Origin of the sequence: Micromonospora endolithica (genome assembly GCF_003626595.1) — a bacterium.
Lineage (GTDB): Bacteria > Actinomycetota > Actinomycetes > Mycobacteriales > Micromonosporaceae > Micromonospora > Micromonospora endolithica.
In genome coordinates this window covers 403,701-516,681 of record NZ_RBAK01000004.1, presented here as the reverse complement: position 1 = coordinate 516,681, position 112,981 = coordinate 403,701, and the positions used below count along the sequence as shown (strand labels likewise).

112 protein-coding genes and 1 pseudogene (2 of these 113 only partly in view) are annotated in these 112,981 nt (G+C 73.8%); 42 read left to right on the top strand and 71 right to left on the bottom strand.

Annotated elements, in window-relative coordinates; translation table 11 throughout:
• Together D7223_RS14195 and D7223_RS14190 are read left to right on the top strand one after the other, a co-directional pair.
• Nucleotides 1-583, top strand: the 3' end of a protein-coding gene (locus D7223_RS14195; protein ID WP_120728837.1) for an HNH endonuclease signature motif containing protein. The gene continues 668 nt to the left of window position 1, outside the view; only the last 583 of its 1,251 coding nucleotides appear in the window; its start codon lies off the left edge, out of view; it ends in the stop codon at nt 581-583.
• A 251-nt stretch (nt 584-834) separates the two neighbouring features.
• Nucleotides 835-1,494: a Type 1 glutamine amidotransferase-like domain-containing protein gene (locus D7223_RS14190; RefSeq protein ID WP_120728836.1), complete on the top strand. Its 660-nt coding sequence runs from the start codon at nt 835-837 to the stop codon at nt 1,492-1,494.
• An 89-nt stretch (nt 1,495-1,583) separates the two neighbouring features.
• On the opposite strand, the gene D7223_RS14185 is transcribed toward D7223_RS14190, so the two are convergent.
• From D7223_RS14185 to D7223_RS14155, 7 genes are all read right to left on the bottom strand, one after another.
• Nucleotides 1,584-2,507, bottom strand: coding sequence for an AEC family transporter (locus tag D7223_RS14185; RefSeq protein WP_120728835.1), 924 nt, complete (start codon nt 2,505-2,507; stop codon nt 1,584-1,586).
• Nucleotides 2,508-2,625: 118 nt separating this feature from the next.
• Nucleotides 2,626-3,276, bottom strand: a complete 651-nt coding sequence (locus D7223_RS14180) for an HAD family hydrolase (protein ID WP_120728834.1) — start codon at nt 3,274-3,276, stop codon at nt 2,626-2,628.
• A 124-nt stretch (nt 3,277-3,400) separates the two neighbouring features.
• Complete coding sequence (locus tag D7223_RS14175) at nt 3,401-3,847, bottom strand: nuclear transport factor 2 family protein (protein ID WP_158610890.1); 447 nt, start codon at nt 3,845-3,847, stop codon at nt 3,401-3,403.
• Between the two features lie 483 nt (nt 3,848-4,330).
• Nucleotides 4,331-4,717 (bottom strand): DUF6578 domain-containing protein, encoded by a 387-nt coding sequence (locus D7223_RS14170; RefSeq protein WP_158610889.1) that lies wholly within the window; start codon nt 4,715-4,717, stop codon nt 4,331-4,333.
• A gap of 207 nt (nt 4,718-4,924) precedes the next feature.
• Complete coding sequence (locus D7223_RS14165; protein WP_147252507.1) at nt 4,925-5,122, bottom strand: hypothetical protein; 198 nt, start codon at nt 5,120-5,122, stop codon at nt 4,925-4,927.
• Nucleotides 5,123-5,200: 78 nt separating this feature from the next.
• Nucleotides 5,201-5,860: a fasciclin domain-containing protein gene (locus D7223_RS14160; RefSeq protein ID WP_120728830.1), complete on the bottom strand. Its 660-nt coding sequence runs from the start codon at nt 5,858-5,860 to the stop codon at nt 5,201-5,203.
• A gap of 153 nt (nt 5,861-6,013) precedes the next feature.
• Nucleotides 6,014-7,012, bottom strand: a complete 999-nt coding sequence (locus D7223_RS14155) for an ArsR family transcriptional regulator (protein ID WP_120728829.1) — start codon at nt 7,010-7,012, stop codon at nt 6,014-6,016.
• Between the two features lie 71 nt (nt 7,013-7,083).
• Here D7223_RS14155 and D7223_RS14150 point away from each other — a divergent pair, with 71 nt between their 5' ends.
• Nucleotides 7,084-7,938: an inositol monophosphatase family protein gene (locus D7223_RS14150; RefSeq protein WP_120728828.1), complete on the top strand. Its 855-nt coding sequence runs from the start codon at nt 7,084-7,086 to the stop codon at nt 7,936-7,938.
• Nucleotides 7,939-8,031: 93 nt separating this feature from the next.
• Here the strand turns inward: D7223_RS14150 and D7223_RS14145 are convergent, their stop codons facing one another.
• Together D7223_RS14145 and D7223_RS14140 are read right to left on the bottom strand one after the other, a co-directional pair.
• Nucleotides 8,032-8,892, bottom strand: coding sequence for a siderophore-interacting protein (locus tag D7223_RS14145; RefSeq protein WP_120728827.1), 861 nt, complete (start codon nt 8,890-8,892; stop codon nt 8,032-8,034).
• Entirely contained in the window at nt 8,892-9,926 is a 1,035-nt protein-coding gene (locus D7223_RS14140; protein WP_120728826.1) for an ABC transporter substrate-binding protein, read from the bottom strand. Before D7223_RS14140 ends, D7223_RS14145 begins: the two co-directional genes overlap by 1 nt.
• 210 nt (nt 9,927-10,136) lie before the next feature.
• Here D7223_RS14140 and D7223_RS14135 point away from each other — a divergent pair, with 210 nt between their 5' ends.
• From D7223_RS14135 to D7223_RS14105, 8 genes are all read left to right on the top strand, one after another.
• Nucleotides 10,137-11,087 (top strand): iron chelate uptake ABC transporter family permease subunit, encoded by a 951-nt coding sequence (locus D7223_RS14135; protein WP_147252701.1) that lies wholly within the window; start codon nt 10,137-10,139, stop codon nt 11,085-11,087.
• On the top strand, nt 11,084-12,112 hold the full coding sequence (locus D7223_RS14130; RefSeq protein WP_120728824.1) for a FecCD family ABC transporter permease: 1,029 nt from the start codon (nt 11,084-11,086) through the stop codon (nt 12,110-12,112). Before D7223_RS14135 ends, D7223_RS14130 begins: the two co-directional genes overlap by 4 nt.
• Nucleotides 12,113-12,213: 101 nt before the next feature.
• Nucleotides 12,214-13,044, top strand: coding sequence for an ABC transporter ATP-binding protein (locus D7223_RS14125; protein WP_120728913.1), 831 nt, complete (start codon nt 12,214-12,216; stop codon nt 13,042-13,044).
• A 118-nt stretch (nt 13,045-13,162) separates the two neighbouring features.
• Nucleotides 13,163-13,402, top strand: a complete 240-nt coding sequence (locus tag D7223_RS32785) for a hypothetical protein (RefSeq protein ID WP_158610888.1) — start codon at nt 13,163-13,165, stop codon at nt 13,400-13,402.
• Nucleotides 13,399-14,943, top strand: coding sequence for a multicopper oxidase family protein (locus D7223_RS14120; RefSeq protein ID WP_158610887.1), 1,545 nt, complete (start codon nt 13,399-13,401; stop codon nt 14,941-14,943). The genes D7223_RS32785 and D7223_RS14120 overlap by 4 nt, the downstream gene beginning before the upstream one ends.
• A gap of 25 nt (nt 14,944-14,968) precedes the next feature.
• The gene (locus D7223_RS14115) at nt 14,969-16,171 is read left to right on the top strand and encodes a sensor histidine kinase (RefSeq protein ID WP_120728822.1); all 1,203 of its coding nucleotides are present in this window, start codon (nt 14,969-14,971) and stop codon (nt 16,169-16,171) included.
• A 19-nt stretch (nt 16,172-16,190) separates the two neighbouring features.
• On the top strand, nt 16,191-16,883 hold the full coding sequence (locus D7223_RS14110; protein ID WP_120728821.1) for a response regulator transcription factor: 693 nt from the start codon (nt 16,191-16,193) through the stop codon (nt 16,881-16,883).
• 193 nt (nt 16,884-17,076) lie between these two features.
• Complete coding sequence (locus D7223_RS14105; protein WP_120728820.1) at nt 17,077-18,180, top strand: FUSC family protein; 1,104 nt, start codon at nt 17,077-17,079, stop codon at nt 18,178-18,180.
• Between the two features lie 43 nt (nt 18,181-18,223).
• Here the strand turns inward: D7223_RS14105 and D7223_RS14100 are convergent, their stop codons facing one another.
• From D7223_RS14100 to D7223_RS14070, 7 genes are all read right to left on the bottom strand, one after another.
• Entirely contained in the window at nt 18,224-18,913 is a 690-nt protein-coding gene (locus D7223_RS14100; protein WP_120728819.1) for a RibD family protein, read from the bottom strand.
• Nucleotides 18,910-19,554: a GTP cyclohydrolase II gene (locus D7223_RS14095; protein ID WP_120728818.1), complete on the bottom strand. Its 645-nt coding sequence runs from the start codon at nt 19,552-19,554 to the stop codon at nt 18,910-18,912. The genes D7223_RS14100 and D7223_RS14095 overlap by 4 nt, the downstream gene beginning before the upstream one ends.
• Nucleotides 19,555-19,565: 11 nt before the next feature.
• On the bottom strand, nt 19,566-20,516 hold the full coding sequence (locus D7223_RS14090) for a lysylphosphatidylglycerol synthase transmembrane domain-containing protein (RefSeq protein WP_120728817.1): 951 nt from the start codon (nt 20,514-20,516) through the stop codon (nt 19,566-19,568).
• 62 nt (nt 20,517-20,578) lie between these two features.
• The gene (locus tag D7223_RS14085) at nt 20,579-21,391 is read right to left on the bottom strand and encodes a methyltransferase domain-containing protein (protein WP_120728816.1); all 813 of its coding nucleotides are present in this window, start codon (nt 21,389-21,391) and stop codon (nt 20,579-20,581) included.
• A complete protein-coding gene (locus D7223_RS14080) occupies nt 21,388-22,443 on the bottom strand; it encodes a glycosyltransferase family 4 protein (RefSeq protein WP_238161922.1) in 1,056 nt (351 codons plus the stop codon). Before D7223_RS14080 ends, D7223_RS14085 begins: the two co-directional genes overlap by 4 nt.
• The gene (locus tag D7223_RS14075) at nt 22,440-22,838 is read right to left on the bottom strand and encodes a 6-pyruvoyl trahydropterin synthase family protein (protein WP_120728815.1); all 399 of its coding nucleotides are present in this window, start codon (nt 22,836-22,838) and stop codon (nt 22,440-22,442) included. Before D7223_RS14075 ends, D7223_RS14080 begins: the two co-directional genes overlap by 4 nt.
• Before the next feature lie 3 nt (nt 22,839-22,841).
• Complete coding sequence (locus D7223_RS14070; RefSeq protein ID WP_120728814.1) at nt 22,842-23,822, bottom strand: zinc-dependent alcohol dehydrogenase; 981 nt, start codon at nt 23,820-23,822, stop codon at nt 22,842-22,844.
• 168 nt (nt 23,823-23,990) lie between these two features.
• On the opposite strand from D7223_RS14070, the gene D7223_RS14065 reads away from it, so the two are divergent.
• From D7223_RS14065 to D7223_RS14055, 3 genes are all read left to right on the top strand, one after another.
• A complete protein-coding gene (locus tag D7223_RS14065; protein WP_120728813.1) occupies nt 23,991-24,749 on the top strand; it encodes a hypothetical protein in 759 nt (252 codons plus the stop codon).
• A 65-nt stretch (nt 24,750-24,814) separates the two neighbouring features.
• Entirely contained in the window at nt 24,815-25,381 is a 567-nt protein-coding gene (locus D7223_RS14060) for a DUF6529 family protein (RefSeq protein ID WP_120728911.1), read from the top strand.
• Between the two features lie 22 nt (nt 25,382-25,403).
• Nucleotides 25,404-25,880: a Rieske (2Fe-2S) protein gene (locus D7223_RS14055; RefSeq protein ID WP_120728812.1), complete on the top strand. Its 477-nt coding sequence runs from the start codon at nt 25,404-25,406 to the stop codon at nt 25,878-25,880.
• Between the two features lie 63 nt (nt 25,881-25,943).
• On the opposite strand, the gene D7223_RS34260 is transcribed toward D7223_RS14055, so the two are convergent.
• On the bottom strand, nt 25,944-30,779 hold the full coding sequence (locus tag D7223_RS34260; RefSeq protein WP_120728811.1) for a choice-of-anchor A family protein: 4,836 nt from the start codon (nt 30,777-30,779) through the stop codon (nt 25,944-25,946).
• A 235-nt stretch (nt 30,780-31,014) separates the two neighbouring features.
• Here D7223_RS34260 and D7223_RS14045 point away from each other — a divergent pair, with 235 nt between their 5' ends.
• Both D7223_RS14045 and D7223_RS14040 read left to right on the top strand, forming a co-directional pair.
• Nucleotides 31,015-32,496: a DivIVA domain-containing protein gene (locus tag D7223_RS14045; RefSeq protein ID WP_202864644.1), complete on the top strand. Its 1,482-nt coding sequence runs from the start codon at nt 31,015-31,017 to the stop codon at nt 32,494-32,496.
• A 49-nt stretch (nt 32,497-32,545) separates the two neighbouring features.
• Nucleotides 32,546-32,938: a VOC family protein gene (locus tag D7223_RS14040; RefSeq protein WP_120728810.1), complete on the top strand. Its 393-nt coding sequence runs from the start codon at nt 32,546-32,548 to the stop codon at nt 32,936-32,938.
• On the opposite strand, the pseudogene D7223_RS14035 reads toward D7223_RS14040, so the two are convergent.
• Nucleotides 32,863-33,857: pseudogene (locus D7223_RS14035) on the bottom strand (AraC family transcriptional regulator). The gene D7223_RS14040 and the pseudogene D7223_RS14035 overlap by 76 nt on opposite strands.
• 220 nt (nt 33,858-34,077) lie before the next feature.
• Between D7223_RS14035 and D7223_RS14030 the strand changes: the two are divergent.
• Nucleotides 34,078-34,536 (top strand): anthrone oxygenase family protein, encoded by a 459-nt coding sequence (locus D7223_RS14030; RefSeq protein ID WP_120728809.1) that lies wholly within the window; start codon nt 34,078-34,080, stop codon nt 34,534-34,536.
• Nucleotides 34,537-34,608: 72 nt separating this feature from the next.
• Here D7223_RS14030 and D7223_RS14025 read toward each other — a convergent pair whose 3' ends face one another.
• The 4 genes from D7223_RS14025 to D7223_RS14010 form a co-directional block, all read right to left on the bottom strand.
• Entirely contained in the window at nt 34,609-35,433 is an 825-nt protein-coding gene (locus D7223_RS14025; protein ID WP_120728808.1) for an SDR family oxidoreductase, read from the bottom strand.
• A gap of 83 nt (nt 35,434-35,516) precedes the next feature.
• Entirely contained in the window at nt 35,517-36,347 is an 831-nt protein-coding gene (locus D7223_RS14020; RefSeq protein WP_120728807.1) for an SAM-dependent methyltransferase, read from the bottom strand.
• 36 nt (nt 36,348-36,383) lie between these two features.
• Entirely contained in the window at nt 36,384-36,749 is a 366-nt protein-coding gene (locus tag D7223_RS14015; RefSeq protein WP_120728806.1) for an STAS domain-containing protein, read from the bottom strand.
• Between the two features lie 163 nt (nt 36,750-36,912).
• Complete coding sequence (locus D7223_RS14010; protein WP_120728805.1) at nt 36,913-37,182, bottom strand: GlsB/YeaQ/YmgE family stress response membrane protein; 270 nt, start codon at nt 37,180-37,182, stop codon at nt 36,913-36,915.
• Nucleotides 37,183-37,431: 249 nt separating this feature from the next.
• On the opposite strand from D7223_RS14010, the gene D7223_RS14005 reads away from it, so the two are divergent.
• Nucleotides 37,432-37,791, top strand: coding sequence for a YciI family protein (locus tag D7223_RS14005; protein ID WP_120728804.1), 360 nt, complete (start codon nt 37,432-37,434; stop codon nt 37,789-37,791).
• Between the two features lie 21 nt (nt 37,792-37,812).
• Here D7223_RS14005 and D7223_RS14000 read toward each other — a convergent pair whose 3' ends face one another.
• The 4 genes from D7223_RS14000 to D7223_RS13985 form a co-directional block, all read right to left on the bottom strand.
• On the bottom strand, nt 37,813-39,018 hold the full coding sequence (locus D7223_RS14000; RefSeq protein ID WP_120728910.1) for an RNA polymerase sigma factor: 1,206 nt from the start codon (nt 39,016-39,018) through the stop codon (nt 37,813-37,815).
• Nucleotides 39,019-39,089: 71 nt separating this feature from the next.
• Entirely contained in the window at nt 39,090-39,659 is a 570-nt protein-coding gene (locus D7223_RS13995) for a GerMN domain-containing protein (RefSeq protein ID WP_120728803.1), read from the bottom strand.
• On the bottom strand, nt 39,656-41,008 hold the full coding sequence (locus D7223_RS13990; RefSeq protein ID WP_120728802.1) for a sensor histidine kinase: 1,353 nt from the start codon (nt 41,006-41,008) through the stop codon (nt 39,656-39,658). The genes D7223_RS13995 and D7223_RS13990 overlap by 4 nt, the downstream gene beginning before the upstream one ends.
• Nucleotides 41,005-41,673, bottom strand: a complete 669-nt coding sequence (locus tag D7223_RS13985; protein ID WP_120728801.1) for a response regulator transcription factor — start codon at nt 41,671-41,673, stop codon at nt 41,005-41,007. The genes D7223_RS13990 and D7223_RS13985 overlap by 4 nt, the downstream gene beginning before the upstream one ends.
• Before the next feature lie 152 nt (nt 41,674-41,825).
• On the opposite strand from D7223_RS13985, the gene D7223_RS13980 reads away from it, so the two are divergent.
• The 6 genes from D7223_RS13980 (at nt 41,826) to D7223_RS33045 (ending at nt 44,683) form a co-directional block, all read left to right on the top strand.
• Nucleotides 41,826-42,263, top strand: a complete 438-nt coding sequence (locus D7223_RS13980) for an STAS domain-containing protein (RefSeq protein ID WP_120728800.1) — start codon at nt 41,826-41,828, stop codon at nt 42,261-42,263.
• Complete coding sequence (locus D7223_RS13975) at nt 42,260-42,619, top strand: hypothetical protein (RefSeq protein WP_238161920.1); 360 nt, start codon at nt 42,260-42,262, stop codon at nt 42,617-42,619. The genes D7223_RS13980 and D7223_RS13975 overlap by 4 nt, the downstream gene beginning before the upstream one ends.
• Nucleotides 42,619-43,161: an STAS domain-containing protein gene (locus D7223_RS13970; RefSeq protein ID WP_120728799.1), complete on the top strand. Its 543-nt coding sequence runs from the start codon at nt 42,619-42,621 to the stop codon at nt 43,159-43,161. The genes D7223_RS13975 and D7223_RS13970 overlap by 1 nt, the downstream gene beginning before the upstream one ends.
• Before the next feature lie 55 nt (nt 43,162-43,216).
• On the top strand, nt 43,217-43,510 hold the full coding sequence (locus tag D7223_RS13965) for a BON domain-containing protein (protein WP_120728798.1): 294 nt from the start codon (nt 43,217-43,219) through the stop codon (nt 43,508-43,510).
• 42 nt (nt 43,511-43,552) lie between these two features.
• Nucleotides 43,553-44,131, top strand: coding sequence for a putative glycolipid-binding domain-containing protein (locus D7223_RS13960; RefSeq protein ID WP_120728909.1), 579 nt, complete (start codon nt 43,553-43,555; stop codon nt 44,129-44,131).
• A gap of 147 nt (nt 44,132-44,278) precedes the next feature.
• On the top strand, nt 44,279-44,683 hold the full coding sequence (locus D7223_RS33045; RefSeq protein ID WP_186832213.1) for a hypothetical protein: 405 nt from the start codon (nt 44,279-44,281) through the stop codon (nt 44,681-44,683).
• Between the two features lie 81 nt (nt 44,684-44,764).
• On the opposite strand, the gene D7223_RS34115 is transcribed toward D7223_RS33045, so the two are convergent.
• The 12 genes from D7223_RS34115 to D7223_RS13895 form a co-directional block, all read right to left on the bottom strand.
• Entirely contained in the window at nt 44,765-45,823 is a 1,059-nt protein-coding gene (locus D7223_RS34115) for a DM13 domain-containing protein (RefSeq protein ID WP_337589448.1), read from the bottom strand.
• The gene (locus D7223_RS13945; protein WP_120728797.1) at nt 45,820-46,230 is read right to left on the bottom strand and encodes a thioesterase family protein; all 411 of its coding nucleotides are present in this window, start codon (nt 46,228-46,230) and stop codon (nt 45,820-45,822) included. The genes D7223_RS34115 and D7223_RS13945 overlap by 4 nt, the downstream gene beginning before the upstream one ends.
• Nucleotides 46,230-47,573 carry an aminotransferase family protein gene (locus D7223_RS13940; RefSeq protein WP_120728796.1) on the bottom strand — a complete coding sequence of 448 codons (1,344 nt, stop codon included), beginning with the start codon at nt 47,571-47,573 and terminating at the stop codon, nt 46,230-46,232. Before D7223_RS13940 ends, D7223_RS13945 begins: the two co-directional genes overlap by 1 nt.
• A complete protein-coding gene (locus tag D7223_RS13935) occupies nt 47,570-49,081 on the bottom strand; it encodes a pyridoxal phosphate-dependent decarboxylase family protein (protein ID WP_202864643.1) in 1,512 nt (503 codons plus the stop codon). The genes D7223_RS13940 and D7223_RS13935 overlap by 4 nt, the downstream gene beginning before the upstream one ends.
• A 9-nt stretch (nt 49,082-49,090) precedes the next feature.
• Nucleotides 49,091-50,344, bottom strand: a complete 1,254-nt coding sequence (locus D7223_RS13930) for an MFS transporter (RefSeq protein ID WP_120728795.1) — start codon at nt 50,342-50,344, stop codon at nt 49,091-49,093.
• A 16-nt stretch (nt 50,345-50,360) separates the two neighbouring features.
• A complete protein-coding gene (locus tag D7223_RS13925) occupies nt 50,361-51,623 on the bottom strand; it encodes a diaminobutyrate--2-oxoglutarate transaminase (RefSeq protein ID WP_120728794.1) in 1,263 nt (420 codons plus the stop codon).
• An 89-nt stretch (nt 51,624-51,712) separates the two neighbouring features.
• Entirely contained in the window at nt 51,713-53,050 is a 1,338-nt protein-coding gene (locus D7223_RS13920) for a preATP grasp domain-containing protein (RefSeq protein ID WP_120728793.1), read from the bottom strand.
• A gap of 58 nt (nt 53,051-53,108) precedes the next feature.
• The gene (locus D7223_RS13915) at nt 53,109-54,299 is read right to left on the bottom strand and encodes an acyl-CoA dehydrogenase family protein (RefSeq protein WP_120728792.1); all 1,191 of its coding nucleotides are present in this window, start codon (nt 54,297-54,299) and stop codon (nt 53,109-53,111) included.
• Entirely contained in the window at nt 54,299-55,627 is a 1,329-nt protein-coding gene (locus D7223_RS13910; RefSeq protein WP_120728791.1) for an aminotransferase family protein, read from the bottom strand. Before D7223_RS13910 ends, D7223_RS13915 begins: the two co-directional genes overlap by 1 nt.
• Nucleotides 55,620-56,639: a 3-oxoacyl-ACP synthase III family protein gene (locus D7223_RS13905; RefSeq protein WP_120728906.1), complete on the bottom strand. Its 1,020-nt coding sequence runs from the start codon at nt 56,637-56,639 to the stop codon at nt 55,620-55,622. The genes D7223_RS13910 and D7223_RS13905 overlap by 8 nt, the downstream gene beginning before the upstream one ends.
• A gap of 128 nt (nt 56,640-56,767) precedes the next feature.
• Entirely contained in the window at nt 56,768-57,301 is a 534-nt protein-coding gene (locus D7223_RS13900) for a winged helix-turn-helix domain-containing protein (protein ID WP_120728790.1), read from the bottom strand.
• Between the two features lie 26 nt (nt 57,302-57,327).
• Complete coding sequence (locus D7223_RS13895) at nt 57,328-57,522, bottom strand: hypothetical protein (protein WP_120728789.1); 195 nt, start codon at nt 57,520-57,522, stop codon at nt 57,328-57,330.
• Nucleotides 57,523-57,852: 330 nt separating this feature from the next.
• On the opposite strand from D7223_RS13895, the gene D7223_RS13890 reads away from it, so the two are divergent.
• Nucleotides 57,853-58,812: a LuxR C-terminal-related transcriptional regulator gene (locus tag D7223_RS13890; protein WP_120728788.1), complete on the top strand. Its 960-nt coding sequence runs from the start codon at nt 57,853-57,855 to the stop codon at nt 58,810-58,812.
• On the opposite strand, the gene D7223_RS13885 is transcribed toward D7223_RS13890, so the two are convergent.
• The 5 genes from D7223_RS13885 to D7223_RS13865 form a co-directional block, all read right to left on the bottom strand.
• Nucleotides 58,739-60,076: a cation:proton antiporter gene (locus D7223_RS13885; protein ID WP_120728787.1), complete on the bottom strand. Its 1,338-nt coding sequence runs from the start codon at nt 60,074-60,076 to the stop codon at nt 58,739-58,741. The two genes, D7223_RS13890 and D7223_RS13885, sit on opposite strands and share 74 nt — an antisense overlap.
• 29 nt (nt 60,077-60,105) lie before the next feature.
• The gene (locus D7223_RS13880) at nt 60,106-61,485 is read right to left on the bottom strand and encodes an FHA domain-containing protein (protein WP_120728786.1); all 1,380 of its coding nucleotides are present in this window, start codon (nt 61,483-61,485) and stop codon (nt 60,106-60,108) included.
• Nucleotides 61,482-61,916, bottom strand: coding sequence for a hypothetical protein (locus tag D7223_RS13875; protein ID WP_120728785.1), 435 nt, complete (start codon nt 61,914-61,916; stop codon nt 61,482-61,484). The genes D7223_RS13880 and D7223_RS13875 overlap by 4 nt, the downstream gene beginning before the upstream one ends.
• A 50-nt stretch (nt 61,917-61,966) precedes the next feature.
• Nucleotides 61,967-63,538 (bottom strand): FAD/NAD(P)-binding protein, encoded by a 1,572-nt coding sequence (locus tag D7223_RS13870; protein ID WP_238161918.1) that lies wholly within the window; start codon nt 63,536-63,538, stop codon nt 61,967-61,969.
• A 75-nt stretch (nt 63,539-63,613) separates the two neighbouring features.
• Nucleotides 63,614-64,435 (bottom strand): hypothetical protein, encoded by an 822-nt coding sequence (locus D7223_RS13865; protein WP_120728784.1) that lies wholly within the window; start codon nt 64,433-64,435, stop codon nt 63,614-63,616.
• A gap of 531 nt (nt 64,436-64,966) precedes the next feature.
• On the opposite strand from D7223_RS13865, the gene D7223_RS13860 reads away from it, so the two are divergent.
• The 13 genes from D7223_RS13860 to D7223_RS13800 all read left to right on the top strand — a co-directional run bounded on the left by D7223_RS13860 (nt 64,967) and on the right by D7223_RS13800 (nt 79,861).
• On the top strand, nt 64,967-65,779 hold the full coding sequence (locus D7223_RS13860; protein WP_158610886.1) for an AfsR/SARP family transcriptional regulator: 813 nt from the start codon (nt 64,967-64,969) through the stop codon (nt 65,777-65,779).
• A 127-nt stretch (nt 65,780-65,906) separates the two neighbouring features.
• Complete coding sequence (locus D7223_RS13855; protein ID WP_120728782.1) at nt 65,907-67,385, top strand: lactonase family protein; 1,479 nt, start codon at nt 65,907-65,909, stop codon at nt 67,383-67,385.
• A gap of 160 nt (nt 67,386-67,545) precedes the next feature.
• On the top strand, nt 67,546-67,797 hold the full coding sequence (locus D7223_RS13850; protein WP_120728781.1) for an anti-sigma factor family protein: 252 nt from the start codon (nt 67,546-67,548) through the stop codon (nt 67,795-67,797).
• Complete coding sequence (locus tag D7223_RS13845) at nt 67,770-68,417, top strand: RNA polymerase sigma factor (protein ID WP_202864642.1); 648 nt, start codon at nt 67,770-67,772, stop codon at nt 68,415-68,417. The genes D7223_RS13850 and D7223_RS13845 overlap by 28 nt, the downstream gene beginning before the upstream one ends.
• Nucleotides 68,418-68,550: 133 nt before the next feature.
• Nucleotides 68,551-69,798, top strand: a complete 1,248-nt coding sequence (locus D7223_RS13840) for an MFS transporter (RefSeq protein WP_120728780.1) — start codon at nt 68,551-68,553, stop codon at nt 69,796-69,798.
• Between the two features lie 208 nt (nt 69,799-70,006).
• Nucleotides 70,007-72,004 carry a putative bifunctional diguanylate cyclase/phosphodiesterase gene (locus D7223_RS13835; RefSeq protein ID WP_158610885.1) on the top strand — a complete coding sequence of 666 codons (1,998 nt, stop codon included), beginning with the start codon at nt 70,007-70,009 and terminating at the stop codon, nt 72,002-72,004.
• Between the two features lie 24 nt (nt 72,005-72,028).
• Nucleotides 72,029-72,733 (top strand): VOC family protein, encoded by a 705-nt coding sequence (locus D7223_RS13830; RefSeq protein ID WP_120728778.1) that lies wholly within the window; start codon nt 72,029-72,031, stop codon nt 72,731-72,733.
• 207 nt (nt 72,734-72,940) lie between these two features.
• A complete protein-coding gene (locus D7223_RS13825) occupies nt 72,941-73,291 on the top strand; it encodes a Nif11-like leader peptide family natural product precursor (RefSeq protein ID WP_120728777.1) in 351 nt (116 codons plus the stop codon).
• Entirely contained in the window at nt 73,288-74,682 is a 1,395-nt protein-coding gene (locus D7223_RS13820; protein ID WP_120728776.1) for a SagB family peptide dehydrogenase, read from the top strand. Before D7223_RS13825 ends, D7223_RS13820 begins: the two co-directional genes overlap by 4 nt.
• Before the next feature lie 7 nt (nt 74,683-74,689).
• Nucleotides 74,690-76,891, top strand: a complete 2,202-nt coding sequence (locus tag D7223_RS13815; RefSeq protein WP_120728775.1) for a TOMM precursor leader peptide-binding protein — start codon at nt 74,690-74,692, stop codon at nt 76,889-76,891.
• Nucleotides 76,892-76,901: 10 nt separating this feature from the next.
• Nucleotides 76,902-77,507, top strand: coding sequence for a sulfotransferase family protein (locus tag D7223_RS13810; RefSeq protein WP_120728774.1), 606 nt, complete (start codon nt 76,902-76,904; stop codon nt 77,505-77,507).
• A gap of 137 nt (nt 77,508-77,644) precedes the next feature.
• Complete coding sequence (locus D7223_RS13805; protein WP_074311439.1) at nt 77,645-77,767, top strand: ribosomal protein bL36; 123 nt, start codon at nt 77,645-77,647, stop codon at nt 77,765-77,767.
• Nucleotides 77,768-77,965: 198 nt separating this feature from the next.
• Nucleotides 77,966-79,861, top strand: coding sequence for an adenylyl cyclase (locus D7223_RS13800; protein ID WP_120728773.1), 1,896 nt, complete (start codon nt 77,966-77,968; stop codon nt 79,859-79,861).
• 47 nt (nt 79,862-79,908) lie between these two features.
• Here D7223_RS13800 and D7223_RS13795 read toward each other — a convergent pair whose 3' ends face one another.
• The 13 genes from D7223_RS13795 to D7223_RS13735 form a co-directional block, all read right to left on the bottom strand.
• A complete protein-coding gene (locus tag D7223_RS13795) occupies nt 79,909-81,114 on the bottom strand; it encodes a sensor histidine kinase (protein WP_120728772.1) in 1,206 nt (401 codons plus the stop codon).
• Complete coding sequence (locus D7223_RS13790; protein ID WP_120728771.1) at nt 81,111-81,803, bottom strand: response regulator transcription factor; 693 nt, start codon at nt 81,801-81,803, stop codon at nt 81,111-81,113. Before D7223_RS13790 ends, D7223_RS13795 begins: the two co-directional genes overlap by 4 nt.
• Nucleotides 81,804-81,811: 8 nt before the next feature.
• Nucleotides 81,812-82,699: a S1C family serine protease gene (locus D7223_RS13785; RefSeq protein ID WP_120728770.1), complete on the bottom strand. Its 888-nt coding sequence runs from the start codon at nt 82,697-82,699 to the stop codon at nt 81,812-81,814.
• Between the two features lie 32 nt (nt 82,700-82,731).
• A complete protein-coding gene (locus D7223_RS13780) occupies nt 82,732-83,691 on the bottom strand; it encodes a VWA domain-containing protein (RefSeq protein WP_120728769.1) in 960 nt (319 codons plus the stop codon).
• Entirely contained in the window at nt 83,688-84,665 is a 978-nt protein-coding gene (locus D7223_RS13775) for a DUF58 domain-containing protein (protein ID WP_120728768.1), read from the bottom strand. The genes D7223_RS13780 and D7223_RS13775 overlap by 4 nt, the downstream gene beginning before the upstream one ends.
• Nucleotides 84,662-85,720, bottom strand: coding sequence for an AAA family ATPase (locus D7223_RS13770; protein ID WP_120728767.1), 1,059 nt, complete (start codon nt 85,718-85,720; stop codon nt 84,662-84,664). The genes D7223_RS13775 and D7223_RS13770 overlap by 4 nt, the downstream gene beginning before the upstream one ends.
• Nucleotides 85,717-85,899 (bottom strand): hypothetical protein, encoded by a 183-nt coding sequence (locus D7223_RS13765; RefSeq protein ID WP_120728766.1) that lies wholly within the window; start codon nt 85,897-85,899, stop codon nt 85,717-85,719. The genes D7223_RS13770 and D7223_RS13765 overlap by 4 nt, the downstream gene beginning before the upstream one ends.
• Nucleotides 85,900-87,147: 1,248 nt before the next feature.
• Nucleotides 87,148-87,645, bottom strand: a complete 498-nt coding sequence (locus tag D7223_RS13760; RefSeq protein ID WP_120728765.1) for an SRPBCC family protein — start codon at nt 87,643-87,645, stop codon at nt 87,148-87,150.
• Complete coding sequence (locus D7223_RS13755) at nt 87,642-88,022, bottom strand: ArsR/SmtB family transcription factor (protein WP_186832212.1); 381 nt, start codon at nt 88,020-88,022, stop codon at nt 87,642-87,644. The genes D7223_RS13760 and D7223_RS13755 overlap by 4 nt, the downstream gene beginning before the upstream one ends.
• A gap of 101 nt (nt 88,023-88,123) precedes the next feature.
• Nucleotides 88,124-88,933 carry a peptidylprolyl isomerase gene (locus tag D7223_RS13750; protein WP_420330310.1) on the bottom strand — a complete coding sequence of 270 codons (810 nt, stop codon included), beginning with the start codon at nt 88,931-88,933 and terminating at the stop codon, nt 88,124-88,126.
• A gap of 90 nt (nt 88,934-89,023) precedes the next feature.
• On the bottom strand, nt 89,024-89,428 hold the full coding sequence (locus tag D7223_RS13745) for a cold-shock protein (RefSeq protein WP_120728762.1): 405 nt from the start codon (nt 89,426-89,428) through the stop codon (nt 89,024-89,026).
• A gap of 101 nt (nt 89,429-89,529) precedes the next feature.
• Nucleotides 89,530-90,180: a response regulator gene (locus D7223_RS13740; RefSeq protein WP_120728761.1), complete on the bottom strand. Its 651-nt coding sequence runs from the start codon at nt 90,178-90,180 to the stop codon at nt 89,530-89,532.
• 3 nt (nt 90,181-90,183) lie between these two features.
• Nucleotides 90,184-91,380, bottom strand: a complete 1,197-nt coding sequence (locus D7223_RS13735; RefSeq protein WP_120728760.1) for a sensor histidine kinase — start codon at nt 91,378-91,380, stop codon at nt 90,184-90,186.
• 168 nt (nt 91,381-91,548) lie between these two features.
• Here D7223_RS13735 and D7223_RS13730 point away from each other — a divergent pair, with 168 nt between their 5' ends.
• On the top strand, nt 91,549-92,067 hold the full coding sequence (locus tag D7223_RS13730; protein WP_120728759.1) for a YceI family protein: 519 nt from the start codon (nt 91,549-91,551) through the stop codon (nt 92,065-92,067).
• A 14-nt stretch (nt 92,068-92,081) separates the two neighbouring features.
• Here the strand turns inward: D7223_RS13730 and D7223_RS13725 are convergent, their stop codons facing one another.
• Complete coding sequence (locus D7223_RS13725; RefSeq protein WP_120728758.1) at nt 92,082-93,266, bottom strand: alpha/beta hydrolase; 1,185 nt, start codon at nt 93,264-93,266, stop codon at nt 92,082-92,084.
• A gap of 68 nt (nt 93,267-93,334) precedes the next feature.
• Here D7223_RS13725 and D7223_RS13720 point away from each other — a divergent pair, with 68 nt between their 5' ends.
• Nucleotides 93,335-93,814: a hypothetical protein gene (locus tag D7223_RS13720; RefSeq protein WP_120728757.1), complete on the top strand. Its 480-nt coding sequence runs from the start codon at nt 93,335-93,337 to the stop codon at nt 93,812-93,814.
• A gap of 85 nt (nt 93,815-93,899) precedes the next feature.
• A complete protein-coding gene (gene kynU / locus D7223_RS13715) occupies nt 93,900-95,162 on the top strand; it encodes a kynureninase (RefSeq protein WP_120728756.1) in 1,263 nt (420 codons plus the stop codon).
• 10 nt (nt 95,163-95,172) lie between these two features.
• Here the strand turns inward: kynU and D7223_RS13710 are convergent, their stop codons facing one another.
• The 3 genes from D7223_RS13710 to D7223_RS32780 all read right to left on the bottom strand — a co-directional run bounded on the left by D7223_RS13710 (nt 95,173) and on the right by D7223_RS32780 (nt 97,053).
• The gene (locus tag D7223_RS13710) at nt 95,173-96,435 is read right to left on the bottom strand and encodes a glycoside hydrolase family 16 protein (RefSeq protein WP_120728755.1); all 1,263 of its coding nucleotides are present in this window, start codon (nt 96,433-96,435) and stop codon (nt 95,173-95,175) included.
• Nucleotides 96,436-96,601: 166 nt separating this feature from the next.
• A complete protein-coding gene (locus D7223_RS13705; protein WP_238161911.1) occupies nt 96,602-96,793 on the bottom strand; it encodes a hypothetical protein in 192 nt (63 codons plus the stop codon).
• Nucleotides 96,790-97,053, bottom strand: a complete 264-nt coding sequence (locus D7223_RS32780; protein ID WP_158610884.1) for a hypothetical protein — start codon at nt 97,051-97,053, stop codon at nt 96,790-96,792. The genes D7223_RS13705 and D7223_RS32780 overlap by 4 nt, the downstream gene beginning before the upstream one ends.
• Nucleotides 97,054-97,262: 209 nt before the next feature.
• Between D7223_RS32780 and D7223_RS13695 the strand changes: the two genes are divergently transcribed.
• Nucleotides 97,263-98,639 carry a glycosyl hydrolase family 18 protein gene (locus D7223_RS13695; protein WP_120728754.1) on the top strand — a complete coding sequence of 459 codons (1,377 nt, stop codon included), beginning with the start codon at nt 97,263-97,265 and terminating at the stop codon, nt 98,637-98,639.
• Nucleotides 98,640-98,722: 83 nt separating this feature from the next.
• Here D7223_RS13695 and D7223_RS13690 read toward each other — a convergent pair whose 3' ends face one another.
• The 11 genes from D7223_RS13690 to D7223_RS13640 all read right to left on the bottom strand — a co-directional run.
• Nucleotides 98,723-99,721: an ABC transporter ATP-binding protein gene (locus tag D7223_RS13690; protein WP_120728753.1), complete on the bottom strand. Its 999-nt coding sequence runs from the start codon at nt 99,719-99,721 to the stop codon at nt 98,723-98,725.
• A complete protein-coding gene (locus tag D7223_RS13685) occupies nt 99,718-100,701 on the bottom strand; it encodes an ABC transporter ATP-binding protein (protein WP_120728752.1) in 984 nt (327 codons plus the stop codon). Before D7223_RS13685 ends, D7223_RS13690 begins: the two co-directional genes overlap by 4 nt.
• Nucleotides 100,698-101,579 (bottom strand): ABC transporter permease, encoded by an 882-nt coding sequence (locus tag D7223_RS13680; protein WP_120728751.1) that lies wholly within the window; start codon nt 101,577-101,579, stop codon nt 100,698-100,700. Before D7223_RS13680 ends, D7223_RS13685 begins: the two co-directional genes overlap by 4 nt.
• Nucleotides 101,576-102,520: an ABC transporter permease gene (locus D7223_RS13675; protein WP_120728750.1), complete on the bottom strand. Its 945-nt coding sequence runs from the start codon at nt 102,518-102,520 to the stop codon at nt 101,576-101,578. The genes D7223_RS13680 and D7223_RS13675 overlap by 4 nt, the downstream gene beginning before the upstream one ends.
• An 18-nt stretch (nt 102,521-102,538) precedes the next feature.
• Nucleotides 102,539-104,077, bottom strand: coding sequence for an ABC transporter substrate-binding protein (locus D7223_RS13670; RefSeq protein ID WP_120728749.1), 1,539 nt, complete (start codon nt 104,075-104,077; stop codon nt 102,539-102,541).
• Between the two features lie 171 nt (nt 104,078-104,248).
• Nucleotides 104,249-105,496 (bottom strand): multiple monosaccharide ABC transporter permease, encoded by a 1,248-nt coding sequence (mmsB, locus tag D7223_RS13665; protein WP_120728748.1) that lies wholly within the window; start codon nt 105,494-105,496, stop codon nt 104,249-104,251.
• A complete protein-coding gene (mmsA, locus tag D7223_RS13660; RefSeq protein ID WP_120728747.1) occupies nt 105,493-107,028 on the bottom strand; it encodes a multiple monosaccharide ABC transporter ATP-binding protein in 1,536 nt (511 codons plus the stop codon). The genes mmsB and mmsA overlap by 4 nt, the downstream gene beginning before the upstream one ends.
• Before the next feature lie 80 nt (nt 107,029-107,108).
• A complete protein-coding gene (gene chvE, locus D7223_RS13655) occupies nt 107,109-108,251 on the bottom strand; it encodes a multiple monosaccharide ABC transporter substrate-binding protein (protein WP_120728746.1) in 1,143 nt (380 codons plus the stop codon).
• 181 nt (nt 108,252-108,432) lie between these two features.
• Nucleotides 108,433-109,947 (bottom strand): glycoside hydrolase family 27 protein, encoded by a 1,515-nt coding sequence (locus tag D7223_RS13650; RefSeq protein ID WP_120728903.1) that lies wholly within the window; start codon nt 109,945-109,947, stop codon nt 108,433-108,435.
• A gap of 374 nt (nt 109,948-110,321) precedes the next feature.
• On the bottom strand, nt 110,322-111,308 hold the full coding sequence (locus D7223_RS13645; protein WP_202864641.1) for a LacI family DNA-binding transcriptional regulator: 987 nt from the start codon (nt 111,306-111,308) through the stop codon (nt 110,322-110,324).
• A 374-nt stretch (nt 111,309-111,682) separates the two neighbouring features.
• Nucleotides 111,683-112,981 carry the 3' portion of a family 43 glycosylhydrolase gene (locus tag D7223_RS13640; RefSeq protein WP_120728745.1) on the bottom strand. Its footprint extends 810 nt past the window's final position, so the window shows 1,299 of its 2,109 coding nt (coding positions 811-2,109); its start codon lies off the right edge, out of view; its stop codon occupies nt 111,683-111,685.

The following is a 112,981-nucleotide window of genomic DNA, read 5'->3' as shown; positions in this document are numbered from 1 at the left end:
GGGCACCGGCGACGACCGCGGCCCGGGCCAGCGGCGGCACGACGCCCTCGCGGAGGTCTGCCGCCTGGCCCTGCGCACCGGCGACCTGCCCGAGCACGGCGGCGACCGACCGCAGTTGGTCGTTTCGGTGGCGCTGGACCCGCTGGTCAACCGACTCGGTGCCGGGACCCTCGACACCGGCCTGCGGCTCAGCCCGGCCGCTGTCCGGCGGATCGCCTGCGACGCCGCCGTCCTCCCGGCCGTCCTCGGCGGCGACGGCCAGGTCCTCGACGTCGGCCGGCAGCGGCGACTGGTCACCGGCCCGCTGCGTCGCGCCCTCGTGCTGCGGGACGGCGGGTGCGCGTTCCCGGGCTGCGACCGTCCGCCCCGCTGGTGCGACGGCCACCACATCCGACACTGGTCCGACGGCGGGGCGACCCGCCTGGACAACGCGGTCCTGCTCTGTGGCCACCACCACCGCGTCGTCCACCAGGGCGACTGGACGGTGCGGCTGGGGCCCGACGGGCGTCCCGAGTTCCGGCCACCGGCCTGGCTCGACCCGCACCGCTCCCCACGGCGCAACCTCTACCACCGGCGCTGCTGAATCCCAGTCGATCTCGACCTACGCACGGCGACTGGACCTCGTCGTGGCGGCGATCCACGTCGGTGACGTTGTGTGACGGGCGTCGTGGAGCCAGCCGTCTCGCGACGTGCGGACCGGCCGATGTGCGTGCGGAGGGCGTGAGGGGTCGCGACGGCGATGAGTTTCGTCGGGGTGTCCAGTCTGTACTCCCATGCACCCGATCTCTCCACTCGCGGGGAGACCGTCATGACCGCTACGTACCGGAGGCAACCGTGAAGCTTCTTCTCACGTCCGCGGGCGTCAACAACACGAGCATCCGCGATGCGCTGGTCGACCTGCTGGGCAAGCCGATCGCCGACTCCAGCGCCCTCTGCATCCCTACGGCGGCCTACCCCATGGGCGGGCCGGCTTCGGCGTGGCGCTTCATCACCGGGCAGACGCCGCTACCCATGTGCGATCTGGGTTGGAAGTCGCTGGGCGTCCTCGAGCTGACAGCGCTGCCCAGCATCGGCGACCGGCGGTGGGTTTCCTGGGTCCGGGAGGCCGACGTCCTGCTCGTGGCCGGCGGCGATGCGACGTACCTGTGCCACTGGATGCGGCAGTCCGGGCTGGCGGATCTCCTGCCGTCGCTGCGGGACACCGTCTGGGTGGGGTTGAGTGCGGGGAGCATGGTGCTGACCCCCCGGATCGGTGCGGACTTCGTCGAGTGGCGGTCCGCGCCCGACGACCGCACCCTGGGGGTCGTCGACTTCTCGATCTTCCCGCACCTGGGTCTCGAGCCGGACAACACCATGGCTGGTGCCGAGAGATGGGCGGCCGAGATCGCCGGCCCGGCGTACGCCATCGACGACCAGACGGCCATCACGGTGACCGACGGCACCGTCGAGGTCGTTTCCGAGGGGCACTGGAGGCTGTTCCCGCCCGCCGCATGATCAGGCGATGATCGTGGGTGCAGACCTGGCCGCCAGCGCCATGGTCGGCGTGACCCACCATGATTGCGGGGACGAGTCAGCCGACGGACCTACCCGAGCAGCGCCGCCGCCGCGGCCAGAGTGGCCAGCGACAGTGTCGTGGTCACCACCACCGCCCGGTTGGCCATGGCCTCGCCGACGCCGTACTCCTGGCCGAAGATGAACGTGTTCTGCGCCGTCGGCAGGCCCGCGCAGACCACCACGGCCAGCAACTGCGGCGCGGACAGGTGCAAGGCCAGCCCGGCCGCGTACGCGATGACCGGCTGCGCGACGAGCTTCAGCGCGGTGATCACGGCCAGCTCGGCCGGCTCGACCGGCAGGTCCCGCGACGGGGCCGTGCGGTGCAGCGACGCGCCGAGCGCGACCAGGGCGGCCGGAACCGCGGCGCCCGACAGCAGGGTGAGCGACGCGCCGGCCGCCGACGGCAGATGCAGGCCGGCAGCCGAGCACGCGACACCGAGCAGCGACGCCAGGATCACCGGGTTGCGTACCGGCAGGGAGGCGATACGGCGGACCCGTACCCGCCCGGCCGGGTCACTGTGCCGGTCCAGGGCGACCAGGATCACGGGCGTCACCACCAGCACCTGCAGCAGCACCACCTCGGCCAGGAACGACACGTCGCCGAGAAGCTGCGTGGCGATCGGGATGCCGAGATTCGCCGAGTTGACGTACCCGGCGGCCATGCCCCAGATCGGCCGTTCTTCGGCCGTACGACCGAACAGCCGGCTCGCGCCCACCCACCCGAACCCGACGACCGCGGCGGTGCTCACCCCGAAGGCGAGCAGCGGGCGGCCGGCGAACCCGGAGAGCGGCATGCGGGACAGGGCCAGGAACAGGGCGGACGGCATCGCGAGATGAAACACGAACCGGCCGAGCACCGACGCCACCGCCTCGCCCAGCAGGCCCCCACGACAGGCCGCGTAGCCGACCGCGGTAAGGATCCAGATCGGCGCGAACGCCGACACCATGCTCATCCGGGCTGCACCGGCGGGCGGGCGTCGCACCGGCTCACGAACCGGTGGGCGTCCGGGGCGGACGAGTCCACGAACCCGTCCCGTCTGGACCGGGCAACCATCCGGCTCATCCGCGGCTTCAGGCCGTGTTCAGCAGGGTCGGGAGTTTGCGCATGTCGTCGAAGACCACCGTGTTCGGGCCCTCCAGCCGGTGCGCGGGGGTCAACCCGCCCGCATAGCCGAAGCAGCGCATCCCGGCGGCGCGGGCTGCCTGGACCCCGTACTGGCTGTCCTCGACCACGACGCATGCCGCGGGCGGGACACCCATCGTCGCCGCCGCGTGCAGGAACAGGTCGGGGGCGGGCTTGCCGTGGGCGACCTCGGTCGCGCTGAAGATGCGGCCGTCGAAGCGGGGATACAGGCCGGTGCGGCCCAGGGTGTGGCGCATCTTCTCGTGCGTACCGCTGGAGGCCACGCACGTCGGCTGGGTGATCTCATCGAGTGCGTCGCTGATTCCGTGCACCGGGGTCAGGCCCGCGTCCACCGCCTGGCGGTGCGCCAGATCGAACCGGTCCGCCCAGGTGGCAGCGACGCCCTGTCCCAGACGAGCCGCGATCTGCTCAGTGATGGACCTGCTGGACCGGCCGATGAAGCGCTCGATGACCTCCGCCTCGGTCAGCGGCCAGCCCAGATCCGCGCCCAGCGCGACGTTGACACGGACCGCGATGTGCTCGCTGTCGACCAGCACGCCGTCACAGTCGAAGATGACTAGCCCGACCGGATTGATCATCCGGTCAGGCTAGTCGAGGTGGGGCGAACCCGGGGCACGCACGCCTCCGGCAGGCGCCGGCCCCGTACGGCCGAGGCGGTGGACGCCGAGGAGAGTGCACGGGCGAGCAGGTTGCCGGCCCCGCTCAGCCCTCGCCACCCTGCTCGGACGGGCTGCGGCGCTCGGGGAGCGGGGACCGCAGGTGCCGCCCGGCTCGCCCGGTCGGCCTGGGAAGCCTGATTGATCGGCTCACCGGGCGAAGACACCGATGTTTCCCTCGATCCAGCTGGCTCGGGCTACCAGCCAGCACGTTCGCGGTTGCCGTGGCGGTGTCACCCGTCACGTCGGCGATCACCCCGGTGACCACGTGCTGCGTGCCGTCCAACACACCAAGCTCCCGCCGCCACCGGTCCACCTGCTCGGGGCCGGAGAGAGTCTCCGCCTCGCCGCCGCTCATCGCGGTGTAGTCGACGACCACGGTGTCGGCGAACGTCGCCACCAGAGCGTCCCAGTCCCGGCGGTCCACGAACCAGGCGTACTCGGTGATCACCCGCTGGATGGCGAACTGGTCGACGAGATCCTCGTGGTACATGGCATGGCTCCTCTTCGTGGCGACGGGACGCGGCGACTCGGGGCGCCCCATCACCGATCGGTCAGGTGGCGTCGAAGGCCGGATACAAGCTGGTGCCGCTCGCCACATCGAAGGCTTCGGCTCCGACCGGCGGGTTCCAGACGTCACCGTAGCGGCTGCGACTGAAGGTCTACTGGTCGGTTTCGCGGACACTCATGGTATTTGTCCTCTTCTTCGGTGCGTCGGAGGGGACAGTGCAGGTCGACCAGTCCCGTCCCCGGCGGACGCAGCGGCGAGAATCCACCCACCCTCCAACAGGTCGTCGACGTCGTCGTGGCACCGCTGTACGCAGCCCTTCTGTTCGGCACCACACCGACCGACCCGGCCACCCTCGTCGACCGCTGCTGAGGCCGCATCCCGACCGTTGACCGGCCGGCAGGGTCACCGCGGCGTTCGACCTCGACCGGGCCGCCCGGATCGCCGTGACAGCGATCAGGTCCACGTCTATTCGCCGACGAGTCGCACCACGTACCCGGCGAACGTGAGGTCGCCCCGGTCGGGAGTCCATCCGTCCGCGGACCGGACCGAGGTCATGGCGCCGGATCCGGGCACGGGGTGACGGTGAGTGGGGCGTTCGTCAGACAGCGGGGCATAGCGACAGTGGACGGCATGAATCGAGGCGACGATCCCGGTGACCGGACTGAGATCCTCGCTGACGCGTCCATGGTGCTCCTCGGCCTGGTCGACACCAGCGGTCAGGTCGCTGCCCAGCACGAGCCCGGGCCACTCGGGGTCCAGGTCTCGTAGCCTCCAGGAGACCCGGTCGCCGACCGCGAACGGCTCGCCGCAGCACTGCATCTGCCAGTCGTCCACCCACACCCTGATCTCCACAGTGCCATTCTCGTACCCGACACCGGTGGTGACCCACGGCGGCAACCGATCACCCGCCTGTTCGGCTTCCGGTGTCCGACCTCTGGGGTCCCGGGTCCGGCGCGCGGGTCGTCCGGCGCCGGCACGCCGGTCGGGACGGGGACCCGCTGGCGGCGGCGTGGGTGGATGTCGAGCGGTACGCGCGGAGGCGCGGGCCGAGGGCACCGGTCATGCCCGCCGCCACGGCATGTCAACCACGGCGAGCCGGTCCACCAGCAGTTCCACCCTCGGCCCGGTCTCCTCCGGTGGCAGCCTTCCCGCTCGGGTCAGGGTCGCCACCGCGTGCAGGGCCGCCCAGAACACCTCGGCGAACAGTGCCCGGGGGGCGCCCGGGCCGACACCGCACTCCCGGGACCGCCGCGTCACGACGGCGGGTGGCCGGGCGGCGGCCAAGACGGCGGGTGGCGCCGACGGCTTCCCGTCGGCGCCACCGGCTGGCGTACGTCAGGGGAGGTCGATCGGACGCAGCACCCGGTCGACGGCGTGCGCGATCTGCTTGTTGCCCTTGTTGACGTCGAAGCGGACCACCCTCGGGTCGCGGTCGTCGGTGTCGGCGTCGATCAGCCGGACCTGCTTGAAGTAGTGCCAGTAGGTGCGGACGTCGACCTCGACGGTGGCGCCGAGGGCGGTGGTCAGCTCGGCGCCGTCGGCCCGGACGGCGGCCTTGCGGTCGATCGTGGCGCCGGGTACCACGTGGTAGAGCAGCACGGTCTCCACGGTGTCGATGCCGAGGCCGGCCACGGCGGTGAACGCGGCGCTCTCGCTGGGCAGCCGGCGGGCGTCGGTGATCTCCCGGACCAGTTGCTGGAACGCGGCGTCGTTCGGGATGAACGCGGTCAGCGCGACGGTGCCGTCGGTGAGCACCTTGACCGGCGAGTCCGGCTTGGCCTCCAGGACGGCCAGCACGGCCTTGGTCAGCACGTCGAAGTCACGTGGGTTGTGGTCGAAGCCGGACTTGTCGGCGAGCAGCACCTGGGCCAGGGACTTGGTGCCGACCGGCTTCTTGGTGCCGGCCTGGGCGGCCGGTACCGCGACGGCGGTGGTGGCCAGGGCGGTGGCGACGGCGCCCACCGCCACCCGGGCGGCGAGACGAGCGATCTTCATGAGCGGGCCCTTCGTCGAGGCGACTCCATGCGTGACTGTCGTCACGACCCATGCTTCGTCCGGCCGCCGCCGCCCGGATGCGCCCGGACCGGAAAATCCACCGAGAGATCGCACCGGCCGCGGCGAGCGACCAACGCCGGGCGGAGTCAGGCCTCAGGTCACGTCGGCCGACTCGCCGCCGGCGGTCAGCAGGCTCCGGCCGGCGGGGCTGCTGACGTAGAGCACACCGCGCCCGTGCCGGACGCGGGTGACCAGGCCGGCCGCGTGCAGCGCCGTCAGGTGCTGGGAGACCGCGGCCGGGGTGAGCGCGACCCGCCGGGCCAGTTCGGTCGTCGTCGCCGGGCTGGTCAGCAGGGTGAGCAGCCGGGCCCGGGTGGTCCCCAGCACGCCGGCCAGTGCTCCGTTGTGGATCGCGCCGCCCTCCCACAGGGTCGCCACGGCCCGGACCGGGTAGACCGCCAGCGGCACCGAGTCGGGCCGGACACTCCACAGCACCCGCCGGTCGACGAAGACGCTGGGCATCAGCGGCAGACCGCGTCCGCGCAGGTGGTGGTCGATGTGCCAGGGATCGTCGGCGACGATGTGGTCACCCGCCCAGCGCAGCGAGGGGTGCAGTCCGCCGACGAGTCGCCGGACGCCACCCTCGGCCAGGTGCCGGCAGCGGTGCGCGATGTCCGCCTCGAGCAGGGCCCGCATCCGGGGCCAGTACGGCGCCACCGCGACCCGATGCCAGATCCGGACGGCCTTCACCAGGTCGGCCACCAGCAGGTCGGGCGCCGTCAGGCCGGCCCCCACCGGCGGCGGCAGCGGTGACCGGGCGGCGACCGCGCGCAGGTCGGCCACCACCACCTCCGGCGGCGTGGCCGCGACCGCGGCCAGCTCCTCCTCGATGTCACCGGGCATCCGCGCCGGCGGCGGGGTGAGGAAGTCCGGCAGCCAGGCTCCGGGCCGGGCGATCGCGTCCAGCACCCGCAGCGACCCGACCAGCGCCGGGTCGGTGGCCGGTGTCCGGACCCGGCGGATCCACGGCAGGTGTACGACGTACCGGCCCGGATCGGCCAACGCGTAGCGGCTCCGGACGGTCTCCCAGAGCGGTGAGACGCGGAACCGGACGTCGGCGGCGTCGCGCACCTCGAAACGGATCGTGCTCACGGCCCCGCCCCCATCGTGAAGCCTGAGCTTAATGCCTGGGCGGGCGCCGGCCGCGCCGGTTGACTGCCGGAATGGACGAGCACAGTGCCGCACCGACCGTCGTGGGCGGTCCGGTGGTGGACGAGGAACTGGTCGAGTTCGCGGTCGCGGTGGCCCGGGACGCCGGGCGTACCGCCAGCGCGGCGTTCTTCGGCACGACCCCGGGCCGCCGGCGCAAGGCCGACGGCACCGAACTGACCGACGTGGACCTCGCCGTGGAGGAACAGGTCCGGGCCGCGATCGGCCGCTTCGCCCCGGACGACGCGGTGCTCGGCGAGGAGGCGGGCGAGTCCGGCGGCGGGTCCGGCCGCCGGTGGGTGGTGGACCCGATCTCCGGCACCGGGTACCTCACCCGCCGGATGCCGCTGTTCGCGAACCTCCTGGCGTACGAGGACGAGCACGGCCCGGCGATCGGCGTGATCCACATGCCGGTGCAGCGGGAGACGGTCTTCGCGGCGCGCGGACGCGGATGCCGGCTGCTGACCGGACTCGACCAGCCGGTTGCCGCCGCCCGGCGGACCCGGGTGGGTGACCGGAGCCAGCTGGACGGAGCGCTCGTGCTCGGCGCCAACCAGCACGCGTGGTCCGAGGATCTGCTGACCGCGCTGCACCGGCGGGTGAACCTGGTGGGTGGCATCCACCACGCGGTGGTGCACGTCGTCACCGGGCGGGTGGACGCGGCCGTGCTGGTCGGTCAGGGCTACGACGACCTCGCGCCGCTGCCGGTGATCCTCGCCGAGGCCGGTGGACGGGTGTCCGATCTCGACGGCGCCCCGGTGCTCGGCGGCAACGGCACGGTGGTCGCCGCCAACCCGCGCCTGCACGGGCAGCTCCGCGCCCTGGCGGACCGTCGGCCCGCCACCCGCGGCGGAAAGGCACTGCGCTGACCGCCACCCCGACGTCCGGGCCGGCCCACCGACCGGGGTCGGGCCCGCGCCGGCAGGGCCCGGCCCATCCGTCCGGACCCGGGCACGGTCGCGTCAGGCGACGGCCGCCGCCAGCGCCTCGTTGCGGATGTCCTCCTCGGACAGGCCGCGCCGCCAGTAGCCGGCGAAGGTGACCCGTCGGCGGTCCAGGCCGCGGTCGGTGACCAGGTGGCGCCGGACCGCGCGGACCATGGACGACTCACCGGCGATCCAGGCGTACGGGGCGTCGCCGGGCAACCGGGCGGCACGGACGGCGTCGGCCAGCAGGCTGCTACCGGCCGGGGTGGCCCCCCGGACGATCCAGCGGACCTCGGCGACCGCGTCGGTGGGGAGGTCCTGGATGTCGCCCGGATCCGGCACCTCCACGAAGGCCCGCACCCGGGTCCCGGCGGGCAGCCAGGCGAGGATGCCGCCGACCGCCGGGAGGGCGGTCTCGTCGGCGACCAGCAGCACGTGGTCGGTGTCGTCCGGAGGCCGGAAGCAGACGCTGCGGTTGTCGTGCACGGCCGGGCCGAGCAGCACGATCCGGTCACCGGGCCGGGCACGCCCGGCCCACCGGGTCGCCGGGCCGGTGTCGCCGTGCCGGACGACGTCGATGTCCACCTCGGCGGCCTCCGGACGCTGCTGCCGGATCGTGTAGGAGCGCATCACCGCCCGCACCTCCGGGTCCATCGCCCGGTACGCGCCGAACCAGTCCTCCCCCGCGTCGACCGGCAGCACCGGCTCGTCCTGGCCGGGGTGCGGCAGGAACAGCGACACGCTCTGGTCCCGGCCACCGCCGGCGAAGTGGGCCAGCTCGGGCCCGCCGAGGGTGACCCGGATCAGGGAGGCGCCGACGGTACGGGTGGCGACCACCCGCGCGGCGAAGAAGCGGTACTGCACGGCGACCGGCGCGGCGGTGACGGTGGCCGTCATCAGCTGACCTTCTTCGCGCCCTGGATCGCCTTGGCCAGGTTCTCCAGCAGCGGGGCGGCGCCGGCGTACGAGAAGCGGGGCACCGCGTCCCACGGGGTCACCTGGTTGGCCCGCACCGCGGGCAGTTGCGTCCAGGTGGGCCGGGCGGCGAGGTCCTTGGGCTGCAGGGCGGTGGAGCGGTTGTCCAGCAGGATCAGGTCGGCCGCGAACCTGCCGGCGTTCTCCCAGCTCAACGCCTCGAAGTAGTCGCCGGCCTCCAGCTTGGTGGGTACCACGATGTCCACGCCCAGCTCGGCGAAGTACATCAGGTCGGTGCTGACCTTCGGGTTGGAGACGTAGAACAGGTCGGGGCTGCCCGAGCAGGCCATCACCTTGATGCCAGGATTGGCCCTCACCGCCTGGCGGACCGACTCGGCGGCGGCCTCGAAGCGCGCCCGCGCGTCGGTGACCTTCTTCGCCGACAGGTCCGCGCCGAGGGACTCGGCGAGCTGCGCGTACCGCTCGATCGGCTTGGTCATCGGCACCCGGGCGGTGGTGACGGCGACGCTCGGCGCGAGCGGGAGGATCTTGTCCTTGCTCTCGTCCGGCACGTACCAGAGGGCGCCCGGGTCGTACATGTGGGTGACCAGCAGGTCGGGGCGCAGGCCCGCGTACTTCTCCAGGTTGAACTCGCCCCACACGTTGCCGAGGATCTCCACGCTCTCCACGTCCAGGTCGCCGGCCTGCGGATCCGTGGTGCCGTCGGTCCGCTTGGTCTCGCCGAAGACACCGACGATCTGCTTGTCGAGTCCGAAGTCGACCAGGGCGGCGGCGACCCCGGTGAAGGCCACCACCCGGGTCGGGCGGGCCGGCGAGTCGACCTTCGTGCCACGGTCGTCGGTGAACGACCACGGACCGGCCGAGCTGCCGGCCGCCGGGGTCGATGAGGTGTCGTCGCGCCCACAGGCGCCGAGCAGGGTGGCCAGGGTGGCGGCTCCGCCGGCGGCGAGCAGACCGCGGCGGGAGAGTCGGCGGGCGGGCGCGGGATGCGGCATGGTGTCGTCTTTCGATCAGGGTCGGATGACCATGGACAGCGCGGTTAGGTTAACCTAACCTAAGTCCCTGTCAAGACCCGCCCCCGTACCGCCCGCAGCAACCCGGAGCCCACCCTGTCCGTGATCGCCCCACCACCCACGACCGTCGCCGCCCCCGCGCCGCCCCGGCCCCGCCGCGTCGCCCCCCGGGCCGCCGGCCTGGCCGTGTCCGTGCTGCTGCTCGCCGCGGTGGCGCTGCTCAGCATCACCGTCGGCGCCAAGCAGCTCCCGCTCGCCGACGTGTGGCAGGGCCTGCTGCACCGCGACGCGGCCGAGTACGCCGTCGTGCACCGGATGCGACTGCCGCGTACGCTGCTCGGCCTGCTCGCCGGGGCCGCCCTCGGCGTGGCCGGCGCGGTGATGCAGGCGCTCACCCGCAACCCGCTCGCGGACCCCGGGCTGCTCGGCATCAACGCCGGTGCCGCCGCGGCGGTCGCCACCGCGGCGGCTCTGGTCGGCGTCGGCACGGTCGGCGGGCAGGTCTGGTTCGCGATGCTCGGCGCGGCCGTCGTCACCGCCGCCGTCTACCTCGTCGGCGGCGGACGCGGGGCGACACCGGCCCGGCTGGCGCTGGCCGGCGCGGCGCTGAACGCCACCCTCTACTCCTACGTCAGCGCGGTGATGCTGCTCGACGCCGCGTCGTTGGAGCGGCTGCGGTTCTGGACCGTCGGCTCGCTGGCCAGCGCGGACATCGACACCGTGGGGACGGTGGCGCCCTTCCTGGCGGCCGGGCTGCTGGTGGCGCTGGCCGCCGCGCGCCCGCTCAACGCCCTCGCGCTCGGCGACGACGCCGCCCGCGCCCTGGGCGCCCGACCGGCCCTGGTCCGCGGCATGGTGATCGTGGCGGTCACCCTGCTCTGCGGCGCCGCCACCGCGGCCTGCGGGCCGATCGTCTTCGTCGGCCTGCTGGTGCCGCACCTGGTACGCGCGCTCACCGGGCCCGACCTGCGCTGGCTGCTGCCGTACTGCGCGGTTCTGGCACCGGTGCTGCTGCTCGGCGCGGACGTGCTCGGCCGGGTGCTCAGTCGGCCCGGCGAGCTCCAGGTGGGCATGGTGACCGCCGTGCTCGGCGGCCCGCTCTTCCTCTGGCTGGTGCTGCGTCGACCGGTGGCCCGGCCGTGATCGTCCTGCGTACTCCCGGCGGGTTGTCCCTGCGGCTGCGGCCCCGCGCCGTCGGTGTCGGCGCGACCTGCGCGTTGCTGACCATGGTGCTCGGCGTGGTCGCGATCGGCCACGGAGACTACCCGATGAGCGCGGCCGACGTGCTGCGCACCCTGACCGGCGGCGGCACCCCGGCCGAGGACTTCATCGTCACCGAGCTGCGGCTGCCCCGGCTGGTCACCGCGATGGCCGTGGGTGCCGCGCTGGCGCTGGCCGGTGCGGTCTTCCAGTCCCTGGTTCGCAACCCGCTGGGCAGCCCCGACATGCTCGGTTTCACCCAGGGCGCGGCGACCGGCGCGCTGGTCGTGGTGGTGCTCGGCGGGAGCAGCACGATGCTGGCCGGCGCCGCGTTGGCCGGCGGCCTGGCCACCGGGGTGCTGGTGTACGCGCTGACCTGGCGGCGCGGCGTGCACGGCTACCGGCTGATCCTGGTCGGCATCGGGCTGGCCGCGATCCTCACCGGCGTCAACGGGTGGCTGCTCACCCGCGCGCCGCTGATGGACGCGGCCCGGGCGGTGCTCTGGCTGACCGGCAGCCTGGACGGGCGCGGCTGGTCCCAGGCGCTGCCGCTGCTGGTCGCGTTGACCGTGCTGGTGCCACTGGTGCTGCTGGCCAACGGTCCCGCGCTGCGGCTGGCCGAGATGGGCGACGACACCGCGAGCGCGCTCGGCGTACGCGTGCCACGGCTGCGCCTGCTCGTGCTCGGCGCGGCGGTCCTGCTGGTCTCCCTCGCGGCGGCCGCCACCGGTCCGGTGTCGTTCCTGGCGCTGACCGCGCCGCACCTGGCCCGGCGGCTGACCCGCGCGCCGGGGCCGAACCTGCTGCCGTCGGCGGCGCTGGGCGCGCTGCTGCTGGTCGCCGCCGACCTGATCGCCCAGCGCGCGGTGCCCGGCCACCAGTTGCCGGTGGGCGTGGTGACCGGCGTGCTGGGCGGCGGTTACCTGGTCTGGCTGCTGGCCACCGAGCGCCGGGCCGGGCGGCTGTGACCGCCGGTGCGCCGGGCCGGTCGACCGTGCCCGACCCGGCCGGCGGCGACGACCACCACGACGAGAACGGAGTTCGCATGTCCCGGTTGAGCGGTACCGCGATGACCCTCGCCTACGAGCGGCGGACCATCGCGCGGGACCTGACCGTCGCCGTGCCCGACCGCTCCTTCACGGTGGTGATCGGCCCGAACGCGTGCGGCAAGTCGACGCTGCTGCGGGCGCTGTCCCGGTTGCTGCGGCCGGCCGCCGGGTCGGTGCTGCTCGACGGCGAGGACATCCACCGCCGGCCGGCCCGCGCGGTCGCCCGGACGCTGGGGCTGCTGCCGCAGTCGTCGGTCGCGCCGGAGGGCATCGGGGTGGCCGAGCTGGTGGCCCGCGGCCGGTACCCGCACCAGGGGCTGCTGCGGCAGTGGTCCCGCGAGGACGAACGGGTGGTCGCCGAGTCGATGGCCGCCACCGGCGTGGCCGACCTCGCCGACCGCCCGGTCGACGAGCTGTCCGGCGGGCAGCGGCAGCGGGTGTGGCTGGCGATGGCCCTGGCCCAGCAGACGCCGCTGCTGCTGCTGGACGAGCCGACCACGTACCTGGACATCGCCCACCAGATCGAGATCCTGGACCTGTGCGCCCGGCTGCACGAGGAGCAGGGGCGGACGCTGGTGGCGGTGCTGCACGACCTCAACCACGCGGCGCGGTACGCCACCCACCTGATCGCGATGCGCGACGGTCGGGTGGTCGCCGCCGGCCCGCCCGGCGAGGTGGTCACCGCCGCGCGGGTGGAGGAGGTGTTCGGGTTGCCCTGCCGGGTGATCGAGGATCCGGAGACCGGCACCCCGCTGGTGGTGCCCGCCCGGCGGCGCGTCCCGACGGCCCGGCCCGGTCCCGGAGCCGAGGGGGCCGCCCCGGACCGGGGGGCGACCCCGGCCGGGCCCTGAGCCGGAACAGGGTCGGCGTACACCGCCGGGAGTAGGAAAGTCTCTCCCGCCGGCGGACGTCACGTCGCTCGTCGCGCCGTAGCTTTCGGGGCGTACCGACGAGCGACGGGAGTGACCCATGAACGACGGTCCCACGGGGGGACGACGACCGCGGCTGCGCCGGCCACTGCTCTGGGCCGGCCTGGCGCTGGTCGTCCTCGGTGTCGTCTTCAACCTCGGTCTCTTCTTCGTACCGCCGCAGGTGTGGCTGGAGGATCCGGGGCTCGTGCCGATGCCCGAGGTCCTCCTCGGGTGGTGGGCCGTGGCGGCGGGCGTGCTGGCGATGGCCTGGAGCCAGCGGGGTGGAGCCCGCCGGTGAACGGCCCGCGTCCCCGCCGCCGCGCGGTACTCAAGGGGCTCGCCGCCGCCGGCATCGTGGTGGTGGCGCCCGCCGTCGGCTTCGCCGGCTGGGTCTGGGTGGACTCCGGCCGGAGCAATACCGGCACCCTGGCCTTCCGCAACCGGCTGCGGATCCCACCGCTGCTCGACGCCACCACCGACGCCGACGGTCGCCGCCGGTTCCGGCTGGAACTGCGCACCGGGTCCACCGAGTTCCTGCCCGGCACCCGCACCGCCACCTGGGGCGCCAACGGCAGCTACCTCGGGCCCACCCTGCGGGCCCGGCGCGGCGACCGGGTCGCGGTCGACGTCACCAACCGGCTGCCCGAGACGACCTCGATCCACTGGCACGGCATGCACCTGCCGGCCCGGATGGACGGCGGGCCGCACCAGCCGATCGCGCGCGACGCCACCTGGCAGCCGTACTGGACGGTCGACCAGCCGGCCGCCACCCTCTGGTACCACCCGCACCTGCACCAGGTCACGGCACCGCACGTCTACCGGGGCGTGGCCGGGATGTTCCTGGTGGACGACCCGGCCACCGACGACCTGCCGCTGCCGAAGCGGTACGGCGTGGACGACGTGCCGCTGATCGTGCAGGACAAGAAGATCGCCGACGACGGCACCCTGGACGAGTCGAAGATGACCTTCGGTGGGCTCACCGTCACCGGCCTGCTCGGCGACAAGATCCTGGTCAACGGCACCTACGACCCCCGGTTCGAGGTGACCACCGAGCTGGTACGGCTGCGGCTGCTCAACGCCTCCAACGCCCGGATCTACCACGTCGGGTTCGCCGACGACCGGGAGTTCGCGCTGATCGCGATGGACGCCGGCCTGCTCGGCGCGCCGGAGCGGGTCGGCCGGCTGCCGCTCTCCCCCGGCGAACGCGCGGAGATCGTCGTCCGCTTCGCCCCCGGCGACGACGTGGTCCTGAAGAGCTTCCCGCCGCCGCTGCGGGCCAACGTCGCGTACGAACGGCTGGCCGGCGGCGACGACGAGCACGACCTGGTCAAGTTCGTCGCCGTCGACCCGCTGCGCCCCTCCCCCGCGCTGCCCGCGGTGCTGACGTCGACGCCCGCACCGCCGCCGACGACGGGAGAGGAGTTCCGGTTGACCATGGGTGACTTCACCTTCAACGGCCGGACCATGGAGATGGACCGGCTGGACCGGGTCGTCGGGGCCGGAACGGTCGAGCGGTGGGACGTGGTCAACGGGCAGTCGATCCCGCACAACTTCCACGTGCACGGGGCGTCGTTCCACGTCCTCGACGTCGACGGCGGTGCGCCGCCGGCGCACCTGCGCGGCGTCAAGGACACCGTCTACGTGGCCCCGGGCAGCACGGTCGGCCTGGCCGTGTCGTTCCTGCCACACTCCGACCCCCGGTCCCCGTACATGTTCCACTGCCACCTGCTGGCGCACGAGGACTCCGGCATGATGGGGCAGTTCGTGACCGTCTCCGACGCCGACCGTCCCCTGGTCCGGGGCGACCGGCTGCCGCTGACCCACGCGCACGGGAACTGACCCGCAGGGGAGGTACGCACCAGCGATGACGGCCCACCCGAGCGCCGACGAGCGGCAGTCCATCCGGTCCGGATGGCTGGTCGACCTGCTCGTCGCCGGAGCCGGCGGTGCCGCCATCACCGTGCACACGTCGGTGGCCACCGAACCGACCAGCCACTCGTCCAGCCTCGCCGCGTACGCCTTCGGGGTGGTCCTCGGCGGACTGCTGCTGGTGCGGCGGCGGTGGCCGACCGGCGTGCTGGTCGGGTCCCTGCTGGCGGTCGTCGTCTACAACCTGACCGACCTGCCGAGCGTCTCGCCGACCTGGCCGCTGCTGGTCCCGCTGTACACCGTCGCCCGGACCGGCCGGATGCTCCTCGCCGGACTGGTCGGCGGCTCCATGCTGGCCGTCTCGGTCGGCTGGATCGCGTGGACGGAGCGACGGCCGCTGGAGGCGCTCGACGGCGCGCTGCGCGAGGCGGTGCTGCTGGCGTTGGTGCTCGCGCTGGCGACCGCCACCCGCAACCGGGAGCGGTGGGCCCGGGAGCTGCGCGCCCGGCTGCGGGTCGAGCAGGAACAACGGGACCGGGAACTCGACCGTCGGCTGATCTCCGAACGCCTGGACATCGCCCGTGAACTGCACGACGTCACCGCCCACGCGCTCGCCGTGGTCGGCATCCAGGCCGGTCTGGCCCGGGAGCTGATGCACGACGACCCGGAGGCGGCGCAGGAGGCGCTGGACACCGCCCGCCGGGTCAACGTCGAGGCGATCGGCGAGTTGCAGGCCGCGGTCCGCGTGCTCCGCACCGGCGACGAGTCGACCGGGCCGAGCCTGGCGCCGACCCCCGGCGTGGCGCAACTGCCCGCGCTGGTCGACCGCGCCGTCTCCAGCGGCTTGCACGTCGAGCTGGTGCAGACCGGCGCCCACCGCACCGTCGCCCCGGCCGTCGGCCTGACCCTCTACCGCATCGTGCAGGAGTCGCTGACCAACGTGCTCCGGCACGCCGCCGCCACCCGCGCCACCGTCGAGCTGGAGCACACCGGCGGGAACGTCCGGCTCCGGGTCACCGACGATGGTCGGGGCCCGACGGCGACGTACGGCGAGGGGCACGGGCTGGCCGGGATGCGCGAGCGGGCCACCAGCGTCGGCGGCACGTTCGCCGCCGGACCGGGTGAGCGCGGCGGGTTCGTGGTCGACGCGTGGCTGCCCGGGGCGTACCCGCCCCCGTCACCGGCGGCGAGCAGCTGAACCGGCGAAGGAGGCCGAGATGACGATCCGGGTGCTGGTGGCCGACGACCAGCAGTTGGTGCGGACCGGTCTGCGCGGACTGCTGGAACGGGACCCGGAGATCCGGGTGGTGGCCGAGGCCGGCGACGGCCGGGAGGCGCTGCGGCTGGCCGCCGAGCTGCGGCCGGACGTGGCGCTGGTGGACATCCGGATGCCCGAACTGGACGGTCTCACGCTGACCCGACTGATCACCGGCGACCCCGACCTCGCCGGGGTACGGGTGGTGGTGCTGACCACGTTCGAGACCGACCAGTACATCTTCGAGGCCCTGGAGTCCGGCGCGAAGGGCTTCCTCACCAAGACGGTCGGCCGCGAGGAGCTGTGCCGCGCGGTGCGGGTGGTCGCGGCCGGCGAGGCGCTGCTGAGCCCCAGCGTGACCGACCGGGTCATCGCCGAGCTGTCCCGCCGGCCGGAGCCCGCCCGGTCGGCGCCGGAACGACTGTCCGCGCTGACCGCCCGCGAGCGCGAGGTGCTGGCGATGATCGCGGCCGGCCGGAGCAACACCGAGATCGGCGAGGCGCTGCGGATGAGCCCGTTGACCGCCAAGACGCACGTCAGCCGGATCATCACCAAGCTGCGGGTACGCGACCGCGCCCAACTGGTCACGCTGGCGTACGAGACCGGGCTGGTCCGGCCCGGGGGCACACCGCCCGACGGCACGCCCGACCGGTGAGCCGACCCCGGTCGCCGGCACCGCCGGCGTCGGGTCGGGGTCCGCGCCGGGAACCGGGGCCGTGCCCGGCCGCCGCGGCGCGGTGCCGCCCGTCACCGGAACGGTTGGCCAGGTGACGACCGGGGTAGTGGCGGTTCTCGCAGAAGATCATCGGCGGCCGGTTCCGGTCGACCCGGCGAGGGAGGTACGACCGGTGCGCAGCTGGTGGCGGGACTCCGTGGGGCGGTTGCGGGGCGACGGGATCGCGGTCGTCGAACTGACCGCCGCCGCCGTGGTCGCCTGGATCCTGGCGGCGGTGGTGATCGGCCACCCGGACCCGTTCTTCGCCCCGACCGCCGCGCTGGTCGTGCTCGGCGAGTCACGCGGGCGGCGGCTGCGGCAGACCGTCGAGATCCTGCTCGCCGTCGCCGCCGCCGTGCTGGTCGCGGAGCTGCTGGTGTACGCCCTGGGCCCGGGCACCGGCACCGTCCTGCTGGTGCTGCTGCTGACCACCACGACGCTGGTGGTCATCGGGGCCCGGCGCGCCCTGGTCGTGCAGGCCACCGTCTCGGCCATGTACCTGGTCGTCGTCGCCGCGCCGAGCGGGACGCTGATGCCGTTCCGGTTCGTCGACGCGCTGATCGGCGGGGCGGTGGCGCTGGCCGCCAGTCAACTGATGGCGGCCCGCGACCCGCTGGCGCCGCTGGTGGCGCAGGCGCGTCTCAGCTACACCGATCTCGCCGACCTGCTCGACGAGGTGAACGCGGCGCTGCGCGGGTGCGACGAGTCGGCCGCCCGGACGGCGCTGGACCGGGCCCGGGAGGTGGACGACTGCGTGGCCCGGTTGCAGGCCGCCGTGCTGGCCACCGGTGAGACGCTGCGACTGGGGCTCCGGCGCCGGCACCTGGGCAAGCTCGCCGAGGTGGAGGCGACCCTGCGGCAGCTCGACTACGCCGCGCGCAACATCCGGGTGCTGGCCCGGGCCGGGTCCACCCTGACCCGCCGGCACACCGCCACGCCACCGGAGCTGGCCGCCGCGCTCGGCGCGCTCGTCGTCGCCGTACGGTCGGCGGGCGAGGCCCTGGCCACCGACCTCAGCGGCGCCGACGCCGACCGGCACGCGTCTCGGGCCGACGCGGCGGCCCTGGAGGCGGTCCGGATCGCCGCCGGCCTGCTGCGGACCGACCCGCCGCTGCCGGTGACGATGATCGTCGGGCAGATCCGGGCGACCGCGATCGACCTGCTGCGCGGGGTCGGCCACGACGACGTGACGGTGCTGGACCGGGTGGACGAGGCGCTCGGCCTGACCCGGGCGTGAACCGTCCGGCCAGCCGGGGGCAGCGGCCAGCCGGGGGCAGCGGTCAGCCGGGGCAGCGGTCGGACAGCGCGTACCGCAGCAGCACCACGTCGCCGATCTGGCGCACCTCCGCCAGCCGGGCCCGCCGCCCCGAGTGCCACGGGAAGCGGCCCTCCCCGGCGAACCGGGGCGCCCGGCCGTCACCGACGAAGAACGGGGCGACCACCAGGTGCAACTCGTCCACCAGTCCGGCGGTGAGGAACTGGGCGTGCACGGTCGCCCCGCCCTCCACCATCAACCGGCGTACGCCCCGGGCGGCCAGGTCGTCCAGCGCCCGGACCGGGTCGACCGGCTCGCCCGCGTCGACGACGGTGGCGAGACCGGCCAGCCGGTCCCGGGCCTTCTCCGCCGCCGAGGAGGAGCAGTAGACGATCCGCTCGGTGTCGCCGACGGTGAAGAACCGGGCCGACGGGTCCAGGTCGCCGCAGCCGGTCAGGGTGACCCGGGTCGGCGAGGCCGGCCGGCCGTCGGCCAGCCGCTGGGCGCGGCGCCGGGCCGAGCGCACCAGCAGCCGGGGATCGTCGCGGCGGACGGTGGTCGCGCCGACCAGGATCGCGTCGCAGCTCGCCCGTACCTCGTCGACCCGGTCCAGGTCGTCGTCGTTGGACAGCAGCAGCCGCTGGTCGGTCGCGTCGTCCAGGTAGCCGTCGATCGACGTGGCGCAGCTGACCAGCACGTACGGGCGGGTGGTCACGGGACGAACGGCAGGTCGAGGGCGTGCTCGCCGTGCCGGGCCTTGGCCGCCAGGTAGTCGGCGTTGGCCGGGGACAGGAACAGGCCGGTGGCCACCCGCTCGGCGACCCGGACACCCAGCCGGTCGAGCTGGGCGGCCTTGTCCGGGTTGTTGCTCAGCAGCGTGACCTCGTCCACGCCCAACGCGGCGAGCATCTGCGCGGCCACCGTGTAGTCCCGCTCGTCGGCCCGGTGACCGAGGGCCACGTTGGCCTGGTAGGTGTCCAACCCGGAATCCTGCAACGCGTACGCGTCGAGCTTGGCGTACAGGCCGATGCCCCGGCCCTCCTGACGCAGGTAGAGCAGGTAGCCACCGGCGCCGGCGATGCGTTCCACCGCCTCGCGCAGCTGCGGGCCGCAGTCGCAGCGCTGGCTGCCGAACACGTCGCCGGTCAGGCACTCGCTGTGCGGGCGGACCAGCGGCAGCCCGCGCGACGGCGGGTCCGCCGCGGCGCGGTCGCCGAGCCCGAGGGCGAGGTGTTCCCGCCCGTCGACCAGGCCGGTGAAGGTGTACACCCGGGCGGTGGTGGTGTAACCGTCGGGGAAGCGCAGCGGGACCGTGACCTGGTTGCGGACCGTGGCGGCGGGACGGACTTCGGACATCGGACTCCTCGTCAGACGGTGCCGGCGGGCACGGGGACACGGCGAACCAGCAGGACGGCGGCGCCGGGGAGGCTCGCTACCAGCACCAGGGCCCCGTACACCATCGCGGTGGTGACGCCCTCGGCGGCGGTGAGGCCGGCGGCGGCGAACGCCCAGGCGGCCACCCCCTCACGGGGTCCGAAGCCAGCGACGTTCGCCGGCACCCCCATCGCCAGCAGCGCCAGCAGCGTCAGCGGGACCAGCAGGGACAGCGGCGCGTCGGAACCGGCGGTGCGGGCGGCCACCACGAACGTCGCCAGGTGCCCGGCCACCGCCACGGTGGACGCCAGCAGCACCCCGCACCAGGCGCGGCGGGCCAGCAGGCCGGCGCGGACGTCCGCGGTCGCGGCGCGCAACGCCCGGCCGAGGCGGGACGCGGCCCGCACCGGCGTCAGCCGGGCCAGCAGGACCGCGCCGACGCCGACGGCCACCAGCAGCGCGGCCGCCGCCGGCAGGAACGGCCGGACCGGTGAGGGGAACGCGGCCAGCACGACCAGCGCGACCACGATCAAGACCACCTGACCGACCGTACGCTCCCAGACCACCGCCCGCACACCACGACCGAGGTCGCCTGAGTCACGCCCGTGCCGGACCGCCCGGTGCACGTCGCCGAGGACACCACCGGGCAGGGTGGCGTTGAGGAACACCGCCCGGTAGCAGTGCGCCACGGCGGTGCCCAGCGGTAGCCGGACCCCGAGCCCGGAGGCGACCAGGCTCCACCGCCAGGCACAGCAGACGGTGGTCAGCACGCCGATGCCGAGCGCGGCGGCCAGCGCCGGGGCGTCGATCAGCCGCAACCCGGCCAGGACCGGGCCGTGGCCGACCGTGGCGACCAGGGCGGCGAGCAGGCCCAACCCGACAAGTGTCCGGGCCAGCGGGCCGAACCGCCGTCGCGCGGGCGTGCCGGTGGTCTCCGCGTCCATGCGTACCCTCCCTCGACGATCTTCCCGTCCGAAGGCACGTACGCCGGCCGCCGTCGGTTCACTCACCCGCCGGCCAACAGGTCGCGATGGTCGACCAGGACGCGCAGCTCACCGGCGGCCAGCTCGGCGCGACGGCGGTCGGCGTACGCCCGGGTCGCCTCGGCGAGATCGGGCCGCTGCTCGCGGGCGGCGGCCAGCCAGCCGGTGAACCACGCGGTGGCCAGCGCCGCCTGCTCCGGGCCGAGCCGCCACGGCGACGGCCGGGTGAGCACGTCCACGCCGTGCCGGGCGAAGGCCGCGGCGGCGGCGTCGGCGGCGTCCGGACCGAGCAGCGTCCGGCCGCCGACCCGGCGGCGCTGGTGCGCGTTGAACGCGGCGGCGACCTCGGCGTCCAGCGGGTCGGCGGGGGTCAGCGCGACCCGGCCGGTGACCGACAGCGCGAACAGGGTGCGGCGGCCGGCGCAGGCGGCGACGAGCCGGTCGACCTCCTCGGCGGTGAGCATGTCCAGCAGCGCCGACGCGGTGACCAGGTCGGCGTCGGCCAGGTCGGCCGCGGTGAGCCGGGTCAGGTCGCCCCGGCGGGTGGTCACCGTCACCGGAGCGCCGTCGGCGGCGGCTCCGGGCACCGCGGCGGCGGCCCGGGCCAGCAGGTCGGCGTCCTGGTCGTGCAGGATCCAGTGCTGCGGGCCGGGCAGCAGCGGGGCCAGCCAGCGGGCCATCGACCCGGTGCCGCTGCCCAGGTCGTGCACGGTCAGCGGGCCGCCGGTGACCCGGTGGCGCACCGCGTCGGCGAGGTCCGCGGCGCGGGCCGCCGCGTCGGCGGGCTCCCGCAGGGCCAGCCAGTCGGCGAAGTCCGCCGGCAGGTCAACGGTCATGTCGTGCTCGCCCCTTCCAGCACCCGCGCCACGGTGGCGGTGGTGCCTGTCCAGTCTTCGAGCGCGGTGCGCCGATCGGATGCGGCACGGCGCAACCGATCGCGCAACGCGGCGTCGTCCAGCCAACGGCGCAGCGCGCCGGCCAGGGCGTCCGGGTCGCCCGGCGGGACCAGCAGGCCGGGCCGGGTCCCGTCGGGCGCGCGGCCCAGGGTCTCCGGCAGTCCACCGGCGGTCGTGGTCAACACCGGCGTGGCGCGCGCCAGCGCCTCGGTGACGACCATGCCGTACGTCTCGCCGCGCGAGGCCAGCACCAGCAGGTCGGCTTCGGCGTACGCGGTGTCCAGGGCGGCCCCGGTGCGCGGTCCGGCCAGCCGCACCCGGTCGGTCAGCCCGTGCCGGGCCACCCGGTGACGCACCCGGTCGGCGAATTCCGGGTCCCGGTCCAGCGGGCCCACGCAGACGCACCGCCAGGGCCGGTCGGCGACCGCCGCCAGGGCGTCCACCAGCACGTCGTGACCCTTGCCGGGGGTGACGGCGGCGACACAGAGCAGGTTGCCGCCGGTCGGCGTGACCGCCGCCACCGGCGCCGGTCCGACACCCGGCGCGGCGACGTGCAGCCGGTCCGCCGGCAGCGCGTACACCTCGCGCAGCCGTTGCCGGGTCCACCCGCTGGTGCCGACCACGGCCGTCGCCGCGGCGAGCGCGGCGCGTTCGGCGTCGGTCTCCAGCGGCAGGTGTACCAGCACGACCAGGCGCAGCCGCCGCGCCTGCGCTGCCAGCTCGGCCGGCACGCTCGACGCGACCAGGCCGTCGAGCAGGACCGGCGCGCGGTCGGGCAACGCCGCGAGCAGCCGGGCCAGGGCGGCCCGCGCCGCGGCGTCCGGGTGTGGCCAGGCGCCGGCCAGGGCGTGCTCCCGGACCCGCCAGCCGAGGGCGGCCAGGCCGTCGAGGACCCGCCGGTCGTAGTGGTTGCCACCACTTGGCGACACCGGATCGTCGATGTCCCCGGGTAGGACCACGTCCACCCCCCGGGCCTCGGGGCTGCCGGTCACAGGGGCCGTTCGTAGCTGGCCCAGGCGACGTGCGACTCGTGCAGCGTGACCGTGATGCCGGCCAGGCCGCGCGCGCCGTCGCCCAGGTCACCGGCGTGCACCCGGTCGGCGAGGCGGTCGGCGACGGTGCGGGCGAGCACCTCGGTGGTGGTGTTCACGCCGGCGAAGGCGGGCTCCTCGTCGAGGTTGCGGTAGGACAGCTCGCCCAGCACGGCCCGCAGCTGCTCGGTGGCCCGCCCGATGTCCACCACGATGCCGTCGGCGTCCAGGTCGGCCCGGCGGAACGTCGCGTCGACCACGAACGTCGCGCCGTGCAGGCGCTGCGCGGGCCCGAACACCTCCCCCCGGAAGCTGTGGGCGATCATCATGTGGTCCCGGACCGTGACGCTGAACACGGCTCACTCCCCCTCGTAGCTGATGCGGTGGCAGAGCGCGGACAGGTCGCCCGCGTGCAGTCGGGCCAGCACGTCGGGCAGTTCCGCGAAGCGGGACTCCCCGGTGACCAGCGCGTCGAAGACCGGATCGGCGAGCAGGTCCAGCGCCAACGCCAGGCGGTCGTCGAAGCTCCTGGTGGCCCGCCGGGCCGGGGCCACCGTACCCACCTGGCTGGCCCGCACGCTCAGCCGTCGGGAGTGGAACGCGCCACCCAGGGCCACCGTGACCGGACGGTCGCCGTACCAGCTCAGCTCGAGCACGGTGCCCTCGGGCGCGAGCAGGTCCAGGGCGCGTCGCAGCCCGGCGGAGCTGGCGCTGGCGTGCACCACCAGGTCCCGATCGCCGGTGGCGGCCTCCGGAGCGGCGAAGTCCACGCCCAGGGCGGCGGCGACGGCGGCACGGGCCGGATCCACGTCGACCAGTTCGACCCGGACCCCGGGGAAGCGGGCCAGCAGCGCGGCGACCGCGCAACCGACCATCCCCGCCCCGATGACCGTCACCCGGTCGCCGACCAGGGGCGGGGCGTCCCAGAGCGCGTTGACCGCCGTCTCGACCGTGCCGGCCAGCACCGCGCGGGCGGCCGGAACCTGATCCGGTACGACGGTCACGGCGGCGGCCGGCACCACGTAGGCGGTCTGGTGCGGGTACAGGCAGAACACCGTCCGCCCACGCAGCCGCGCCGGGCCCCGCTCGACCACGCCGACGTTGAGGTAGCCGTACTTGACCGGGGCCGGGAAGTCGCCCTCCTGGAACGGCGCACGCATCGCGGCGTGCTGGTCGGTGGGCACGTGACCGCCGAAGACCAGCGTCTCGGTGCCCCGGCTGACCGCCGAGAAGCGGGTCCGCACCAGCACCTCGTCCGGTCCCGGTGTCGGCAGTGACACCGACCGGATCTCGCCGAGGCCGGGCGTACGCAGCCAGAACGCGCGGGCGTCGCGGGTCACCGCTCCTCCACTTCCGCGTCCGCTGTCCGGACGGCTGTCGTCGCTCTGCACGGTCAGGAGTTGTCGATCATAGACACGGTGTCCCGGCGGCCCCGGTTCGAAACGTCCGGCACACCGTTTGAACGACCCGGCCCCGCCACCCGTACGTTCGGAGGAAGGGAGATGCCCATGAAGCGGATGACCCCGATGCTCACGCTGCTGACCGGGAGCGCGCTGGCGGCCGTGCTGTTCACCATGAGCGCCCAGGCCGCCCCACCGGCGCCGCAGTTCCGAGCCGGCGCGCCGGCCGCGCCCGCGTCGCCCGACGCGCCGTCGCCGGGAGCCGAGCCGGACGGGCCGGCGCCGACCGGCGAGGCGGCCGACCCGGGTGCGCAGCCGGGAGTGCAGCCGGGCGCCACCCCGCCGGCACCGTCCGAGCCGGCGGCCCCGCCGCCGTCGGGCCCACCCTCGGTCGACGGCACCTGGACCGGGCGCCTCGACGGCGGCGCCACCATCGCCCTGACCGTCCGGGGCGACCGGGCGACCGCGTACGTCTGCGACGGCCGGAGCCTGGAGATCTGGGTGCGCGGCACCGTGACCGGGGGTGTTCTGGACCTCTCCGGCGCGGACGGCGCGACGCTGACCGGGCGGATCGCCGGTGACCGGGCCACCGGCGAGGTGACCTCCGGCGGGCGGACGTGGGCGTTCACCGCCACCGCGACCGGCGGGGACGCGCCGGCGCTCTACCGGGCCACCGCGCAGGTCCGGGACGCCGGGATCGACGGTGGGTGGATCCTGCTGCCCGACGGCACGCAGACCGGGGTGGTGACCTGGAACGGCCGGCCGGTGTCGGCACCACCGCTGGACCCGGCGTTCGGCACCACCATCGTCGACGGTGTCCGGATCACCGCCGAGCCGGTCGTGCCGGGCGCCGGGACCGGTGGGTGATGGCCGAGCACCGCCGCGGCGGGCCGCGGGCCACCATCGATGCCGGGCCGACGGTACGGGTGGAGATGCTGCCCGACCCCTTCGCCGATCCGGTCCCGTCCCGGGTTCCCCGGGCGTCGCTGCTGGTGCCGCTGCTGGTCGGTGCGGGTGTGACGGTGGCCCTGGGGGTCTACGGCCGCACCCACCCGCCGACCGGAATCGCGGTGAACCTGGCCGGCTTCTCCGGCCCGCAGACGGTCAAGGTGTGGCTGGGCACCGGCGCGGCGTTCTTCGCGGTCGTCCAGGTGCTCTCCGCGCTGGCCATGTGGGGCCGGCTGGGCGGGTTCGCGCCGTCCTGGGCCGGCGCCGCGCACCGCTGGTCGGGACGGGTCGCGTTCCTGCTGACCGTGCCGGTGGCGGTGCACTGCCTGTACGCGTTGGGCTTCGCCGACGCGGACCTGCGGACCCTGCTGCACTCGGCGCTGGGCTGCTTCTTCTTCGGGGTGTTCACCACCAAGATGCTCGCCCTGCCGAAGCCGGGCCTGGCCGGCTGGGTGCTGCCGGTGGTCGGCGGTGTCGTGTTCACCGCGCTCATCGGCGTGTGGCTGACCTCGTCGGTCTGGTACTTCACGACGTTCGGCGTGCACCGGTGACGCGCCGCGGAAGGGACCTCGGATGAGCGACGACCCGCGGACCGGCCGACCGTGCCGGCGGGCGGTCCTGGCCGGCTCCGGCGCGGTGGGCGTCACCGCGCTGCTGGCCGGCTGCCAGACGTACGGGGCGGCGTCCGCACCCGCCCCGGCGGCTCCCCCGCCGGCCGCCGGCGGCGCACCGGGCGACGCCTCGGCACCGGCCGACGGGGAGACCGCGGCGCTGGCCCGGGTGGCCGACGTCCCGGTCGGCGGTGGACGCATCCTCGCCGACCAGGGGATCGTGCTGACCCAGCCGGCGGCCGGCACCATCAAGGCGTTCTCCGCCCGCTGCACCCACCAGGGCTGCACCGTCACGTCGGTCGACGACGGCACGATCGTCTGCGCCTGCCACAACAGCGTCTTCGACATCGCCGACGGCTCGGTCCGCGGCGGCCCGGCCAAGCAGCCGCTGCCGGAGACTCCGGTGGCCGTCGACGGCGACACCATCCGCCTCGCCTGAGGTGTAAGGAAGGGCCCCTTCTTACCGTCTCCGGTAGAGAAGGGGCCCCTTCTTAACAACCGGTCACCCGGTCGGCGTACGGCGTCGTCGGGCGACGACCACCAGCGCCGTGCCGAGCAGCAGGATCAGCAGCGCGACGCCGGTCAGCGGCCCGACCAGCGATTCACCGGTCACCGGGAGCTTGCCCTTGACCGGGATGGTGAGGGTCGACTCCGGCGCCACCGGGGCCGGCCCGGACGGCGGCCGGCCGGTCGCCGTGGCGGTGTTGGTGATCGAGCCGCGGTGCACGTCGGCCTTGGACACCTTGTACACGGCCTCGCAGGTGACGGCGGCGCCGGCGGCGAGCGTGACACTCCCGTTGGGCACCCGGTCCGGCCCGCAGGTGATCGGGCCGAGGTTGGCCGGGTCGGCCGGCGCGGCCAGCCGGTCGGTCACGGTGACGCCGGTCAGCGTCACCGTCCCGGTGTTCGTCACCAGGAACCGGTACGGCACGTGCTCGCCGACCCGGTGCACGACCGTGGTCGGGGAGGACTTGGCGACACTGATCGCGGCCCCCTCGGTCGCGGTGACCGTCGCCGAGGACGGTCCGGACCTCGGCGGGTCCAGCGGGGGCGCTCCGGGCACGTCCGGGGGCGTGCCGGTGGCCACGGCGGTGTTGGTGACCCGCCCGGCGTCGACGTCTGACGCCGTCACGGTGTACGTCGCGGTGCACGTGGTGCTCCCGCCCGGCGCCAGGTCCACCGTGCCGTTGGGCACCGGCGGGGTGCCGCAGGTGATCGCCGACGGCTTCCCGCTGCCGGAGAAGGCGGTCTCCTCGACGGTCACGTCGTCCAGCGTGGTGTTGCCGGTGTTCGTCACGACGAACCGGTAGGTGACCGTCTCACCGGCGCGGGACACGACGGTCGGGGTGACCGACTTGGCCAGCGCGATCGACGGCTTCAGGACCGGGAGGTCGAACGGCGACGGTGGGGACACCGGCTTCGGCCCGGTCGGCGGGGTGCCGGTCGCGGTCGCCACGTCGAGCAGGGACGACTGGGCGTAGTCGCTCTCCGAGACGGTGTACGTCGCGCGGCACCGGATGGACTCACCCGGGGCCAGGGTGACCGACCCGTTCGGCACGTTCTCCGGGCCGCAGAGGATCGGCGACAGGTTCCCCCGCTGCGCGGGCGGCAGCAGCGTGTCGTTCACGGTGACCCCGGTCAGCGTGAACCCGCCGGTGTTGACGACCAGGTAGGTGAACGGCACCTGCTGGCCGGGCTCGGTGATGCCGGTGGTGGTGGAGGACTTGACCACGTGGATGCCGGCTTCCAGGCCGGCCTCCGGGATGGTCAGGGTGGACGGTTCCGAGACGACCGGGTCGCCGCCGCCGGGTGGGGTGCCGCGCGCGGTGGCGGTGTCGGTGACGCCGCCGTTGTCCAGGTCGGCCTGGGTGACCGTGTACGTCGCCGTGCACGTCGTGCTCGCTCCGGGCGCGAGGGTGGTCTGCGCGCAGGTGATCGGGCCCAGGTTCGCGTTCGACGACGGCGGGGTCTGCACGTCGGTGATCGTGACCCCGGTCAGCGTCAATCCACCGGTGTTGACCACGTGGAACAGGTACGGCACCTGCTGCCCGACGGCGCTGATGACGGTGGTGGTGGAGTGCTTCACCACCGCGATCGCGGCGGTCACGTCGCCGTCCGGGATGGTCAGGGTGGACGGCTCGGACACGACCGGGTCGCCGCCGCCGGGTGGGGTGCCGCGCGCGGTGGCGGTGTCGGTGACGCCGCCGTTGTCCAGGTCGGCCTGGGTGACCGTGTACGTCGCCGTGCAGGTGGTCTGGACGCCGGGCGCGAGGGTGGTCTGCGCGCAGGTGATCGGGCCCAGGTCCGCGTTCGACGACGGCGGGGTCTGCACGTCGGTGACCGCGACGCCGGTCAGGGTCAGGGCGCCGGTGTTCACCACGTGGAACCGGTAGGGCACCTCCTGGCCGACCGTGGTGACCGTGGTCGTCGTGGAGGACTTGACCAGCGCGATGGCGGCGGTCACCGGGCCGTTCGGAATGGTCAGCTCCGAGGGTGCGGACTCGACGGGCTCACCGCGCGGTGGGGTGCCGCGCGCGGTGGCGGTGTCGGTGACGCCGCCGTTGTCCAGGTCGGCCTGGCTGACCGTGTACGTCGCCGTGCACGTCGTGCTCGCTCCGGGCGCCAGGGTGGTCTGCGGGCAGGTGATCGGGCCCAGGTCCGCGTTCGACGACGGCGGCGTCTGCACGTCGGTCACCGCGACCCCGGTCAGCGTCAGGCCGCCGGTGTTGACCACCAGGAACTCGTACGGCACCTGCTGCCCCACCGCGGAGATGCCGGTGGTGGTGGCGGACTTCACCACCGCGACGGCGGCGGTCACCGGACCGTCCGGGATGGTCAGCGAGGACGGCGGCGACACGACCGGGGCACCGCCGCCGGGCGGGGTGCCGCGCGCGGTGGCCGTGTTCGAGACCGCACCGTTGTCCAGGTCGGCCTGGCTGACCGTGTACGTCGCCGTACACGTGGTGCGCGCCCCCGGCGCGAGGGTGGTCTGCGCGCAGGTGATCGGCCCCAGGTCCGCGTTCGACGACGGCGGCGTCTGCACGTCGGTCACCGCGACCCCGGTCAGCGTCAGCCCACCCGTGTTCACCACGTGGAACCGGTACGGCACCTCCTGGCCCACGGTGGTGATCTCGATGGTGGTCGAGGTCTTCACCACGTCGATCGAGGCGGTGATGTCGGAGTCGGGAATGGTCAGCGACGACGGCGGCGAGACCACCGGCGCGCCGGTGGGCGGGGTGCCCCGCGCGGTGGCCGTGTTGGTCACGCCTCCGTTGTCCAGGTCCGCCTGGGTGACCGTGTACGTCGCGGTGCAGATGGTGCTCGCGCCCGGCGCGAGGGTGGTCTGCGCGCAGGTGATCGGCCCCAGGTCCGCGTTCGACGACGGCGGCGTCTGCACGTCGGTCACCGCGACCCCGGTCAGCGTCAACCCACCCGTGTTCACCACGTCGAACCGGTACGGCACCTGCTGCCCGACCGCGGTGATGCCGGTGGTGGTCGAGGACTTCGTGACCCGGATCGAGGCGGTGATGTCGGAGTCGGGAATGGTCAGCGACGACGGCGGCGAGACCACCGGCGCGCCGGTGGGCGGGGTGCCCCGCGCGGTGGCCGTGTTGGTCACGCCTCCGTTGTCCAGGTCCGCCTGGGTGACCGTGTACGTCGCCGTGCACGTGGTGCTCGCCCCCGGAGACAGAGTGGTCTGGGCGCAGGTGATCGGCCCCAGGTCCGCGTTCGACGACGGCGGCGTCTGCACGTCGGTCACCGCGACCCCGGTCAGCGTCAACCCACCGGTGTTGATCACGTCGAACCGGTACGGCACCTGTTGCCCGACGCTGCCGATGGTGGTCGTGGTGGAGGACTTGGTGACCCGGATCGCCGCGGTCAGCGCGGCGGCGGGGATGGTCAGCTGGGCCGGGTCGGATTCGACCGTCGTCCCGCCGGGCGGGGTGCCCCGCGCGGTCGCGGTGTCGCGCAGGGATCCGTTGTCCAGGTCCGCCTGGGTGACCGTGTAGGTGGCCGTGCAGACGGTCTGGGCGCCGGGCGCCAGGGTCGTCTGCGGGCAGGTGATCGGGCCCAGGTTCGCGTTCGACGACGGCGGCGTCTGCACGTCGGTAACGGCGATCGCCTCCAACGGGACCCCGCCGGTGTTGACCACGTGGAAGCGGTACGGCACCTGCTGGCCGACGGTGGTGATCTCGGTGGTGGTCGAGGACTTCACCAGGTCGATGCTGGCGGTGGTGGCTCCCTGGCAGGCCAGGGTGGTGCTGAACGGGAAGTAGTGCATCTCGCCGCCCCGGTGTTCGAACGTCCGGGTGATGACGCTGCCCTCGGTGTTGGTCGCGGACAGGTCGACGTGGTCGGCGTTCGGGGCGTACAGGCTGCCCTCGACCGTGCGCGCCTGCGGGGTGAGGGTGAGACGGGTGGCGGTCGGGAAGTTGAACAGTATGTATCGGGCCTGCTCGCCGCCGATGCCGGCGAAGTTGGGGGCGTTCCAGGAGAAGTTGTCGCCGACCCCGCTGGTGTCCACGTTCACCAGCAGCGGGGTGCTGGCCGTCGGCTGGCTGGCGAAGGTGAGGATGGAGATGTTGTTCAGGTCGGTCGCGCTGATGTCCAGCACGTTGGTGACGCCGGGGGTCAGCGAGACGACGGCGTTGCTGCCCGGTGGGATCGGACGGGGCAGCACGTCACCGTTGGGCGTCCGGAGGACCACCGTGTTCTCGCAGGTCGCGAGTTCCGCCGAGGTGCTGCGGAAGCTCTGGTACGCGGCGGCGAAGTTGAGCGGCGAGGTCGGGCCGACGCTGTCGACCGGCTGCCGGGTGGTCAGTTCCACCCGCGGCGTCGCGTCGTAGTTGTTCGTCGGCAGGATGCGGGTGTTGACCTGGGCGCCGTTGTTGTCGGTGTTCCGCACGAACGTGCCGGTCAGGTTGCCCACCTTGGCGTAACCACTGGAGAGCACCTGGAGCCGGGTACCGGGGACGCTGCCGGCGAAGTCGACCCGTCCGCCGACGACCAGGGCGCTGGGGCGTGCGTCGCCGGGCACCACGAACGAGCCGGCGGTGTTGTTGGCGAGTTGGTAGTTGCCGAAGGCGAGGTTGCCGCCGACGGCCATCGTCCCCTCGTTCTCGGACTCGATGACGGTCGCGTCGCCCTCGGTCATGACACCGAAGCTCTGCGCGGGGGCGACCGGGTTGACCGGTCCGACCCCGACGGATACCGCGGTGAGGTCCCAGCCGCCCGGGCGGGCGGGCGGGACCGCCGAGCCGCCAGCCACCAGCACCCCGGCGGCCGCCACCCCGGCGAGCCACCTCCGCGCCGGGCCACCCCAGAATGAACTACGCATTTTGCCCCCGTATGTCCGTATTAGCGACGGAAGCGTAACGGCTCGGCGGTGTCCTCCCGGGCGGAATGCCGTAACAGCCCGGATCGAGGGCCGTCCAGACCGGACCGGGGCGTCGCGGGACGGGCCGGACGCGCCCTATGATCCCCGGATCCCCGGCGGTAGCGTGTCGCCACGTCCTGTCCCGGGGTGGTTCCGCCGCCGGCAGGGCGCCGGCGATCGTACGGAGGATGGGTGCATGTCCCACAGCGACGAGCCGTTCGCGGCCCGCGACGACGTCAGGTCGCGGCCGAGCTTTGACACGACGCTGCGCGGCTACGAGAGACGGCAGGTTGACCGCTATCTCGATCAGCTCGACGACGAACGGTCGACGCTGACCGTGGAGCGGGACCGGGCGGTCGAGCGGTTGCGGACGCTGACCACCGAGTACCAGCGGCTCGAAGCCGAGACGGCCGAACTGCGGGACCGGCCGGCGCGGGTCGACCGTGCCTCCTTCCGCGATCTCGGCCCGATGGTCGAGGAGATCCTCGCCCTGGCCGAGCGGCAGGCCGAACTCATCGGCGAGACCGCCGGCCAGCGCGCCGCCGCGTTGCAGGCCGAGGCGGAGGCGGCGCTGGCCGGTGCCCGCGCGGAGGCCGACCGGACGACGCGCGAGTTCGAGGAGGACCTCGCCGCGCGCCGGGCCCAGCAGCAGAAGGTGGACGAGGAACGGCGGGCCGCCGTGCAGGCCGAACTGGCGGAGGTCCGGGCGGCGGCCGAACAGCTCCGCGAGGCCGGCGAGGCCGCCCACGAGCGGGCCCGCCTGGAGGCCAACCGGATCGAGGAGCAGAGCGCCCAGCGGGTGGAGCAGGCCCGCGCCGAGGCGGAAGCGTTCCTGACCTCCGCGCGTACCCAGATCCAGCAGGAGGTCCAGGCCGCGCGGACCCGGACGCAGGAGGAACTGACCCGCTGGCAGGCCACGGTGGAACGCGAGCTGAACGACCGGCGGGCCGCCACCGAGCAGGAGATCGGCGAGCAGCGCACGGTGGCCGAGCGGGAGCTGACCGTGCAGCGTACGGCGGCCGAGCAGGAGATCGCGACGTTGATCGCCGAGGCCCAGCAGTACGCGGCCAAGGTGCGCCAGCACGCCGAGGAGCAGGCCGCCACGCACCAGCAGCAGCTCTCCACCGTGCAGCAGGGCATCCGGGACCGCCGGGAGACGCTGACCCGCCTGCAGTCCGAGTTGGACACCGCCCAGCAGCAGCTGGAGCAGGTTCGGCAGGAGGGCGACACCACCGAGCGCGAGATGGTGCAGGTGCAGCAGCGCCTGCACCGGACCCGGCAGGAGCTGACCGAGGAGCTGCACCGGCTGGACGAGGCGCGCCGCTCGGCCGAGTCCGCCGAGAAGCACGCCAAGGAGGTCCGCGCCCGGGTCAAGCGGGAGGCGAAGCGGGTGGCCGACCTGGCCGCCGCGGCGGTGATGGCGGCGGCCGCGGGCGGCGGCGAGACCGCGGAGTACCCGCAGGTCGCGGCACGCACCGAGCCGGCCGGCGGCTCCGACTCCGAGCGCGACGGCGCGCACCGCTCACCGGATGCGACGCCGGAGACACCGGAGACGCCCGCCGGGTCGGCGACCGCCGAGGTGGCGACCGCCGACCCGGCTGAGGCCGCCGAGGTCCCGGCGGCGACCGGGGAGCGGTCCGTCGAGGCGGCCGAGACGCCGGTGCCTGCCGGCCGTTGACGGAACCCGCCACGGCTGGCGGGCCGGGCCTGACCGTAGGCTCGGGCGTGTGCTCAGACTCGGGGTGGTCGTCATCGGGGTGTCCGACGCGGAGCGCGCGGCCGGGTTCTACGCGCGGGCGTTGGGCTACCGGCGGTACCCGCTGGACCGGGTGGAGGACGGCTTCGTGGTCCTCGCCCCGCCGGACGGCGGTCCGTTGCTCGCCCTCGACGAGGTGGGCGGCCCACCGGCCGACCGTCCCCGCGTCCACCTGGACCTGCACGCGCCGGACGCCGAGGCGATGCACGCCGAGGTGGAGCGGCTGGTGACGCTGGGCGCCCGCCGGGTGGACTGGGACGGCTACCCGACCGACCCGGCGGCGCACAACTACGACGCGTACGTGGTGCTGGCCGACCCGGAGGGCAACCTCTTCTGCGTCGTGGACGACACCCGGGCCCCCTGAGCGCGGTGCTCCTGCGGGCTCATCCCGCGTACCCGCTTGAAGGCGGTGCTCAACGCGAACGCGCTGCCGTAGCCGACCTGCCGGGCCACCGCCGCCACCGTCGCGTCGCCCGCCCGCAGCAGGTCGGCGGCGAGGTCCAGCCGCAGACTGGTCAGGTAGGTCATCGGGCCCTCGCCGAGCAGGGCGGTGAAGCGGCGGGCCAGCGCCGCGCGGGAGATGCCGACCCGGGCCGCCAGGTCCACCACCGTCCACGGGTACGCCGGGTCGGCGTGCAGGAGGCGGAGCGCCGGCCCGACCACGGGGTCGTGCTGGGCGTGGTACCAACCGGCGACCGGCATGTCGGCGGCGGACAGCCAGGAGCGCAGGACGCTCATCAGGAGCAGGTCCAGCAGCCGGTCGAGGATCAACTCCTGGCCCGGCTCCTCCCGGGCCAGCTGCCGGGTCAGCAGTTCGACCAGGGGTGCGTCCGCGGCGTCGGTGGTGTGGGTCAGCACCGGAGGCAGCAACCGCAGCAGCCGCCGGCTCACCTCGCTGTCGACCTGGTATGTCCCGCTGAGCATGACGGTGTCGCCGCCCTCGTCCCCCCAGCTGCGTACGCCCAGTCGCATCGCCTCGGCCAGGTCCCGCCCCTGCGGTGTGGTGCACCGCTGTCCGGGATGGACGACGACCCGCACCGGACGGCCCGGTTCGTCGGCGAGCGTGTAGTGCTCCGGGCCGCGCAGCAGGGCGGCGTCGCCGGGCACGATCCGCACCGGGCGACCCCCGTCGGGCAGGATCCAGGCATGCCCGCGGATCATCGTCACCAGGGACAGCGGGGCGCCGTCCTCGATGCGTACCGACCAGGGTGGGGTGAGCACCGAGCGGAGCAGGAAGGCCCCCGCGCCCGGGGCTGGTCGAGCAGCGCGGCGAGGGCGTCCATCCGCCCATGCTAAGCGGGTGAGGTCGACCCGACGCGTCATGAGTCGCGTCTTCCCGAGATCGGTCAACGCCGGCAAGCGGTCGTGCCCGGCGCGTCCGCACCACGCGACGTCCGCGTATGCGGGCGAGTCCCACGGCCATGGCCGAGTACGGGGACGGTCGCCTAGCGTACTGCTCGATCGCGGCCCGACGGCGGGCGGCGCACGGGTTTCGGAGGCGGCATGGCGACGGCGGCACTGGTCATCGCGGCGGTGACCACGGGTCTGATGGCGGGCCTGTTCTTCGCGTTCTCGGTGGCGGTCATGCCGGCACTGGCCGCGCTGGACGACGCCACCTTCGTCCGGGTCATGCGGGAGATCAACCGGGTCATCCAGAACGGACTGTTCGGGTTGGTCTTCCTCGGCGCCCTGGTGGCCGCCGGTGCCGCGCTCGGATGGCACCTCGACCGACCCGGCGTCCGGGGCTGGGTGCTGGCCGGGTTCGTCGGCTACCTGGCCACGCTGGTGATCACCTTCGCGGGGAACATCCCGCTGAACAACCGCCTGGACCGGGCGGACCCGGCCGATCCCCGGGCGGCCCGGCACGGCTTCGAGCGGCCGTGGCGGCGCTGGCACACCGTACGTACGCTGGCCTGCGTGGTCGCCGTGACCTGCCTCTGCGTGGCGCTGTCGGCGGTCTGATCCGCCGATCACCCGCGGCCCGGTGCCGGCACCGGGTGCGGTGCCGGCACCGGGCCGGGAGATGCCTCCGGGTCAGTTCCAGACGCCGGCGGCGGCGGTGTCGCGGGCGTAGTCGCGGAAGTCGCGGCCCTCCCGGCCCAGCGCGCGCCGGATCCCGTCGGCCAGGTGGGCGTTGCGCCCGTCGAGGATGGTGCCGAACAGGTCGACGAACTCCGCCGGCAGGTCGTGTTCGCGCAGGACGGCGGCGTACCGCGCGGCGGTCACCGGCTCGTACCTGACCTCGCGGCCGGTGGCCCGGCTGATCTCCGCCGCCACCTCGTGGAAGGTGAGCAGGCGGGGGCCGGTCAGCTCGTACACCTCGCCGGCGTGTCCGTCCCCGGTGAGCGCGGCGACGACGACGTCGGCGATGTCGTCGGCGTCCACGAACGGCTCCGCGGCGTCGCCCGCGGGCAGCACGATCCGCCCCGCCCGCACCGGGTCGACCAGGAAGTTCTCGCTGAAGTTCTGGTGGAACCAGCTCGCCCGGACCACCGTGCAGGCGGCACCGGCCGCCCGCACCGCCTCCTCCCCGGCGTACGCGCCCGGCTCGCCGCGACCGGAGAGCAGGACCAGTCGGGAGACCCCGTGGCTGACGGCCAGCTTGGCGAAGGCGCCGACCGTGTCGGCGGCGCCGGGGAAACCGAGATCCGGCTGGTAGCAGAGGTAGGCGGCCCCGGCGCCGTCCACGACGGGAGCCCAGGTGTCCCGGTCGTTCCAGTCGAAGGGAACCGGGGCGGATCGGGAGCCGGCCCGGACGGGTAGCCCCCGCGCCGTGAGTCGCTCCGCCACCCGGCGGCCGGTCCGGCCGGTGGCGCCGAGGACGAGCACGGGGCTGGTCGGTACTGCGTTGTCGGTCATGCCACCAGTACAGTCGCGGGCCGGCGCGGCGACCATCGCTCGACGGCTCGACCGCATACGTGGTCGTCCACGTCCGGCGCGGGTCAGGGCTTGCGGGCGACCGCGCAGTGGATGCCCGCCTCGGCGGCGGTGGGCCGCACGCCCGGCTCGTCGCCCGACCGCCACTCGGCGACCGAGACCACGCCGGGATCGAGGATCTCCAGGCCGTCGAAGAAGCGGGTGAACTCCTCCCGGGTGCGGAACGCCATCACCCCGTGCGGGCCGAACGACTGGCTGCCGCGCGCCGCGCGCGCCTGCTCCGGTGGGAAGTAGTCGGCGGTCACGTGGGACATCACCAGGTAGCTGCCCGACGGCAGCGCGTCGACCAGCCGGCGGACCAACCCGTACGGGTCCTCGTCGTCGCGGACGAAGTGCAGGACGGCGACCAGCATCAGCGCCACCGGACGGCTCAGGTCGAGGGTGGCCCGCAGGTCGGGGTGGGCGAGGATCCCCTCCGGGTCGCGCAGGTCGGCGTCGAGATAGGCGGTCGCGCCCTCGGAGGCGCTGTTCAACAGGGCCCGGGCGTGCGCCAGCACGATCGGGTCGTTGTCGACGTAGACCACCCGGGTCGACGCGTCGACGGCCTGGGCCACCTCGTGGGTGTTGTCCGCACTCGGAATGCCGGTGCCCACGTCCAGGAACTGGTCGATACCGGCGTCCCGTACCAGGTGGGTCACGGCCCGCCGGAGGAAGCGGCGGTTCTCCACCGCGCCGAGGCGTACGCCCGGGAAGGCCGCGGCGATCGCGTCGCCGGACTCCCGGTCGGCCTGGAAGTTGTCCTTGCCGCCCAACCAGTAGTTGTAGCGGCGGGCGGGGTGCGCCACCGTGGTGTCGATCCGGTCCGCTCCCCCGGGCACGGTGCGTTCCACAGCCATCTCCAACCTCCACAGTGGCTACCGCGGGATCCGCGGTCAGGCCACTGTAGTCAATCCCGCGCGCGGGTGCGGGACCCCCCGGTCGGGCGCGGTCGTGGTGACCGGCAGGACCTGGTCGACGCCGGTGATCTGGAGGATCCGGCGGATGCCCGGGTTCGGGTCGTGGACGGTCAGCACCGCGCCGACGCGGGTCAGCCGGCGGTGCACGTCGAGCAACAGGCCGACACCGGCGGCGTCGATGTAGCGGCAGGCCGACAGGTCGGCGACCACCTGCGCCGGCCGCAACGCCAGCACCCGGTCGAACAGGGCGCCCAGCGCCGGCAGGTGCGGCAGGTCGAAGGCGGTGGTGCGGACGTGGAGCACGCGCACCCCGCAGGGCGGGCGGGAGGGATCCGTCGTCACGTCGCGTCCTTTCCGCCGGTCGGGTCCGGTTCGCTGCCATCCTGTCCGGGCAGGTCGGCGGACTCGGTGCGGACGCGTGACGGTTGGGTGACGTTAGCCCGGCGGGCCCGTCCCGGGGGTGGGACGGGCCCGCCGCGGAGCGCCGGGTGGGTGGCGTCCGGTGTCAGTGCCGCCGGCGGCCGTACGTCCCGGCGACGAGGGCGACGCCGGCCGCGGCGAAGCCGATCTGGAGGAACAGCTCGATCCAGTCGATGCCGGGGGTCTCGTCGACGCCGAACGCGCCGGCGAGCAGGGTGCCGAGGATCGCGGCCACCACACCGATGAGCAGCGTGAGCCAGATCGGGATGTTCTGCTTGCCGGGCACGACCAGACGGCCGAGGGCGCCGATGACCAGACCGATGATGATGGCGGTGAAGAAGCCGGTGACTTCCACGGGGGCCGTCCCTTCCGAGGGTGTGTTGTCAGCGGCCTCCCTGTGCCCGGCCGGCCGCCGCCGCCAAACGGCTCCGCCCCGTTGTCATCCGACTGTCACGATCCACCACGCCGGTGTCACGCAACTGTCATCGAACCGCCCCCGCCCGCCCAGGCCTTGATCGTGGAAGTGATGGCGGAACGTGTCGAGAACCGGCGCCGGCCGTTCGTCACCCGGGCGACGCAGCGTTTCCCACCAGGAGGAGCAACGATGAGGTACGCGATGCTGATCTTCGGCGACGACCGCGAGTGGACCGGGCTGTCCCCGGCCGACGAGCAGGACGTGATGACCGGGGTCTACGAGTGGTTCGAGCGGTGGCAGCCGACCGGCCGGATCGCCGACGGCGGCGCCGAGTTGCAGCCGCGGGAGACGGCGCGGACCGTGCGGGCCGGCACGGACGGCCGGCCGGTGGTCACCGACGGGCCTTACCTGGAACTCAAGGAGGTGATCGGCGCGGTCGTCATACTGGAGTGCGACGACCTCGACGAGGCCACCCGGATCGCGGCCACCTGGCCGCTGGCCGCCGGGATGAGCGCGGTGGAGGTCCGTCCGGTGATGAGCCGCGAATAGCGGCGCGGCGGGGCGCCGGCCTCACCGCCGGCGCCCCAGTTCACCCACCCGGCGGGACATCAGCTCCCGCTCGGCCGGGTTCGTCGCCAGTTCCAGAGCCCGCCGCGCCGCCGCCAGCGCCTCGGACCGACGGTCCAGCGCGGCCAGCAGGTCGGCTCGGGCGGCGTGCCACAGGTGGTAGCCGGCCAGCCGGTCGGCGAGCGCGTCGACCTCGTCCAACGCCGGGGCCGGGCCCACCGCGAAGCGGGTGGCCACCGCGCGGTTCAGCAGCACCACCGGCGACGGATCCGTCGCGTACAGCCGGTCGTACAGCGCCCGCACGGCGGCCCAGTCGGTATCCTCGTACGAGGCGGCCAGGGCGTGCAGCGCGGCGATGCCGGCCTGCAACTGGTACGGCCCGGTCCGGCCCTGGCGCACGGCCGCCCGTAACCGCAGCGCCGCCCGGGCGATCGCCGCCCGATCCCACAGCCGCCGGTCCTGCCGGTCCAGCAGCACGATCCGGCCCCACGAGTCGAACCGCGCCGCGGCGCGGGCGTGGTGCAGTTCCAGCAGAGCGGCCAGACCGGCGGCCTCCGGCTCACCGGGCAGCAGCCCGGCGAGTTGGCGCGCCAGCTCGACGCCCTCCCGGGCCAGCTCGCGCCGCTGGGCGGACCGGCCGCTGGACAGGTACCCCTCGTTGAACACGAGGTAGATCACCGCGAGCACGGCCGGCAGCCGGTCGGCGTACTCCTCGGGTGGTGGCACCTCGAACCGGACACCGCGTGCCCGCAGCTGGCGCTTGGCCCGGGACAACCGCTGCGCCATCGTCGGCAGCGGCACCAGGAACGCGGCGGCGATCTCGGCGGTGCTCAGGCCGCTGGCGTACAGCGTCAACGCGACCCGGGCCGGCTCGGCGAGGTCCGGATGGCAACACGCGAAGACCATGGCCAGCCGGTCGTCGACGCCCGGTTCCGGCGGCGGTTCGGCGGCCACCCGCGCCACCTTCGCACGGCCGACGGCGTCGCGGCGCAGGCCGTCCAGCGCCTTGCGCCAGCCCGTGGTGACCAGCCAACCGGTGGGGCTGTCCGGTACGCCCTCGTCGGGCCAGCGCCGGAGCGCCTCGGCCAGCGCGTCCGACAGCGCCTCCTCGGCCCGGTCGAAGTCGCCGAGCCGCCGGCTGAGCGCGCCGAGCATGCCGGCCGCGTCGCTGCGCCAGATCCGGTCCACCAGTTCCGCCACGTCGCCCATCGGACCAGGGTGCGACACCCGCGGGGTCGAGGCGTGCCCGGTCGGCCCCGCGGGCCGGGTGCGGGTCACGGTCAGCCGGGACGGATGAGGGTGGCGTAGTCGGCCGCGGTGAGGGGCTGCCGGGACAGCGAGGCGTCGGCCCGGGGCACGTCCAGCGGCTGCCCGTCCTCGCGGAACGACACCGCGTCCACCCCGGTGCGGGCGGTCAGGGTGCAGACCAACTGCCCGAAGGCGAGGATCTCGTCGCTGCGTCCGTTCTCGTCGCCCACCCCCCGCACGTCCACCTCGGCACGGGTGCCGACCAGTCGTACCCCGGTGACCGCGACGGCCCCGGGCAGCGCGCTGGTGAACCCGTCGTCCCGCTCGGCCGGTGTCGGGCCGGCGAGCAGGTCGCGCACCTGCGCGTCGAGGGAGGGCGGCCGGTCCACCCGGCGGACGACGCGCACCAGGTGGTCCTCGCGGACGAGGCACAGCACCTCCGCCTCCCGGCCGGCCGGGACCGACGAGCTGGCGGTGACCGGTGTCGGGAACGGGCCGGAGGCCGGCGCCTGCACCGGCCGTGGCCGGGCGTCGGTGGGGACACCGCAACCGGCCAGCACCAGGACGACGGCCAGGGCGGACAGCGCGGTACGGGCGGTCACGGCAGGCTCCCGGGCAGCTCCACCCGGAACCGGGCGCCGCCGCCGGGCCGGTCGCCGACGGTCGCCCGACCGCCGTGCGCGGCGGTGTGCCGGGCCACGATCGACAGGCCGAGACCGGTGCCGTCGGTGCCGGCGCGGGAGTGCGCGGCCCGGCCCCGCACGAAGCGGTCGAAGATGACGTCCCGGTCCTCGGCCGGCACCCCGGGACCCGCGTCGTCCACTTCGATCACCCCGGCGTCGCCGTCCCTTCCCAGGGTCACCGCCACCGGGCCGCCGCCGTAGCGCACGGCGTTGTCCAGCAGGTTCACCAGCGTCTGCTCGGTACGTCGCCGGTCGACCAGCCACCGGGTCGGTACGCCGTCGGTCACCCGGACCAGATCCTCCGGCAGCCCCCGGGCGTCGCACACGTCCCGGGCCAGGTCCAGCACGTCCACCTGCTGGCGATCGGCGTGCTGGTCGGCGCGGGCCAGCTCGATCAGGTCGTTGACCAGGTGCTCGAACCGTTCGATCTCCTCGGCGACCAGGCCCGCCGCGGTGGCGGTGCGCTCGTCCTGCTGGTCGCGGCGGCGGGTCAGCACGCTGGCCGCGGCGGACAGGGTCTGCAACGGGGAGCGCAGCTCGTGGCTGACGTCGGCGGCGAAACGACGGTCCCGCTCGATCCGGCGCGCCAGCTCGCCGACCATGTGGTTGAACGAGGTGGACAGGCGGGCCAGGTCGGGGTCGGTGGTCGGCGCGAGCCGGGCGCTGAAGTCACCGGCGGCCATCCGCTCGGCGGCGTCCGCGACCGCGGTGAGGGGCCGCAGGCTGTGCCGGGTGGCGTACCAGCCGGTCGCCGCGCCGGAGCCGGCCACCATGATCGCCACCGCGGTCAACGCCAGCGCCAGGACCTGGAGTGTCTCCTCCAGCTCCCGCAGCGAGGTCAGCTCGTAGTAGGCCGACGACGCCGACAGGGGCACCCCGACCAGCAGGGTGGGCTGACCGGCCACCCGGACCCGCTGCATCGCCGGCTCGCCGGTCAGGACCCGCTCCTGGAGGGCGGCCGGAATGCCGGTGGCGGCCGTCTCGGCGGAGCGGGCGTGCCAGTCGCCGTCCAGATACAGCAGCGGTCGCCGGCCCACCCCGGTGTCCAGTGACCGCAGCACCTCGACCACGTCCGGGCGCTCGGTGTCCAGTCCGGAGCGCACCACCGCGGCGTCGAAGTACGCTGCCCGGACCGCCGTACGCTCCCGCTCCTCCAGCAGCGAGCGGCGGGTCAGGTCGTACGACACCAGGGCCATCGACGCGGCGAGCACGGCGGCGCCGACGGCGAAGCCGGCGGTCACCCGGGCGCGCAGTCCGAGTCGTCTCATCGCTGCAGTTTGTAGCCGAGGCCGCGCAGGGTGACCAGGTGCCGGGGGTTGGCCGGCTCGGTCTCGATCTTCTGCCGCAGCCGCCCGACGTGCACGTCCACCAGGCGTTCGTCCCCGGTCTGGTAGCCCCACACCCGTTGCAGCAACTGCTGCCGGGACAGCACCTTGCCGGCGTGGTCGGCCAGCTCGCACAGCAGGCGGAACTCGGTGCGGGTCAGCGACAGCAGCTGCCCGCCGAGGCGTACCTCGCCGGCGTCGGCGCTGATCTCCAGGTCGCCGAAGACCTGGACGGCGGCGACCGCCGCCCGGCCGCGCCGGCGCAGCGCGCGCAGGCGCGCGGACAGCTCCTTGACCGCCACCGGTTTGACCACATAGTCGTCGGCGCCCGCCTCCAGCGCGGCGACGATGTCGTGGGTGTCGTCGCGGGCGCTGATCACGACGATCGGGACGTCGTCGTCGCGGCGCAACTGCCGGATGCACTCGAAGCCGTCGATCCCCGGCAGCATCAGGTCGACCAGGACGTTGTCGGCCGGTTCCACCCGCTGCGAGCGCAGGCCCTCCTCGGCCGTCGCCGCCCCCCGTACGGTGTACCCCTCCTCCTCCAGCGCCAGGAGCAGGGCGAGTCGGATCCGGTCGTCGTCCTCGATCACCAGTACCGCCGTCATACCCGCATCATCCCCAACCGCCGCCGGGCCGCCCACCTGCCCCCGCCCCCCGACACTTTTGTCACCCAACTGTCATACGCCCGCGCGACCGCCTACAAGATCGGCGAACAGGGTGTCAGGTGAACGGGTGACCGCCACGGAAGGGCCATGCGATGACAGCGCCACAGCCGGCACGTGCCGACGACTGCGCCCTGCTGCGGGTGGAGGTGGGCGTCACCGACGAGTTGCGCCGGCCCGCCCTGGCCGAGGTCGCGGCCGTCCTGGACCGGGTCCTGTCGGTGGAACCGCACGAGGTGGTGATCGACCTGTCCGAGTGCCGGCACCTGGACCCGGAGGCGGTCGTCCTGCTGGACGAGGTGCGGGAACGGCTGGCCCGGCGGGGCGCGATCCTGGCACTGCGCGACCCGAGCCCCGCGATCCGGGCCGCGCTGCGGGCCAGCGGCATGGCCGAGGCGACGCCGGTGGCGGTGGCCTCCCCCGCGGGCGGGCCCGGACCCGAGGTGGCGCCGGTGCCGCGTACCGGCGGGGGGCGCCCGGTGGCCGTCGGCAGCCGCGGCCCGGCCCGGCCGGTGGGCGGGGGCCTCCGGTGACCGCGAGCGCTCTGGTCAGCGCCCTGCTCGTCGGCGTGGCCGCGGGCCTGCTCGGGCGGCTGGTGTTGCCCGGTCGACCGGCCGCGCCGGTATGGCTGACCGTGTCCGTGGGCGTGGGTGCCGCGCTGCTGGGCACCATCACCGCCCGGATCGTCGGGGTCGACGTGGCCGGGGCCAGCCCGCTGCGACTGACCGTGCAGGCCGGCTTCGCCGCGATCGCCGTCGTGCTCGCTGTCGCGACGGCCGGCCGGGCCACGCCCCGCGCCACCGCGCCGGGCGTACGCGGACCGCACGCCGGCCGGGCCGTGGACGACGAACGGATCCCTGTTCGACCCGACCAGGAAGGACAGCGGTGATGACCGTCGTACCGGAGGAGAACACGATGATCCTGATCTGCGACGGCTGCGGCGACACCGCCGCCAGCGCCGCGGTCGTCCTCCCGGACGCGGAGGTGGTGTGGACGCTGGTGTCCGACCACGGATGGAGCGGCTCCCCCTTCGCCACCGGGCCGCACCGCTGCACCCGCTGCACCCCGCTGCCGGGCGCGGACGGGATGCCGCTGGGCGTGGACGACCTGGACGGCCCGGACGTCGTGGGTACCGCCCCACGGTCGGCCTCCGACGCGCTGCGCGACGCGCTGGCCCGGTCGGTGGAGCGGGACGGGCGGATGGCGGTCGACCTGACCGGCGTGGACCAGATCGCCACCACCGACCTCGGGCTGCTGGTCCGGGCCCGGCAGGAGGCGCGCCAGCGGGGCGTCGTGCTGTGGCTGGTGGCCCCGTCACGTTTCGTACTGACCGTCCTGCACACCATGCGGCTGGACGGCGCCTTCCCGATCGCCGCCACCCGGGCGGAGGCCCTCGGGGCGGTCGCACCGCCGTCCGAGGTGCTCGTCTGACCCCGGGCGGGCGAGACCGGCACGACATCCACCGCACGAAGGAACGAGGACGACCATGCTCAGCCCCTGGCCGGAGTTCGACCCGTGGCGCGTCGCCGGCGACCCGCCCGGACCCGGCGGCGAAGACACCCGGCTGGAGGCGCTGGTCACCCAGCGGCTCGCCGTCGACTGGACGACCCGCCGGCAGCCGATCACCGTCCGGGTGCAGAACCGGGTGGTCGTCCTGGACGGGGTGGTGGCCGCCGACGAGACCCGTCGGACCGCCGGTGAGCTGGCCTGGGACGTTCCGGGGGTCGTCGACGTGTGCAACGCGGTACGGGTCAACGGTCGGCGGCGCCGACCCGGCTGAGTAGGGCGTGTCGCGGGCACCCGTTGTGCGATTATGACCGACATGTCGTTTAGATCTCCCCCGGCCAGTGCCGCCTGGCGGCATCTGGACGCCCGCAACGGCTTCGAGGTCGTCTACTTCCGGACCGGCGGCGGCCACCGCATGCAGGGCTGCACCACCGCCGTCGAGGACGGCGAGCCGTGGATCGTCGACTACACCGTCGAGGTGGACGACAACTGGCTCACCCGCCGCGCGTCGGTGGTCCGCCGCGGCCCGTCCGGCTCCGACGAGGTGCGGCTGGAGACCGACGGCGACGGTCGATGGTGGGTCGACGGGGAGCACGCGCCGCACCTGGACGGCTGCCTCGACGTCGACCTGGAGTCCTCGGCGATGACCAACGCGCTGCCCGCACACCGGATGGGGCTGCCGGTGGGCGGCCGGGCGGAGGCGCCGGCGGCGTACGTGCGGGTCGGCGAGATGCGCGTCGAGCGCCTCGAACAGACCTACGTCCGGGCCGCCGACGACGACGGGCGCCAGCGGTACGACTACGCCGCGCCCGCGTTCGAGGTCGAGTGCCGCCTGGTGTACGACCCGTCCGGCCTGGTCCTGGACTACCCCGGCCTGGCGGTGCGCGCCGGCTGACCCGCGCCGCGTGCCCCGACCGGCCCAGCCCCGGAAAGTCGCGTGTCCCGACTTCGGCGCGGCCGTAACGCCGGCGCCGGATTCCGCCACCGAACAGGTACGGGACGAGGGCGTCCCGACGGGACCAGAGGCACACGGAGGTGCGGCATGTCCATCCGACTGGAGACGATCCGGGCCGAGGCGCTGTTCGTCTCGGACCTGCAGTGTTCGCAGCCGATCCGGGCAGGAGAGGTGCGCTGCGCCGTGGCGTCCACGCTGCGGCGCTACCGGGTCGGCGGCTGCGCCGCCCGGCTGGCCAGCGAGTTCGGCGACCATCCCGAGATCGCGGTGCGGCGGATGGCGTGGGCGCTGGCCGCGGTACGGGCGGTCTATCCGACCGCGCCGCCGGCCACCGCGCCGAGCCGGACCGGCTCGCCGGGCCGAGCCGGGTCGGCGGGCGCCGCGCCGGGCCGGGCCGGGTCGCCGGGCAGCGCGCCGGGCCGGGCCGGTTCGCCGGGCAGCGCGCCGGGCCGGGCCGGTTCGCCGGCGGGTTCGCTGCGGCTGGCCGGATGAGCGGCCGACGCCACCGACAGCGCGACGGGCGCGCCTCCCGCTGAACGGGAGGCGCGCCCGTCGTGACGCCGGACCGTCGGATCAGCCGGCGCGCAGCGACGCCGCGCCGAAGGAGACCGAGAAGCGCTTGCACCAGATGCTGACGCTGGTCAGGCCGTCGATGTCGACCGAGGGATCGACGTCGTACACCTGGTCGCCCCGGTTGCCCTTGAGCCGGGCCACGTCCACGTAGCGGCCCTCGGTGAAGGCGTCCCACCCGGCGGCGCCCCGGACCACCCGCTGGTCGCTCAACCGCACGAACAGGTCGGGTCCGTTGGAGGTGTCCAGGTCGCGCAGCACCAGTTGCCGCCGGCCGTCGGCCAGCTCGACGAGCTGGGCGGTGCCGCTGGTGTCGTGCTCGTGGTCGACGAACTCACCGGCCAGCAACAGGCGGTTGCCGGCGCCGTCGGACCGGTCGGCCGGCGCGCCGTCGGCGTCCCCGCTGCGCTGCGAGTCGTCGCCGGTGTCCCCGGACTCCTCCGGGTCGGCGTCGGACCCTTCCTCGGCGTCCGAGTCCGCGTCGCCCTCGGTCTCGCCCTCGGTGTCGCCGTCGGTCTCCCGCTCGCCGTCGGGGTCCGGCGGCGCGCCGTCGGTACCGGCTTCCTCGTCGGCCTCGGGGCTCTCCCCGGCCGGGTCGTCGCCCGCGTCGTCGGGGTCGGGCCCGGCGTCGGCCGGGTCGTCGGACGGCTCGGCGTCGGGCACCGACGGCAGCGCCTCCTGCACCGTCCGGTCGGTCGCCAGCTTCCACGGCTGGAACCAGTAGGCGCCCGCCCCGACCAGGCCGCCGAGCAACGCCAGCACCAGCAGGAGCACCAGTGGCGAGCGGCGCCGACGGGGGCGTTCGTCGCGCGGGGGGCCACCAGGGCGTACCGGTGGGAACTGGAGGGTGGGGCTCCCGCCGACCGGTGGCGGGCCGGTCGGTGGCGGGCCGGTCGGTGGCGGGCCGGACACCGGGTCGGTCGGCGGAGGTGACCCCGAGGGGGTGCCGCCGGACCCGGGCGGTGGCGCACCCGACGCGCCGCCTCCCGGCGGGGACAGCGGTGGGCCGGACGGGCCGGACGACGGCGAGTCGAAGCTGCGCCACCGGTCGTGGGCGTTCACGGCGTCACCCCCGCGGCCGCCTCGGACTTGCCCCGCACCAGCTCGACGAAATCGTCGCGGCGCACCACGGCCCGGGTGTGCCGGCCCTGGAACACCAGCTCCCAGTCGTCGTACGCGGCCACCTCGAAGACCAGCCGGCGGCCCCGCCGCTCGACCAGCCGGGCGCTGATCCGCACCTCCCGGCCCTGCGGGGTCGGCGCCAGGTGCGCGGAGTCGTGGGACACCCCGACGGTCATCTCGCCGTCCTCCAGGTGCTCCTCGACCGCCCGCATCGCCGTGGTCTCGCCCAGCCACAGCAGCACCGGCGTGGCGAGCACGGGCAGGTCGTTGCCCCAGTGGGCGGCGGTGTCCCGGTCGGCCACCCGGTGGCGGACCGTGCAGCTCAGCTCCGTCGTCGACGGCTTCATCACCAATGTCCCTTCGGCTCCACGGCGGCGGGTGCCGCCGGCAACGCCCGCAGGGCCTGATCCCAGCGGGCCACCATGTCGTCCAGTTCCTCGACGGTCACCGTCAACGGCGGGGCGAGCACCACCGCCGAGGCGTACGCCCGCACCAGCAGGCCCCGCTCGGCGGCCAGCTCGGCGGCCTGGTGGGCGACCGAGTCGTACGGCAGTGCCCGGTCCCCGGGGTGCAGGACGTAGGCGGCGAGCAACCCCTCCTGGCGGATCTCCCGGACCGCGGGGTGGTCCGCCTGGCCGGCGAGACGGCCGGCCAGGTGGTCGGCCAGGGCGGTCACCCGACGTCCGGTCTCCTCCTCGGCCAGGATGTCCAGGGCACGGTCGGCGACCGCGCAGGCCAGCGGGTGTCCTGCGGTCGGGCCGCCGTGTCCGAAACCGCCGACCACCGCCGCGCCCGCGGTCAGCGAGGCGCTCACCTCGGGGCCCACCAGCACCGCCGCCAGCGGGACGTGCGCCGAGGTGAGGCTCGGGCCGAGCACCAGCAGGTCCGGCGGCGGGTCGAGCACGCCGGTGGCGGTCAGCGGGCCGGTCCGGCGCAGCCCGGTGACCGACTCGTCGGCGATCAGCAGGATGTCGTGACGGGCCAGCACCGCGCGGATCGCCGGCAGGTAGTCCGCCGGGGGCACGAGCGCGCCGGCGGCGGTCAGCACCGGCTCCACGACGCAGGCCGCCACGGTGTCCGGCCCCAGCTCGTGGATCATGGCGGTCAGCTCGTCGACCAGTTCCCCGACGAGGGTGGCGGCCCCGGCGTCGGCCCGGTGCGGCGGTCGGCGCAGGTGCACCGTCCCGGCGTCCGGGTCGGCGAAGCCGTGCGACACCGCCGGCTGCGCGCTGGCCGCCGCGCTGAACCCGGTGCAGCCGTGCAGGGCGCCCTCGACCGCCAGGATCCGCCGGCGCAGCGGCCGGCCCTGGGCGCGGTGGTGGTAGCGGGCGAACCGGACCGCGGTGTCCACCGCCGCCGAGTCGCAGCTGTCCAGGTAGACCTGGTCGAACCCGGGCACCGTCGCGGTCAGCCGTTCGGCGAGGTGGTACGCCGCGTCGCTGGCCTGGCGGTGCCCCACCGCGCCGGCCGGCAGCCGGCGTAGCTGCCGCGCCGCGGCCTCCACCAGGTCGGGGTGCGCGTGCCCGAGGCTCACCCCGTCCAGGCCGCCGGCCGCGTCGAGGTAGGTCCGGCCGGCGCGGTCACGGACCCGTACCCCGACGCCGTCGCGCAGCAGCCGGGCGGGGCGGGCGTCGGGTGGACCGCCGTGCGGCAGCACCAGCGCGGACGTCGTCGCGGTCGTCGCGGTCATGTCGTCTCCTCCTGGTCGGCGCGGTCGTCGCGCAGGTCGGCGTGGGTGGTCTCCACCAGGTCGAGCAGCGCCGCCAGCTCACCGGTGGTGGTGTACGGGTTGAGCAGGGTGACCTTCAGCCAGGACTCGTCGCCGTGCGGTCCGGGCAGGGTGGCCCGCCCGAGAACGGCGGCCCCCCGGTCGAGCAGTCGACGTCGCACCTCGGTGACCAGGTCGTCGGCGACCCGGTCGCCGGCACCCGCCGACGCCGGACGGAACAGCACCGTGCTCAGCGCGGGCGACTCCCGCAGTTGGACGGTGGGCCGGGCCCGGACCTCGGCGGCGAACGCGCGGGCCAGGTCGCAGCAGCGGTCCACCATGTCGCCCAGGCCGGTGCGGCCGAGGGCCCGCAGGGTCACCGCGATCTTCACCACGTCGGCCCGGCGGGAGGTCCGGATCGAGCGCCCCAGCAGTGAGGGCAGCCCGGCCGCCACGTCGTCGTCGGCGTTGAGGTAGTCGGCGGTGAGGTCCAGCGGCGCGAGCCAGCCGGTGTCCCGCACCGCCAGCAGGCCGGCGGCCAGCGGCTGCCAGCCGAGCTTGTGCAGGTCCAGCCCGACGGTGTCGGCCCGGTCCAACCCGGTCAGCAGGGCACGCCGCCGCCGGGACAGCAGCAGGCCCCCGCCGTACGCGGCGTCCACGTGGAACATCGCCCCCCGGGACCGGGCCAGGCCGGCCAGCGCGGGCAACGGGTCCAGCGCCCCCCGGTCGGTGGTGCCGGCGGTGGCGACCAGCAGGACCGGCGCGTCCAGCCCGGCCAGCGCCGCGGCGACGTCGGAGGGGTGCAGGACGCCGTCGCGGCTGGGTACCACCACCGCCGGCGGCAGGCCGAGCTGCCACGCCGCCCGGGGCACCGAGTGGTGGGCGTTGTCACCGCACACCACCCGCAGGGTCGCCGGGGCGTCCGGCCGGCCGCCCCGCGCCCGTTCCCGGGCCAGCAGCGTCGCCACCAGGTTCGACTCGGTGCCCCCGGTGGTGACCAGGGCGTCCGGCGCGGGCGCGGCCGGGTAGGCGAGGCGGGCCAGTTCCCCGGTCACCATCGCCTCCAACGCGCTGGTCGACGGTGCCTGGTCCCACGAGTCCAGCGAGGCGTTGAGGACGCTTGCCACCAGGTCGGCGGCGGCGGCGACGGCCAGTGGCGGGGCGTGCAGGTGCGCGGCGCAGTACGGGTGGGCGGGGTTGACCGAGCCGGCGGCGACCGACCGGGCGAGGGTGCGCAGCGCCGGTTCGGCGCCCACCCCGACGTCGGGCAGGACCGGGGCGACGGCCGCCGCCGTGCCGGCGGTGACGGCGTCCGGTCCGCCGGCCGGCGCCGGGCCGCCCCGACCGCGGTCACCGGCGGCGGTCTCGGCGAGGGCCGCGGTCACCAGCCGCAGCACCTCGGCCATCCCGTCCGGCGTACCGGCCAGGGCCGGTTCCGGTGGGACGGCGACGGGTGGTGCGGGGCGTGGGTACGTCTGGGGCCGGGTCATCAGGTCTCCTCACCGTGCCGGGCCGGTCGGGGCGGATCCGGCCACCGTGGGTGCGGCCGGGCCGGCGGCCGGCGGGCCGTTCGGCTCGCCGGTCGGGGCGTCGCCGGCACCCGGTCCGCCGGCCGCTCGCCGCCGGTCCCGCGCCAGCAGCGCGTAGCCGAGGACGGCGGCGACGGCGAACACCAGCCACACGCCCGGTCCCCCGCCGCCGATCAGCGCGGTGCCGGCGAAGTAGCCGATCGTGCCGCCGACGGCCCAGAAGACGTCGTGCCCACCGAAGAAGGCCGCGGCGTCCCGGGTGTCGGCCACCTCGGCGATGTAGATGTCGGCGGTGACGAAGACCAGCGTCTCGCCCACCGTGTAGACGGCGACGCACGCCAGCAGCCACCACAACTGCGGCAGCACGGCGATGGCCGCCATGCTGACCGCGACCACGGCGAACCCGGTGGCGCTCAACGACAGCGCGGGTCGCCGCTCGAACTGGCGGCGCAGCAGCAGCAACGCGACCAGGCCGGCCAGGCCGTTGACCGCCAGCACGGTGCCGGCCAGTTCGAGCCGGCCGCTGAGGTCCGCCGCGTAGATCGGCAGCGAGGTCTGGAACTGGGCGTCGATGAACCAGAACAACGCCATCGCCGCGCCGAACCGCAGGAACCGGCCGTTGGTGAAGACCCGCCGCAGGGACTGGTGCACGGGCTGGTCGGTGGCCGTGGTGCGCAGGTGCCGGCGTTGGGCGGCGAACGCCAGCGCGGTGGCGAACATCAGCGCGCCGGCCACCAGGAACAGCACGCGGGAGTCGACCACCACCAGCGCGCCGCCGATCAGCGGCCCGGTGGTGGCGCCGATGTTCTGGCCGAGGTTGAGCAGGGTGTACCCCCGGGCCCGGCGCCGCTCGTCGGGCTCCGCGGCCAGCACCGCGTACGCGTTCGGCTCGTAGCCGGCGCCGCCGATGCCGACCAGCGCCGAACAGACCAGGAACCATCCGACGTCGTCGTTGAGCGCGAACCCGGTCAGTCCGAGGCCGCGTACCACCAGGCCGAGGACCATCACCCGGACGTGGTGCACCCGGTCGCCGAGCAGCCCCGCGGCCAGCGGCAACAGCCGGGCCGCGACCAGGTTGGCGCCGAGCACCAGGGCGACCTCGGCGGCCGAGTAGCCCAGCCGGACCATCAGGACCGCCAGGAACGGCGCGACGCCGAAGGTGCCGATGTTCGTCAGCGCGCCGCCGACCACGACCAGGCGCGCGGCGGGTGTCAACCTCTGCATACCGATCCCTCCCGGTTCAGGCGCCCAGCACGGCCGCCGGCCGGCGACGTGCGGTCATCGCGTCCCCGACGAGGTCCGCGGTCTCCCGCCACTGGGCGACGGTCATGGTCAGGGCGGGGAAGAACTTCAGCACCTGTCCCCCGCCGGAGGTCTCGGCGATCACCCCGCGCGCGAACAGCCGCCGCTTGAGCTGGTCGGCCCGGCCGGGGCGGTCGAACCGCAGGCCGCTCATCAGCCCGCGGCCGGCCACCCGCGCCCCGCCGTCGGGTTCGGCGTCGGCCAGCTCCCGCAGCGATCCGCCGACCTCCGCGCCCAGCCGGTCGACGTGGGCCAGGAAGCCGGAGTCGGTCCAGTGGTCCAGCGCCGCCTCGGCGGTCACGAAGGCCAGGTTGTTGCCCCGGAAGGTGCCGTTGTGCTCACCCGGCTGCCACGCGTCGAGCTGCCGGCGGATCAGGACCATCGCCATCGGCAGTCCCAGCCCGGACAGCGACTTGGACAGGCAGACCACGTCGGGCCGCAGGTCGGAGCCGTCGAAGCTGAAGAAGCTGCCGGTACGCCCGCAGCCGGCCTGGATGTCGTCGACGACGAACAGGGCGCCGGACTCGCGGGCCAGCCGCTGCACGCCGCTGAGCCAGGCGGCGGAGGCCGCGTTCAGCCCACCCTCACCCTGCACGGTCTCCACCACGAGGGCGGCCGGTGGGTCGATGCCACCCCGGTCCTGCAACATCCGCTCCAGGACCTCCAGCGCCGCCGGAGACCCGTCGTCGTACGGCAGGATGGTGGCCGCCCCGAGCGGGGTGCCGGCCGCACGGCGCAGCAGTGGTGAGGAGCTGAGGGCCAGCGAGCCCAGCGACGCGCCGTGGAAGCCGCCGCTGAACGCGACCACGTTGGTCCGGCCGGTCACCTTGCGGGCCAGCTTGATCGCGGCCTCGACGGCCAGCGTGCCGGCGGGGCCGGGGAACTGCACGACGTGGTCCATCCCCCGGGGCCGCAGCACCACGTCGACGAAGCGGTCGACGAACCGGGACTTGGCCACCGTGTAGAGGTCCAGTGAGGTGACCGGACCACCGGAGAGCAGGTAGTCGCGCAGGGCGGCGGAGATGTGCGGGTCGTTGTGGCCGTAGTTGAGGGCGCCGGCACCGCACAGCAGGTCGACGTAGCGGCGACCGGCCACGTCCCACATGTACGGGCCGCCGGCCCGCTGGAAGACGACGGGGAACTCGCGGCAGTAGGACCGGACCTGCGACTCGTACCGCTGGCACGCGGTTTTCTCGGACATCGGTATCAACTCCCTTGTGGTGCCGGCCGGGCACCGGATGGGTGGGCGGGGGCCGGCCCGGCGGCGAACCGCCGGGCCGGCCACGCGGGTCAGGAGGTCTGCGCCCGCAGCGCGTTGAGGGTGCGGGCCTCGATGTCCCGGGCGTGCGCGGCGTCGTGCCCGATGACCATGTAGTCGACCGTTCCCGACCGGTCGGTGTCCTCGATCGGGATGACCACACCGGCGCCGGTGTCGTGGTCGAAGAGCACCCCGGCCTCGCCGAGCGCCTTGAGGGTCGCGCCGAACGAGGTGGCCTTCACCCAGTTGCGGGTGAGCACCACGTGGGTCCGGTTGTAGTCGTCGCCGACCAGGGCCCGGGCCAGGTAGTCGATGTGGGTGCAGTCGCCCATCCGGCCGTTGACCTCGGTGAAGAGCATCCGGCCCTCCTCGGTGAGGATCGAGTCGACGTTCATGTAGCCGGTGAAGCCCCGGTCCCCGGCCTCCCGGCACAGGTTGGTGGCGTGCGCGATCATCTCGCCGATGTCCTGCGGGCCGAGGCGCTGGCAGGGGATCTCGAATCCGATGAAGGTCGGCTCCATCCGCATCTCGCCGAAGTTCATCAGCGTCGGCGCCCGGCCCGGCCCGTGCACGTAGTGCTCGGTGTAGTGCACGGCCTGCGAGAAGTGGTACGCCTCCACCACGACCCGGGTGTTGCGCTGCACCGCGACCTCGGTCCACAGCTCGCGCGCCACCTCGGCGACGTCCGCGCCGCGGGTCAGCCGCCGCACCTGGGACGCACCGGTCAGCGTGTCCTCGTCGAACGAGGTCAGCGCGGTGTTGCCGGCGCTGCCCGAGTTGAGGTCCTGCTTGACCATGACCCGGCCGGTGCGGTCCATCAGCTCGGCGATCGCCCCGGCGAGTTCCCGCTCGCTGGCGGCGATCCGCCCGTCGGCGACCGGCGCGCCGATCGCCTCGGCGAGCTGCCGGAAGAGGACCTTGCTGTTGTACGTCTCGGCACCGCCGGCACGCAGGAAGTTGCGCGCCGGGCCGGCACCGGCCAGTTGCAGCTCCTCGGCCAGAGTGACCGCCGCCCGGTCGGAGAAGTAGGTCTCCACCTCCCAGCCGGCGACCGAGCCGCCGGCCCGGGACCGGATCTGCTCGGCGACGTAACCGTCGTTGAGGGACTCGTCGTTCAGGATGAGCTGCTTGTGGTCACCGTCGCGGGGCACCACCACGTTGCGGGCGGACAGGTTGCGACCGAGCAGCTCGTTGACGTACCGGATGAACTCGTCGGAGATCGAGTGCGGGACGACGACCATGTCCTGCTCGCTCTCCGCCATCACGATCAGGCGGCAGCAGCACATCGAACTGAGGGCATGGATCTCCGGCGGCATGTCGTTGCCGCACATGGCGTCGCTGTCGACGTTGGCGATGACGATCCGGGACATGTTCGCTCCTTCCGCCCGCCGCCACGGCGGCGACGGGACGTGCCGGGTGTCGGGGTGGTCAGGCCGCGCGAAGCGGGGCGAGGACCGGCCGGTTCGGGACGACCGCGACCGGCTTCTTGATCATCTGGGTGAAGATGTTCTTGCGCTGGATGTCCGAGGTGCCGCCGGCGATCAGCGTGCCGAGGGAGTCGCGGACCGCCCGGGACACGTCGCCCTCCTCGTAGCCGGCGTGCCCGAACACCTGCATGGCGTCCAGGGCGGCGGCGGCCAGGCTCTCCGAGCCGGTCAGCTTCGCCGCCGACGACATCAGCGCGGCGTCCGGGTGTTCGGCCAGCAGCCGGTCCAGGGCGGCGTACGAGATCCACCGGGTGGTCTCGATGGCCAGCTTCATGTTGGTCAGCCGGCGTTGCACGTACTGGAATTCGGTGATCGGCTGGCGGAACGCGGTGCGGCCGCGGGCGAAGCGCAGCGTGTCGTCGAGGAGCCCCTCCAGGTACGCGGCGCCGACGACGCCGTAGAGCAGCCGGTCCAGGGTGATGGTGTCGTAGGTCAGGCTCAGCCCGTCGCCGGGCACGCCCAGGATGTCCGCGGGGTCCAGGTGCACCCCGTCGAAGCTGATCGCGCCGGTCGGGCTGGAGGTGTTGCCCAGCATCTCCTCGGCGGCACCGGTGCGGACGCCGGGCTGGTGCCGGTCGACCAGGAAGACGGTCACGTCCTGCTTGGCGGGCAGGCCACTGACCCGGCCCAGGACGTAGATCAGGTCGGCGGCGGGGGCGTTGGTGATGTGCACCTTCACGCCGACCAGCCGGTGTCCGCCGTCGACCGGGTGCGCGGTGGTGCTGACCCGCGCCACGTCCGACCCGCCGCGCTCCTCGGTCAGCGCGGTGGCGCCCACCGCGCCGACCATCAGCCGGTCGAGGTGATGCTGCTGGGTCTCGTCGCCGTGCCGCACGACGGCGCGCAGCAGGCCGGCGTGCGCGATGAGGGACAGGCAGAAGCCCAGGTCCCGGCTGCCCCGGACGATGCCCTCCAGCGCGGCGCAGAAGTCCCACCAGGTGCCCCCGTCACCGCCCCGGGACTCCGGCACCGGGATCCGCCAGAATCCCTGGTTCGCCAGTTCCCGCCAGGACAGCCGGTCGAGTTGCCGGGTGGCGGCGTGCGCGGCGCTGCGTGGCGCGACCGCGCTGCGCGCCAACTGCTCGTAGTGGTGGGACAGGGCCCGTTGCTGCGGGGTCCAGCCGAGTTTCATCAGGTGCTCCTTCGGTCGGCGACGGGAACGACCCGGTCGAGTGCGGCGGCGAACCGGTCGACGAGTTGGTCCAGTTCGGCGTCGGTGATGGTGAGCGGCGGGGCGACGATGACGGCCCGGGGCACCGCGTCGGTGCCCGCCGGATAGATCAGGAGTCGCTCCTCGAACGCGGCGGCGGTCAGCGCGGCGGCCGTGACGCCGTGGTCCCGGTCCGGGTCGTGCGGGGTGAGGTCGACTCCGAGGAGCAGACCGGCGCCCCGGACGTCGGCGGCCACGCCGCGGGCGGCGAGCACCGCGGCGAGCCCCCGCCGCAGCCGGTCGCCGGCCCGGGCGGCCCGCGCCGGTACGTCGTACCGGACCAGGAAGTCGACCACGGCGGCGGCGCTGGCCGCGGCGAGCGGGTTGGCACTGTAGGTGTGCCCGAGCGCGCTGGTGCCGCTGCCGTCGTGGATCGCGGCGTGGATCCGCGCGTCGACGAGCACCGCGCCGATCGGCAGGTAGCCGGCGCTCATGCCCTTGCCGAGCACCAGCAGGTCGGGTGCGACGGATTCGGCGTCCACGCCGAACCAGCGGCCGGTCCGCCCGAGCCCGGTCATCACCTCGTCGGCGATGAGCAGCACGTCGTGGCGGCGGCAGATCTCGGCCACCGCGGTCAGGTAGCCGGGCGGTGCCGGCACCGCGCCTCCGGCCGCCCCGACGACGGGCTCCATGATGAACGCCGCGACGTTCCCCGGCCCGGCGGCGAGGATCGTCTGCTCCACGGCGGACGCGCAGTCCAACGCGCAGGTGTCCCGGGTCAGGCCGAAGGGGCACCGGTGGCAGTCGGCGCGCGGGGCGCGCGGCAGGTCCGGCAGCAGCGCGGCCAGCGGTCGGCGGCGGGCCTCGTGCCCGGAGACGGCCAGCGCGCCCAGCGTGGCGCCGTGGTAGCTGACGTCCCGGGACACCACCAGCCGTCGTTCCGGCCGGCCGACCTCCTGCCAGTACTGCAGCGCCAGCCGGATCGCGGCCTCGGTGCCCTCCGACCCGCTGTTGGTGAACTGGACGTGACTCAGGTCGCCGGGGGCGAGACGGACCAGCTCGGCGGCGAGGCGTTCGGCCGGTTCGTTGGCGAACTGGGTGCGGTAGCAGTAGGTGATGGTGTCCAGCTGGGCACGGATCGCGTCGAGGATCTCCGGGTTGCCGTGCCCCACGTTGACCGCGATCGCGCTGGAGCAACCGTCGAGGTACTCGCGTCCCTGGTCGTCGTAGAGGTAGCACCCGGCGGCCCGGGCCGCCCGGGGGTATTCCACCCGCAGGTCCGGCGGGAGGACCCGGCTCGTCTCACCCATCGCGGAGTCCCGCGTGCTCGTGGCGGTCGGCGGCCCACCGGTGCAGCGACGCCCCCGCGGTCATCCCGCCGCCGAAGCCGATCAGCACGACGTAGCCGGCTCCGCGCAACCGGCCGCTGCGCACCGCGTCGTCCAGCGTCACCGGCACCGACGCGGCGCCGGTGTTGCCGTACCGCGGGTAGGTGTGGTGCAGCTGGTCGGGCCGGAGCCCGAAGTCGGCGGCCACCTGGTCCAGCAGGACGCCGTTGGCCTGGTGGGGGATGACCAGGTCCAGGTCGCCGGCCTCCAGGCCGCCGTCCTTGAGCAGCTCGTCGAGCAGGGCGGGGAAGATCTCCTCGACGTACGTGCGGACGTCCCGCCCACGCATCTTGAAGTACTGGTCGCCGCAGGCGCGGGCGTTCTCGTCGCAGGCCAGCCGTGACCCGCCGGCGGGCACCCGGACCAGGTCGTGCAGCCGGCCGTCGCTGACCATCCGGGAGGTCAGCATCCCGTGGCCGGCGGGCACCGGACCGAGTACCACCGCCCCGGCGCCGTCACCGAACAGGACGCAGGTCCGCCGGTCGGTGTAGTCGAGCTGGCGGCTGTACACGTCGGCGCCGATGACCAGCGCGTACCGGGTCCGCGAATCGGCGCCGAGCAGCCCCCGGGCCACGTCCAGGGAGTAGATGAAGCTGGTGCAGACGGCGTTCACGTCGAACGCGGCGGCCCGGTGCGCGGCGATGTCCCGCTGCACCAGGACCGCGGTGGCCGGCTGCGGATGGTCCGGTGTGGACGTACCGACGACGATGAAGTCCAGGTCGTCGGCGGTGATCCCGGCCGCCGCCAGCGCCTCGCGGGCGGCGGCGGTGGCGCAGTCGGAGGTGGCCTCGGTGTCCAGGGCCCGGCGTCGCTCCCGGATGCCGGTCCGGTCCACGATCCAGTCGGCGGCGACGTCGAGCCGTTCGACCAGGGTGTCGTTACTGACGACCGTCGACGGAAGGTACGAACCCGTACCGATGATTCCAAATTGCATGATCGCTCCCAGCACTCGTCCTCGGCGATCGCCAATCGGTTCGGATCGGTCCCGAGGAGGGGACGTCGATGCACCCCACGCTAGGGCGGCGACAGTGACCGGACCGTCACCGGCGCATGGCGGCGGCGTCAGGCCGCGTTCTCACCGCACTCCAGCACGTAGCCCCGCCCCCACACGGTGTGGATCACCAGCTGCAGCGGCTTGATGCGCCGGCGCAGTCGGAGGATCTGCAGGTAGAGGCCATTGGGGGCGGCCTCGCAATCGGGCCAGCACAGGTCCGTCAGCTCACCGCGGTCGACCACGTCGCCGTACGACGCCACCAGCCGGCGCATGATCACCGCCTCCAGCGGGGACAGTGGCGTCTGGCGGTCCCGGACCCGCAGCAGGTTCTGCCGGGTCACCACCGGGCGGCCGGCCAGCGCCGCCCGGGCCAACAGGGTACGCACCCGCACCCGGGCGTCCTCCCGCTCCACCGGCAACCGGACCCAGTCCTCCAGCGCGTCCGGGCAGGGTGGTGCCGGGACCCCCGGCTCCACGACCAGCAGCCGGGGAACCCCCCGCAGCCGGCACTCCTCCCGTCGCCGCAGCTCGGTCGGCCACCGTACGATCGCCACCCCGAGATCACCGAGCGCCGCGACGGACGCCCGCTCCACGTGGCTCATCCGGTTCCTCCCGCCCTCGCGGGCCCTCAGCAGCACCAGACGCCGCTCGACGGCGTGGGCGGGGAATCGTCGGCGAGGTGCGCCGTCGACACCACGGTCGTTATCTGGCCGTTATCCGCATACGTCGCGTTAACGAAAAGCTGCGCGAAAGGCACGCCTACCACGAAGGCCAGGACCACAGCCAGCCGGATGACGACCCATACATTGACCGAGTTGCGCATTTCTTCACTCCCCCAGACTCATTGACGGCCGACGAACCGGTCGCCGGCACTCACTCCATCCTGACGACGCCGCCCGTCGGCGCGGAAGGGCCGGGACGGTACGTGAACACGCCGTGGCGTGTACGCGTCGTCCCGGCGAGGTGACCATCCGTCCGCCCGAAGCTGGGGCGAACTGCGCGGACAGTCCGATTTGGAGCGACGCTCGTGGTGCCGGTGAGACTTGCGGGCGTCGGGACTTTACGCACTACTAGGAGTACCGACAGACGGGACTGGGGCATGGTGGAAGACGGTGGTCCGTCGCCGGTGGGCAGACAGACCGAGGAAATTGCCGTGGCGATTTACAAACAGGCTTTCCGGTTCGGATCCGGCTCGGTCGGCCAGGCGGCCGAGGTATTGGGGCTGTCCGTCGAGGAACACGATGCCGGCCTGCGGGAACTCATTCGACTCGGCCTGGTGACCGCGGGCCGCGACGATCCGGACGTGGTGACGGTGGTGCCTCCGGAGATCGCGATCGTCCGGGTGCTGGAACGCGACCGGGAGACGCTCACCCGGTACCGGGACACCATCGCCGCCACCAGCGAATCGCTGGAACGCATCGTCGAGCGGTTCCTCCCGCTCGGCCCGGGCCCCCGGCTGGACCTGGAGTTCGAGGTCATCGAGGACCTCGCGCGGGTGGCGGAGATGCTGGACATGATGACCGACCTGGGCCGCGACGAGATGCTGTCCATGCACCCGGGCCCCCTGCCGCCGGAGCACCTGCTGCGGGAGGGCCTGGCCCGGGACCGGCGCCTGGGTGAACGCGGGCTGAGCCTGCGGGCCCTCTACGTCAAGCAACTGACCACCACCCCGTACGTCGCCACCTACCTGCGCGAACTGATCTCCTTCGGCTACGAGATCCGGACCACCACCACGCTGCCCATCCGGATGATCATTTGTGACGCGCGGCGGGCGCTGATCCCGCTGGACCCGACGCACGGCCAGGCCGGAGCGATCGCCATCGACGGCGAGGTGATGGTCCGTTCCCTGGTTCGCGTCTTCGAGCACTGCTGGCAGGACTCCTCACCGCTCGCCGGCAGCCTCAACGAGCAGCCCGCCAACCAGCTCACCGAGCAGGAGCACACCGTGCTCCGGCTGCTGGCCGTGGGGATGAAGGACGAGCAGATCGGCCGCGCCATCGGCGTCTCGGTGCGGACCGTCTCCCGGACCGTCAGCGACCTCATGCGGCGTCTCGGCGTGCAGAGCCGCTTCCAGGCCGGCGTCCGGGCGGCGCAGGCCGGCTGGGTCGAGTGACCGCCGGGTACGCCAGGGCGAGGCGCCGCGGTGGTGCCGGCGCGGTGTCCGGCCGGGCGGTGGCCGGGTCGGCGCCGTCCCGCCGCACCCCGAGCGCCCACAGCGCCGGGCCGGCCATCATCGTGGTGAGCAGCGCCATCGCCACCATGACCGAGAACACCAGTGGACCGATCAGTCCCACCTGGAGCCCGACGGTGAGCACCACGATCTCGGTCAGGCCACGGGTGTTCATCAGGGTGGAGACGGTGAGCGCCTCGCGCGGGCCGAGCCCGCCGAGCCGAGCCGTCGGGTACGTGCCGAGCAGCTTGGCGACCACCGCCACGACCACCACCAGGGCAAGGTCGCCCAGCACCTCCGGCCGCATCCGGGACAGGTCCACGTTGAGCCCCGCGACGGCGAAGAAGACCGGTACGAGCACCGTGTCGTTGACCGGCGCCAGCCGGGCGGCGATCCGCTCCCGCAGCTCCGTCATCCCCTCGCGCGGCATCACCGCGCCGAACAGGAAGGCGCCGAAGATGTAGTGCGCCCCGATCCACTCGGCCGCCGCGCAGGACACCAGCAGGCCGGTCAACACGGCGGCGAGCGCCCCGGTGCCGGCCCCCGCCCGGCGCAGCAGCCGCCGCAGCAACGGCCGGACCAGGTAGAGGTGGGCCAGCAGGTACGGCACGGCCAGCGCCAACCGCCACATCTGCTGGCCCTGGGCGCCCGCGTAGGCCACCGCCGCGTAGAGCAGGCCCCAGGCCAGCACGTCGTCGATGGCCGCCGCCGCCAGCGACAGGTTGCCGGCCCGGACGCGGTGCAGGCCGTGCTCGGTGACGATCCGGGCGAGCACCGGGAAGGCGGTGACGGCCACCGCCACCCCGATGAAGAACGCCGTCGCCGACGCGTCCGCCGCGCCGTGCCGGCGCACCAGCCACCAACCGAGGACGGTGCCCAGAACCACCGGCACCGCCAGCGCGCCGAGCGCCACCACCACCGCCTGACGTCCGCTGGCCCGCAGCATCCGCCGGTCCAGCTCGTAGCCGACCAGGAACACGAAGAGCACCAGCCCCACCGTCGCCAGCGCGCCCAGGGCGGTCCGGGCGGACTCCGGGAACAACCGGTCGCTGAAGTCGCCCAACAGGGTGGGGCCGAGCAGCACGCCGGCCAGGATCTCGCCCACCACCCGTGGTTGCCGCAGCCGGACCGCCGCCTGCCCGAGCAGCCGAGCCACCGCGACGATGATCGCCAGGTCCACCAGGAAGATGACCACACCCTCGCCCATGGATCGTCCTCACTTTCGCGCGATAAGCGTCAGATTCCGCGATGCGAGTGGTACCGCAGCGTGCGCAGGCCGATCCGCAGCCAGGAGCCGGGCGCGACGACGACCGGTACGCCCGGCCGCAGCCGGTCCCACTGGTTGCGCTCCTCGACCCACACGAAGGTGCCGTTGGTGGAGCCGTTGTCGGTCAGCCGGACGTCCCAGCCGTCGATGTCGACGCGGGCGTGCACCCGGGACACCGAGGCGTCCCGGTCGTCCACCGCCAGCGGCTCGCACCCGCCGTCGCCGCCGTCGCCGCTGTCCGGCGACCGGCCCAGCAGGTATCCCCGGTCCAGCGGGTAGGTGGAGCCGTCGTCGAAGGTCAGCACGCCGAGCGGGGGCCGCGGTCCCGGCTCCGGGTCCAGGCCGCCGTTGGCGTTGGACAGCCCGCAGGTGCCGCAGTACGGGGCGCGGGGGTCGTTCAGGTGACCGTCGCGGCACCGTACGCCCAACACTGTCGGCGTCGGCGCGGGACCGGCGCCGGCGCGCGGGCCGGGCCCCTCCGGTGCGGCCGGTCCGGTGGCCGGCGGCGCGGAGATCGGGTGCACCGGCACCGACGGCGCGTCCGGGTCGGGCGCCGGCGGTGCGGACACCGGCTGCACCAGTGCCGACGCCACGTCCGGGCCGGTCGGCGGGACCGGAGGCGCGGTCGGCGTCGCCGGCGGCCGGTCCGTCGCCGGGGGCAGGCACGCCGTGCAGGCGCACTGCTCCGGGTGACCGGTCGTCGCCGGCGCGGCGACACAGGCCGCGCAGCCGCACATCCGCGGATGGCCGGAGGACACCGGCGGTGGCACGTTCAGCAGTGGTCCGACCGGTGGCGCGGGCGGCGGCACGTTGAGTAACGGCCCGACCGGCGGCGCGGGGGACGTGGGCGCCGCGGCGTCGGCGGCCAGGACGCCGCCGGCCCGGATCACCCCGGACTGCAACACGCTCCAGTCGTCGGCGTCGCGGTCGGTCGCCTCCTCGCCGAGCCGGACGCTGGTCAGGGTGACGTCCGGGTCCACCAGCCGGTTGACGCAGGTGACCGACTCGCGGCCGTCGAGGTGGATCGGGCCCACCGGCCCGGAGAGCGTGGCCAGGGCCCGGCCGTGCAGCAGTACCGCCCAACCGTCGGGGCACGGCCCGAAGGCGCACAGGGCCGGGTAGCCACCGGCGTCGCCGTCGTCGCTGAGCAGGTGCGTCAACCGGCGGCACAGGTCCCGCCCGTCGCCGCGGGCGGCCACCTCGCCGAGAGTGTCCAGCAGCCGGTTGACCTGCGGAGCCCACTCGGCGCTCGCGTCGCAGAGCAGGACGAGATCGCCCTGCCGGGCCAGGATCCCGTCGCCGGGCACCGGGCGGAGCACCGGCCGTACGCTGTTGATGTCGATAGTCACAGCAACCTCCCACCGTGGAAACGCCATCGGATGAACGGCACCCGCATCGGCCCCTGGGCGACCAGCCAGACCGCGATCCAGACCGCGGTGAAGTGCCAGAGGAAGGCCGCGAGTACGGGTGGCCCGGCGCCGGGGACGTGTCCGGCCCGCAGCAACAGCCAGACGAGCAGGCCCTCCGGCACGAGGGTGACCAGCGCGAAGAGGGTGGGCCAGTCCTTCTCCCAGCGCCACTGCATCAGCAGGTGGTACACGCACTCCCAGGCCACCCCGAGGACGGCCACGGTGGCGAGCACGATGAACGTCTCCCGGTAGTGGTCGCCCCACCCACCGGGTATCGGCAGGACCGGGGCCAGGACCAGGGTGACCACCCCGCCGACCACCGCGAGCAGGAACAACCGGGTCTGAATTCGACCGAGCAAGGTCGGTACCATCACACTCCCCTTCTGTCGTCGGGTCCGGACTCGCTGGCGTCGCCGACCCTTCAGATCGGCCGGTCGCGCAGCCAGCGCCACCATTCGCGCAGTGACCGGGCCGGTCCGATCCGGTTGCCGAACCCCATTCGGGCCAGATCCTCCTGGATCTCCTGGGCGGCGATCTGCAGACCGAGGAAGGTGTCCACGCCGGGGAAGTAGCCGCCCAGGGTGGCCGCACCGGAGGCGTAGATCCGGCCGTCACCGCTGGCCGCGCCGCGTACCTCGAACGCCCGGGACACGTCGAGCCGGCCGATCGGGTTGCGCCCGGCGTTGGCGTGCCGGAGCAGGTCGTTGATGACCCGGTGGGAGGTGATGTCACCGTCCAGGCCGGTGCAGTCGATGACGTAGTCGGCGCACAGCTCCACCCGGCTGGAGTCGGAGTCCACGTACGCCCGCAGCCGCCCGTCCGGGCCCTGCTGGAGGTCGCCCATCGTGCCGGCCAGGGACCGGTACCAGCCGCCGTTCTTGCCCTCGCGCAGCTGCCGCTGCCAGTGCCGGCGGTAGGCGGTGTTGGTGCCGCCGATCTCGGCGTAGATCCGCGCCCGGTCCCGCCCCTCGCTGCGCCGCGCCCGGGCCTTGAGCTGGCCGCCCCACACCGACTTCGGATAGTTGAAGCCCTGGTAGGCGAAGCCGTCCCCGCCGGCCCGCCGGGACCACGGGTGCGGGCCGTGCGCGCCCTCCACGTAGGTGCGGAAGAGGTGCACGATCTCGGTCTGCAGGCCGTGTCGCTTCCGCTCGCTGATCAGCCGTTCCGACACCCGGGACGCGACGATGCCGGAGCCGCGGATGAGCACCCGTCCGGTCCGCTGCCGCAGCGCGGTGTAGACGTGCTCGTGGTCCTCGTAGGCGTTGACCACCCGGTGGAAGTCCGAGGTGTCCCGGAACTGCCGCAGCTCGGGCAGGAACTTCAACCCGGCGTAGCCGACCGCGAGGTGCACGAACCAGGACCGGTAGGCCACCATCCGCGACGGTCCGCCGGGCTCGTTGACGGCCAGCACGGTGAAGTAGCCACCACCCCAGCGCCGCCGGACGGTGCGGACCTGGCCGGTGTCCAGCATGTCCCAGTACCGGATCCGGGCGGCCTCCCGTTCCATCCCGGTGAGCACCATGCCCAACCGGGGGGTGTAGAAGTCGGCGAAGTCCGGTTCCCGCAGCACCTGCCACAGCGGGCGGGCGCTGCGGGTCCGAATCGCCTCGGTCAGGGCGTACGACGGGAAGCCCCACACGTTGTCCGGACGCGACGCGGAGTCGGAGCGGATCCGCTCGGCGCGCGGGATCTGCGACACCCGGGTCAGGTACTCGTAGGTGCGCCAGGGACGGTCCAGATTGGACAGCACCCGGATGTCCTCCGGGGGCACGCCGGCGATCCGCAGGTAGTCGACGGTCACGAAGCTGCCGATCCCGCCACCGACGGAGACGAACGGCACGTCGGTCACCGGCAGTCCGGCCTCCCGTACCATCTCGTCGCTCCACCAGTCGCTCGCCTCCAGGTCCGGCGGCAGGTCCTGCGGACCGGGCTGCCGCCCCAGGTCGTCATAGACCCTGGTCTCGTCCAGCAGGGTGCCCTCGCTCGCTATCACCGGATTCGCCTCCTCGGTAGCCGGTACGACGACCGGACGGCTCGGGCCGCCGATGTCGCCTGCTACCACGGGACGCTAGGTCCGGCGGCGTCGCTCGACCGTCGGTACGGCGTCACAGTCCCCCGCCGCCGACGCCCGCCCTGCGGGGGCGAGGCCGACCGCGAAGCCGCCGACCACGCCCCACCGCTGCGGCGGCCAGTCCACGTCCCGCAGGTCGGCGTCGGCGGGCAGGACCTGGGTCGGCACGCCGACCAGTGCCGCCTCCCGGGCCAGCAGCCGCGCCGAGAACTGCGCCGCACCGAGGTCGCGGTAGACGTCCAGCAGCGCGCCGGCCTGGTACGGGTCCAGCACGTCGGGCCAGGTGACCCGCCAGAGGACCAGGGCGGGGGCGACACCCTGACCGAACCCGTCGGGGGTCAACCGCCGGGCGACCCGCAGCGGCCACTGCGCCGGCGCCCGGACCGGGACCAGGCGGACGCCGGTCCGTGGCGGACCCCCGTCGGACCCGCACCACCACAGCCCCTGCGGCAACCCGGACACGTCCATGGTGACCACGAAGGGGTCCAGGAGCGAGCCGAGACCGGCCAGCGCGGACAGCCCGCCGAGCAGGTACGCGAGGCGGGCGGCCGGCACCGGTCCGCCGGCGCCGGTGTGCCGGCCCGCGTCGACGGCGGTCAGCGCGGCCAGGGCCTCCGGCCGGCCCGGGCGGATGGCGGGCAACCACCGGCCGACCACGTCACCGGCGGCGGTGGCCACGCTCGCAGCCGGGCCGCGCCGGCGGGTCACGGCGGACCGGTGGCGTCCGGCCGACCACAGGTCCCACTCGAGCGCGGTCCAGCCGGCGGTGGGCACGCCGGAGGCGGGACGCGGACCAGCCCCGTACCAGTCGAACACCACGTCGACCTCCTTCCGACCCGCCGCCCTCAGGCGGGCGCGGCCGGGACGCGAAATCCGTCACCGACTATGGAATGCGTGTCTCGAACAATGACACGACGCGCTGAGGATTGCGTGCCCGACAACTGTTGGCCGGTGCCCGCCATGGCGTGATGACGCCTGTAATCACGGAAAGATATAGCCAAGGATTTCGGTTCCGGATCCCAGCCGCAACGCCGGCCTGCGTCACTCTGCGCCACCGGATAGGCCGTCCCTCCGTCATGCCAATGCCTCGATAGCCGGTCATTCCGGACAGGTGACGATGCGGAGAGTTCGGCCGCGACGAGCGTCGTCGGGAGCGGTATTCGTTGACGGTCGAGACGCCACGTTGCACGGTGAATGGCGACGGCAACGTCCCGGGAGTTCCGAAAACCGGCCGGTCCGCACGTGGCTGACCATCGGATCGCCCGTCCCGGCCGCCGCATTCCGCGACGACCGACACACCCTCGTCACCGACGACGGTGTCACCCCGTGCCCGTCGACCGGAGGTCATCCATGCGCAACTCCGCCCCGCAGCCGATCCAGGACCCCTCGACCACCGAGGCAACCCCCTCGTACGCCGACAACGTCGTTCCCCTGCGCCGCACCGGTACGCGGACAGCCGCCGCGGACAACCGCACCGCACGGCTACAACTGCTGGGCGCCTTCGAGCTGCACTGCGGCGACCGGCGGATCCCGGTCGGCGCGGCCGCCCAGCGGCTGCTCGCCCTGCTGGCCCTGCGGCAGCACCCGCTGGCCCGCAACACCGCCGCCGGCATGCTCTGGCCCGACGTGACCGACCAGCGGGCGCAGGCGAACCTGCGCACCGCCCTGTACCGGCTCAACCAGGTCTGCTCGGGACGCGTGGTGGAGGCGACCGCCCACACCGTACGGCTCTCGCCCTCGGTGTCGGTGGACGCGACCGAGGTCGCGGAGTTCGCCACCACCCTGCTCGACGACCCGACCCGGCTGCCGGCCCGCTGGCCCGCCATCGAGTCGATGCACCGGGACCTGTTGCCGGAGTGGGACCACGGGTGGCTGCGCCCGGAGCAGCAGCGCTACCGCAGCCTTCGGCTGCACTGCCTGGAGGCGCTGTGCGACCGGCTCCTGCAGCGCGGCCGGTTCGGCCAGGCCGCGGACGCCGTCCTGGCCGTGGTGCACGCCGACCCGTTCCGGGAGAGCGCGCACGGCAAGTTGATCCGGGTCTACCTCGCCGAGGGCAACCGCAACGAGGCGGTGCAGCACTACCTGCACTACCGCCGGACCCTCCGCGACGAGCTGGGCCTCAACCCCTCCCCCGAGATCGGCCAGCTGGTCAACGCCGCCTGAGGGACCCGCGGCGACGCCACGACGCCGCGAGTGCCACGGCCCGGTGACACCGCCGGACCACAGTGGAGGACGGCACGCACGCACGACCGACCGACGACGCGACAGCGCAACAGCAAAGGAGACTCGGATGAGACACCGCGCAGAGCCCGCGACCCGGTACCCGTGGTCGGCGCCGGGCGGCCGGCACCGCGACCCGGAGACCGGTGGCCGCACCGGCAACCGCAGCGCCCTGGCCGTGACGGCCGTGTTCCTCAGCGCGGCGGTCGCCGGGCTGCTCACCATGCCGCACGTGGTCAACGCCGACGACGGCGCGGACGGCGGCAACGGCGACGACACCGCCACCACGACGGACACCCGCCAGGCTGCCGGCGGCGGCACCGACCTGCGCCGGGGGGCGGTGTTCCTGATGTCCAACGCGGAGGAGGGCAACGAGGTGGTGGCCTTCTCCCGGGCCTCCGACGGCGAACTCACCGAGGTCGACCGTTACCCGACCGGCGGCACCGGCAGCGGCAGCTTCGAGGACAGCGCCAATGCCCTGGTGGTGGGCAGCGCCGAGGGTGAGGCCTCGCCCAACATGCTGGTCGACCAGCACCGACTGCTGTTCGTGCCGAACGCCGGGAGCAGCACCATCTCGGTCTTCCAGATCAACGCCGACAACCTGGAGCTGGTCGAGGAGGTGCCGTCGGGCGGGCAGAAGCCGGTCAGCCTGACGGTCAACAACGGCCTGCTGTACGTGCTCAACAGTGGCGAGACCGCCAACCACCTCTTCGACGAGGACACCAACGTGCTGGAGAACTGCACCAGCGGCGCCCGCCCGGAGATCACCGGGTTCTCGGTGTCCAGCGGGGGTGGGCTGACCCCGGTGCGCAACTCCACCCGGCAGTTGTCCGGGCAGGCGCACTCCGGCTGCGCCCAGGTGTCCTTCAGCGCTGACGGCCGGTCGCTGCTGGTGACCGAGCGCCTGGCCAAGCTGCCGGCGCACGAGGACAGCGAGGTCGAGGACGACGAGGGAACGGTGGTCACCTTCCAGGTCCGCAAGGACGGCACGCCGGGACGCAAGCGGGTGCACGACGCCACCGGGCGCGGCCCGTTCGGTTTCGCGGTCACCCGCAGCGGCACCGTGCTCACCACCGAGCAGTTCGGCGGATTCGCCAACGACAACGCCTCGGCGGTCGCCTCGTACACGTTCGACGAGGACGGTGGGCTCGAGGCGAGCAGCGAGTCGGTGTTCAACAAGCAGACCGACACCTGCTGGGTGGTGGTCAACGGCGACGAGTCGCTGGCGTACGCCTCCAGCCCGTTCGGCGACGGGACCATCTCCAGCTTCTCGGTCACCGACGGCGTGCCGGAGCTGCTGCACGAGTCGGCCTCGGCCGAGGACGGCAAGGACCGCAAGAACGACCACGTGCCGACCGGGGCGACCGACCTCGCCCTGAGCTCGGACAGTCGCTACCTCTACCAGCTGAACTCCTTCGAGGGCACGCTCACGGTGTTCAAGGCCAACCAGGACGGGTCGCTGGCGTACGTCGAGGACCACCGGGTGTTCGATCTGGAGGTCTTCGGCGAGGGCGGTGAGGGTGACCCGATGGGCGTGGCGGTGATCTGACCGTGCTCCGCCCTGCACCGACCCGCGTGGGGACCGGCTCGACGGCCGGTCCCCACGCGGGTCCGATGTCGCCTCCGGACGACGGGAGCGACGAGGCGATCACGTATCGTCGACCGAGGACGAGTACGTGCGAGATCACGGCCCCGCCGAGGAGTGCCCCATGCACGAGTTGACCTGCGCTCAGATGGTCGAGTCCATCACCGACTACCTGGAGGGCGCGCTGCCGCCGGACGAACTGGAGAGCTTCCGCGCCCACCTGCTCAGTTGCGACGGCTGCGACGCGTACCTCGACCAGATGCGGTCCACGGTACGACTGCTGCGCGCCGCGCCCGGGCACCGGCTGCCCGTGGCGGTCGAGTCCGCGATCGTCCGTACGTTCCGCGAGTGGAACGGCACGAGGGCGGACCAGTGACGGTCGACCTGGCGGGCCTGCTCGCCGGCGACGAGGACGCGTTCCGGGATCTCGTCCGGGCACACCAGGCGACCATGATGCGGCTGGCGCTCCTGCACGTGCGCAGCGTCGCCGACGCCGAGGAGGTCGTGCAGGAGACCTGGCTGGCCGTTCTCCAGGGCATCGACGGGTTCGAGGGCCGGGCGTCGCTGCGCACCTGGATCTGCCGGATCCTGCTGAACATCGCCCGGCGCCGGGCCGGGCAGGAGTCCCGCAGCGTCCCGATGTCCGGCCTGCCGGGCGCGGACGGCGGGCCGACGGTGGACCCGGACCGCTTCATCTCGGCGGGGCCGAACGCCGGCCACTGGAGCGTGCCGCCCCGCCGGTGGGGCCGCCAACCCGAGGACCTGCTCCTCGCCGGGGAACTGCGGGAGCTGCTCGGCGACGCCGTCCGCCAGCTGAGCCCCGGGCAGCGCGAGGTGATCACCATGCGCGACGTGGAGGGCTGGACCAGCACCGAGGTCTGCGAGCTGATGGAGATCAGCGAGGGTCACCAGCGCGTCCTGCTGCACCGGGCCCGGGCCCGGGTCCGGCAGACGGTCGAGGCGTACCTGGAGCGGCAGAGCAGCCCGGCCACCTGAGCGGCCCCGGCGACAATCGTGGCGGCCCGGCTGTAACGCCCGGCCCTCCGCACGCCACTGGACGGATATGTGAACCGTCCGTGCGCCCGGTGCCCGTCCGCCGGGACGTGCCCGCTCTGCGAGAGGTGCAGCCATGACGATGACCAAGGAGACGACCGACGACCGGCCGCAGGGCCAACCGCCGGGCTACCTGTCGGTCCTGCGCAGCCCCGGGATGGCGGCGTGGTTCGCGGCCGCGGTCTGCCAGCGCCTTCCGATCGCGATGGCCCCGCTGGCGCTGGTGCTGCTGGGGCGCGAGGTGACCGGTTCGTTCGCGGTGGGTGCGCTGCTCGCCGGGGCCTTCGCCCTCGCCGAGGCGGCGGCGGCCGGTGTCATGGGCCGCCGCTTCGACCGCCGGCCGGCCGGGCCGGAGCTGCGCCTGGTGCTGGCCGTCCAGGCGGTCGCCCTGCTGGCTCTGGTCGGGGCCTCCCGGGTGCTCGACGGCGCCGTGGTGGTGGTCGCGATGATCATCCTCGCCGCGCTGGCCGGTGCGGTCGCCTCCGGCGCCCACGGCGGCCTGCGGGCGTTGGTGGTGCGCAGCGTGCCGCAGGAGAGCCAGCACTCCGCGCTGGGCCTGGAGGCGTCGATGACCGCGCTGATGTGGGCGGTCGGCCCGGCCGTCATCGGCGCGCTGGCCTTCCTCGGTGGCCCCGCGGTCTCGCTGGTGGTCACGGCCGGGGTCGCCGCCGTCGGCGTGCTGGTCGCCGGCGCCCTGGTCGACCCGGGCCGGGCGGCGACGGACCCGGGACACGAGGAGAGCGTCTGGCGGCTGTCCTGGCCGGCGATGACGCACGAGGCCGCGGTGCTGCTGACGGTGGGTGCCGCGTACACCGCGCTGCCGGCGCTGCTGGAGCGCCTCGGCGGCGACGCCGACCTGTCCGGCCTGGCGCTGGGTGGTTTCGCGGTGGCCGGCATCGCCGGTGGCATCGTCTACGGTGCGCGGCGCTGGCCGGCCAGCTACCGGAGCCAGACCACCGTGCTGATCCTCGCGCTGTGCGCGATGGTGCTGGTCGCCGCCCTGGCCGGCACGGTGCCCCTGGTGATCGCGCTGCTGCTGGCCGGCGGTTTCGCCAGCACCCCGGCGCTCACCGCCCGGGGTGCCGGGTTGCAGCAGATGCTGCCCGAGTCGCAGTGGTCCGCCGGGTTCTCCGGCCTGTACGCCGCCGGCGGCATCGGCTTCGGCCTCGCCGGCCTGGTGGTGGCCCCGCTGCTGGCCTCGGTCGGCCCGCACGTCGCGCTGGCGGCCTGTGCGCTTCTGGCCGCCGCTCTCACCGCGGTCGGCACGCTCGCCGAGGCCCGGTTGACCCGGACCTCGGCACCCGAGCCCGTCCCGTCCCACTGACCACTCCACCCACCCGCGGTTTCGCGGAAACAGTGGCCATTCCCGGGTGGAATGGCCACTGTTTCTCGCCGGAGTGCGGCGGGAGAGCGCGGTTGCGGAGGGCCGGTCGGGCACCTGGGTTCGGGGGTGCCGTGGGTAGACTCCGCGTCGCGATCGGATGACCGTGTGTCGGCGCCACGGCCGGCGGAGTGATGGGGGTGGCCACCAGGTGAACACGCTGCCGTCCGTCGCCGCCGACGCCACCTCCACCGCACTGACCGTGCTCGCCCCGGACGGCAGCTGCCTCTGGTCCAACGTGGCCCTCGGCCGACTCGGCGTACGCCCGGAGGAGTTGCCGCTGTCCCGGGCGGAGCCGGGCGGCGCGGCGGTGGACGTGCCCTGGCCCGGCCCCGACGGTGACACCCGCTGGCTGCGGGTGCGCTGCCTGCCGGTGGACCACGAGGGGCGACCGCTGCGGGTCTACGAGGTACGCGACGTCAGCGTGGAGCGACGCGAGCGGGACTGGGGCCGCAACTACCGGTGGCGGCTGGCTCACATCGAGCAACTGGCCAAGGTGGGCACCTGGGAGTGGGACGTGGCGACCGGCCACGTCATCTGGTCCGACGTGCTGCTGCAGATGTTCGGCTACCCGCCGGGCACCGCGCTGGACTACGAGTCCTACCGGGACCTGCTGCACCCGGAGGACATCGCCCTGATCGAGACCACCCTGCAGACCGCGTTGCGCGCCGGCGGGCCGTTCGCGTACACCCATCGCATGTACCTCGCCGACCGGGTGACGTTGCGCGTCTTCGAGTGCTACGGCGAGGTGTTCACCGACCCGTCCGGCGTACCGGTGCGGGTGCTGGGCACCGCCCACGACATCACCGCGACGCAGCGGATCCAGGAGGAACTGATCCGGCTGGCCGAACGCGACCCGCTGACCGACCTGCCGAACCGGCGGGCCCTGCTGGCCCGCCTGGACGACCTGATCGCCGCCGGCGGGGATCCGGCCGGCGCCCTGCTCCTGATCGACATCGACAACTTCAAGGACATCAACGACGTGCACGGGCACGCGGTGGGTGACGACGTGCTGCGGCTGCTCGCCCGGCTGCTCGTCCGGCACCTGCCCGACGGCACCGTGCTGGGCCGGCTGGGCGGCGACGAGTTCGCGGTGGTGCTGCCCGGCACCCCGGCCGGCGATGCCCTCGCCGTGGCGGAGACCCTGTGCGACGCCGCGGCCCGCAGTCCGGTGCCGGTGGCCGGCGCGGGCCTGCGGGTGACCCTGAGCATCGGCGCCGCCCCGGCCGGGCCCGGTGTCACCCGGGACGCACTGCTCGCGCACGCCGACCTCGCCCTCTACGAGGCGAAGGACGCCGGCCGCAACCGGGCCCGGATCTACCTGCCCGAGCAGTACCGGCACGCGGTGCAGCGGGTCAACGTGGTGACCCGGGTCCGCGACGCGCTGCGCGAGCACCGGATGCACCTCGACGCCCAACCCATCGTCGACCTGGCGACCGGCGCGGTGGTCAGCCACGAACTGCTGATCCGGCTGCGCGACGGCCGGCAGCCGCCGCTGCACCCGGTCGAGTTCCTGCCCACCGTGGAGCGCGACGACCTGATCGGCGAACTCGACCGCTGGGTGGTGGCCACCGCGAGTGCCGCGCTGGCCGACCCGGCCGTCGTCGCCGCCGGTACCTGCTTCGACGTGAACATCTCCGCCCGGTCGATGGAGTCGCCCGGCTTCGGTGACTGGGTGGTGGGCGTGCTGCGCGCCGCCGGGGTCGAACCGGGCCGGCTGGGCGTCGAGGTGACCGAGACGGCGGCGATCACCAACGTGGCGGCGGTCCGCAACCTGGCCGGCGCGCTGCGGGACGCCGGCTGCCGGTTGAGCCTGGACGACTTCGGCGCCGGGTTCGGCTCGTTCTCCTACCTCAAGCACCTGCCGTTCAGCACCGTCAAGATCGCCGGGGACTTCGTCCGCCAGGCCGACCGCGGCGGCGCCGACCCGGTGCTCATCGACGCGGTCGTGCGGGCCGCGCACGGTCTGGGCATGCGTACGGTCGCCGAGTCGGTCGAGCGGGCCGAGCTGGTGCCGGCGCTGCGCCGGTTGGGCGTCGACGCGGGCCAGGGCTTCCACCTGGGCCGGCCGATTCCGCTGGAGGACCTGCTCGACGGGCTGCGCGACGGCTGGCACGCCAGCGCGGTGCCCCACCCCGGTTGTCCCTGACCCTTCTTCCCTCTGGAGTCCCCGGTGAACGCGACCCCCACCCCGAGCGTGGTGCCCTGCGGCGTCGAACTGGTCACGCCCGACCCCGACGCGGCCCGCGAGTTCTACGCCCACCTGTTCGGCTGGACCTACGACGCTGACGGGTCCACCGCCCTCGCCGACGGCGTCCCGGCCGCCGGGCTGCGCGCCGGCGCCGGGCCGGCCCGCTGGTGGGCCCTGTTCGACACCGACGACGCCGCGGCCGTCCGGGCGGCGGCCACCGGCGCCGGAGCGCGCGTCGAGGACGACGAGGTGCACGACCCCCTGGGCGGGTCCCTCCTGCTCCGTCCCGGGACGACCGCCGTCGCACCCGGACCGGGACTGCCCGCCTGGTACGAGTTCATGACCACCGCCCCCGCCGACGCCGACCGGTTCCTCGCCGCCGCGCTCGCCCTGCACGCCACCGTCCCACCCGGCGCGCCCGACGACACGTACGCCCTGCTGGTCTCCGGTGGGCGGCCGGTCGCCGGGCGGCTGGCCCTGCCCCCGCCGCTGGCCGGCGTGCTGCCCACCGGCTGGATGGTCTACCTCGCGGTGGCCGACCCGGACGACGCGGCCGAGCGGGCCGGGGAGCGCGGTGGACGGGTGGTCGTGCCGCCGAGCGACGTGCTGACCGGTCGGGTCGCGGCGCTCGCCGACCCGGCGGGCGCGGTGTTCACCGTCATCCGCCCGGCCCCCGCACCGCGGTAGCGGCCGGACCCGGCCGGACCGCCGACCGACGCGTCCGGGCGACCCGCCGACGGGGTCCGATACCCGTCACCGCCTCGCGATTGACACCTCCATCGACCGGCCAGACGATTCAAGGAGCTTCGCTGCCCCCAGGCGCACCAGCGCGGGTGATGCCCGCCGACGGCGCCCGCGCATGTCCACTGCTCCGATGTTCGGGAAAGGCCAGCGATGGAAGACTCCTCCGACGGTGTGGCCGCGGCCCGCCGCTTCCTGGAGACCCTCCGCTCCGACGAGAACCTCAGCCAACGGCTCGATCAGGTGGTCGACGACCAGATCCTGTCGGTGACCCGACTGATCGCCGCCGAGCGCGGCTTCGAGTTCAGCCACGAAGACCTCCACCGGGCGGTCGTCGACCACCTCAGCCTGGACGAGTTCACGCTCAACGACCCGGACGGCGGCGCCGGCAAGTGCAAGTCCGACAGCGGCTGCCGGACGCCCTGCGTCTACTGCAAGAGCAACGCCGTGCCGACCCGCGGTGACATCGGTGAGGTCATCATCCGCAACCGCTTCGGTGGATGACCGGCGTCGTCGTCGCTCCACTGTGGACCGGCTTCGACCTGGGACCGGCTCCCGGCGTGCGGGTCACGCCGGGACCGGGCCCGACCCTCACCCGGGGCCGGGAAACGGTGGCGCTCCCGACGGTCGCCGCCGGGGCGTGGCGTGACCTGGCGTACGGTCGGCTGACCGCCACCGCCCTGCGCGAGGCCACCCGGGGCCGACCGGCCGACCGGATCGCCGCGACGGTGGCGCTCGACGTGCTCGACGCCGGCGGATGGCTCAGCTACCACGCCGGCGGGGACCCGCCGGCGCTGGTCGCCTGGCGGCGCGGCACCGCCACCCTGCCGCCGCCACCGGCCGACCCGGCGGCGGAGACCTTCGGTCTGTCCCGGTTCTGCCACGTCGTCGCCCGCGACGGCGACCTGCTGGCCACCGCGCCGGCGTACGGCTTCGACGTCGCCGTCCGCGACCACCGCCTCTGGCGGATCCTGTCGCTGCTGGCGCGACCACGACGGCCGGCGGAACTGACCGACGCCGACGACGGCGACCTGCTCGCCGCCGCCTGGCCGCTGCTACTGGCGACCGGGGTGGTGGTCGCCACCGGTGTCGAGGACCGCCCGCCGTTGCGCTACTGGGAACCGGCCGACCTGCTGGCGCACGGCGAGAGCCGGGAGGGGTTGCGGCGCAAGCCGTTCGGCGGCACGTACCGTTTCGCCGAACCGCAGCCGGAACCGGTTCGTCCACCCTCGACCGACCAGCGGGTGGACCTGCCGTCGCCCGCCCCCGGTGCGCTGCCCGAGGGACACCTGTTCCGGGTCCTCGCCGAACGCCGCTCGGTGCGGCGCGGCGGCGCGGAGCCGATCACGCTGGGGCAGCTGGGCGAGTTCCTGCACCGCTGTGCCCGCACCACCGCCGAATACCACACCGACCACGGCGTGGTACGGACCCGGCCGTACCCGAGCGGCGGGGCGATCCACGAGCTGGACCTCACCCTCGTCGTGCACCGGGTGGCCGGGCTGGACCCCGGCGGGTACGCGTACCGGCCGGCCGAACACCGGCTGGACCGGCTGCCGGCGGCCGGCGCGCCGGAGCGGCGCCTGCTCGACGACGCGGCCGTGTCGACGATGCGGACCGCGCCACCGGACGTGCTGGTGCTCATCGGCGCCGACCTGCCCCGGCTGGCCTGGAAGTACGAGGGGATCGCGTACGCGCTGGTGCTCAAGCACGTCGGCGTGCTGATGCAGACCATGTACCTGGTGGCCACGGCGATGCGGCTGGCACCCTGCGCGGTGGGCGGCGGCGACGCCGCGCAGGCCGCCCTGCTCACCCGACTGGACCCGTTCGCCCGGCCGGTGGTGGGCGAGTTCATCCTCGGCTCCGGCCCCGACGACGACACCGACCCGACCGAATGAGGGCGCCATGCGACCGTCCGACCAGCTCGTGGTCAACCCCCGCTTCCAGGTCGAGGTCGTGTCACCGGCCTCGGCGCTGCTGATGAACGAACTGGAGCACGTCGCGGTACGGGGCGCGTTCGCGGTGGAGGCGCTGCGCTCCTGCCGTACGCCGATCGTCGCGGCCGAGCTGCGCGACCGGCTCGGCGACCGGTTCTCCCCGCTGGAGATCACCATCGGGCTGAGCCACCTGGTGGACCGGCGGCACCTGGTGCTGGTGGCCCCGACCGCCGACCCGGCCGACGCGTTCTTCGCCCGCGCCGGCGTGGACCGGGTACGACAGCCGACGGTCGACCTCCAGCGGCTCGGGCCGGACGACGGCGGCCTGCTCGCGGAGAGCTTCCGCAGCCTCGGCGTGGCCATCGTCGAGCCGGACGCCGCGCCGGCGCTCACGGTGGTCGCGGTCGACGACTACCTGCGGGCGGAGCTGGCCGAGCGCAACGCCACCCAGCTCGCCTCCGGCCGGCCGTGGGCGCTGGTCCGCACCGGCGGCGTGGTGCCGTGGATCGGCCCGATCCTGGTCCCCGGTGCGACCGGGTGCTGGTCCTGCCTGGCGGCGCGGCTGCGGGACAACCGGCCGGTGGAGACATACCTGCGGCGGGTGCGCGACGACGACCACGACGTGTACGCGACGCCCGTGTCCGTGCCGGCGTCCCGGTCGGCCGCCGCGCACCTCGCCGCGCTCACCCTCACCCAGTGGCTGCACGGCTCGGCGACGGTGCGGCCGGGCGTGCTGACGACGCTGGACCTGCGGGACCTCGGCACCGCACGGCACCCGCTGACCCGGCTCACCCACTGCCCCGCCTGCGGCACCCCGCCGGTGCGCCGGGTCACCCGGCCCCGGATCGAGCCGGCCCCCGCGCTGGGCGCCCGCGACGGCGGGCTGCGCACCGTCGGCCCGGACGCGACACTGGCCCGCCTGGAACGGCACATCAGCCCGATCACCGGGCTGGTGCACCGGGTCAGCGAGTACGACACCGGCGACGACCTGCTCACCGTGCACCGGGCGGTGCACCCGCTGTTCACCGCCACCCGGGGCCTGGACAGCCTGCGGGAGAGCCTGGAGTGCAGCACGGCCGGCAAGGGCCGCACGTCGGTGCAGTCCCGGGCCAGCGCGCTCGGTGAGGCGCTGGAACGCCTGTCCGGCCGGTTCGAGGGTCACGAGGTGGACCGGCGTGCCGCCTGGTCGGAGCTGACCGACCCGGCGGTCCACCCCCGGGACCTGCTGCACTTCAGCGAGGCGCAGTACCGCGGTCGCGCGGAGTGGAACGACCGGCACTCCGGGTTCGCCTGGGTGCCGGAGCGGTTCGACGACGACCGGCCGATCCCGTGGACCGCCGCCTGGTCGCTGGTCGCCGACCGGCCGGTGCTGCTGCCCACCGCGTACTGCTACTACAACGTGCACGCCGAGCAGGGGCACGCCTTCTGCGCCGCCGACTCGAACGGCAGCGCGGCCGGCAACACCCTGGCCGAGGCCGTCCTGCAGGGGTTCTTCGAACTGGTGGAGCGGGACGCGGTGGCGATCTGGTGGTACAACCGGCTACCGGTACCGGAACTGGACCTGGACTCGGTGGACGACCCGATGTTGCGCGCCACCCGGGCCGCGTACCAGGCCCGCAACCGGGACCTGTGGGTCCTGGACGTGACCTCCGACCTGGGGGTGCCGACCTACGTGGCGGTGTCGCGGCGCCACGACCACCGCGAGGAGATCCTGCAGGGGTACGGCACGCACGCCGACCCGGAGATCGCCCTGTGGCGGGCGGTGACCGAGTTGAACCAGATGCTCGCGCACCTGGGCAGCGCCGACGTGACCGAGCTGGAGGACCCGGACCTGCGCCGGTGGTACACGTCGGCGACGGTGGCCGCGCACCCGTACCTGGCCCCGGCCGGCCGGCGGGAGTGGACCCCGGCGCGGGCCGGGGACCGTTCGGTCGCCGACGAGGTGGCCCGCTGCGTGGACCTGTGCCGCACGAGGGGGCTGGACCTTCTCGTGGTGGACCAGACCCGGCCCGACGTCGACCTGCACGTGGCCAAGGTGGTGGTGCCGGGGCTGCGGCACTTCTGGCCCCGGTTCGCGCCCGGTCGCCTGTACGACGTCCCGGTCGCCCTCGGTCGGCGGGACCGGCCGACGGCGGAGGCCGACCTGAACCCGGAACCGATCTGCACGTGACGGTGTCGGCGTGCTGGCGGTGATCGGCGCGGGCTGGTGCCGGACCGGGACGTACACGCTGGCCACGGCGTTGACCCTGCTCGGCTACGGCCCGTGCCAGCACATGGTCGACGTGGCCGCCGATCCGGACCTGGCCCGGCGGTGGCGGCGCCGGCTGGACGGCGAGGGCACCTGGGACGACGTCTACACCGGTTACCGCAGTGCCGTCGACTGGCCCACGTCGACGGTCGCCGCGGAGGTGGCGCAGGCCCACCCGGACGCCCGGGTGGTGCTGACCGCCCGTCCGGCGGCCGACTGGTACCGCAGCTTCCACCGCACGGTGCTGGCCGACGGCCAGGACACCGGCGCGGACCCCGAGCTGACCGAGGTGGTGGGCCGCGCCGCCCGCCGGGCTCTCGGCCCGCACGGTGCGGACGAGGATGGCTGGACCCGCGCGTACGCCGCGCACCACGCGCGGCTCGTGGCATCGGTCGACCCGGGGCGGCTGCTGGTCTGGTCGGTGCGGGAGGGTTGGGGTCCACTGTGCCGTTTCCTGGACCGGCGGCCACCGCGCCTGCCGTTTCCACGGACGAACGACACCGCGTTCTTCCTGCGCCACGCCCCGCCGCCACGCTGACCGCACCGGCGCGACCCGGGTGGTGTGTGAGCGGCGCACCGGCGGGTACCCGTGCGGGGACCGGACGTCGGTGCCCGCCGGGCCGTGACCGGCACGACGTGGCCGCGGCGCAGACCTCTCAGACGGGACGAGACGCGATGAAGGTCAGGAACTCCCTGCGCGGGTTGAAGAACAAGATGAACTCGATCGTGGTACGCCGACGCGGACGCACCTTCGTGATCAACAAGTCCGACCGGCGACAGAAGGCCCGCCAGGGCTGACCACCTCCGCGCCGCGCCCCTCCGGTCCCGCACGGACCGCGGGGGCGCGCTGCTGTCCGCATCCCGTCCGGGTCCGATCTGGCGCCGCGCCACCGGACCGGGTAGAAACGACCCATCCACCAACGCCACCGTACCGACCGCGGCCGGCCCGCCGAGAGAGCGCTCTCTGGCCGACCCCGCGGCGGAAAGGACCCCCGCATGACGACCCATCCCCCCGGCGCCGGAGGACGCGCCGCGCGCACCGCGCGGCGACATGTCGCCCGCGCCCTCGTGCTCGGTCTCGCCCTCGTCGCCGCCCCGATCGGCGGCACCGTGGCCGGCGCCGCGCCGGCCCACCGCCCGCCGGCCGACCTCGGCCCGCACGTCACCGTCTTCGACCCGAGCATGCCGGTCAGCCGGATCCAGGCGGTCCTGGACGCCACCCACGCCCGGCAGGTCGACAACGAGATGGGCACCCAGCGGTACGCGTACCTGTTCAAGCCCGGCACGTACGGCACGGCCGAGCAGCCGTTGCAGATCAAGGTGGGCTACTACACCGAGATCGCCGGCCTGGGCGCCTCCCCCACCGACGTGGTCATCAACGGCAAGGTCGAGGTCTACAACCGCTGCCTCGCCGACGGCGGCACCGGCAACTGCATCGCGCTGGTCAACTTCTGGCGCACGCTGTCCAACCTCTCGATCAACGTCAACGCCGCCGGGCAGGACGACTGCCGGTCGTCGGCCAACTTCTGGGCCGTCTCCCAGGCGGTGTCGGTACGCCGGGTGGCGGTCACCGGCGGCACCCTGTCGCTGATGGACTACTGCACCGCCGGCCCGCAGTACGCCAGCGGCGGCTTCATCGCCGACTCGAAACTCCCGGCCACCACGAACGGCTCCCAGCAGCAGTGGCTGACCCGCAACAGCGAGGTAGCCGGGTGGTCCAACGCGGTGTGGAACCAGGTCTTCTCCGGTGTCGTGGGCGCGCCGGACGACGCCGCCTTCCCCGACCCGCCGTACACGACCCTGGCCACCACCCCGGTCAGCCGGGAGAAGCCGTACCTGTTCGTCGACGCGCGCGGCCGGTACGCGGTGCGGGTGCCCGCCGCCGCGCGGAACACCCGGGGCACCAGTTGGGCCGGCGGCCTGACACCCGGCCGTACCATCCCGCTGACGGACTTCCACGTCGCGAAGCCGTCGGACTCCGTGCGCACCATCAACCGGGAACTGGCCCGCGGCAAGCACCTCCTGCTCACCCCGGGGGTGTACGACGTGGACCGCAGCATCCACGTCCGGCGCCCGGACACCGTCGTCCTCGGTCTCGGGCACGCCACGCTGACCGCCGTCGACGGGGCCGTTCCGTTGGACGTCGCCGGGGTGCCCGGCGTGGTGGTCGCCGGTGTCACGGTCGACGCCGGCACCACCGAGTCGCCGGTGCTGGTCCGGGTGGGCCGCAAGCACGGCCGCAACGCCAGCACGCCGGCCAACCCGCTGACCCTGTCCGACATCTACTTCCGGGTCGGCGGCCCGCACGTCGGCCGGACCGACACCGCGCTGGAGGTCAACGCCGACCACGTGCTGATCGACCACACCTGGGTGTGGCGCGGCGACCACGGTGTCGAGGGGTTCACCGAGGGCGTCAACGGCGACACCGACCGCTGGCGGACCAACACCGGCCGGTACGGCGCGGTGATCAACGGCGACGACGTCACCGCCACCGGCCTGTTCGTGGAGCACTTCCAGCGGCACAACACCGTCTGGAACGGCGAGCGGGGCACCACCGTGCTCTACCAGAACGAGCTGCCGTACGACCCGCCGACGCAGGCGGACTGGATGAACGGCGACGTCCGGGGCTGGGCCGGCTACAAGGTCGGCGACCACGTGCGCCGGCACACCCTGCACGGCGGCGGCGTCTACGTGTTCAACCAGAACAACCCGTCGATCCACACCGAGAACGGCTTCGAGGTGCCGGAGACCCCCGGTGTCCGGCTGCGGCACATCATGACCGTCAACCTCAGCGCCGGCACGATCGACCACGTCGTCAACGGCGTCGGCGGTCCGGCCGACACGAACGCCGTCGGCGCGCCGGTGTACCTCGCGGAGTACCCGGTCCGGTAGGCCCCACCCGGCGGGCCGGGTTCGCGCCCGGCCCGCCGCCGACCGACCTACAGCGGCGCCGCCGTCGGGGGTGGCTCGTCGTCGGCGCGGTCGACCGCCGGCAGCCAGAACACGAAGGTGCTGCCCGCGCCGAGCCGGGAGAACACCGCCGGGTGACCGCCGTGCGACTCGACGATCTGCCGCACGATCGCCAGGCCCAGACCGGTACGCCGGTCACCGCCGGAGCCCCGCGGCGCCGCACCCCGCCAGAACCGGTCGAACACCCGGCTCTGGTCGGCGTCGGCGATCCCCGGGCCCTCGTCGGCCACCGCCAGCCACAGCCAGCCGCCGGCCCGCCCGGTGCCGACGGTGATCGCCGAGCCGGGCGGGGACAGGCGTACCGCGTTGGACAGCAGGTTGCCGGCGGCCCGGCGCAGCGCGTCCGGGTCACCGATGCACACCAGGTCACCGCCGAGGGCGTACCGCAGGCGCAGCCCACGCCCGGCGGCCAGCGGCGCGACGTCCTCCCCGGCCTCGCGCGCGACGGCGCTGAGGTCCACATCGGTGTCGCTGAGGGCGTCGGTGTCCCGGCGGGCGGTGGCCAGCAGGTCCTCGACGAGCCGGGACATCCGGGTGGTGGCCCGGTCCACGGTGGCCACCGCTTGGCGGCGTTCCTCCTCGGTCGCCTCCGGCGAGGTCAGCGAGGCGTCCAGGTGGGCCCGGATGATGGCCAGTGGGCTGCGCAGCTCGTGCGAGGCGTCGTCGATCAGCTGCCGCTGGGAGCGGAACGCCTGGTCCAGCCGGTCGAGCATCGAGTCGATGGTGTCGGCCAGGTCGCGCAGCTCGTCGCGGGGGCCGTTGAGCCGGATCCGCCGGGACAGGTCGGTGGCCTGGATCTCCCGGGTGGTCCGGGCGATCGCGCCGACCGGGCGCAGGGCCCGGCCGGAGAGCACCCAGCCGATGCCGAGGCTGGCCAGGAAGAGGCCGCCGAGAGCGACCAGCGACCAGTCCCGCAGCGTCTGCATCAGCCGCAGGTTCACCTCGCCCTCGATCTGCTGCACCTCGGCCACCTCCAGGGTGACGCCGGTGGGTACCGTCCGGCCGTCGCTCTTGAGCTTCACCAGTTGCGCCTCCAGGCGCTTGGTGACCGGCTTCGGGTCCAGCGCGCGGTCCACCGCCACGTACGCCACCCCGAGGCCGGCGCCGGCCAGCGCGAACAGCAGCGTCGAGTAGAGCACGGTGAGCCGGAACCGGATCGAGCGGAAGATCTTCACGCCGCCTCCCGCAGCCGGTAGCCCCGCCCCACCACCGTCTCGATCGGCGGGTCGCCGTCGCCGCCGGCGAGCTTGCGGCGCAATGTGCCGACGGTGACCCGGACCGTCTCGGTGAACGGGTCGGCGTTGGCGTCCCACACGTGTTCCAGCAGTTCCTCGGCCGGCACCACCCGGCCGGGACGGGTCATCAGGTACTCCAGCACGCCGAACTCCTTCGGGGTCAGCCGCAGGGTACGCCCGGACCGGCGGGCCTCGTGCCGGGCCGCGTCCAGGGTCAGGTCACCCACGCTGAGTACCGCGCCGGTGCCGGCGGTGTCCCGGCGCAGCAGCGCCCGCACCCGGGCCAACAGCTCCACCAGGGCGAACGGCTTCACCAGGTAGTCGTCGGCGCCCTCGTCCAGCCCGCGTACCCGGTCGTCGAGGGCACCCCGGGCGGTGAGCATCAGGACCCGCAGGTCCGGGCCGCCGGCCACCTCGACCTCGCCCCGGCGGATCGCCCCGCAGACGGCGAAGCCGTCGACGTCGGGCAGGTTCACGTCGAGCAGCATCAGGTCGTACGCGTCGACCAGCAGCCGCTCGTACGCCTGCGCGGCGTCGGCCGCCACGTCGACCGCGTAACCGGCCCGGGTCAGGCCGACGCGCAGGGCACCGGCCAGGTCCTCCTCGTCCTCCACCACCAGCAGCCGCATGAGTCAACCTATCCCCTGGAGATGAGACCGGCCGCCACCCGGGCGGCCCGGTCGATCGGGATGGCGAAGCCGATGCCGATGTTGCCGCCGCCCTCCAGGGTGGCGATCGCCGTGTTCACCCCGACCACCTCGCCCCGGGCGTTGACCAGCGGACCGCCGGAGTTGCCCGGGTTGATCGAGGCGTCGGTCTGCACCGCGGACTGCCGCGCGCCGCCGCCGAGGCGGACCGGCCGGTCCAGCGCGCTGACGATCCCGGCGGTGACCGTGCCGGACAGGCCCAGCGGGGAGCCGACGGCGAGCACCGGCTCGCCGACCCGGGTCTGCCCGTTCGCCGCCAGCGGCAACGCGGGGAGCCCGGCCCCGGCGTCCACCCGGAGCACCGCGATGTCGCTGCCCGGGTCCCGGCCGACCAGGGTGGCGGACAGCCGGCGACCGTTCTGGCCGACCACGGTGACCGTGCCGCCCCGGGCCACCACGTGGTCGTTGGTGACCACGTGGCCCCGGTCGTCCAGCACGAACCCGGAGCCGGAGGACCCGCTGCCGCTGCCGCGTACCCGCACGGAGACCACCCCCGGCAGGGCCCGCGCGGCGGCGGTGACCAGGTCCGACGGGACCGGCTGCCCGGACGCCGCGGGCAGCGGCGGCGCGGCGGCCGGCGCGGGCGCGTCCGCCCGGTCCGGCGCGGCGAACCAGCCGGCGGTGCCGCCGGCACCCGCGGACACCGCCACCAGGGCCAGGCCGGCCAGCAGCGCGCGCGGCCACCGCCGGTCCGCCGCGGCCGTCGCCGGCCGGTGTTCCGCCGGGGGTACGCCCACCTCGGCGCCGCCGTGGGTCAGGTCGGGTGAGGTGAACCACGGGCCGCGCGGCTCCCCGAGGCCGGTGGGTGGGGTCGTCATGGTGCCCTCCTCGTCGGTCGGTGGTGAACGGGTCAGGGCAGGCGGGAGAACCAGAGCATCGACGTGGCGGCGGCCAGCAGCGCCAGCACCAGGCCGACGCCGATGAACCGGGCCGAGACGTCCTGCCGCTCGGTCTGGTAGCCGACCGAGGAACCGATGTCGGCGTACGCCGCGCGCAGTTCGTCGCCGGTGCCCGCCTCGTGGTAGCCGCCGCCGGTGGCCGCGGCGACCTCGCGCAGCGTCTCGCCGTCGACCGGGACGGCCTGGCCGCCCCCACCCGAGCCGATCCGCCCGTCCGGGGTGCCGAACGAGATGGTGTCCACCGGTACGCCTTGCCCGACGGCGTCGGCGGCGGCCTGGGCGGGATCGCGGCCGGCGGTGTTCGCCCCGTCGGACAGCAGCACCACCCGGGCCGGCGGCGGCTCCTGCGCGGCCCGCGCGTCCAGGGTGCGGATCGACTCCAGGGAGGTGTCGATCGCCGCGCCGATCGCGGTGCCCTGGATGCCGGCGGCCCCCTCGGCGAGCCGGTCTATGCCGGCCGCCAGTGCCTCCCGGTCGGTGTCCGGGGTGACCAGGACCGACGTGCTGCCGGCGAACGCGACCAGCCCGACGTTGAACTCCGCCGGCAGGCCGTCGACGAACTCGCGGGCGGCGTCCTTGGCCGCGGCGAGCCGGTCCGGCGACACGTCGGTGGCGAGCATCGAGCGGGAGACGTCGACCGCGACGATGACGGTGGCCCGCTCGCGGGGCACCCGCACCTCGTCGGTGGGCCGGGCGAACCCGACCACCAGCAGCGCGAACATCGCCAGGAACAGGCCGGCCGGCACGTGCCGCCGCCAGGCGGGTCGCTGCGGCGCGACCCGGTCGAGCAGGCTCAGGTTGGTGAAGCGGACGGCGTAGCGGCTGCGCCGGCGCTGGGCCAGCAGGTACACCACCACCAGGGCGGCCACCCCGACGAGCAGCCACAGCCGTTGCGGGGACTCCCAGCTCACGCGGCGCCTCCGGGTCTCGCGGCGCCGGCGAGCCGACGCTGGACGAACACGTGCCGGACGATGTCGGCGACCCAGTCGCGTTCGGTGGACAGCGGCAGGTACGCCGCGCCGCTGCGGCGTACCGCACGGGCCACGGCGAGGCGCTGCGCGGCGGCCGCCGCCGCGTACCGCTCGCGCAGCCGCCGGCTGGACGTGGACACCTCACGCCGTCGCCCGCTCTCCGGGTCGACCAGGGTGATCAGCCCGACGTCCGGCAGCTCCCGCTCGCGCGGGTCGGACACCGCCACGGCGAGCACCTGGTGACGGGCGGCCAACCGGCGCAGCGGTCGCTCCCAGTCCGGCGGCGCGCCGGATGCGCCGGCCACGCCGTCGTCGGGCAGCCCGTCGAGGAAGTCGGAGACCACCACGACCAGACCCCGCCGCCGGGCCGACCGGTGCAGCCCGGCCAAGCCGTCGGCCAGCGACACCGGCGCCGTCGCCGGCACCCCGCGCGGCACGTCCAGCAGCGTCCGCAGCAGACCCAGCAGCGGCGTACGCCCGGTGCGGGCGGGGAACCGGCGGACCCCGTCGTTGGTGAGCAGGTGCGCCCCGAGCCGGTTGCCGAGACCGGCGGTGAGGAACCCGACGGCGGCGACGGCGGCCACCGCCAGCTCGCGCTTCTCCAGCTCGGCGGTGCCGAAGTCCATGCTGGGTGTGGCGTCGACCAGCGCCCAGGTGGTCAGTTCCCGGTCCGCCTCCACGGTTCGCACGTGCGGCACGGTGGTCCGGGCGGTCACCGACCAGTCCATCCGCCGTACCTCGTCCTCGCCGGGCCGGTACTCGCGGCTGCCCGCCGGTTCGCTGCCCGGTGCGGGCAGCAGGCCGAGGTACCGGCCGTGCAGCAGCCCGTCGAGGCGACGGTTCACGGTCAGCTCCAGCCGGCGCAGCCGCCGCTGCCGGGCCAGGTCGCGGACGGTCGCGGCGTGCCCGTTCACGCCGCCGCTCCCAGCCCGGGGCCCTGGTCGTGCTGGGCCGGCGCGATCTGCGGCAGCGGCACCGCGTCGACCAGCCGGCGCACCAGCGCGGTGGCGTCCACGCCGTCGGCGACCGCGTCGAAGGAGAGCACCAGCCGGTGGGTCAGCACGTCCGGTGCGACCTCCCGCACGTCGGCCGGCAGCACGTAGTCACGCCCGCGCAGCAGGGCCAGCGCCCGCGCGGCGGCCACCAGGCCGAGGGTGGCCCGGGGACTCGCCCCGTACGCGAGCTGCCCGGCCACCTCCGGCATCCCGAACCGGGCCGGGTCGCGGGTGGCCAGCACCAGTCGCACCACGTACTCGGCGAGCGCGTGGTGCACGAACACCCGCCGGGTCAGCGCCTGGAGCGCGACCAACCGCTGCGGGTCCAGCACCGGACGCACGGTGGGCGGGTCGGCGCCCATCCGGTAGAGGATGCCCAGTTCCTCGTCCTCGGTGGGGTAGTCCACCACCACCTTCATCAGGAACCGGTCCCGCTGCGCCTCCGGCAGCTGGTAGACGCCCTCGGACTCGATCGGGTTCTGGGTGGCCAGCACCAGGAACGGTGTCGGCACCGGGTACGTCCGCCCGCCGATCGACGCGTGCCCCTCGGCCATCACCTCCAGCAGGGCCGACTGCACCTTGGCCGGTGCCCGGTTGATCTCGTCGGCGAGGACCAGGTTGGCCATCACCGGGCCCAGCTCGATGTCGAAGCTCTCCCGCGACGACCGGTAGATCCGGGTGCCCAGGATGTCCGACGGCACCAGGTCCGGGGTGAACTGGATCCGGGCGAAACTGCCGCCGACCGCCGTGGCCAGCGTCTCCGCGGCCAGGGTCTTCGCCACCCCGGGCACCCCCTCCAGCAGGCAGTGCCCCCGCGCCAGCAGTGCGGTGACCAGCCGCTCGACCAGCCGGTCCTGACCGACGATGACCCGCTTCACCTCGAACAGGGTCCGTTCCAGCAGGCGGGCCGCGTCGGCGGGACCGAGGTCGACACCCGGGTCGGTCCCGTCCGCTACGACCGGGGCCGCCGTCACGGCGCCACCACCGTCGCGGTCGGCTCCGCCCGCTCCGGGCAGCCGGTCGGCGTCTCCCGCTCGGTGACGATCTGCACGACGGGGTCCGGGTCGGCCTGCGCGTACGCGGCGCCACCGACGGCGGTCAACGCCGTCGCCGCCGCGGCCAGGGTGATCGCCACCCTGATGCTCTTCCGCACGGGTATCTCCTCACTGTCCGTCCTCCGGCGCGGGCGCCCACCGCACGGGGATGACAGTGGGCGCCCGACGACACCGATTGGGCCACGGCGGACCGAAAGGGAGCCGAAGGCCGACGCCGCCCGCGACCGCGACCGCGACCGGCGACCGGCGGCATCCGGACCCGCCGGTCAGGTCTGCCGGTCGCGGGCCCGCACCTCAGCCCCTTTCGAGCTGATGTCGTGAACGGATCACCGCAGCGGCCACGGACGCGAGGCGCACGGGGACACGCGGACGCGGCGGCGCACCGGCATGAGGCGGCGCGGCGGCGCACCGGCATGAGGCGGCGCGGCGGCGCACCGGCATGAGGCGGCGCGGCGGCGCACCGGCATGAGGCGGCGCGGCGGCATGAGGCGGCGCGGCGGCGCACCGGCATGACGGTGGGCGCCCGCCGACATCGGCTGGGCCTCAGCCACCGGAACAAGCCCGGGGCCGGCGCGCCCGGCACTGCGAGGGCCGGACCCGCCAGTCAGGTCTGCCGGTCGCGGACCCGCGCCCGGGCTCCTTTCGAGCTGATGTCGTGAACGGATCACCGCGCCGCCCCGCTGCGGCCACGCGGCGCGTAGCACGTGGGGACGCGCGGCGCCCGGCACGAGTGGGAGGACCCGAGCGGTCCGCACGCCTACGGGCCCGCGGCGCACGCCACGCGTGCGGACCCGCGGCGCACGCATGCGGACCCGCGGCGCACGCCACGCTTGCGGCGGCGCACGCCACGAGTGCGGCCCCAAGGCACACGGCAGGCGTCCGGACGCACAACCCACGGCACGCACACAGACGCACGGACGCACAACCCACGGCACGCACGCACAACCACGGCACGCACGCAGACGCACGGACGCACAACCACGGCACGCACGCGGACGCACGGACGCAACGGACGCACGGACGCACGGACGCACGGCACGCATACGGACGTGGGGCACTCGGGCACGCGAAGGCGAGACGCGCGAGGAGCGAGGAGGGCGGCGATAGCATGGATGGCTCAGCTCGAAAGCGCCGCGACCGCATTGTCCCGGCCCGAACCTTGCTCGGATCACTCCGACCCGAAACGGGCCGAATCGGCTTGGACCACACGCGTTCCGCCCGGCCCGGCTTGGTCCGAACCGGGCCGGCCCACACCCGCCCCGCAGCAGCCCGACACCGGTCCCGCACCGGTCCCATAGCGGCCCCACAGCGGCCCCACAGCGGGCTGGACCGGCCTCGGAGCCGGCTCACTCCTGACGGAGACCCTCGTAGTAGTCCTTCATCGCCGGGTAGTAGTCGTCGAACTCCCGCTGCGGCTCGCCGGTGTGCGCGGCGACCAGCAGGTCCAGGTAGTACTCCCAACCAGGGCCGGTCTCGCCGACGCCGTCGGTGCTCTCGAGGTGCTGGGTGAAGGTGAGTTCGGTGCTGCCGGCGGCCTCGGCGAGGCGCATCTCGACGTGCCACGAGCCGTGCTCGTCGACCATCGACGCGACGAGCCGGCGGGGCGGCTCGCACGCCTCGATCAGCAGATCGAACCACGGCGCGTCGTCCTCGTACGCCATCTGGACCTTGATCGTGCGGCCCGGACCGGCGTCGCCCTCCCACCGCCCGAACCAGCGGGCGGTGCGATCGGGGTCGGTGATGCTGGCCCACACGTCGGCCACCGAGGCCCGGAACCGGCGGGTGAGCACCAGGTCGGCGCCCTCGCCGGTGCCGACCAACCGTCCACTGGGTGTCGTCGTCATGCGGTCATCTCTCCTGTCCGGTCCGGCGCGTCGCGGGCCTGGCGCTCGCGACGCGTCCGGTACACCTCGGTCTCCAACGCATCCAGGCGGTGCGCCCACCCGGACGGCTCGCCGAACTGCGCGAGCCACTCGGTCAGCCGGGCGAGCGGTGCGGGGTCCAACCGGTAGAACCGCTGCCGGCCCACCAGCTCGTCACGCACCAGGCCGCTGTCGCGCAGCACCCGCAGGTGACGGCTCACCGCCGGCCGGCTGATCGGGAACCGGCCGGCGAGGTCGCCGGCCGACCGGGGGCCGGCACGCAACAGCACGAGGATCTCCCGTCGTACGGGATCCGCGATCGCCGCCGCCACCTCGTCCACCGCGAAAGCGTAACTCATCGGTTACGCTTTTGTCCGGTCGCCGCCCCGGTGGGCGCGTCGACGGGGACGGCGCCGGGCCGGGAGGGATCCCGACCCGACGCCGTGGCGCGGAACCTGCCTCAGCGGCCGTGGTGCCGCTGCGCCTTGCGAATCACGACCGGGAGCGCGGGCGGACCGTCGACCGGGGCCGGATCCTCGGCGGTGGGCGCCACTCCCCCGGCGGCGATCCGGTCCAGGGTGGCCAGTCCGCCGCGGTCCACCGAGCCGAAGACGGTGTAGTTCGGCCGTAGCGCGGAGTCCGCGTAGACCAGGAAGAACTGGCTGCCGTTGGTGTCCGGACCGGCGTTGGCCATCGCGAGGGTGCCCCGGGCGTACAGCCGGCGCTCGCCGGTCGGGTCGGTGGGCGCCGGCGGCAGGTCGGTGGGCAGCTCGTCGGCGTAGCGGTAGCCGGGGCCACCCGAGCCGGTCCCGGACGGGTCACCGCACTGCAACACGCTCAGCGTCGGGTACGCGGTCAGCCGGTGGCAGAGCGTCCGGTCGTAGAAGCGGTACCGGGTCAGGTGCAGGAAGCTCTGCACCGTGCACGGCGCCGCCGCCCGGTCCAGCACCAGCCCGATCGGACCGTGGTTGGTCCGCAGCGTCACCCGGACGGTGCCCCGGTCCGGCGTACGGCGCGGGTCGGGTGGCAGCGGGACCGGGCGCGCGGCCGGCTCGTCGGGGGTCACCGTGTAGCCGCACGGGCCGTCGGTGTCCCGGGGACCGCCGGACACCACCGCCGGGGCGGCGTCGGGCGCGGGCGCGGCGACCGCGGCCGTCCCGGTCGGGGCGAGCAGCGCGCCGGCCAGCAGCGCCGCACCGCCGAGGCGGGCCAGCGTACGGGTGGCGCGGTGCGGATTCGGGGTGGACTGCGTTCGGGGTTCACGCGACACGGACATTCCTCCTGACTCGTGGTACCGGAGCGGTCGGAGTCTATGAATGTCCTCGACGTTTGTCGATGAACGGTGCGGGGCGCCGGCCGCTCAGGACTCCAGCCAGCCGTGCCCGCGGGCCAGCTCGGCGAGGTGCTGGCGCGCCTGGGCGATCTGCTCCCCGGTCATCGACGGGACCCGCTGGATCAGCAGCTCGGTGACCTCGGCGGTGAACTCGGCAGTGGTGAGCACGTCACACATGCCGTCGTCCTCCCGCTTCACCGTCGCGGGTGAACCGACGACCGGTGCGGTCCGCGCGCTGTCCGGGATCCGCACGGTGGACACCTTCGGGCCACGCTCGCCCTGCTCCACGTCGTACTCGACGAGCATGCCGGGACGCACCAGGTGCCGGGCGGCACCGAGATCGTTGGCGTGGACGAACACGTCGTCGCCGCCGTCGGCGGGTTCGATGAACCCGTACCCGCGCACATCGTCGTACCGCAGAATCCTGCCCATCAACGCCACCGCAGCACCCCAACCGCCTGCCCGACGAACACTTCGCCCCCACCATAGACAGCCGGCCGTGGACCGGTCCCGGCCGGCCGGGAACGCGCCGGTCAGCCGCGGCCGACGCGCGCCTCGTGGGCGATCAGGCCGGCCTGCGTACGGTTGGCGCAGTGCAGCTTCTCCAGCAGCCGGGAGACGTAACCCTTGATGGTCGCCTCGGACAGGTGTAGCCGGGCGGCGATCCGCGCGTTGGACAGGCCCTCGCCGAGACAGCCCAGCACCTCGGCCTCCCGTTCGGTCAGCCCGGCGACGAGCCGCCGGGCGCGCTCCCCGGCCGATCGGCTGTCGGCCGAGGCGGTGACCAGCCGGCGGGCGGCGGCCGGCGACAGCACCGTGTGCCCCTCGGCGGCGACCCGCACCAACCCGATCAGGCTCTCCGGCGGCGTGGACTTGACCAGGAAACCGGCCGCACCCAACCGCAGCGCCCGCAGCACGTACTGGTCGGCATCGAAGGTGGTCAGCACCACGATCGGCGGCGCGTCCGGACGGTCGTTGATCCGCTCGATCGCGGTGAGACCGTCCATCCCGGGCATCCGCAGGTCCATCAACACCACGTCGGGCCGGCTGCGCGCCACCACCTCGACCGCCGCCGCGCCGTCGTGCGCCTGGTCGACCACCTCGATGTCGTCGGCCGAGCCGAGGATGGTCCGCAGGAACACGCACACCATCGGCTCGTCGTCGACCACCACCACCCGGATCATCGCTCACACCGCCGGTTCCGCCGTCGGGACGTACGCCGGGAGGGTCGCCTCCAGCCGGAAGCCGCCGTCCGGCGTCGGCCCGGCGCGCATCGTGCCGTGCACCAGCTCGATGCGCTGCCGCAGGGTGACGATGCCCAGGCCGGATCCGGTCTCCACCAGCGCGCGGCTGGGTCGGCCGGTGGGCGCGGTGTTGTGCACCGCGACCCGCAGCCGGGTTTCCTCGTACCGGATCCGCACGGTCACCCGCGCGCCCGGCGCGTGCTTGCGGACGTTGGTCAGCGCCTCCCGCACGATGCGGTACGCGGTGCGTCCCACCACCGGCGAGGCCAGCGACCGGTCACCGGACTCCGTCAGGTCGACCGGCACACCGACCGCGGTCGACTCGGCCACCAGCGCGGCGAGCCCGTCGGTGCTCGGCGTGCCGTCCTCCCGGGGTGCCCGGCGCAGGATGCCCACCAGGTCACGCAGCTCGTCGAGGGCCTGGCAGCCGGCGCTACGCAGGTCCTCGGCGGCCTGCCGGGTGGCCTCGTCGGACGCGGTCATCCGCAGCGCGCCGGCCTGGAGCACCATCAGGCTCACCCGGTGGGTGACCACGTCGTGCATCTCCCCGGCCAGCCGGGCGCGTTCCTCGTCGCGGGCCTGCTCGGCCAGCAGGTGGCGCTCCCGTTCGGCCCGTTCCGCGCGCTCGGTCAGGGCCAGCACCAGCCGGCGGCGGGCGTCGAGGTAGAGCGCCAGCAACGGCCCGACCGCGGTCCGCAGCACCGCGAGCGTGATGATCGTGGCCGACGGCTCCCAGGGCCGGGCGACGACGAACGTGAGCAGCGCCAGCGCGAGGTAACCGACGCGCCGGTCGGTGCCGTGGAACGGCGGCCCGTACGCCGCCACGACGGTGGCGAACGGCGCCCACACGTTGCCGGCCGACGCCGGCGTGAGCGCCTGCGCCGGGGCGATCAGCAGTGTCACGACCAGGGTGAACAGGCCGAGGACGACGACCACGGTCAGCGGCGCCCGGCGGCGCAGCACCAGCGACGAGCAGGCCAGCGCCTGCACCCCGAGCAGCACCCAGGCCAGGGTGTCCGGGCGCCCCGGCCACCAACTGCCGCCGGCCAGGGTGTTGCCGGTGTCGAGCAGCACGAACGCCACGGCGACGGCGACGTCGAGGGCCACCCGGTGCCGGTGGTGCCACGGTGCCCCGTCCATGTCGTAGACGGTAGGGCATCGACCGGGCGGCCGGCCGGAACGCACACCGGACCGACGGTCGCCACCCGACGAAAGTCGTACGCGGGCGGTCGGCGCACGACCTTCGTCGTCCGGTGAACGGCCGGCCGCCCCTGCCGCCGGCCGGCCGGCGGCGAGTGGAATGTGGGCATGGACATCAGCCGAGAGCGCACCACCACGACGACCCTCCCATTGGGACGGTACGAGGTGGACCCCACCCGGTCCACGATCCGGTTCCGGACCAGGCATCTGTTCGGGTTGGGGAAGGTGGCCGGCACGTTCGCCGTCCGGTCGGGATCGGTGGAGGTCGCCGAGCCGCTGTCGGCCTCCCGGGTCACCGCCGAGGTCGACGCGGCGAGCTTCCACACCGGCATCGCGGCCCGGGACCACACCGTACGCTCGGCGACGTTCCTCGACGTGGACCGCCACCCGGTGATCACGTTCGTCTCGGAGCGGGTCGACGAGGACGCGCTGAGCGGCCGGTTGACCGTTCGCGGGACGAGCGGGCCGGTGACCCTCGCGGTCCAGGAGGCGGTGGCCACACCCGACGGGTTCCGGGTGGTCGCCACCACCCGCCTGGACCGGTTCGAGCTCGGCGTCACCGGGTCGCGCGGCATGACCGGCCGGTTCCTGGACCTGACGGTGGAGGTCGAATGCGTACGCCGGTGACCCCCGGCCGGCGGTCACGTGTCCCGGGCGTCCTCGCGCGGCCGGGATCGCGTGGCCAGCACCCAGGCCGCGAAGGCTTCCACCCCGTCCACGACCGCGTCGAAGCGCAGCGAGTGGAACAGGTCGAAGGAGTGCTGCCCACCGCGCAGTTCGGCGTACACCACCGGATTGGCGGAGACGTCACGCACCCGGTCGACGAAGTCGCGGACACCCTCGACGTGCACCACCGTGTCCCGATCGCCGTGGGCCAGGAACAGCGGCGGGGCGTCCGGTCCGGCGTACGCCCCGGGCGCCGACGGCAGCGCCTGCTCGCCGCCGAGGGAACCGTAGTAGCCGTACAGCGACACGGCGGCGACGACCGAGGTGTCGACGTCGGTGAAACCGGGCTGGAAGGCGGGGTCGTTGGCGGTGAGCGCCGCGGTGACGGCCAGGTGGCCACCGGCGGAGCTGCCCGCCACGACGATCACCTCCGGATCGCCGCCGTACTCGGCGGCGTGCGCCCGCACCCACGCGATGACCTTCTTGACGTCGACCAGGTGCTCCGGGAAGGCGACCTCGGGGCGCAGCCGGTAGTTGGCGCTGACACACATCCAACCCTGGCCGGCGAGCCGGTAGAGCAGCGGCCGGGCCTCCCGGTTCTTGCGGCCGCTGACGAACCCGCCCCGGTGCAGGTGGACGAGGACCGGGCCGCCGGTGGGGCGGGACCGGTGACGGTAGACGTCGAGCAGGTTGCGGGTGCCGGCGGGACCGTAGCTCAGGTTCGCGATCCGCTGGACGTCACGCCGCCGGACTGCGAACGGCGCGAGCAGGATCCGGGCGATCGGACGGTGCGGCCGCAGCCGGCGCAGTGCGGCCCCGCCGACCCGGTCCCGCCAGCCGGCCCCGAGGGCGTCGGACAGTGCCTCCCGTACGGTCCGGGCGGCCCGCGCGCCCCGGACGGCGATCACCACCAGCCCGGCGGTGGTGACCGCCGCCAGCGCGACCACCAGCCACCCGGCCGGGGTGTCGATGTCGTCCTCGACGATGGACAGCACGGTCGCGCCGAGCAACCAGTACGCCGCCAGGAACGGCACCTCGTTGACGGCCAGGCCGAACGCGAAGCTGAGTGTCCCGAGCGGTCCGGGGCGGCGCGGCGCGACCACGCCGAAGAACACGCACCAGGCGACGAACGCCACCGTCACCAGGTAACCGATCGGCATGCCGGCACGCTACCAACACCGCGGGGCGGCACGGGGGCACGCCGAGTCAGCACGGGAAAGGACGCCAGGTGACCGTCTTCACCGTCCGCAGAAGCGGCGGAGCCCACCGGCTCCTCGACGCCGCCGGCAACCGCCGCGCCGCGCTGCGCGCCCACTGGAGCATGCGGGGCGGCCAGATCGAGACACCCGAGGGCCGGATCGGCGTCTGGACCGACCGTGGCCACCGTCGGGTGACCGTCGGTACGGCGGAGCACCCGCTGGTCCTGCTCGACGGCCACGGGTCGCTGGTCGCCGGCGTACCGGCCGCCTGGGACGTCGGCGGCAACCGGAGGCGCTTCGACGCCGTCCTGCGGTCCGGCGCCAGCCGGATCGACGTGCACCAGCCCGCCCGGCCCGGCGCACACGTGCGGGCCGACGTGACCGGGCAGTGGCCCCGCCCCGAACTGGTCGTCCTCGCGGCCTGCTTCGGGGTGATGAGCCTCCGGCGCTTCCACCACCTGCGGACGCTGGCGGTGGTCGGGGCCATCTCGCACGGCCCGGCCCACTGACCACCACGAGACCGGGGCGGGGCCGGAGGTCCGTCGTCGACTACCGTGGGCGGTCGGATCGTCGGTGTACGCGAGGGAGTGGCGGGTGCGCGAGGACTTCCCCCGGTCGGTGGCCAAGGAACTCGACGCGGCCGACCCGCTGGCCCACCTGCGGGACCGGTTCGTGATCGGTGACGACGACCTGGTCTACCTCGACGGCAACTCGCTGGGACGGCTCCCGGCGGCCACCCCGGCGCACCTGGACCGGCTGGTCCGCCAGGGCTGGGGCGAGCAGCTCGTCCGCTCCTGGCCCACCTGGATCGAGTGGGGCCACCGGCTCGGTGACCGGCTCGCCGCGCACGCCCTGGGCGCCCGCCCCGGCGAGGTGGTGGTCTCCGACTCCACCTCGGTGAACCTCTACAAGCTCGCCGCCGCCGCGCTGGATGCCGCCGGCGACCGGCGGACGGTGCTGGTGGACGCCGAGGAGTTTCCCAGCGACCGGTACGTCCTGCAGGGGCTGGCCGAGGCGCGCCGGCTGACCCTGCGGATGCTGCCGTCCGACCTCGACCAGGGTCTGCGGCTGGACGACCTGAGCGCGGCCCTGACCGACGACGTCGCCCTGGTGGTGCTCTCCGCCGTCGCCTACCGCTCCGGCGCGTTGCAGGATCTGGCGGCGGTGAACGCGGCGGCCCGCCGGGTGGGCGCGGTGGTGCTGTGGGACCTGTCGCACGCCGTCGGGGCGGTCCCGCTCGCGTTGTCCGCGACCGGCGCGGACCTCGCCGTGGGCTGCACCTACAAGTACCTCAACGCCGGCCCCGGCGCGCCCGCCTTCCTCTACGTGCGGCGGGAGTGGCAGGCCCGGCTGCGCCAGCCGATCCAGGGTTGGTTCGGCCAGCGCGACCAGTTCGTGATGGGCGCCGACTACGAGCCGGCGCCGGGCCTGGACCGTTTCCTGGTCGGTACGCCGCCGATCCTGGCGCTCGCCCCGCTCGACCCGGCCCTGGACGTGCTCGCCGAGGCCGGCATCGACCGGGTACGCGCCAAGGGGCGCCGCCTCGGCGAGATGATCGTGGAGCTGACCGACGCGTGGCTCACCCCGTACGGCTTCCGGGTCGCCTCTCCGCGCGATCCGGACCGGCGCGGCAGCCACGTCTCGCTGTACCACCCGGAGGCGCTGCGGATCTCCCGGGCGCTGGCCACCGACGGGCGGGTGGTGGGCGACTACCGCACCCCGGACCGACTGCGCCTCGGCGCGGCGCCGCTCTACACCCGGTACGTGGACGTGTGGGACGCCCTGCGCCGGCTGCGGGATCTCGCCGAACGACGTGGCTGGGAGGGCGCGCCCGGCGCGCCCTCCCGCGTCACCTGAGTGACCGGCGTCAGAAGCGGGACCACTTCTGGTTGCTTGCGCCGATGCAGTCCCACAGGTGCAGCTTGCCGCCGTTGTTCGGGTTCACGTCCCGGACGTCGACACACCGGTTGGAACTGAGGTTCACCAGGTCGCCGGCCGCGTTGAGGGTGAAGCGCTGGGCCGGGTTGCCGTTGCAGCTGACCAGGTTGACCTCGGTGCCGTTGGCGGTGCCGGCCCAGGCCGGGTCCATGCACTTGCCCATCGCCCGGACCGTGCCGTCGGCGGCGAAGGTCCAGGCCTGCGCGGCGGTGGTGTTGCAGTCCCAGATCTGCAGCTTCGCGCCGTCGACCGGGTTGGCGCTGGGGATGTCGATGCACCGGCCGCTGTGCGCCCCCCGCAGCCGGGTGGTGCCCGACGGGGGCGGGTTGCCGCCGTCCGGGACGTACCCGGAGACCCGGACGTAGTCGACCAGCATCTGCTGGGGGAACTGGGTGGACCCGTCGGGGTAGCCGGGCCAGTTCCCGCCGACGGCGACATTGAGGATCATGAAGAAGGGGTGGTCGAACACCCAGCGGTCACCGCCGAGCCGGCTCGGGTCGATGCGGTGGTACTCGACGCCGTCCAGGTACCAGATGATGGAGTTCGGCTGCCAGTCGACCCGGTAGGTGTGGAAGGCGTCGGCCAGCGGCGCTCCGATGGTCCGGCTGCCGGTGATGCCCTCACCGCCGGAGTAACCGGGGCCGTGGACGGTGCCGTACAGGGTGTTCGGCTCGCGGCCGATGTTCTCCATGATGTCGATCTCGCCGGCGGCCGGCCAGCCGACGCTGCCCATGTCGTTGCCGAGCATCCAGAACGCCGGCCAGATGCCCTGCCCGCGCGGAATCTTGATCCGGGCCTCGAACCGCCCGTACGCCTGGGTGAACGTCGCGGCGGTCAACAACCGCGCCGAGGTGTACTCGCAGCGGCCGTAGTGGCACTGGTAGTTGGCCGGGTTGTCCCGGCGCGCGGTGATGACCAGGTTGCCCTGGCCGTCGTGCACGGCGTTGCTGGTGCTGCTGGTGTAGTACTGCCGCTCGTTGTTGCCCCAGCCACCGCCGCCGATGTCGAACCGCCACCGGGACTGGTTGACCGGCGTGCCGGCCGGCTCGTTGAACTCGTCCTGCCAGGTGAGGCCCCCGATGGCGGCGGTGGCGGGAGCGGCTGGGGCGGCCAGGACCAGGGCCGCGGTGGAGGCGACGGTGAGCGTCGCGGTGATCAGTGCCAGTGCCCGACGGGTGCGGGTCCACACCATGGCGACCTCCTCTTCTGACGAGGTCTCCCGGGTCCCCGGGGCGCTCGGCCCACCCCGAGAGAACGCTCTCTGAAGCGAAGTCTGTCGATTTGTTGACCTGCTGTCAACATTCTTTCCAATTAACGCCCGGACCCGCCGACGACACGGACGCCCCGGTCACCGGCGGTCACCGGGCGCTCGCCCGCCGACGCTGCCGGGCCGGCGGCGTCCGCCGATGGGACCGTGACATCCGCACCGGTGGACGCAGTGCCGCCTCGCCCGCGCCGGCCGCCCGGCGCACCATCGCGTTGGCCTGCCCGGGCTCGCACCCGGTCGCCCGGAGCAGCTCGCTGCCGGCGGTCCGCAGATCGGTGATCACCGCCTCGCCGTACAACCGGACGCGGCCGGCGCGAACACGTGCGCGCCGGAACCGAGCAGATAGTCGGCGAGCAGGGCGGCCAGGGCGGCGGCGAGCCCGGCCTGCACGGCGATGACGACCGTGATCTCGAGCTGTCGCGGCCGCAACCGCCCGGCCCGGTCGACCCGGTCGCGGGCCCGGGACAGCGCCCGGTCGCCGCGCGCGCCCAGGTCGTCCAGCGGCGAGCGCACGCTCTCGGGACGGCGAGGGTCGTCGGGCATGGCGGCGGATACCCGGCGTACGGAGGGTGAGCCGTGGGCACCCGCCACATCGAAGGACATCGTTGACGTGAACAGTTAATAGTCTTTAGGATTCTGCCACCTCGAGGAACGCCATCCCCCATCCCCCGCCGTACGTCCCGCCGAAGGCTGGCCGACCAGTCGCCGGCGTGGCCGCGCGGCACCGCCGCTCGCCCCGGGAAAGGCCCTCGATGTCCTCACCACGTCCCCGCCGACGCCCGGCCCTGGCCGCCGGCCTGCTCGCCCTGGCCACCACCGCCGCGACCCTCGCCCTGACCCCCGCGGCCGCCGAGGCCGTCGTGCTGCCGAACAACTTCAAGAGCGTCGGCTACCTGCCGTCGTGGAGCGGCAACGTCAACGCGGTCCAGTACCAGAAGCTCACCCACATCAACTACGCGTTCGTGCTGCCCAACAGCAACGGCACGCTACGCGCGGTGGAGAACCCGGCGAAGCTCTCCTCGCTGGTGTCGCTCGGGCACGCCAACAACGTCAAGGTGTCGATCGCGATCGGCGGCTGGAACGACGGCGACGACTCGGCGTTCGAGGCGCTCGCCGCCAACTCCGCCACCCGCACCACCTTCGTCAACAACGTGGTCAACTTCGTGAATCAGTACAACCTCGACGGTGTCGACATGGACTGGGAGTACCCGGACCCGGGCGCCTCGGCCAACAACTACAGCCTGCTCATGTCTCAGCTCAGCGGTGCCCTGCGCAGCCGGGGCAAGCTGCTCACCGCCGCCGTGGTCGCCGAGGGCTACTACCGCGACGGGGTGCCCACGGCGGTGTTCGGCCACGTCGACTTCCTCAACATCATGGCGTACGACGGCGGCAGCCCGCACGCCAACTACGACTGGTCGATCAACGCGGTCAACGGCTGGAAGGCGCGCGGCCTGCCCGCCGCCAAGGCGGTACTCGGGGTGCCCTTCTACAGCCGGCCGGGCTACTACACCTACGCGGCGCTGGTCGGCATGGACCCGGCCAACGCCAACCGGGACTGCGCCACCGTCGGCGGCGCACAGCAGTGCTGGAACGGCATCCCGACGGTCAAGCGCAAGACGCAGTGGGCGCTGGCCAACGCCGGCGGGATGATGAACTGGGAGCTGTCCCAGGACACCTCCGGCGGCACCTCGCTGGTCAGCGCGATCTACGACACCGTCATGGGCGGCGCCACCCCGCCGCCGACCGGACGGACCGGCCCGATCACCGGCATCGCCGGCAAGTGCGTCGACGTCGCGGCGGCCAGCACCGCCAACGGCACCGCCGTCCAGCTCTACACCTGCAACGGCACCGCGGCGCAGAACTGGACCGTCGCCGGCGACGGCACCCTGCGCGCCCTGGGCAAGTGCGCCGACGTCACCAGCGCCGGCACGGCCAACGGCACCAAGGTCCAGCTCTGGGACTGCAACGGCACCGGCGCCCAGGTGTGGCAGGCCCAGTCCAACGGCACGCTGCGCAACCCGGCGTCGAACCGGTGCCTGGACGCCTCCGACAACAGTTCCGCCAACGGCACCCGGTTGCAGATCTGGGACTGCTTCGGCGGCGCGAACCAGGTCTGGCGCCTGCCCTGACCGTTCGGCGTTCCCCGTCCCACCGGAGCGGTGGGGCGGGAGGCGCCCACAGCCGCCGGGTGGCGGCCTGTGCCCGCAGACCGTTATCCGGCGGTCTCCGTCCGCATCGCGCGGACGGCTTCCCCGGCGTAGAGGCAGGCCGCGTCGTGGCCCGGGTCGACCTCGGCGAGCACCGGGTCGACGTCGGCGCAGTCCTCGCGGGCCTGCGGGCACCGGGTACGGAACCGGCAGCCCGACGGCGGGTCGATCGGACTCGGGATGTCCCCGCTCAGGATGATCCGTCGACGCTGCCGCTCCACCCGCGGGTCGGCCACCGGAACCGCGGAGAGCAGGGCGGCGGTGTACGGGTGCGCCGGCTCCCGCCAGATCTGCGCCGGGGTGCCGCTCTCCACGATCCGGCCCAGGTACATCACCGCCACCCGGTCGCTCATGTGCTCGACCGCGGCGAGGTCGTGGGCGATGAACAGGTAGGTCAGCCCGAGGTCGCGTTGCAGCCCCCGGAGCAGGTTCATGATCTGCGCCTGCACGCTCAGGTCGAGCGACGCGATGGGCTCGTCGAGGACGACCAGGTCGGGCTCACCGGCCAGCGCCCGGGCGATGCCCACCCGCTGCCGCTGGCCGCCGGACAGCTCGTGCGGGTGCCGCTCAGCGACCTCGCGCCGCAGGCCCACCATGTCCAGCAGTTCGCCGACCCGTTTCCGGCGGGCGGCGCCGCCGTCGGTGAGCCGGTGCACGACCAGGGGTTCGGCGATGCTGGCTCCGACCGGGTGCCGCGGGTCCAGGGACGCCTGCGGGTCCTGGAACACCATGGCCACCCGCCGGCGCAGCCCGCGCAGCCGTCGCCGGGACCACCGGGTCACGTCCTGCCCGGCCACGTGGACCCGCCCGGACGTGGGGTCGACCAGCCGCAGCAGCGCCAGGCCGGTGGTGGACTTGCCGCTGCCGGACTCGCCGACCAGGCCGAGCGTCTCGCCCCGCCGGACCCGCAGAGACACCCCGTCCACCGCCCGGACCACGCCGGCCGGGGTGGGGAACCACACCCGCAGGTCGTCCAGCTCGGCGACGACGTCGGGCGCGTTCATGCGTCCTCCCGTGGGGGCCGGTAGAAGGTCCGGGCGTGGTGGTCGACGGACACCGGGACCAGCGGCGGCAGTTCGTGCGCGCACCGGGCGTCGCCGCGCACCGGGCAGCGGGGCCAGAAGGCGCAGCCGGCCGGCAGGTCCAGCGGGCTCGGCGGCGAGCCCGGGATGGTGGCCAGGTCACCGCCGCCGGCCCCCGGTTCGGGCCGGGCCGCCAGCAGCGCGACGGTGTACGGGTGCGCCGGCCGGGCGAACACCGCGTCGACCGGGCCCTGCTCGACGATGCGACCGCCGTACATGACCGCGACCGCGTCCGCGGTGCCGGCGACCACCCCGAGGTCGTGGGTGATCCACACGACCGCCGTCCCCAGCCGCCGTTGCAGGTCGGCGACCAGCTCGACGATCTGCGCCTGGGTGGTGACGTCCAGGGCGGTGGTGGGCTCGTCGGCGATCAGCAGGTCCGGCTCGCAGACCAGCGCCATGGCGATCACCACCCGCTGGCGCATGCCGCCGGAGAGCTGGTGCGGGTACGCGTCCACCCGCCCCGCGGCGGACGGGATGCCGACGAGGTCGAGCAGCTCGACGGCGCGGTCCCGGGCGGCCCGGCGGGTCAGGCCGAGGTGCTCCTCGGCGGCCTCGCCGATCTGCCGGCCCACGGTCAGCACCGGGTTGAGCGACGTCATCGGATCCTGGAACACGAAGCCCACGTGCCGTCCGCGCATCCGCCGGCGGCGGTCCGGGCTCAGCGCGGTGAGTTCGGTGCCGAGCAGGTGGACGCGGCCGGCCACCCGGGCGGCGCGGGGGGCCAGGCCGGTGGCGGCGAGCACGCTCATGCTCTTGCCGCTGCCCGACTCACCGACCAGGGCCAGCGTCTCCCCCGCCCGGACCGACCAGTCGACACCGGCGACCGCCCGGGCCGGTCCACGGCGGGTCCCGATGGTCACCGTCAGGTCCTCGACGGACAGCACGGGCGGGTCGCTCATCCGGTGCTCCTCCTCGCTTCGCTGACGGTGAGCTGCCGGGGGTCGAGCACGTCCCGCAGCGCGTCCCCGACCAGGTTGAACGCCAGCACGGTGAGGAAGATCGCGGCACCCGGGAACACCCCGAGCCACCACGCCTCGGTGACGAATCCGCGCCCGTCGTACAGCATCCGGCCCCAGGCCGGGTCGGGCGGCTGCACGCCGAGGCCGAGGAAGGACAGCGCCGCCTCGGACAGGATCGCGAAGGCCAGCGACAGTGAGGTCTGCACGATCAGCGGGGCGGCGATGTTGGGCAGTACGTGCCGGCGCATGATGCGCAGGTCGGACGCGCCGACCGAGACCGCCGCCCGGACGAAGACCTGCTCGCGTACGGAGAGCACGCCGGCCCGGGTGACGCGGGCGAAGATCGGGGTGTAGACCACCCCGATCGCGATCATCGCGGTGAGCAGGCCGGGGCCGAGCACCGCCACGATGGCCACCGCGAGCAGCAGGACCGGGAACGCGAACAGCACGTCCATACACCGCATCAGGATGTTGTCCAGCCAGCCCCGGTAGTACCCGGAGAGGAGCCCGAGCGGCACCCCGACGGCCAGCGCGATCCCCACGCTGACCGCACCGACCTGGAGCGACACACGAGCCGCGATCAGGACCCGGCTGAGCACGTCCCGGCCGAGTTCGTCGGTGCCGAAGGGGTGCGACCAACTGGGCGGCTGGAGCATCCGGTCCACGTCCACCTCGTTGACGCCCGACGGGGCCAACCACGACCCGGCCACCCCCACCACGATCAGCAGCACGAGGACCACGCTGCCGGTGACCGCCAGCGGGTCGTGCCGCAGCGCCGACAGCGCACGGCGCACGGCGCTCTGCCCGGCGCCGCTCATCGCACCGTGATCCGCGGGTCGAGGCGGGCGTAGAGGACGTCCACCAGAAGGTTGATCAGGAGGAACAGCGCGGCCACCAGCAGGACCGCGCCCTGCAGCACCGGGTAGTCCCGGGCCTGCACCGCGTCGTAGGTGAGCCGGCCGACGCCCGGCCAGGCGAACAGCACCTCGATGACGATCACGCCGCCGAGCAGGCTGGCCAACTGCACCGCCACCACGGTGACCACCGGGATGAGCGCGTTGCGCAGGACGTGCCGCAGCACCACCACCCTCGTCCGCAGGCCCTTCGCCTCGGCGGTGCGGACGTAGTCCTCGGACAGCACCTCCAGTACCGCGGAGCGGATGAACCGGGTCAGGATCGACGCGGTCACCAGGCCCACCGTCACCGCCGGCAGGACCACGTGGGAGGCCCAGCCGAGCGGGTCGTCGGTGAGCGCGACGTAGCCCGACGGCGGCAGCCAGCCGAGCACGCCGGCGAAGAGCAGGATGAACATGATCCCCATCCAGAAGTCCGGCACCGAGACACCGAACTGGCTGAACACCCGGGCCGCGTGGTCCAGCGGCGAACCGCTGCGCAGCGCCGAGAGCACCCCCAGCGGGAACGCGACGAGGGTCGCGAACACGACGGCGGTGACCGCCAGCGACAGCGTCGCGGGCAGCCGCTCCAGCACGATCGAGGTGACCGGCCGTCCACTGCGGAAGCTGACCCCGAGGTCACCGGTCAGCGCGTTGCCGACGTAGCTGAGGTACTGGACCACCAGCGGCCGGTCCAGGCCCGCCCGGGCCCGCAGCGCCTCGTACGTCTGCGGGTCGAAGCGGGTGCCCAGCGCCACCCGGACCGGATCACCCGGGACGAGTTGCAGCAGCAGGAAGACGACCAGGGTCACGCCGAGAAGTACCACGCCGGACTGGAGCAGCCGGCGGATGACGAAGCGTCCCATCCTCGGGCCCCCGCCGGCTCACCGGGCGAGGGCGACGTCGCGGAACCGGATCGCCCGGTCGGTACGGACCTCGTAGCCGGACACCCGCTTGGACCAGCCCTGGGCGACGTCCGGGTTGTAGAGGTAGATGTAGCTGGCGTCGTCGACGATCTGCTTGGCCGCCTGCTCGTACTGCTGCTTGCGCGCGGCCTGGTCGGTCTCGGTCCGGGCCTGGTCGAGCAGCCGATCCACGGTGGCGTTGCGGTATCCGTGGAAGTTGAACGCACCACCCGAGTGGTGCTGGGCGTAGTAGAACTCGTCGGGGTCGATGTTGCCCAGCCAGCCGAGCATGAAGGCGTCGAAGTTGCCCTTGTCCTGCTCGTCGAGCCACTGCGCGAAGTCCAGCGTACGGATCTTCACGGTGATGCCGACCTCCTTGAGCTGGGCGGCGATGACCTGCGCGGCGGTGACCGTCTCCGGGTACTCGCTGGTGACCATCAGATCCATGGTCAGCCCGTTGGCGCCGGCCTGCTGGAGCAGCTGCCGGGCCTGGTCGGTGTTCCGCTGGTAGGGCGCGTACTCGTAGTAGTAGGCGCTGTCCTTCGGGATGGCGGTCTGGTTGACCGTGGCCAGCCCGAACTTGGCCGCCTTGGTGATCGCCTCCCGATCCAGGGCGAACGCGACGGCCCGCCGCACGTTCACGTCGCCGTACGGCTTGCGGGCCTGGTTCAACGCCAGGTACCAGTAGTCGGTCGACGGCACCGAGCGGACGGTCGGGTCGTCGCCCTCGCGCAGCGCCGGAACCTGCTGCGGCGGCAGGTTGTCGGTCCACTGCACCTCACCGCCGCGCAGGTTCTGCAGGGCCACGGTGGGGTCCTTGACGAACGTGAAGGTCACCCCGTCCAGTTTGGGCTTGGTACCCCAGTAGCGGTCGTTGCGGACCAGCTTGATGCTGTCGCCGGAGGTGTATCCGGCGACCGTGAAGGGGCCGCTGCCGACCGGTGCGGTCTTGACCTTGCCGGACTCCACGTTGGCCTTGTCGACGATCGCCAGGCCCTTGAACCCGCCGAGGTTGGCGAGCAGGTTCGGGGTGGGCGCCGACAGCGTCACCACGACGGTGGTCGGGTTCGCCGCGGTGACCGTCTTGACGGTGGCGAAGCGGTACGCGGCGTTGAGTTTCTCGGAGATGATCCGGTTGAAGGAGTAGACCACGTCCTCGGCGTCCAGCGCCGAGCCGTCGGAGAAGGTGACGCCCTCGCGGAGGGTGAAGGTCCAGGTCAGTTGGTCCTGACTGGTGGTCCACCCGGTCGCCAGCGCCGGCTTCATCTCCAGGTTGGCGTCCGGTTCGACGAGGGTGTCGTAGACGTTCTCCAGCACCTGGAAGCTGTAGTAGGCGGACGTCCTGTGCGGGTCGAGCTGGTCCGGTTCGCCACCGATGGCGGCGGTGAGGACGCCTCCGGCGGAGGCACCGGACGGCCCGGCCCCGTCGACGTCGACGCCCTCGCCGGCGGAGCACCCGGTCACACCGAGGGTCAGGGCGAGTGCGGCACCGGCCAACCCGAATCTGGTCCTGGACATGGTCCCCCCTGGATTCTCTCCGGCAATGCGAACGATCGTGCGAGTCTGGTCTCCTCAAAGGACGATGTCAACCAAACCGTGGCAAATGGATCGCCGTCCATTCCTCTCGTCCACGCTAACCGCTGAGTGGACCGCCGGCAGGGCGAGGACACCCGCCATCGCGGGCGGGGGTCAGCGGGCGGTGCCGGCGCGACGCTTGTTGTAGACGTCGAAGGCCACGGCGACGAGCAGGACGAGACCCTTCACGACCGACTGCACGGACTGGTCCACGCCCATCAGCTGCATGCCGTTGCTCATCACCGCCATGATGAGACCGCCGACCATCGCCCCGACCACGGTGCCCACCCCGCCGGTGACGGCCGCTCCCCCGATGAACGCCGCGGCGATCGCGTCCAGCTCGAACATGTTGCCGGCCGCCGGCTGGGCGCCGTTGGACCGCGAGGAGTAGATGACGCCGGCCACGGCCGCGAGGAAGCCCATGTTGACGAACATCCAGAAGTTGACCGTGCGGACCCGCACCCCCGACAGCGCCGCCGCCGACAGGTTGCCGCCGATCGCGTAGACCTGGCGGCCGAAGACGGTACGCCGGGTGAGCAGGCCGTAGACCAGGACCAGCACGGCGAGGATGATCAGCACGATCGGCAGTCCCCGCGCGTGGGCCAACTGCCAGGCGAAATACATGATCACCGCGCCCACGACCGCGACCCGGGCGACGAACAGCGGGAACGACTCGACCCGCTGCTGGTAGCGGATGCGCGCCAGCCGGGTGCGGAAGCCGCTCACCGCGTACCCGGCGACGGCGACCGCGCCGATGAGCAGGGTGAAGGCGTCGAAGCCCTGTCCGCCCAGGAGTCCGTTGAGGAAGCCCGCCGCGACGCGCTGGTACTCGGCCGGGAACGGCGACAGGGACACGTTGTCGAGCACCCGCAGGGTCAGGCCGCGGAACAGCAGCATGCCGGCCAGGGTCACGATGAAGGCCGGGATGCCGGCGTACGCCACCCAGAAGCCGTGCCAGGCGCCCACCGCGACCCCGACGGCGAGTGCGGCCAGGATGCCCACCCACCACGGCTGTCCCTGCCGGATGACGAGCACCGCCGAGACCGCGCCGGTCAGCGCGACCACCGAGCCGACCGACAGGTCGATGTGCCCGCCGATGATCACGATGACCATGCCGATGGCGAGGACGAGGATGTAGGAGTACTGGAGCACGATGTTCGTGATGTTGCCCGGGCTCAGCGACACCCCGTCGGTGAGCACCGCGAAGAGCGCCACGATGACGACCAGCGCGACGTAGATGCCGCTCTGCCGCAGGTTGTTCGTCACCAGGGCACCGAGGTCGCTCGTCCCGACGCGCAGGGCGGCGGCCGGCGGCGGTGGGGGCGTCGGCTGCGGCGTCGAGGGGCTCTTGATGCTGGTCATCCGACGATCTCCCGGTCCTTCGTCATCAGTTCCATGAGGTTCTCCTGGGTCGCCTCGCCGACCGGCACCTCGCCGGTGATCCGCCCGGCGGCGAGGGTGTAGATGCGATCGCACATCCCGAGCAGCTCCGGCAGTTCGGAGGAGATGACGATCACCGCCTTGCCGGCGGCCACCAGCCGGTTGATGATCGTGTAGATCTCGAACTTCGCGCCGACGTCGATGCCCCGCGTCGGTTCGTCCAGGATCAGCACGTCCGGGTCGGTGAACAGCCACTTCGACAGCACGACCTTCTGCTGGTTGCCGCCGGAGAGCTTGCCGACCTGCGCCATCACGCTGGGCGCCTTGATGTTCATCTCCCGCCGGCTGGCCTCGGCGACCTTGATCTCCTCGTTGCCGTTCACCCAACCCAGCCGGGACAGCCGGCCCAACCCGGCGGCGGAGACGTTGCGGCGGACGTCGTCGATGAGGTTGAGACCGAACCGCTTACGGTCCTCGGTCACGTACGCGATGCCCCGGTCGATGGCCTCGGCGACGGTGTCGGCGGTGGTCTGCCGTCCGTGCACGAACAGCCGGCCCCGGATGTCGCGCCCGTACGACCGGCCGAACACACTCATCGCCAGCTCGGTCCGCCCGGCGCCCATGAGGCCGGCGATGCCGACGACCTCGCCGGCCCGTACGGCGAGAGCGGCGCCCTCGACGACCATCCGGTCCTGGGTGGGGTGCCGCACCGACCAGTCCTCGATCCGGAGCACCTCCGCGCCCGGGACCGACACCCGGTCGGGGTAGAAGCTCTCGAGGTCCCGGCCCACCATCCCGCGGATGATCCGCTCCTGGGTCACCGCACCGGAGGTCATGTCCAGGGTCTCGACCGTCCGTCCGTCCCGGATGACGGTGGTCGAGTCGGCGACCGCGGTGATCTCGTTCAGCTTGTGGGAGATCATGATGCAGGTGATCCCCTGCTCACGCAGCCGGCGCAGCAGGTCCAGCAGGTGCGCCGAGTCGACGTCGTTGAGGGCCGCGGTCGGCTCGTCCAGGATGAGCAGCCGCACCTTCTTGGACAGCGCCTTGGCGATCTCCACCAGCTGCTGCTTGCCCACGCCGAGCTGGATGACCGGGGTGACCGGGTTCTCGTGCAGCCCGACCGAGGCCAGCAGGTCCGCCGCCTCGGCGTTGGTCCGGTTCCAGTCGATCAGGCCGGCGCGACCGCGACGTTCGTTGCCGAGGAACAGGTTCTCCGCGATCGACAGGTACGGCACCAGGGCGAGTTCCTGGTGGATGATGACGATGCCGCGCGCCTCGCTGTCCCGGATGCCGCGGAAGTGCACCGGCGAGCCGTCCAGCAGGATCTCGCCGTCGTACGAGCCGGACGGGTGGACGCCGGAGAGCACCTTCATGAGGGTGGACTTGCCGGCGCCGTTCTCGCCGCAGATGGCGTGGATCTCTCCCCGGCGTACGGCGAGGGAGACATCCGCCAGCGCCGTCACTCCGGAGAAGGTCTTCGTGATGCGACGCATCTCGAGGATGGTGTCCATGGTCGTTGTCCTGATCGTCGGTTCCGGCGCGGGCACGGTGGCCGGGTCCGGCGGCGGCACCACCGGACCCGGCGGCCGGGTCAGCTCTTCGCCTGGCCGGCGGCGACCTCCTCCGCCGTCCAGTAGCCGGAGTCGATCAGCGCCGGCTTGATGTCGTCCTTGTAGACGGTCTGGACCGGCAGCAGGAACGACGGCACCACCTTGACCCCGTTGTCGTACGTGGTGGTGTCGTTGGCCTGCGGCTCCTTCTCCTGGACGAATGCCTCGGCGGCGGTGACGGCCTGCTCGGCCAGCAGCCGGGTGTCCTTGAAGATGGTGGAGTTCTGCACTCCGTCGTTGATGAGCTTGACCGAGGCGATCTCGGCGTCCTGGCCGGTCACCACCGGCATCTTGTTGCCCGCCCGGCCGTAGCCGGCGTTCTGCAGGGCGGTGATGATGCCCCGGGAGAGGCCGTCGTACGGCGACAGCACCCCGTCGACCCGCGTACCGTCGTTGTAGCTGGAGGTCAGCAGGTCCTCCATCCGCGTCTGTGCGGTCTCCTGCTGCCAGCGCAGGATCGCCACCTTCTCGATGGCGGTCTGGCGCGACTTCACCATCAGCGACTTGTCGTCGAGGAACGGCTTGAGCGTGTCCATCGCCCCGTCGAAGAAGAAGTGCGCGTTGTTGTCGTCCAGCGAGCCGGCGAACAGCTCCACGTTGAACGGGCCGGTGGCGGTGCCCTTCGCGCCGTCCTTGTTCTGCAGGCCGAGCCCGACCAGCAGGGCGGTGGCCTGGGCCACGCCGACCTTGTAGTTGTCGAAGCTGACGTAGAAGTCGACGTTGGGGCTGTCCCGGATCAGCCGGTCGTACGCGATGACCGGGATCTTCGCGTCCGCGGCCGCCTGGAGCTGGCCGCTCAGCGCGGTGCCGTCGATCGCGGCGATGACCAGCGCGTCGGCGCCCTGCGTAATCATCTGGTCGACCTGCTGCGACTGGGTGGGGATGTTGTCGCCGGCGTACTGGAGGTCGACCTTGTAGCCCTTCGCCTCCAGCTTCTCCTTCACCGAGTTGCCGTCGGCGATCCACCGTTCGGAGGTCTGCGTGGGCATCGACACGCCGATGGTCAGGTCGCCGGGCTTCGCTCCGCCGGTGTCACCGCCACCGCCGGCGCCCTCGCCGCTGCACGCCGCCAGACTCAGCGCCAACGCCGCACCCCCGAGTGCGACCAGAAATCTCCTGCTCACCGGCTTCTCCTCTCCGGAACTCCCGTCGACCGCCGGGACCCACCTGTCACCTTTCGGGTAGTGTTAGCGCTCACATAGATACCGTCAACACCTGCTCGGACATCCGGGTGTCACGGTCTGGTAACGAGCCGCGTGGGCCCACCCCGTCCGGATGGGCCCACGCGACGCGGTGCCGGGCTCGTTACCGCAGCGTCCACCGTTGGTTCGCGGCACCCGTGCAGGTCCAGAGGATCACCGGCGTGCCGTTCGCGGCCTGGTTCTCGTACACGTCGAGACAGAGGCCGGACCGCACGCCGCTGATCGTGCCGTTGGCGTTGCGCGTCCACTGCTGGTTGTTGCCACCGTTGCAGTCCCAGAGCTGGACCTTGGCACCGGCGGTGGCGTTCAACGGGGCGTCCAGGCACTTGCCGAGCGCCTGGAGGGTCTGGCCGTTGGCGGTCCACCGCTGGTTGGCACCGCCGTTGCAGTCCCAGATCACCGGCTGGGTGCCGTTGGCGGCGTTGCTCTGCGGGACGTCCAGGCAGCGTCCCGAGGTGGCGCTGACCAGAGCACCCGCGGTGACCGGCGGCGGGGTGGTCGTCCCGCCACCGCTGACCCGATACACCACGGTGCCGTGCGCCGGCACGGTGGCGCTGATGGTCCCGCTGCTGGCACTGGTCGCGTTCGTCCAGGCGTCCAGCAGCGTGAACGACGAGCCGGACTTGCCGATCGCGGCGGCGGTGGTCGAGATCGTGGTGCTCGACGCGCCCTGGTTGAACAGGGCCACCGCCACGTCACCGTTGGCCAGCCGCTTGGCCAGCACCCGGCGCGTGCCGTCGAACGACACCTGGGTCGCCTGCAACCCCAGCGCGTCCTGGTTGATCGCGATCAGGTTCCGGTTGGTGAGGATGGTCCGGGTCTCCGCCGACATGGACCGCAGGTCGTTGCCGGCGATCAGCGGCGAGGCCATGACCGCCCACATCGCGAAGTGGCTCCGCATCTCGGTGTCGGTCATGCCACCCCGGCCGACCTCCATCATGTCCGGATCGTTGAAGCCGCCGGGACGGGCGTACGACGCCAGCGGCACGGTGACGTCGATGATGTTCTGGATCCCCATCGGGTAGCCGTTGGTCTGGCCGGTGTTCCACGCGTTGGTGATGTCCTCGGTGGTGCGCCACATGTTGGCCACGTCGCCCCAGTTGCGCAGTGGTCCGGTCTTGGCGTGGATGCTGTTCGGGTTGATGCTGTAGACGATCGGGCGCCCGGTCGCGGCCAACGCGTCCCGCATCCGCGCGAAGGTGGCCACCTGCTCGTCGATGCTGCCCTCCGGGGAGCACCAGTCGTACTTCAGGAAGTCGACGCCCCAGGCGGCGAACTGGCGGGCGTCCTGCGCCTCGTGCCCCCGGCTGCCGGTCGCCCCGGGGTAGGCGCCGAAGTACTGCGCGCAGGTCTTGTCCACCGGCACCTGGTAGATCCCGAACTTCAGCCCCCGGGCGTGGATGTAGTCGCCGAGGGCCTTCATGCCGCTGGGAAAACGGCCCGGGTCACCCTGGAGGTTGCCGGCGGCGTCCCGGTTGGGGTTGAACCAGCAGTCGTCGACGACGACGTACTGGTAGCCGAGATCCCGCATGCCGCTGCTGACCATCGCGTCGGCCGTCTGCCGGATCAGGGTCTCGTTGATGTTGCAGCCGAACGTGTTCCAGGTGTTCCAGCCCATCGGGGGCGTACGGGCCACGCCGTTGTCGAGCGCCTGCGCGACGGGGGCACGGATGCCCACCAGCACGGCGGCGAGCAGCAGTCCGGCGGCGAGTACCCCTCCCCACCGGCGACCTCGGGCGATGCGTGTCAACTGGTGCCTCCTGTCGGTTCGGCGCCCGCCACGGACGGCACAAGGCGGGAGAGGGCGCGGGAAGACGAGCGCGTGTTGTTAGCGCTAACAGACGTGAGTCATGTTACGTCTGCGTTACCACTCTTTCAACCGCATCCCACGATAGACATCGATGTCTTTACCGCGTCCACCCGACGGCGTAGCGGTCGGTGGCGTCGGTGGAATCGCCGCGGAGACGCCCGCGGTGCCGTCGACCCGGCCGGTCAGCGCCGGGGCGGCCCGACGCTGTCCCGGGCGACCAGGGTCGGCGCGATGGTCTGGCGCAGCGCGCCGCCACCGCCGGTCTCGATCTGGGCGAGCAGCAGGTTGAGGCTCGCCCGGGCCACCGCGTCGAAGTCCGGTCGGACGGTGGTCAACGGCGGGATGAAGTAGGCCGCCTCCGGCACGTCGTCGAAGCCGACCAGGCTGATGTCGTCCGGGACCCGCTTGCCGAACTCGTGCAGGGCGCGCAGCACGCCGAGCGCGAGGTGGTCGTTGGCGGTGAAGATCGCGGTGACCTCGGGCATCCGGGCCAGCATCTGGCCGCACCGGTAACCGGACGCGGCGGACCAGTCCGCCGGCATCAGCGGCGGCTCGTCCGCCCCGGCCATCGCCAGCGCCTCACGCCATCCTTCGATGCGACCCGCGCTGTCGAACCAGTCGGACGGCCCGGACACGTGCCAGACCGTGCGGTGCCCGGCTTCGAGCAGATGCAGGGTGGCCTCCCGCGCGCCGGCCACCTGGTCCACGGTCACCAGCGGCACCGGCCGGCGCGGATCGCCGTCGACGGTCACCAGCGGAACGCCCTTGGGTAGCCGTTCCAACGCCTCGCCGGCCGACTCGACCGGCGCGATGACGACGATGCCGGCCACCCGGTGCGCCAGGTGCCGCTCGACGGCGTCGGAGATGGACCGGTGGTCGAGGTTGCGCACGCTGCCCACGCTGACCGCGAAGCCCTGCTCGGCGGCGGTCTGTTCCAGGGCGGCGAGCAGCGACGCCGGGCCGTACAGGGTGGTGTTCTGCGCGACCACGCCGATCACCTGCGACCGCCCGGTCACCAGGGCCCGCGCGGCACCGTTGGGCCGGTAGCCCAACTCGGCGATGGCGGCCTGCACCCGCAGCCGGGTCTGCTCCCGGACGTTGGGGTGGCCGTTGAGAACCCGCGACACCGTCTGATGGGAGACACCGGCCAGACGGGCGACATCCGTCATCGCAGGACCGTGCACGGCCATTGTCACTCCCCCCGCCGACGTCCCAGCGGCCGCGGCCCGTCGACGTCGACTCAAGCGGCCCGGCTCCCGATCCCGGCGGCCGGCCACCATGCCGGCGCCGATGTCCCGGGTGACCAGCGCACCACCGCGGACAGTCTACGCCAGCCCGAATCCGGAACACGGCGCGGCCGAGCGCGCCCGCGGGCCGTCCGACGGGAGCGCCCGGCAACGTCGCCCCGGCCCTGGGGCCGGGGGCAGCGCGGGGGCCTGCCCCCGCCCCGTCAGGGACGCGGGGACAGGCCCCCACCGGCATCGCGCGTCGACCGTACGGAGGACGCGCGATCCCCCGGCGACCGCTCAGGACGTGACCGGTGTCACGGAGTGGCCAGGTCGAACCGGCGCACGGTCACCGCACCGCCCAGTGCCTGGGTGGCGTGGTTGAAGATCGCGAACCGGTACCCCATGAAGAACTGCCAGTTGTTGGCCAGCGTCAGGGCGTTGCCCAGGGGCGTGAAGGTGACCCCGTCGGTGCTGTACGAGAACGTCGCCTGCCGGCCGGAGCCGGGTCGGATGTCGGCGGTGGCCCGCAACCAGATCCGGCCCCCGGAGACCGGCGCGCTGGCCACCTCCGTGCCGGTGCTGGTGGTGTTCCAGTTGCCGTCCATGGTCAGGTTGTTCTGCATGACCACCCGGGTGCTGCCGTTGTCGCGTCTGACCCCGATCCAGGCCGACGTGTTCCGGAAGACGGACAGTCCGCTCCGGTCCCCGTTCTGCATCGCGGAGTAGTCGAGTTCGACCGTGGCCGTGGAGCTGGGCCCCTGGATCCGGTGGGTCAGCGTGTTCCGGGCCGCGTACAGGTCGTTGGTGACGGTGGCGGTCTGGAGCCGGAGCCCGTTGTTGACCGAGAACCGGGCGGTGTCCGGGTTGTGGTTCCACTCCCACTGCGGGCCCAGCGTGGTGCCGGCGAACGTGTCCACGCCGGTCAGCGGCTTCACCGCCCGGGGCGGAGCGGGCAGGTTCGGCACCGGGTACGAGTTGCCCCAACGGCCGTTGACCGTCTGCAGCTGCGGCCAGCCGTCGGCGGTCCAGGTGATCGGGGCCATCGTCGGCATCCGCCCGCCGGGGTAGGCGTCGGTGAAGGCCATGTAGTACCAGTCGCCGTTCTGGGTCTGCACCAGGCCGCCCTGGTGCGGCACGCCGCCACCGGCGATCGGACCCGGCAGGTCGAGCAGCACCTGGCGCTGCTCGTACGGGCCGAACGGGCCGTTCGTCGACTTCAGCACGTACTGGCCGTTGGCCGGGCGGGTGAGCCAGATGTAGTAGGCGCCGTTGCGCTTGTAGAACCGGGCCCCCTCCAGGGTGCCGATGCTCGACGGCGTGGTGTACACCTGCTGGTTGTGGACCTGGGTGCGCCCGTCGGCGGACAGCTGCGCGACGCTGATGGCGCCGTTGCCGTACGCCACGTACATGGTGTCGTTGTCGTCGATCAGCATCCCGGCGTCGTAGTAGCAGTTGGGGATGGTCGCGTGCCGGGTCCACGCGCCGTCGACGGCGGACGCGGTGTAGATGTGGGTCTGGGCGAAGTCGATGCACCCGGCCCAGTAGAACGTGCGGTTGCTCGGCCGGTAGTTCAGGGTGGAGGCCCAGATCCCGTCCACGTAGGCCCGGCCGCC

Excerpts from the sequence above, each read along its gene's own strand:
- D7223_RS14085 (WP_120728816.1), bottom strand. The coding sequence starts at position 21,391 with ATGACCGTTGACCTGCCGGCGGACTTCGCCGACTGGCTGGCCCTGCGG.
- D7223_RS14150 (WP_120728828.1), top strand. The coding sequence starts at position 7,084 with ATGGACGAGCACAGTGCCGCACCGACCGTCGTGGGCGGTCCGGTGGTG.
- D7223_RS13680 (WP_120728751.1), bottom strand. The coding sequence starts at position 101,579 with ATGAGCGGCGCCGGGCAGAGCGCCGTGCGCCGTGCGCTGTCGGCGCTG.
- D7223_RS13670 (WP_120728749.1), bottom strand. The coding sequence starts at position 104,077 with ATGTCCAGGACCAGATTCGGGTTGGCCGGTGCCGCACTCGCCCTGACC.
- D7223_RS13985 (WP_120728801.1), bottom strand. The coding sequence starts at position 41,673 with ATGACGGCGGTACTGGTGATCGAGGACGACGACCGGATCCGACTCGCC.
- mmsB (WP_120728748.1), bottom strand. The coding sequence starts at position 105,496 with ATGACCAGCATCAAGAGCCCCTCGACGCCGCAGCCGACGCCCCCACCG.
- D7223_RS14185 (WP_120728835.1), bottom strand. The coding sequence starts at position 2,507 with ATGAGCATGGTGTCGGCGTTCGCGCCGATCTGGATCCTTACCGCGGTC.
- D7223_RS14025 (WP_120728808.1), bottom strand. The coding sequence starts at position 35,433 with ATGACCGACAACGCAGTACCGACCAGCCCCGTGCTCGTCCTCGGCGCC.
- D7223_RS13920 (WP_120728793.1), bottom strand. The coding sequence starts at position 53,050 with ATGTCCCGGATCGTCATCGCCAACGTCGACAGCGACGCCATGTGCGGC.
- D7223_RS14110 (WP_120728821.1), top strand. The coding sequence starts at position 16,191 with ATGACGATCCGGGTGCTGGTGGCCGACGACCAGCAGTTGGTGCGGACC.
- D7223_RS13645 (WP_202864641.1), bottom strand. The coding sequence starts at position 111,308 with ATGACGGATGTCGCCCGTCTGGCCGGTGTCTCCCATCAGACGGTGTCG.
- D7223_RS13940 (WP_120728796.1), bottom strand. The coding sequence starts at position 47,573 with ATGACCGCGACGACCGCGACGACGTCCGCGCTGGTGCTGCCGCACGGC.
- mmsA (WP_120728747.1), bottom strand. The coding sequence starts at position 107,028 with ATGGACACCATCCTCGAGATGCGTCGCATCACGAAGACCTTCTCCGGA.
- D7223_RS14020 (WP_120728807.1), bottom strand. The coding sequence starts at position 36,347 with ATGGCTGTGGAACGCACCGTGCCCGGGGGAGCGGACCGGATCGACACC.
- D7223_RS13650 (WP_120728903.1), bottom strand. The coding sequence starts at position 109,947 with ATGGGCTGGAACACCTGGAACACGTTCGGCTGCAACATCAACGAGACC.
- D7223_RS13925 (WP_120728794.1), bottom strand. The coding sequence starts at position 51,623 with ATGTCCGAGAAAACCGCGTGCCAGCGGTACGAGTCGCAGGTCCGGTCC.
- D7223_RS13745 (WP_120728762.1), bottom strand. The coding sequence starts at position 89,428 with ATGGGCAGGATTCTGCGGTACGACGATGTGCGCGGGTACGGGTTCATC.
- D7223_RS14125 (WP_120728913.1), top strand. The coding sequence starts at position 12,214 with ATGACCCTCGCCTACGAGCGGCGGACCATCGCGCGGGACCTGACCGTC.
- D7223_RS13970 (WP_120728799.1), top strand. The coding sequence starts at position 42,619 with ATGACCGTCGTACCGGAGGAGAACACGATGATCCTGATCTGCGACGGC.
- D7223_RS13840 (WP_120728780.1), top strand. The coding sequence starts at position 68,551 with ATGACGATGACCAAGGAGACGACCGACGACCGGCCGCAGGGCCAACCG.
- D7223_RS33045 (WP_186832213.1), top strand. The coding sequence starts at position 44,279 with ATGTCCATCCGACTGGAGACGATCCGGGCCGAGGCGCTGTTCGTCTCG.
- D7223_RS13725 (WP_120728758.1), bottom strand. The coding sequence starts at position 93,266 with ATGCCGATCGGTTACCTGGTGACGGTGGCGTTCGTCGCCTGGTGCGTG.
- D7223_RS14115 (WP_120728822.1), top strand. The coding sequence starts at position 14,969 with ATGACGGCCCACCCGAGCGCCGACGAGCGGCAGTCCATCCGGTCCGGA.
- D7223_RS13805 (WP_074311439.1), top strand. The coding sequence starts at position 77,645 with ATGAAGGTCAGGAACTCCCTGCGCGGGTTGAAGAACAAGATGAACTCG.
- D7223_RS13900 (WP_120728790.1), bottom strand. The coding sequence starts at position 57,301 with ATGAGCCACGTGGAGCGGGCGTCCGTCGCGGCGCTCGGTGATCTCGGG.
- D7223_RS13850 (WP_120728781.1), top strand. The coding sequence starts at position 67,546 with ATGCACGAGTTGACCTGCGCTCAGATGGTCGAGTCCATCACCGACTAC.
- D7223_RS32785 (WP_158610888.1), top strand. The coding sequence starts at position 13,163 with ATGAACGACGGTCCCACGGGGGGACGACGACCGCGGCTGCGCCGGCCA.
- D7223_RS13905 (WP_120728906.1), bottom strand. The coding sequence starts at position 56,639 with ATGCAATTTGGAATCATCGGTACGGGTTCGTACCTTCCGTCGACGGTC.
- D7223_RS32780 (WP_158610884.1), bottom strand. The coding sequence starts at position 97,053 with ATGCCCGACGACCCTCGCCGTCCCGAGAGCGTGCGCTCGCCGCTGGAC.
- D7223_RS13960 (WP_120728909.1), top strand. The coding sequence starts at position 43,553 with ATGTCGTTTAGATCTCCCCCGGCCAGTGCCGCCTGGCGGCATCTGGAC.
- D7223_RS13790 (WP_120728771.1), bottom strand. The coding sequence starts at position 81,803 with ATGCGGCTGCTGGTGGTGGAGGACGAGGAGGACCTGGCCGGTGCCCTG.
- D7223_RS14175 (WP_158610890.1), bottom strand. The coding sequence starts at position 3,847 with ATGTACCACGAGGATCTCGTCGACCAGTTCGCCATCCAGCGGGTGATC.
- D7223_RS14180 (WP_120728834.1), bottom strand. The coding sequence starts at position 3,276 with ATGATCAATCCGGTCGGGCTAGTCATCTTCGACTGTGACGGCGTGCTG.
- D7223_RS14090 (WP_120728817.1), bottom strand. The coding sequence starts at position 20,516 with ATGGACGCGGAGACCACCGGCACGCCCGCGCGACGGCGGTTCGGCCCG.
- D7223_RS13785 (WP_120728770.1), bottom strand. The coding sequence starts at position 82,699 with ATGACGACCCCACCCACCGGCCTCGGGGAGCCGCGCGGCCCGTGGTTC.
- D7223_RS13895 (WP_120728789.1), bottom strand. The coding sequence starts at position 57,522 with ATGCGCAACTCGGTCAATGTATGGGTCGTCATCCGGCTGGCTGTGGTC.
- D7223_RS13965 (WP_120728798.1), top strand. The coding sequence starts at position 43,217 with ATGCTCAGCCCCTGGCCGGAGTTCGACCCGTGGCGCGTCGCCGGCGAC.
- D7223_RS13815 (WP_120728775.1), top strand. The coding sequence starts at position 74,690 with ATGCGACCGTCCGACCAGCTCGTGGTCAACCCCCGCTTCCAGGTCGAG.
- D7223_RS13885 (WP_120728787.1), bottom strand. The coding sequence starts at position 60,076 with ATGGGCGAGGGTGTGGTCATCTTCCTGGTGGACCTGGCGATCATCGTC.
- D7223_RS13730 (WP_120728759.1), top strand. The coding sequence starts at position 91,549 with ATGGACATCAGCCGAGAGCGCACCACCACGACGACCCTCCCATTGGGA.
- D7223_RS13685 (WP_120728752.1), bottom strand. The coding sequence starts at position 100,701 with ATGAGCGACCCGCCCGTGCTGTCCGTCGAGGACCTGACGGTGACCATC.
- D7223_RS14060 (WP_120728911.1), top strand. The coding sequence starts at position 24,815 with ATGCTGCCCGACCCCTTCGCCGATCCGGTCCCGTCCCGGGTTCCCCGG.
- D7223_RS14045 (WP_202864644.1), top strand. The coding sequence starts at position 31,015 with ATGTCCCACAGCGACGAGCCGTTCGCGGCCCGCGACGACGTCAGGTCG.
- D7223_RS13945 (WP_120728797.1), bottom strand. The coding sequence starts at position 46,230 with ATGAAGCCGTCGACGACGGAGCTGAGCTGCACGGTCCGCCACCGGGTG.
- D7223_RS13930 (WP_120728795.1), bottom strand. The coding sequence starts at position 50,344 with ATGCAGAGGTTGACACCCGCCGCGCGCCTGGTCGTGGTCGGCGGCGCG.
- D7223_RS13980 (WP_120728800.1), top strand. The coding sequence starts at position 41,826 with ATGACAGCGCCACAGCCGGCACGTGCCGACGACTGCGCCCTGCTGCGG.
- D7223_RS13690 (WP_120728753.1), bottom strand. The coding sequence starts at position 99,721 with ATGAACGCGCCCGACGTCGTCGCCGAGCTGGACGACCTGCGGGTGTGG.
- D7223_RS13860 (WP_158610886.1), top strand. The coding sequence starts at position 64,967 with ATGCGCAACTCCGCCCCGCAGCCGATCCAGGACCCCTCGACCACCGAG.
- D7223_RS14145 (WP_120728827.1), bottom strand. The coding sequence starts at position 8,892 with ATGACGGCCACCGTCACCGCCGCGCCGGTCGCCGTGCAGTACCGCTTC.
- D7223_RS13910 (WP_120728791.1), bottom strand. The coding sequence starts at position 55,627 with ATGGGTGAGACGAGCCGGGTCCTCCCGCCGGACCTGCGGGTGGAATAC.
- D7223_RS13755 (WP_186832212.1), bottom strand. The coding sequence starts at position 88,022 with ATGAGTTACGCTTTCGCGGTGGACGAGGTGGCGGCGGCGATCGCGGAT.
- D7223_RS13695 (WP_120728754.1), top strand. The coding sequence starts at position 97,263 with ATGTCCTCACCACGTCCCCGCCGACGCCCGGCCCTGGCCGCCGGCCTG.
- D7223_RS13915 (WP_120728792.1), bottom strand. The coding sequence starts at position 54,299 with ATGAAACTCGGCTGGACCCCGCAGCAACGGGCCCTGTCCCACCACTAC.
- D7223_RS14065 (WP_120728813.1), top strand. The coding sequence starts at position 23,991 with ATGAAGCGGATGACCCCGATGCTCACGCTGCTGACCGGGAGCGCGCTG.
- D7223_RS13825 (WP_120728777.1), top strand. The coding sequence starts at position 72,941 with ATGGAAGACTCCTCCGACGGTGTGGCCGCGGCCCGCCGCTTCCTGGAG.
- D7223_RS34260 (WP_120728811.1), bottom strand. The coding sequence starts at position 30,779 with ATGCGTAGTTCATTCTGGGGTGGCCCGGCGCGGAGGTGGCTCGCCGGG.
- D7223_RS14095 (WP_120728818.1), bottom strand. The coding sequence starts at position 19,554 with ATGTCCGAAGTCCGTCCCGCCGCCACGGTCCGCAACCAGGTCACGGTC.
- D7223_RS13800 (WP_120728773.1), top strand. The coding sequence starts at position 77,966 with ATGACGACCCATCCCCCCGGCGCCGGAGGACGCGCCGCGCGCACCGCG.
- D7223_RS14000 (WP_120728910.1), bottom strand. The coding sequence starts at position 39,018 with ATGGGCGACGTGGCGGAACTGGTGGACCGGATCTGGCGCAGCGACGCG.
- D7223_RS14055 (WP_120728812.1), top strand. The coding sequence starts at position 25,404 with ATGAGCGACGACCCGCGGACCGGCCGACCGTGCCGGCGGGCGGTCCTG.
- D7223_RS13935 (WP_202864643.1), bottom strand. The coding sequence starts at position 49,081 with ATGACCCGGCCCCAGACGTACCCACGCCCCGCACCACCCGTCGCCGTC.
- D7223_RS13875 (WP_120728785.1), bottom strand. The coding sequence starts at position 61,916 with ATGGTACCGACCTTGCTCGGTCGAATTCAGACCCGGTTGTTCCTGCTC.
- D7223_RS13760 (WP_120728765.1), bottom strand. The coding sequence starts at position 87,645 with ATGACGACGACACCCAGTGGACGGTTGGTCGGCACCGGCGAGGGCGCC.
- D7223_RS13735 (WP_120728760.1), bottom strand. The coding sequence starts at position 91,380 with ATGGACGGGGCACCGTGGCACCACCGGCACCGGGTGGCCCTCGACGTC.
- D7223_RS14160 (WP_120728830.1), bottom strand. The coding sequence starts at position 5,860 with ATGAAGATCGCTCGTCTCGCCGCCCGGGTGGCGGTGGGCGCCGTCGCC.
- D7223_RS14030 (WP_120728809.1), top strand. The coding sequence starts at position 34,078 with ATGGCGACGGCGGCACTGGTCATCGCGGCGGTGACCACGGGTCTGATG.
- D7223_RS14140 (WP_120728826.1), bottom strand. The coding sequence starts at position 9,926 with ATGCCGCATCCCGCGCCCGCCCGCCGACTCTCCCGCCGCGGTCTGCTC.
- D7223_RS13855 (WP_120728782.1), top strand. The coding sequence starts at position 65,907 with ATGAGACACCGCGCAGAGCCCGCGACCCGGTACCCGTGGTCGGCGCCG.
- D7223_RS13820 (WP_120728776.1), top strand. The coding sequence starts at position 73,288 with ATGACCGGCGTCGTCGTCGCTCCACTGTGGACCGGCTTCGACCTGGGA.
- D7223_RS13710 (WP_120728755.1), bottom strand. The coding sequence starts at position 96,435 with ATGGTGTGGACCCGCACCCGTCGGGCACTGGCACTGATCACCGCGACG.
- D7223_RS13740 (WP_120728761.1), bottom strand. The coding sequence starts at position 90,180 with ATGATCCGGGTGGTGGTGGTCGACGACGAGCCGATGGTGTGCGTGTTC.
- D7223_RS13675 (WP_120728750.1), bottom strand. The coding sequence starts at position 102,520 with ATGGGACGCTTCGTCATCCGCCGGCTGCTCCAGTCCGGCGTGGTACTT.
- D7223_RS13990 (WP_120728802.1), bottom strand. The coding sequence starts at position 41,008 with ATGAGACGACTCGGACTGCGCGCCCGGGTGACCGCCGGCTTCGCCGTC.
- D7223_RS14005 (WP_120728804.1), top strand. The coding sequence starts at position 37,432 with ATGAGGTACGCGATGCTGATCTTCGGCGACGACCGCGAGTGGACCGGG.